Origin of the sequence: Amycolatopsis sp. WAC 04197, assembly GCF_003947475.1 — a bacterium.
In the GTDB taxonomy this organism is placed as follows: domain Bacteria; phylum Actinomycetota; class Actinomycetes; order Mycobacteriales; family Pseudonocardiaceae; genus Amycolatopsis; species Amycolatopsis japonica.
Genome location: NZ_QHJK01000015.1, coordinates 57,672 through 173,014 on the forward strand (window position 1 = coordinate 57,672; position 115,343 = coordinate 173,014).

The following is a 115,343-nucleotide window of genomic DNA, read 5'->3' on the forward strand; positions in this document are numbered from 1 at the left end:
CGATGAGCTGGATCGCACCGACGATGATTTCTGCGGTCACGCCGAGCTTGACCTCCTTGGGCTGGCATCGGAAGTACGGCGGTCGGTGCACGATCTGCTCGAAGTAGGTACCGGCCTTCTTTCGCCGTTCCTCCAAAAGCCCGAGGGGATCACCGGCCGGCCCCCGGTAACAGGTGAGCGCCCTGGCCTGGATGTGCGCCAGCAGCTCGGCTGGCTCGTCGATGAGCGGAATGGGCCTGACGAGCAGCCACACGGACCCCAGGGCGGAGCGGTCACCGGCACCGATGATGTTCACGCCACGTTGAACACGAGCGAGAGGTGCGATCAGGATGTCGGCGCCGTCGATGCCGGGAAACATCTCCAACCGGTCGGCAGGCAGCTCCCACCACTGTCCTGTCCGGACAGCGGAACCGGCATCCTCCTCCCGTCGCGGCCGCGTCGCGAGGCAGATGCGCGAGGCGGGCACCCCGGCATCGGACAGCCCCAGCGCGACCTGCCTCGCACCGTCGTAGGACGTCGTTGCCAGCAACACCCTGGCGCGCTCTCGATCCGTCCCGGCGAGCCTCGCCAGTTCCTTTTCCAGCTTGGGCCACAACAGTTTCGCAAGCTGCTCCAGCGCGTCCGCTCGATCCCTGCCGTCCAGCCCAGATACCTTGATCACGTTGCCGGCCTTGTCGACGACCTTCTCGGCCACGACTGTCACCTTCGCTTCAACGGCGCCGTCGACCTCCATGTCATCGTCGGAGACCCACCACTTGGGCTGGATGTGGAGGTGACTGTGCGGGGCGTGGGGGAAGTACGACGTGGCGGACATGCCCAAGACGATCCGCCTGGTTCCGGCCTGCGCCAACGCGGTGATGTCGCCGAGGCTGATCGCGTAGAGGTGGGGGTCACCACCAAAGGCAGCTGTGGAGAGCTGCGACGGTTCGCTGCCACTGTCATCGTGGTACTCGGTGAACGCGAACACCAGGCGCCCCAAAGGCCCCGTGGGCATGACCCGCCACCTGCCGTAGGTGCCAAGCGCGTCGGCGATGTCCTGAGCCGACTCCACACCGATGTCGACCAGCTGGGCGTTACTGGCCATCAGGCTGTGCAAGGACCACCTGATGCGTTCGAGAATCGTCCTGCGCAGCACGCGGTTCGCGACAAGCGCCTGGTCCGTGTCCTCGACGAGGTCGAAGAACTCGGCCAGCCGTACTCGCGCGGCGGCGATGGCCTGCCCGGCCAGGCCACTCGTCACCACCTCTCGGAGCACGTCGCGCATCTCCTGGTACTTGGGGGGATCTCCCGGTTCGGGCTCCGCCTGTTCGGGAAAGACCGAAAGATACAACCGCATCTGCTCGTCGGTGAGCTCCTCGTCGAAAGGCTGCCCGAACAACTGGTTGGCCAGTTCGCTGTCCCACCGCTGGGGCATGATCCAGTCCCTACCGGGGCCGCGCCGCCGCTTGCTGTTCTTGTTCTTGCCCGAGGCCCCCAGCCGTTCGTACCGAAGGTGGCTGACGTAGGTCTCCGCGAGATAGCGCAACGTGAAGTAGGCGTCCCGAACGCTGGCGTCCACCTCATCGCTGAGCATGCCGAACGCCGCGCCGAAGTCCTGGTCCAGCCTGCGCAGTGGCGTATTGGTCCGCCCACCGCGGTCGAGCACAAGACCTCGACCCGCCTGTTCGATCATCGAACGCTGGAACGAGTCGACCTCGTCGATGACCACGACCTGGCACCGCCGCAGCACCAATTCCTCGACGGTGACGCGGTCGTTGCGCCCGAGGCCATCGTCCACCGGCGTCTGCAGCATGCCGAGCTGGAGGTTCACGTGAGAGGTCACGATCACGTCGGCCACACAGGCCTCCCGAGCCGCGCGGTAGCGGCCGCAGGTAGTCCGCCAAGGGCAAGAAAACGTCTTGTCCTTGCGCCGCGGAACCGGCTGCCGCAACGTCGCGCAGGGCTCGCGGCCGGGAACCCAGCCGTCCACGGATTTCTCGCTGGAAGCGACCGCTGCGAGCGCACAACCGTAGCCGAAGCGCTCCCAAATCCAGTCGGCCGAAGGCCCACCGTCAGACGCACGCGCCGAGGCCGTCTCCGCGACTTTGATCAACGACCTCGGGGAGACAAGGGGAACGACCGCGGCCTTCTGGTCACCAAGCGCCTTGATCGCTCTCTCGATCTGGTAGGTGGCTTTGACAACGTCAGCGTTGGTGGGCAGCACGAACGCCACGGAGACCTTCTTCTCCACGGCCCAGCAGGCGAAACTCTCGATCAGCACGACGGACTTGCCGAAGCCGGTGTAGGCGAGCAGCTCGTTCAGCTCACCAGCGGCCAGGTCGAGCTCTTTGATCTCGCCGCCAGACCGGTCGCGCACCTGCTGCTCGAAGCGTCGGACGGACGTGACTCGGTAGCCATCCGAGTCGACATCGTCGAGCAGCTTGTCCAGACGAGCGGCGATGAACTCGAGTTCGTCGAAAGGCACGACCAGCTCGTTCAGAGCCGGCGCGTCGACGATCCGGGTCAGCGGCCGGTTCGATTCCTCGTGATGATCCTCGATGTGATAGCGGAAGTCCACATAGGTCTGGTCGGTGCCATCGGCGTTCACGACGCGCGTCGTCGTCGTGTAAGTGCCTGCGGTCGCCGGCTGAAGCGGGTTCCGGTTCGCGACGTGTAGTTCGTCGAGCTCTGTCAGCGCCTGATCGACGAAGTCCGTGAGCGGCATACCTGGCTTGACGATGATGCGCGGGTTCTTCATGTCGTCGTAGTCGTCCGCCGGCGCGCAGCCGGGGATCTCACCACCCTGCAGCAGTCCGTCGAGCACCCGCTTGGCCATGTCGGCGTTGGCGAGCTGATTGGTCCGCTTGCGCAATAGCCTGGCGAACCTCATCGCGTCCACTTCGGACAACCGCAGTCCCCACCGGTCCCAGTCGGTGATGTGCCCGTCCAGCACATACAGCACGTGGTCCCGTGTGACGGTCACGCTGCCACTGCCGGCGTCCTCTGGGAAGTGCCTGGCGGCGAGCCCGATCGCTGCCGTGATGATGCAGGGCAGCACCTTGCCTTTGGTCGTCATCGCGCCTTCCTCACAGCGGACCGGATCTGTCCCAGGAACTTCGTCTCGGTGACGACGGCGAGCCCCGGCAACGCGTCCTCCAATGTCTCGAGCTGCCACTCACACGACTTGGGCAACAGGATGCGAGCACTCGGCGGTCTCGTCCGCAGACGTCCAATCAGGGCGCTCAATGACAGGCATTCCTTGACGTCGACCGCGAACTTCTCGCCCCCCGCAGCGACCAGCAGGTCGAAGCGGTCGAGGAACGGCCAGAGCGACACCTTCGCCCCGGCACGTTCGGCGGACGCCGCGATCCTCAGCTCGCTCGCACCCGGCACGACCACGAAACGCCAAACTCCCGCGTCCACACACTTCGCGCCCTCGGCGGCCTGACCGGCAGGTGGGGCTGGCCGGCGCGCGCCGTCTCGCCGCCGCAATGAAGGTCGATTACCAGGCACCAAGTCGAAGACTGCGTTGTGAGGCCGGTAGCGGCACCTGACCTTGCCAACCGAAGTCACCGCCATTGGCCACTTGCAGTCCAAGCATGGCCACCACCAGCCCCGCCCATCGGAGGCTCGGTAGATCTGCTCCTCCGGGATGTCCCGGTAGCCGCCCTTCGCCAGCCGAATCCCACCGGCACGGTCACGCAACTCGACCAGTTCCTGCTCCCCACCGGCCGGGTGCTCGATGAGGAACTTTCGCGAGCCGACGTATTCGTCCTGCTTGGTGGAGGTGATCATGGCGGTGAACACCCGTTGCCGGATCTGGTCCGAGTGCATCGTGGTCCACGTCGGCAGCCACGACCGCTCTCCAGCGACGTCCTTCAAGGGGATCACGTGTTCGCACACGAGATCGTAGGCGTTCTCGGTGAGCCGACCGTCCTCGTCCAGGAGGACCACATCGGCGAGTTCCGCCGGTTGCCCCCGCACTCCCGCGAGCAGGTGGCCAAGCGGTGCGCGCAAGTGTTCGACCAATTCCACGGGTGCCACGGGCCCCAGACCGGGCCCGTGCACCTCCATCACGACACCGGTCATCCTGGCGATCTCCAGCATGGCAGCATTGCGGTGTACGTCGCGAACCGACCACGCGTAGGCGGCACGCAACGCTGCGGCGACAACTCGCTGTCCTGGTACCTCGGTGTAGTGCTGTCCCAGTACGTCTTCGTTCACGCCTTGCTCTCCGGGCACCATTGGTTGAAGGGACACGTCTCGCAGACCTTTCCGGGCTTCGCGGTGAGCGAAGGTGACGCGTGCCAGGTTTCGACACGGGTCCGGACGACCGACCTCGCGGCCGCGACGATTTCGGGGTCTTCGATGTCCAACTCCGCGACCACCGGCCCGGACACGCTCAACCGTTCCAGCTCGACGCGAACGCGCTCACCCACTCGAACTCCGCCCTCTACAGACAGGACGACAGCGAGGGCCAGCTGCGGGAACTGGATCATCAGGTCGCTCTCATCCAACACGGAGACTGTCTTCGTCTCTCGGACCCTCCACACCTCTCCGGCCCGGTAAAGCAAGTCCGTCTTCGCCACCACCACGACGTTCGCCTTCGGATCGAACACCACGACCGGCCGTTCCGGGTGTGCCTCGACGTACCCTGCCGGACCGCGCAACGCGCAGACGAGCGCGTGGTCCGCGATCATCTGCGTGCCGAGCCTCGCCTGCTCGCCGCTCACAGTCCATCGACCAGCCGACCATTCGTCCGGTGTGGGCGGGGCTTCATCCGCCTCGCAGGCACGCACCGGTACCCGGCGATGCAGATCTTCGAGCCACGCGTGCACCGCCTGTCCTCGCCGGGTGTGATCACTGTCTTCCGCTGTACGGTCACGCGGAAGGAACAACCGCTCCGCTACGAGACGAGCAGGGCAGTCGTCGAAGGACCGCCCGGACGACAACGACCATGAACGCCGGGGCAGCCCGCTGCCGTCAACTCCGAGCAGACCGGACCGAACCGGCACCGCCGGGCATTGCCCGATCAGGTCACAACCGCCGCAGTCCGCGCCGGGCAGATATTCAGTTCCGGAAGCCGCGGCGATCACAGCGGACTCCGCGTCCTTCCGATACCTCTCGTGGGCTTCCTGGGCCGTGCCCTCGAAGAGGACGTTGTGGCTACCGTCGGAGCATCCGATTTCCACGACCCGAACCCGGTGCGGTGTGGGGGCGGACCGCAATGTCAAAGGACGCTTGTCCCACATCCCGCTCAGCACTACGGCAGCGCTCGCGACCACTCCCGCCACCAGAGCGATCTCAGCCTCGTCCCGTGCCCGATCCCGCACGGACTTCGTGCGCAGCAGCCGCAACTCGCGGACGCCGTCCCCCTCGAAGCGGCGACCGGAAACGACCTCCTCCTGCAACACCTCCTCACCATCGCCGGTGTCGAACCGACGGCGACGACCCCAGTTCCGCGACACGGGGACAAGCTCGACCTGCAGTTTCTCGGCCCAGACGATTTCCGCGGACGCGGCGAAGTAGTGACGCACTGCCTTGGCAAGCCATCCGACCAGCATCGGTGGCGGTGGCCGATCGGCGTACCGCTGCCAGTGCTCCAGCGCCTCCTCCACCGTGAGGCCGTCGTGCTCGATGTGGTCCAGCACCTTCCCTAGAGCTGTGGTCGCTCCCACCTGCCGGGTCACCGGAACTCCGGACTCCAGCCGCAACGCGGGCCTCAACCCCACTGCGCGACGCTGGGGACACGTCTGTTCACTCTGCCGCACGTCGAAAGGGCGCACTCGCCACAACCGAGCATCACCGACCAGTCCGGCCGGCGCGTTCCACACAACCATTCAACACATTCCCTTGAGCCGAAACGGTACAACATGATTCCCCGAGCACACCGGCTGAGCTATCGTTCCGTTCTGTGGAAGACGGGCAGAAATTTCATGGCCTCTTCATCGGGGTCGACAACTACGAGTCACCAGCTTTCGAACAGCTGAGGTACGCGAAAAAGGACGCGATCGCGCTGCACGCGCTTTTCCTGGACACCTTCAGCGAGAACGCCACCTTAATGCTCGACTCTGCGGTTACCAAGGACAAATTGACGACAAAACTCGGACACATACAGGCAGCGAGCACGACCCGTGACATCGTTGTGATCACCTACTCGGGACACGGCACCTCGGATGGCTTTCTGGCCACGAGGGACGCGAGACCCGATCGACTTGCGGAGACAGCGCTCCGCCTCGAGGACCTGTTCGACTTGGTGCGCCGGATCAGCGCTCAGGTAGTCATCCTCGTACTGGACTGCTGCTTCTCCGGGCGGGCCGGGGCCAAGGTGCTACGCGGGCCCGAACACGAGGACGCCGCGCGCGGAACAGGCTCGCCGCTCGAGTCGGTCGCCGGAGACGGGATCCTCGTCATCGCCGCTGCCGACGCCGACCAGGAGGCACGGGAGAACAGCGAGTTCCGGCACGGCCTGCTCACCCACTACCTGCTCGAAGGCCTCAGAGGCCACCCCGCCGTACGCGACGGCGACCGCGTCTCCTTGCTGAAACTTGCGGACCACGTCGCGGGTAAACTCCGCCTGCACCCACCCAAGCCCGGCAAGACGCAGCAGACCCCGGTGGTCACCGGCAGATTGACGCACGTCTCACTGCCGATCCTCAACCCCGGCACGAACTTCGCGGCGATCAGTGGTGAAGCCGCTCCGCTACGCGCCACGCGAGCGTTCTCATCGCTGACAGCCCTAGGCGTGCCGGAACAGGTGATCACGGCGTGGCAAAAACGCCATCCGCGCCTGAACGACCTCCAGCTCCGCGCGATCAACGAGGGCGGGGTGCTGCGCGGCGAGAACGTCTTGGTCAGTGCCCCGACCTCGGCCGGTAAGACCTTGATCGGTGAGCTCGCCGCCCTGCGTTGCGTCGCGGACGGCGGCCGCGCAGTCTTCCTGCTCTCCACCCGAGCACTGGTGAACGAGCAGTACGACCGCTTCCGCGAGACCTATGCCGCTGCCGGCGTCCAGGTCATCCGGGTCACCGGTGAGCTGCGCGATCAGACCAGGAGATTCGTGCGGGGGGACTTCGACATCGCGATCCTGACCTACGAGAAGTACATCGGCCTGACGTCTGGTTTGCCCGCACTGCTCTCGAAGGCGAACGTGCTCGTCATCGACGAGATCCAAACTCTGACGCTACCTGACCGCGGCCCCGGTCTGGAGCTGCTGCTGACGTGGATCAGGATTCGGCGTCTGACCGGCTCCGTCCCGCAGATCATCGGCCTGTCCGCAGTTCTCGGTGAGCCCGACGAACTCGCACAGTGGCTCGGCGCTGAACTGGTACCCACCACGCACCGCGAGATTCCGCTGCTGGAGGGTGTGATCACCGAGGACGGTGTGTACCGACATCTCGGCGAGAACGGGCAGGCACAAAGCCATCAGCTTGTCCCCGCAGGTGAAGAAGAGACTCTGCCGTCGCGAGTAGTTCGCGAGCTGGTCGACGCGGGGGAACAGGTGATCGTGTTCATGGCCACGCGCCCCGAGGCGATCGATTTCGCGAGGAAGCTCGCGGGCGAACTCGGCCGCCCGCCCGCGTCCGCCGTAGCCGCGGCGCTCAGCGGGCGGGGGCACGGACGCCTCACCGAGGAACTCCTGCGATGTCTTAAAGGTGGGGTCGCCTTCCACATCTCCGATCTCGGGGAAGACGCTCGGATGGCGGTCGAGCGCACCTTTCGCGTCCCCGAAAGCGAGGTCCGCGTCATCGTCGCGACCACTACCCTGTCCCAGGGCCTGAACCTCGCCGCGGATGCCGTCGTGATCGACCGCCTCCTCCACCCCGGCGAGCCGGAGCGCCCGTACTCCGTGTCGGCGTACCGGAACATGGCAGGCCGCGCGGGCCGCACCGGACTCACCCCCAGAGGTCGTTCTTTCGTGATCGCGCGCGGATCGGTCGACGCGGACCGCAAGTGGAACGACTATGTCACCGCGGCCCCGGAACCGGTCAGGTCCACGCTACCCGCGCACGACCTGCGTTCGTTGATCCTCTACACCTTCGCAGGCCCCGCGACGGAGCTGAGGGCCATGTCGGCGGCACACGTCGGCCACTTCCTGAGGTGGACCTTCGCCGCGCACCTGAAACGAGTCGGGCTGTCAACCCGTTCGTTCTCGCAGGGCCAGATCTCCAACTCGCTGACCGACCTGAGTACCGAAGGCCTGATCAAGCAGGCGGACGACGGGTATGTGCTTACCCCGCTGGGCAAGGTCGCGCTCCGCAGTGGGCTCGGAGTCGACTCGGTCATCGTCATCGCAGAGGCGCTTCGCTCCGTCGCGCCCACCGAACTGACGAGGATGACCCTGGTCGCCGCAGCACAGCTCACCGAAGAACTCTCGGACGTCCGGTTCTCCCTACCCAGAGGCCACTGGCGCAAGGAGTGGCAGGAACTACAACGGAAACTCAGGCACCAGAACATCGCCGAACCAATGCTGGACAGGCTCCTCGGCGACTACGAGCCACTGAGCCCCGGAGTGGCGCGCGCCCGGCGCAGCCTCGCTTGCGTGCGCTGGAGCCGGGGTGTGTCACTACCGATGATCGAACGGGAACTCGTCGAGCACCAGTACCTCGAAGTGACCAGCGCGGGGCCGGTAGAGCAAGCGGCACGGCGGACAAGCGACATCATCGAGGCGGTTATCGACATCGCCATGATCGTGCACCGGGGCGCCGACCTCGGAAACCTCCCAGAGATCCTGCCCGCCCAACTCGAACTGGGCGTCGCTGCCGGGCTCGTGCCTGTCCTGCGGCAGCTGGCTACGCGACTCGACCGTGAGGCTTGTTTGGACCTCGCACGCGACGGCTTCGACACCGCCGGGGCGATCCTCGGCGCAGACGCGAGCGACCTGCTCGCCTATGTCGGGGACCCCGCGCTGGTCAACGCTCTGATCAACGCCGCGGAGAAAGCGGAGGCGCGCGACGAGGCGGACGAACCGTTCCACTTCCCGCCGCCGGTCGACTGAACCACAGGAGCGGTCGCCAAAGCACATGTGGCACGCATACCTGGATTATGCAAGAGAAGACTGGTCGTCGCGAAACCACTCGGCGAGCCTGGCTAAGGCCCCTCGAAAGGGCACCGACCAGAGCGGGAAGTGTCTCAGGAGCGTCGGCGCCATCACAGGCTTAAGGCGATCCGTACTAGCTGTTCGACAGAGTAGTTCTCCGACTTGAGATACCCGCTCGAGGGAGCACACAAGCCCCGTGGGTCTCCACGTCGCCACGGTGATGGGCAGCAGGTAGGGATCGGCCTGCGGCGCAGGCCGCGCGTGACGGCGACAGCGAACGACACTGCAACAAGTTCCTCTATTCGCCGACGAACGAGACACTACGGCGCAGTCTCCTGGTTTCCAACCCACAAGGAAACAGGAAACCTGTTCCGCTGCCGCCGGGGATCCCGGAGGATCGCCATGTCGACGACGACCCGGTTCAAGCCCTCGCGAGGCACAGGACATTTTGAGATGAAAGGCTAAATGATGCACACACACTTCATTATCACGGTGCTGAGCTCGTTGTTCGCCTGAATTCAGGCGGCGCGATCTGCGGAGGCCATACGTCCGCAGATCGCGCTTCTACCCCTCGCTGGTCATGGGAGCTGGCACGATGACCAACTAGGGACGCGAGTTCAGACGTCGCCACGAAGTTGCTTGGTGTTCTTCGGCGCGAATGGCCACGACGACCTTCTCTTTCAGGGCTACCTGAGCAGGTGGAAGCGGCAACGCGAGGGTGACCCCGCAGTACTTGCCTACGGGATCCTTGCACTTCCGGATCGGGCCGCGGGGACTCGTGGTCTGGGACGCTACCGGTACCTCGCCGGACAACGTGCGCCCGCTGGACTTTCTCGGCTGAAGTTGCACGAGGCAGGAGAGACAGATCGACATCGACAAGCTCATAAACGACCTTAAATCGCTGCGCAAGGGCAGGGGCCTGGACGCTCCGGATCTGGTGACAAGGACGGGGCCCGAGTTGCGCGCGGTGTTCGGTCTGCCGGCTACAGCCGACTCTGCCCAGGTCCGGACGCGTCTGACGAAGGGTCTCGCGAAACTGGCCGCACGACTGCCCGACGACCTCTCGTTCGCAGTGTCTACGGCGCTCGCGCTATCCGAGGACGCACGCTCTCGGTTCTACCGCGAGCGGGTCGATCTGGTCGCCAGTCGCCTCCATCGCGACGGGCGCACGGCGACCAGGCATATCGACAACGGCCTGCGTATCCTGGCGGAGCTGGCGATCGCGGATACCACCGGTGCCACACCGGACGCGCGGTTTCCTCTGGCACCTTGGCAGACCACGGAGTTACGCACGTGGGTCGTGCTCGATCGCGAGGCGCCCGAAATCTACGAGATACGCCGCGTCACCACGCCGGAGAAGGAGCTGCGTGAGCTTCAACTCGAAGTCTCCGTACCGGTTCCCGACGGTTGGAAAGCCGGCTCGACGGTCAACGATCCGGAGATCGTCGTCCTCAGCGGGGGAACGCTGCGCACACGGCTGGACTACTCGTCAACGAGAGTCGTCTTCGACCTGGAGCTGGCCGACCCCCTGACCAGGCTTCGGGAGCACGAGTTGTTCATCCGCTACCGGTTCTCGGGCGCCAGGGAGATGGGGACTTTCTATACCTGTACGCCCCGTTTCCCGTGTAGGTCGTTCGCTCTGCACATCAGGTTCGACGAGAAACAGCCGCCGCTCTCGATCTGGAAGGTCGACGGGCTACACATGAGCGAGGTGGAGGACGATGCCGCGCCACGGGAGCTGATCGGTGCCGACCATGCGGGCGAGGTGAACACCCAGTTTCAGGAGCTGACCCCCAATATGTCGTACGGCGTTGTCTGGCAACAGCAACGCTAGGCCTCAACTGCGAATCAAGCCGCCGGGTGCCGTGTGCAGCGAGCCAGCGAACTGCGCCGAACTGAACACGTTTGCGGAATGAGAACGCGGCCCTTCACTGGCGCTCGGTGGTCCCTGGTCAGCGACCTCGCAGGAGCAGCAGCCGACCGCCGCAGCCCCAGAGGCGTGATCAGGCTCCTGCGGTAGTACCGGCCGGGGTGATCACCGCGAGCGCGACCGCCAGGACCAGGTCCGCCTTGTGCGTGATCGACACCTGAACCTCCACGACCCCCAGCGCGGCGGCGCGCGCGGCCGCCGCGTCGGTGAGCACCACCAGTGCCGCGCCGGAGTCGGCTCGTTCGACGGCGATCTGGCGCGGCGCGACGCCGTCGGCGAAACCGGTGCCGAGAGCCTTCGCGACGGCTTCCTTCGCGGCGAAGCGGCCCGCCAGGAATTCGCGGCATCGATCGGGGCCGAACCCGGCCGCGGTGGCGAGTTCGGACTCGGCGTAGACGTAGGCACGGAACCACGGCCGTGCCAGCAGCCGGTCCAGTTCGCCGACGTACAGCAGGTCGGCCCCGATCCGCATCGGGCTACCCCGCCGGGAAGGTGAAGACCGCGGCGTGACTGCGACCGCTCACCGGGTCGGTGTCGCAGAGCACGACCTTCCGGTACGTCTCCTGCCACGCCGGCCAGTTTCCCGCCAGGGCGAGCCACACGCTGGTGCAGTACGAGCCGGGCGCAACCCGGTGGACGTCCTCCGCCTCGACGGTTTCCGTCACCCACGGGCCGAGGACCACGAGCGTGCCGGGCTCCCGATGGGGTTCGAGCAGCTCCCCCACCGACCCGCCGGACGACACCGACGCCAGCCGTGGTCCTGGACCGGTGCCCAGGACCAGGGCGGCACCCGAGTCGACCAGCCCGCCGTCATCGACCAGCGGATGCGGGGTCGGGAGCGTCGTCTGCTCCAGTATCGCGACGACCGCCTCCTCGCACCGTCCCGACCGCTGATACGCCGCCACGATGCGCAGGGCCGTGAAAGGCGCGGCCAAACCCTGCTGTGCCACGGAGAACGTGGTCGCCGTGACGTCGAGCCGGTGGGCGAGATACGGCGCCACGGCGGTGAACGGCAGGACGTCGGGCAGGGCGTGGGTCACGATGACCAGCTGCGGGCGACTCGTGCGCACGCCCTCGGCTTCCAGCAACCGGTCGGCCAGCGCCTTGTGCGAGACGTGCGCGCCGCGTTGCCAGCGTTCTTCGTCCACTTTGGACCCGAACGGTTCGACGAGATCCGCGAGGAACCTCGAGACCGCCGCGTCCTCCTGGTAGCCGGGCCCGGGCGGTGAGATCACCGCGCTCGTGCCGCGCAGGGTCGGTTCACCGCTCATGACACTCCTTCCCCGATGGCCTGCCTGGATTCGACGTAGTCGGCGAACGAACGGACGGTGCGGAGGCGATCGATGTCGAGATCGTCCGGATCCACCGTGATGTCGACGGCCATCTCCACCAGCATCAGCAGTTCCAGGACCTTCGACGAGTCCAGCCGCAGGTCGTCGAACAGCCGCGTGTCCTCGGTCAGCCCGGTGATCTCCCGTTCCAGGACGTCCGCGAGCGCGTCCCCGATCGCCGCCACCACCTCGTCGCGGGCCGTCACGTCCCGCTCCCCCGCGTCCGATGGGTGATCACCATGGCGCCGAACGTCGCACCGAGACCGACCGTCACGAGCACGTAGCGGGCACCGTCGACGAGCCTGCCGCTCTCCCGCAGGGTCGTGTAGTTCAGGAACACGTCCGACGAGAAGCAATGGCTGAGCTTGGGGATGTTCTCCAGGAAGAACTTCTCCGACGGCGCATCCAGCGCCTTCACCGTCTGCCGCCAGGCGAGGGCGTTGACGTTGTGCGGGATCACCAGCTCGATGTCGTCGAACCCGCATCCCGCCTCGGCCACCGCCGCCAGGATCACCTCGGCCAGCCGCGGCCCGTAGAGCTCGCCGAATTCGGTGTTCTGCTCCGGGGTCAGCGCCAGCCATTCCGCGTACTGCCCCAGTGTCTTCGTGACGAAGGAATGCACGACGTCGCCGTCGCCGTCCACAGTCAGCAGGCACGCCGAGGCCGCGTCCGCCATGATCGCGGTGTTGGGGATCAGCTGCACGATCGGCGAGAACGCCCGCTCGCCGGTCACCATCAGGGCGTAACCGCCGGTCTCGCCCTCGGCGCGCAGCAGTTCGGCCGCGACGTCGATGGCACCCAGGCTGCTCACACACGCCTGGTGGGACAACGCGAACGCCTCGACGTCCACCAGTCCCAGCCGCCGCACGAGCTCCTGGGCGATGTCGACGTCGGCCGGCGCGAGCGCCTGGGTCGTATGCGCGAACACCAGCCTGTCGATCCTCCGGCCGGCGGGCAGCGCCGCCAGCGCCCGCTTCGCGGCGGGCAACAGCAGGTCGAACAGGTCCATCCCGGGATCGAACCGGAGGGTGTCGAGGCCGTAGAACTTCCGGAACACGCCGAGTTCCGCCCGGCGCAGCCCGAGGTGCTCACCGAGCTCCTCGATGCGGACGCTGCGCTCGGGCACGAACGATTCGACGCGTTCCAGGGTGGTCGCGCCCATCAGCCCTCCAGGTATTCGGCCTGCAACAGCCAGAGCCGGTTGGCGCCGCGGCGTTCCGGCGGCTGTACCTCGTAGGGCCAGCGGCCCTCGCCCGCGCCGGGCTGGCCGGGCTCCTTGATCTCGTCGACCTTCCAGCCGTGGGCCAGCAGGAACTCCTCCGGCTCGTCGGTACCGAAGATCCACGGTGTCCCGTCGTCGGCCAGCCGGTCGAGGAACGGCTTCGAGAACGGGCTGCGCAGCAGGGCACGGCCGAGGATGTCCAGCGCGAGCCTGCTTCCCGGCGCCGACACCGAGCCAAGTGTCTCCAGCAGACCGCCCGCCTGCTCCTCGGTCAGGAAGAAGGTCAGCGCCTCGGCCACCCACAACGTCGGGCGGGCCGGGTCGAAGCCCGCCTTCTCCAGTTCGGGCAGCCATTCACGGGTCAGGTCGGCGGGTACGACCCGGCGATCGACACGCGGCTCGGCGCCCAGTTCGGTCAGCCGCCGCTGCTTCTCCACCAGCAGTGGCTCGTGGTCGACCTCGAAGACGACGGTGTCCTCGGGCCAGTCCAGCCGGAACGCCCTGGTGTCCATCCCCGCGGCGATCAGCACCACCTGGCGGATGGAGGGATCCGACCGCAGCTCGCCGATCGCGTCGTCGAGGAACCTGGTCCGGATGCTGATGAACGGCAGCAGCCCGCCACCGGCGTAGCGTTCGATCAGCCGGAACCCGTCCGGCGCGGCGAGGGCGCTCGCCAGCGGGTCGACGTACAGCGCGTCCTCGCGTTCGGACTCGAGCGAACGAGCCGCCGCCATCCACTGCGCGGTGTAGGAAACGGCGTGCATCAGCTGACTCCCGCTCCGGCAAAGAACGCCTTCTCGATGGCCGACAGGGTTTTGAAGTCCGCGATGTCGATGTTGTCGAAGTCGACCTCGACGCCGCTCGCGTCCTCGATCACGTAGACCAGCTCGACGAACGACAGCGAGTCGACCAAGCGGCTCTCGATCAGGTCCTCTTCGAACGCCAGCTCGGTGCGTTCGGGGTGCCTGCCGAGAATCCAGTCACTGACCTTTTCGATACCAGGGGTGGGCATGTCTTCTCCTTCGAGGTTGTTTCCTTCTCAGTCCGCGGCGGACACCGCGACCGCGATGGCGTACGCGTCGTCGTGGGTGATGCTGATTTCGATCTCGCCGAGCCCGGCTTCCCGGGCCAGCCGCGCGGCGCGTCCGGTGAGCCGGACCACCGGCCAGCCGCCGTCGCTCTTGAGCACTTCGGTCGAGAGCCAGGGCACGGGCTGTCCGCCGACGTGGAAGAGTTTGAACACCGCTTCCTTGGCGGCGAGGCGTCCCGCGATACCGGCCAGGTCCGGACCGTCCGGAGTGGACGAACTCAGCAGTTCGGCGGAAGAGAGCATGCGCCGCAGCGCGGGTTCCGCGTCCTGGGCGACGAGCTCGCGCACCCGGCTGAGCGGGACGACGTCGATGCCGATCCGTCTCGCGGGCATGGTCACCCGGCCCGGTCCGCCGCCGCTCGGACGGCCGCCAGCGCCGCCGGGAGATCGCCGTGGTGGACCTCGGTGAGCACGGCGAGCCAGCGCTCCAGGCCGAACGCCACACAACTGGTGTAGGCGAACTCCTTGCCGTCTCCGAAGCGGATGTCGCACCGTTCGCCGAAGAAGTTCCGATGGGTGTTGACCGAGGCGATCGCGAGGGTGCCGTGCTGGAATTCGTATTTGACCGGGCTCAGCTTCTGCAGGAGGGCGCGGGCGCCGTCGTTCTGGAAGAACGGATCGATCGCGGCCTCCTTCTCCAGGCCGAGGCCGAGTTCGCCGGAGAACGCCAGGATCCTTTCGGTGAAGCGGGAAACGACTTCCTGCGTGTGCTCGAACGAGCCGAGGGCGACGATCTCACGCATCTGGAAGCTCGCCAGTCGCCGCAACCCGCTGTAGTGGTCTTCGCTGCGGAAACAGCGGTTGACGAGCGTCACGATCTCCGTCTCGGACACCTTCGTGCCCTCGTAGAAAAGGTAAGCCCCGTAACAGGTCGCGTGCGGCAGACCGTAACGGCCGTCCTGCAGATCGCCACCGGCGAACCTTCCGTCGACCGGCTTTCCCTCGCGGCCGTCCAGGTCCAGCGGACCGGCCACGAACGCCAGATGCGGGAAATTCGCGTAGACGTCGAACTTCTCCAGGTCGGTGACCGGGTACAGCGGCGGCGGGCTGATCTCCCGCGCCCCGGCGGTGCCTGCCCAGCCGAGGAAGGTCCGGTCGAGTTCCTGGACGAGGGCAGTCTCGTCGGGACCGAGGATCGCCAGCGCTTCGGCGCCGTCCACTCCGGTGGTTCGGGTCATCGGAGGATCCCCGTTCGCTCCAGGTACTTCAAGGTCTTGCGGAACACCTGTTGCTCGGTGGCCGGCCGGGTGGGCGCGTCGAGCAGCGCGCGCCGGAGTTCCAGCGGGTTCTCGATGCCGGCGTCGCGGTAGACCTGCGGGTTGTACAGCGACTCGAAACTGTAGGTGAGATAGCGGCGGAGATAGGCCGAGACCTCGACGATTTCCTCTTCGGTCGCCGTCTTCTTGAGGTCGCCGTAGAGATGCTCGACCAGCTCCCGGCCGAACGCGATATGCCGTGATTCGTCCTGATGGTGGATACGGTTGATCGCGCGGATCGTCTCGTGCAGGCGTTCGTCCCGCGCCATCAGCGAGTTGTAGTGGTCCACAAGTTCCTCGAAGATCAGGATCCTCGCGAACACCAGCAGACTCTCCACTTTGGACGAAGAGGCGGGCGGGATGGTGACGCCGGCACCCGGGGCACGGTAGATCTTCCCGCCGTAGCGCAGGCAGAATTCGGCGAAGAACCACATGTGTTCGTTCTCTTCGCCGATGAAGTGGTGGAAGAACTCCGACGGCGTCTCGAAACCCGCCGTGTGGATACGCGCGACGACCTCGATGAGCAGCTCACGGATCCCGTGCACGTTGAGACTGTAGAAGTTGATGCTTTCGTACCGCGACAGGGCGAAGAGCTGGTCTTCGCTCAGTGTCGTGGCGAACTCGGTGCCGTGGGTGGTGGTGAGCTCGGGGCTCATCCACCACATCCGTTCGGGCAGGCTGTCCGGCCACTCGAACATCTGATAGGGGTTGTAGTAGTCGTCGATCGACTTCGACGAGAGGCGATCGAGCAGGCCGCGAAACCGTTCGTCCGCATCGATGATGTCGCTGATGTCACTGGCCACGAAGGTCTCCTCCGTTCTTCCGGACTAGATTCGACGCTACGGCAAGGAATCCGCGCGATTCAACGTCCGCAAGCGGTCTGGCCGACACCGGCCAGCACCCTGGTTTCCCGGCACGGTGGCGATCTAGGGTGACCGCATGGCGAGGACGCAGGGCGTCAGGTGCGAAGGGACCGGGAACGTATGACCACGCTCGTCGGAGTGGACGCGCTGCGCGTGGCCGAACTCGATCTGCTCGCGCGGCGCGGCTGGTTCCTGAAGTTCCTGTTCTCCCAAGAGGAAATCGCCGAACTCGCGACGGCGGGCAGCGTCTGTCTCGCTTGCCGGTTCGCCGCGAAGGAGGCGGTGCTGAAAATGCTCAGGACCTGCCTGTCCGGTTCGGTCCCGCCCGCCCAGATCGTGATCCGGCGGTCCGGAGCGAGCGCGACGTCGGTGGAGTTGCGCGGTGCGGCGTCCGAACGTGCTCGCGCGCTGGGTATCGAGCGGGTCGACGTCTCCATTTCCTGTGAGCGGGGGCTCGTGATCGCGGTCGCGCTGGGGACGGCCTGACACTCAGGTCGCGAGCAGGTCCGCCACCCGGAACCGTTCCACCGAACCGCAGTCGGCGAGGATGTCGTGCGCCTTCCGCAGAAGTCCCCGCCCGGCACCGGGATCCCGTTTCGCGGTGACCTCGCCGAGGACGGCGAGCGCGTGCCCCTCGCCGATCCGGTTGCCGGTGCGGCGATGCAGGGTCAGCGCGCGCTCGGCGCATTCGGCCGCCTGTTTCCGGTCGCCGCGGTCGCGCCTGGTGGTGGCCAGCACCGTCTGCGCCCGCGCCGCGAGGAGCAGGAAGTCCCGCCGGGTGGCCAGTTCCGCGGCCGCGTCCGCATGCGTGACGGCGTCGTCGAGCCGCCCGCCGCGACGACACACCTCGGCCAGCGCCAGCAGGCCGACGATCTCCGCTCGTGTGTAATGGATCTTGTGGGCGAGTTCGACCGCCTGTCCGGCCAAGACCTCGGGAGCCACGGGCAACTCGGTCCGGCCGGCGAGTTCGGCCAGCGCGGCGAGCGCGTTCGCCTCCGCCCGGCGATCGCCGGTTTCCCGGGCCAGTTCCAGCATCGCCTCGGCGTGCTCGGCCGCTTCGGCGAATTCCCCGGTCTCGGCGCACAACGCCGCCAGTGAGCAGAGTGCGGTCGTCTCGCCGTAACGAGCGCCGTTCTCCCGGTGCAGGGAAACACTTTTCGACAGCGACTCGCGCGCCTCGGTCAGTCTGCCGAGGTCGAGATAGACCTCGCCGAGGGTGGTGTACACATGCGCGGCGCCGTCGCGATTGCCGGCGCGTTCGATGAGCGAAAGGGCCTGGGCCAGCCGCTGGATGGCTTCCTGTGGCTTGCCCAGCTCCCGCAGGAGTGTCCCGATGTTGTGCAGGTTGGCCGAAAGTCCCGCTTCCCAGCCCATCCGGCTGTTCAGTTCGATCGCGCGGTCGAGTTCCGCGACAGCCTCGTCGAGCGCGCCGAGCTCCCAGTGGACTCCGGCGAGATTGCCGCGCGCGGCGGCTTCCGCCTCCGGCCACCGTTCGGCGGTCGCCAGCTCCAGTGCCTTGGTGTAGTGCGTGATGGCGGCCGTGTAGTCGCCCAGCCCGCGATACACCTGCGCGAGACTTTGCCGGGCGGCGATCCGGCCGCGCGGCTCACCGTCCACGACCGCCGCGGCGAGCCCGGCCTTCGCGACGGCGACCCAGTCCACGGAATGCCTTCTGAGCCAGAAGAAACCGCGCAGTGCGTCCGCCAGTAACCAGACGACCCGGTGCGGGCCCTGCGCGGCGGCGTCGTGGATGATGGCCATGAGGTCGGCACGTTCCGCTTCGAGCCATTCCAATGCCTCGGTGTCGTCATCGAAGACGACGTCGGTCTCGCCGAATTCTGCTCCTTCACGAAGCCGGAGGATCTGCGGCGTGATCCGCGTGACCGCGACGGTCACCGTCGCGAGATACCAGCCGAACAGCCGGAGCCGGGCCGCGTCGCGGTCGGCCGCGTCGTCCTCGGCCCGCGCGCGTTCGGTCGCGTACAGCCGGAGGAGATCGTGGCACTGGTACCGGCCGTCGGTGCCCCGGGCGACGAGATGCGCACGCTCCAGTTCGGCGAGAGCCTGGGACACGCTCTCGGGATCCTGCCCGGCGAGCGCGGCTATCGACCGCGCGGTGAAGTCCGGCACCTGGACCACGCCGAGCAACCGGAACAAGCCCTGAGCGGCCGGACCAAGCCGCCGGTACGAGAGCGCGAACGCGGCGCGGACCGCGGCCGACGGGTCGCCGTCGATCCCGAGCCGGTCCAGCCGGTCGGCCCGCACCAGCCCGTCGACCACGGCACCGATCGGCCGGTCCCGGCCGATGCCGATGTCCGCGGCCGCGATCCGCAACGCGAGCGGCAGCCCGGCACACAAGCGGACCAGTTTCGCCGCCGCCCGGCGTTCCTCCTTGACCCGCTGCGCGCCGACGAGCCTGGCGAGCAGCTTGAGCCCCTCCTCTTCGGTCAGCAGGTCGAGCCGGACGGCACCGGCGTCGTGCAGGACGACGAGTCCGGGCAGTTCCTGCCTGCCGGTCACCACGACGAGGCTGCCGGGACGGCCGGGCAGCAGCGGCCGCACCTGATCGGCCGTACCGGCGTTGTCGAGCACCACGAGCATCCGTTTGCCCGCGAGCTCGGAGCGGTAGAGCGCGGCCAGTTCGTCGGGGTCCACCGGTATCCGGTCGGGCGGGACACCCAGCGAGCGCACGAGCCGCACCAGTGCTTCGGCCGCGGTCACCGTGGCCGACCGCGCGCAGCCGTGCAGATTCAGGTAGAGCTGGCCGTCGGGGAACCGGTCGAGCGCGCCGTGTGCCCATTGCAGTGCCAGCGCGGTCTTGCCCACCCCCGCGGTGCCGCTGACGACCACCACCGGTGCGCCGCCGGCGACCAGGGCGTCGATCCGGCGCAGCTGCGCGGTGCGGCCGGTGAACGTCGGCACCGCGGCGGGCAGCTGCCTCGGCCCGGCGGAAACCGGCTGTTCGGCGGCGGGCAGGTCCAGTGCCGGATCGGTGCGCAGGATGGCTTGGGCGAGGTCGGTCAGCTCCGCACCCGGTTCGAGCCCGAGCTCGCCGGTGAGCAGGGCGCGTGCCCGGCGATAGACCCCGAGCGCCTCGGCTTGGCGCCCCGACCGGTAGAGCGCGAGCATGAGCTGGGCCTGGAAGTGTTCCCGCAACGGATGTTCCCAGACGAGCTCGGTGAGTTCGGCGACGACGTCCGCGTGCCTGCCGAGCGCCAGATCCGCGTCGATGCGCTGCCCCAGCAGGACCAGCCGTCGTTCCTGCAGCCGATCCGCCTCGACCTGGAGCGCGGCACTGCTGTCGGCCAGCCCGCCGAAGGGAGGGCCCTGCCAGACCGCGAGTGCCTGCCGCGCCAGGCTTCCGGCGACGACCGCGTTCCGCCGCTCGTGTGCCGTACGCGCTTGGTCGGCGAGATCCTCGAACCGCCGGACGTCCAGTTCACCGGGATTCACCACCAGCAGATAACCGGGTCTGCGGTGCACCACGCGATCCGGGTCCATCAGCGCGCGGCGGAGCTGGAGGACGTAGAGCTGGAGGTTCTTCGCCGCGGTGCGTGGCGGGCGGCCCGCCCACAGGCCCTCGACCAGCGCGCTCACCGGGACCACCTCGCCCGCGCGATGGAGCAGCAGTGCCAGCAGACGGCGGACTTTCGGCGCGCCCAGCTCGAGTTCGGTATTCCCGTCGCGGACACCGAGCGGCCCGAGAATCGTGAACTCCATATGCCCCCACTCACCTCGCCGGAATAATCGCGAAGCACTCGCGACCTTTGCGATTAGTGGTCCATACCAAATTTATACCGGCTCTCCGCATGCTTCGGAACAAGAATTCAGCTGGCGGGAAAGCAAAGTGCGATCGTGTAGGACGAACACGCCTGGGGGCAAGGTCAGTGTCTGCGTCATCCGCTCCGAACCCGACCGACGGAACGAGCCTGTCGACTGTACTCGATCTGGTTTCCACCGCAAGACGGGAAGTGCTGACCACCGCGACGGGCGGTTCGCCGTGGTTCGGCGGGACCGTCACCGCGGCCGCGCGCCGCGGCGCCTTCCCGCCGCACGTCCGGGTGCGGCTGCTGTGCACGACACCGGCGGAACACGCGCGCGGCGAGATCACCGAGGCGGTGCGGCACGGGCTCCGGGTCAAGGTCACCGATCGGGCGATCGAAGAATCCCTTTTGATAGACCGCAGACTGGCGCTGGTCCCTTCGGGTGGCGACGACGCCAAAAGCTTGCTCATGGTGACCACGCCGACGTTGATCAGCGCTCTCGCCGAGGCCTTCGACCCTCGCTGGGAGGAGGCGACGCCGTGGGAGATGACGTCCGCTCGGCCGGACGAGTTCGAACAGGCGATCCTGCGCTGCCTGGTCGACGGACTGACCGATGAAGCGGTCGCGAACCGGCTGGGTGTATCCGCGAGGACCGTTCGGCGGTACGTCAACGTCCTCATGGCCCGCGTCGGCGCGAGGAGCCGGTTCGAACTCGGGTTCCGGGCGGCGGAATGCGGGTGGCTGCCCGACGGCACGGCCGACTGAAGTGCTTGTCCGGTAGCGGCCGCATTCTCCGTCCATTGTGGATTGATCATTACCCGCGTCGCCGATCGAGATCGCTTTCTCCGGTCGCCGAGTCCGGTTTCGGCCAAATTCTGGTGGCGTCCGCCGGGACCGACCTAGATTCCGTTCCGGATCGTCTCGAATTCACGTCCTGATTGGACCAGCCACGTGACCACTCCGCCTCCCTGCCACGACATAGTGCTCACCGGTGCCGTCATGACCCATCCGCGGCGGCCGGGACTCACCGGCCGTCTGCTGGCCGCCGCGCCCGCCGGGGCGCTGCGACCGGTCGCCGATCCGGAGCCCGGCGGACCGCCGACCGCCCTGCGTACCGCGATCCGGGCCTGGTCCGCGATCGCCGAAGGCACGACCCACCACCTGGTCCTCCAGGACGACGCCGTTCCCGTCGACGGCTTCTTCGACCACGCCCGGGCCGCCGTCGCGGCCGCCCCCGATGCCGCGATCGCCTTCTACACCAACTGGAACTCCCGCAACGGCGCCGCCGTGCGGATCGCCGCGCTGGCCGGGGCGAGATGGGTCACCGCGACCCACGAGTACACCCCGACCGTCGCGCTGGCGCTGCCCGCCCGGATCGCGGCCGGTTTCGCGGATTTCGCCGAAGCGCACGGCTCGACCTGGCCCGACGACGTCGTCATGTCCCGGTACCTGCGCGCGGCCGGGGTCCCGGTGCTCCTGGTCGCGCCGAATCTCGTCGAGCACGCGGACGAACCCAGCGTCCTCCGCAACGACTCGCACGGCTCACGGCGGTCGGCGTGCTTCGCCGCCCCGCCCGGCGACGACTGGTCACTCGGCGCGGGTCCGCTCGATCCCGACGTCATCCCGTTCTTCAAACACGGGATCGCCCAGTGCGTCGTGCGTGAGGACGGAAGACGGACGACCATCGACGCCGAGCGGTACTTCGGCCGGGCGGGCTGGGATTTCGACGCCTGCCAGAAGCAACGGCTCGAAGTCACCGGGTCGGTGTTCGGCGCTCTCGCCGATCTGGAACGGCATCTCGACGAAGAAGCCATCGAAGGACTCTGGACCACGGCCTACCTCCTCGGCGCCCTCGGGACCCGCGGCCGGCTCGACCGGGTCGGCTCGCTCGCGCTGGGCACGATCGGCGCGGGCGGGGTGTGCACCACCGTCGGCGCTTCCACGCTCCGGACGCTGCGGCCGGCCATGTCGGAGTTGGCCCGTCTCGGCCACGAAGCCGGTGCACGGGCACGACTTTCGCCCGCGCCCCGGCGGGAACGCGTCCTCGTCACCACCACCCACCGCCCGCTCGGCCGGGAGATCGCGCGTCATCTGGCCGATCGCGGGTACGAGGTCCTGGCCGGGAACGACGGGCCGGACGTCGACGCCGTGGTCCACGTCGCCGAACCCGGTTCCACGCTCCCGTCCGTGACGGCGCGGCACGTGGTCCAGGTCTGCCCTCCCGGAGTGCCCGTCCCCGCCGCCGCGCCGGGCACCAGCGTCCTGCGGACCGGTTCGCCGTACGGGCCCGGTATCGAGGGCTATTCCGTCCTGGAGACGTTCACCCGGCAAGCCCTGCTGGCACAACCGATCCAGGCCGACGTCCCGGCACTGGCGACCCACCGGCCCGCCTACATCCGGGACATCGCGCTCGCCGTGCACCACCTCCTGCACCAGCCGGCGCCGCGGCGGACCATCGCGACTCCATCCCCGCTGACCAGCCGGGAACTGGCCGACGCGGTCGCCCGCACCGTCCGGCGGGTTCCGGTCAGCTGGCCGTCGTCGCCGCACGGCCCTTCCGCCCCTCGTCTCGTCGCCGACGAACCGGCGACGGAACTCGATCAAGGCATCCGCGCACTCGCCCAATGGCTCGCCTACGAAAAGGACGAAGCATGAAAGTCGATCGTCTCTCCCAGCCGGGTGACGGCCTGGTCAACGAGGATCTGGTGCTCTCAGGCCGGTATCACGCACTGGTCATCGACGGCGCGACGGCGGAACCGGGCGCGGAGACCGGCTGCGTGCACGACGTCCGCTGGCTGGTGGCGAGACTCGGCACCGCGCTGGACCGGCTCCTCGTCGAACGTCCCGCCGATGACCTGCGTGCCGTCCTCCGCGCGGCCATCGAGTCGGTCCGCGGCGCCCACTCCGGAACCTGCGATCTCGGCAATCCCTGCGGCCCGACGGCGACCGTGGCGATCCTGCGCGAACGGGACGGCTTCGCCGACTACCTGGTGCTGAGCGATTCGGCGGTGGTGCTCGAGCGGCTCGACGGCACCGTCGAGGCCGTCATCGACGACCGGATCGACCGGTTGCTGCACCTGTCCTGGCAGGAGGTCCGGCCCCTGCGCAACGCGCCCGGCGGGTTCTGGGTCGCGGGCAGTGATCCGGCCGCCGCCGCCCAGGCCCGCACCGGCACCGTGGAACTCTCGTACCTGCGCCGCGCCGCGCTCCTCACCGACGGCGCGTACCGGCTCGTCGAACGCTACGGGTGGACCTGGCACCAGCTGCTCGACGTCGCCGAGCTCGACGGTCCGGCCGCCGTCGTCCACGAGACCCGCCGTGCCGAACTCCGTTCCGCGCCGGGCCACTCCGCCGGGAAACACCACGACGACGCGACAGTCGCCTTCTGCCGGTTCGAGACCACCGCCGCTCCCCTGACCCGCCCGACCCACGAGGTGACGAAATGACCCGGTTCCAGGTCCGTTTCACCGGCAAGACGGCTCGCTCCGGTCCGCTGGCGTTCGGCCACGCGAACATCGTCCGCGCCATCACCCTCGACGACGATCCGACGCGGCTCAACCTCGCGATGGTGTTCGACGTGCCCGGCGCGCCGGTGGACCAGGTCGCCGCCTGGCTCCGGGTGCTGCTCGAACGCCACGAGTCGCTGCGGACGAAGTACTCGTTCGGCGACCGGACGCTCCAGCACGTGCTCGCGGAAGGCGAGGTGGAGGTCGAGGTCGTCGAGAGCGACGGCGACGTCCTCCGGACGGCCGAGAGCACCGCGCGCGCCCTGCGGTCCCGGGTCTTCGATCTGACCGCGGAGCTGCCGCTGCGTCTCGCCGTGGTGACCGAGAACGACGTCCCGCGCCGGCTCGTCTGGGTGGTGAGCCACGCCGCGATGGACGTCGCCACCTGCGAACTCCTCCTCGGCGAATGGACCGAGCTGGCCGCCGGGCACGAGCTGCCCGTGGACGACTCGCCACAGCCGCTCGACGTCGTCGAACTCGAGAAGACGCCCGCGGTGCAGCGGCTGGGACAAGCGGCGACGCGGTACTGGGAAAGCAAGCTGCGCACCGTTCCGCAGGCGATGTTCCCCGTGCCCGCCACCGGAACCGGCTTCCTCCGGCCCGGGCTGCGGGTCCGTTCACGGGCCGCGATGGGCCATATCGCGGCGATCGCCGAGCGGACCAGCGCGAGCCCCTCCGCCATCGCCCTCGCCGCGCTCAACGCGCTGATCGCGCACTGGACCGCGCAATCCTCCTGCGTGACGACGTCCTTGTCCGGCAACCGGGTGCTCAAGCAGTTGCGCCGCTTCTTCGGTTCGATGGCGCAGGACGCGCTGCTCCCGGTCACCATCCCGGAGACGTTCGACGAACTGGTCCACGCTGTCCGCGCCGCTTCGGTACCCGCGTACCGGCACAGCTGGTTCGAAGCCGACGCCATCTGGGAAGTGATCACCCGCGTCACCCACGAACGGGGCTTCTCCTTCGCCAGGGATCTCGTGTTCAACGACATGAGCGCGCTGGGCGACGCCGCGGTCGGCGAGCCGCCTCGCGCCGCGTACGGCAGGCTGCCGTCGGTGTGGCTGCCGGGTGGACCGGACGTCGAAGACGACCCCGAAATCGGTGGCACGCTGGAACTGCTGCCGCAGGAGGACATCCCGACCCGCTTCTTCGGCTGTCTGTACCGCCTCGACACGGAACTGGATCTGACGCTGTGGGTCGACCCCGGCTGTCTCGACACCTCCGAGGTGACCGAGTTCGGCCGCGGTCTCCTGGCGTTGCTGCGTGCGGCGGCCGAGGCGGATCTCCCGGTGAAGGAACTGCATTCGCTCACCACGCTCGCCCCCATCGAACGGGGGGAAGGCTGGTACCTCTCCGACTCGTGCTGGGTCGAGCTGGACGCCGTCCGGGAACTGGTCTCCGACGTCCTAGGTGACCGGCCGCATCTGGTGACCGCGGAGCCCGACGACGTCCTGGGGCACCGGCTGGTGTGCCATCTGACCGGCCCGGCGACGGCCGCGGACCTGCACGCCCGCGTACTGGCCGCGCTGCCGGGACGGCCGACCGCGCTGGCACCGCACCACTACGTGATCTGCGCCGAGCCTCCCGCCGATCCGCTGGATCCGGTCGCCTGGACGGCCACGGCCATCGACTCCTCGAGCGGGCGGGAGCTGCCGGTATGAGTCACGACACCGAAACCCTGACCGGTGAAGGAAAACCGGCCGCCGGACGGCTCTGGTCCGGCAACTTCAAGCTCTACCTCACCGCGCGCAGCGGGTCGATGCTGGGCGACGCGATGCTGCCCGTCGCACTCTCGATCGCCGTGCTGGCGGCGGGTCACGGGATCGACGGCGTCGGCTACGCCCTCGGCGCGTGGATGGGCGCGCTCGCGTTGTTCATGCTGTTCGGCGGCGTACTCGCGGACCGGTTCACGCCGCGCCGGATGATGATCATCGCGGACCTCGTCCGACTGGTCGTCCAGGGCGGGATGGCGGTAGCCTTCGCCGTCGGAACGCCGTCGCTGCCGGCGATCGTCGTCCTGCAGTTCCTCAGCGGTGCCGCCACCGCGCTGTTCCAGCCCGGTGTGGCGAGCATGGTCCCGCAGGTCGCGGAGGACGTCCAGGGCGCGAACGGCATCCTGCGGATCTCCGAGGCGATCTCGGGCGTGCTCGGCCCGGCGCTCGCCGGTGTGCTGGTCGCCGTCGCCGGAGCCGGGACCGTGTTCGGGATCTATGCCGCGACGTACGGGATCAGCGCCCTCTGCCTGTTCGCCCTGCGGCTCACGCCGGTGAAGTCCACTGAGGACAGTGAACCGTCGTTCTGGCGTCAGCTGGTCGAAGGCTGGCGGGAGTTCGCCGCCCGCGGCTGGCTCTGGGGCGTGATCGCGATCCACCTGGTGTACGGCTGTTTCGTGGCGGGTGTGTCGCTGCCGGTCGGCGCGGACCTGGTCGTCTCGGACTACGGTTCGACCGCGCTGGGTATCGGAATGGCCGCCTTCGGCGCGGGCGGGGTCGCGGGCGGCGCGGTCGCCATGCGCGTCCGCCCGAGCCGTCCGCTGCTGTCCGGGGCGATCGGCTGGGCGTTGTTCGCGCTGTACCCGATCACGCCCGCGGTGGGACTTCCGGTCGCCCTGCTCGTCGCCGGCTGGACGCTGGCCGGTTTCGGCCTCGCCTACTGGGGTGTCCTGTGGTCCACCACGGTCCAGACCCAGATCCCCGCGGAACTCCTGAACCGGGTCTACGCCTACGACGTCTCGGGGTCGCTGCTCGCGTTGGTGCTGGGCAGGTCGCTCGCCGGGCCGATGGCGAGCCTTTTCGGCGCACGGCCACTGATGATCCTCGCGACCGTGCTCGGGCTCGCCTGTACCGTGCTGCTGCTCGCGGTCCGCTCGATCAGGGACCTGCGAAGTGCTCAGTGACCGGGTCGGCCTGTCCGAACGGACGTTGCGCAGGCATGTTTTCGGCGATGACGCAGGAACTCGCCGCGGAGAGCCGGTTCCAGGCGGGCGTCGCCGCCGCGCGGGCGGGTCTGGTCGCCACCACCACTCGTACCCATTCCCACCAGGAAGGATCTTCCATGCGACCGAAGAATCTGGCCTTGCGGCTCGGGTTGTGCCTCGCCGCGGTTCTGGCACTGCTTCCCGCCTCCCCCGCTTCCGGGACACCGGAGATCGAGGCCGCCCCGCCACCTGATCGGCCGATCCTGGAGGCGTTCTGGGGGGGTACACCGCCCGCCGACCAGGTTCCCTGGGAAATGCTGAACACCATCAGCTACTGGTTCGCCTCGCCGGCGGGCGGCCGGTGCAGCACCCCGGACGCCAAGCAGCGCAAGGACATCGAAAGCCTCGCGGCGGTGAAACGTGATCACCCCGGCCTGACCGTGCTGATCTCCATCGGCGGCTGGGCCGCGCCGGGATTCGGCGCCGGCGCCGCGACCGCCGAATCCCGGCGCGCCTTCGTGAAGTCCTGTGTGGACAAATGGCTGAGCGCGTTCCCGGCCGGGCTGGTCGACGGATTCGACGTCGACTGGGAGTTCCCGGTCTCGGGAGGGCTGCCCAGTATCGGCAACTCGCCGGCCGACCGCGCGAACTTCACCTTGCTGCTCAAGGAATTCCGAACACAACTGCAGCGCTATGCCCGCGACAACGGCAGGCCTGGCCGCGCCATGAAGCTGTCCGCGGACATCCCCGCGGGCCGTGTCCAGGACGACGGAACCGGAACCGGGGGCGCGCCCTACGACGCGTCCAACAGTTTCGACCTGCGTGAAGTCGGCAGGCTCGTCGACATCTTCAACCTGATGACCTACGACTTCTGCACGGGCTACTCGAAGTTCTCCTGCTTCAACGACCCGCTGGTCAAACGGCCCGGTGATCCGAACGACGAGTACAACAACAACGTCGGCGCGCTGAAGTACATGACCGACCACGGTGTCCCGCGCGAGAAGATCGTCCTCGGCGTTCCCTTCTACGGCCGGGCGTTCACCGTCACTTCGACCGCCAACGACGGCCTCTACCAGCCGTACACGGCCATGCAGTTCCTCGACTACAAGGTCCTCATGGGCCCGGAGTGGGCCGGTGACCCCGGATTCCGCAAGGGCTGGGACCCGATCGTGCGCTCGCCGTACCTCTGGAACCCGGAGAAGAAGATCTGGGTGAGCTACGAGAACCCACGGTCCATTCAGGACCGCTCGCTGTTCGCGAAACGCCACCGCCTGGCGGGCATGATGATGTGGGAGCTGGGCGCCGACGATCCGCAGCACAGCCTGCTCGCCGCGATGACCGGGCCCTGGCTCCGTCCCTGATGGCACGGCCGGCGGTCGCCCGACGTGGGAACCGCCGGCCTCCGCGGCCGGGGCAGGGGGCTCTCGCAGTACCTGTATCGCCAGGATCTCCCCGACGTCCAGCACGCCTGTCAGCCTGTTCGAGTCGGCTTCACAGGACAGAACGGACGAAGACCCATGGCGGGCAACCGGTTCACCACTCACGCAGGACTTTTCGACCTGAGTGGGAAATACGCACTTGTCACTGGCGGAACCAGGGGCATCGGGATGATGATCGCGCGCGGCCTCCTGCAGGCGGGCGCCCGTGTCATCGTCAGCTCACGCAAGGCGGACGCGTGCGCGGAGGCGCAGCGTCTGCTCTCCGAATTCGGCGACGTTCGAGCGATCCCGGCCGACCTGTCCAGGTACGACGAGTGTCAGCGCCTCGCTGATCTCGTCAAGGCCGACTGGGAACGTCTGGACATCCTCGTCAACAACGCCGGGGCGATGTGGCGCGAGCCGCTGGAGACGTTCCCCGCCGAGGCCTGGGACGCGGTGATCGACCTCAACCTCAAGTCGCCGTTCTGGCTGGTGCAGGCGCTGCTGCCCGCGCTGCGCAGGGCGGGCACCGCCGATGATCCCGCGCGGATCATCAATATCGGCAGTATCGCCGCCATCCACGTCGCCGAGGCGCCGAACTACTCGTACGCAGGCAGCAAAGCGGCACTCCATCAACTCACCAGGGTGCTCGCCAGGGAACTGGGCCCACAGCACGTCACGGTGAACGCGATAGCCCCGGGAGTGTTCCCGTCGCAGATGATGGCGGCGACGATCGACGCCATCGGCGACACGATCGCGGCGAAGACACCTCTGCGCCGCATCGGCCGTGACGACGACATGGCAGGCACCGCCGTGTTCCTCGCCGGCCGGGCGGGGTCCTACTTGACGGGCGCCGTCGTCCCGGTCGACGGCGGTATCGCGACGACCGCGTCGGGTACTTAGGGGGTACCAGCAGTACCTCCCTCCGCCTGCGGACACCGGCTTACAGTGAAATGGTGGCCACGATCGACCTGCGCACCGAGATCAAGGAATTCCTGAGTTCGCGGCGCGCGCGGATCACGCCGGAGCGGGCCGGACTGTCCGCTTACGGCGGCAACCGCCGGGTCAAAGGTCTGCGTCGCGAAGAGGTAGCCCTCCTGGCCGGGGTATCGGTCGACTACTACGTGCGGATGGAGCGCGGCAGCCTCGCCGGCGCCTCCGACGGGGTGCTCGGCGCGTTGGCCTCCGCCTTGCACCTCGACGAGGCCGAGCGCGATCACCTGTTCCACCTGGCGCGGCGCTCCAAGGCGCCCACTCGCCGACGCCGGCCAGCCGTGACGGTGCGTCCCGCGCTTCAGCAGGTTCTCGACGCCATCACCGACGCGCCAGCGTGGATCTGCAACGGCCGTTATGACGTGCTGGCCATGAATCACCTTGCCCGCGCGCTGTATTCACCCGTGCTGGCCGACCCGCGACGACCGGCGAACACCGCGCGGTTCGTGTATCTGGATCCCGAGGCGGCGAAAACGTTCTTTGTCGACTATGACCGGATCGTCCGCGACGTGGCCGCGAAGCTACGCATGGAAGCCGGCCGCGATCCGCACGACGAGGAGCTGATCGCCCTGGTCGGTGAGCTGTCGACGCGCAGTCAGCGGTTTCGGCGGCGGTGGGCGTCTCAGGACGTTCAGCTCCACCGATCCGGACGCAAACGTCTGCACCATCCCGTAGTGGGCAGGCTCGACCTGGACGTCGAGTCGATGGCGCTGCCCGCCGAACCCGGCCTGCTCCTGACCGTCTACACCGCACCCGCCGGGACGGCGACCGCGGACGGTCTGGCCCTCTTGGCGTCGTGGGCGGCCGGCCAGGAGAAGCCGGCGACCGAGATCACCGCCCGGGCTCATCGAGGGTCCGCTTGATGACCTCCAAACCGCGCGACATCGCCTCGGCCATCGGCGCGGCCAAGGCGTCGGGGAGGACGTCGCGCGCCCACACGAGCCGGCACCGCCGTTCGCCGTCGGCGAAGACCTGCATGGAGGCGTTGTCGTGGTCCGGTCGAACGGTGCCGCCGATCACCGCGTAGACGATCCGGCGCGTGTCGTGGTCGACGGTGACGCATCGCTCCCGGACCACCGTGCCGTCGGCGAAGGTGACGACCCGGCAACCGTCCTCGATCCGGGTGTCCACCACGAACCCCGGTGCCATCCGCGAAGGACCCGTGCTGAAGTCGCCGATCACCTCCCACACCGCTTCGGCGCTGGACTCGACCATGATTTCGTTGCTGAGGGAAGCCATGTCCCCAACCTGCCCCGAACCAGTCCCCCAGGTCTTGAAGATCCTTGCGGAACTGTCGGACCCTCCACATAGCCTCCGTGGGTGCTCTCCTTCCTCGGGCTCGCGGCCCGCCCGGAGTTCGCCGTCGCGGACGTGGACTGCCGGGACGACCATCGCGGCTGGTCGGCCGAGCGACCACGCGAGGACGTGCGGCTCGTGCTCGTGCGCCGCGGCGGGTTCCGCCGCCGGGTCCGTGGCGTCCACGTGGACCTCGACCGCACCGTCGGCTACCTCGGAATGCCCGGTGAGGAGGAGTACTTCGCCCATCCCGCCGGCGGCGACAGGTGCACCTCGATCAGCCTGACCCCCGCGTTCTGGCGCGCGCTGGCCGGCGACGCACCACGGCTGGAACGCACGTCGCTGTACGTCGACGGCCGGCTCGACCTCGCCCACCGGCGGCTCCTGGCCGCCTCCCGCGCCGCCGACACGGACTACGCGGCGACCGAAGGACTGGTCAGCCTGGTGACCGAGGCCGTCCGGCAGGTCGTGACCACGACTGCCCCGGGGAGCGATCCGGCGGGCACCGGTGACCGGACCCTGGTAGCCCGAGCCCGAAGTCTGATCGGCGAGGGGCATCCCGCCGCGGAGGGCCTGGTCCCGCTCGCCACCCTGCTGGGTGTCTCGCCGTACCGGCTCAGCCGGGCCTTCACCCGCGAACTGGGAGTTTCGCTGACCCGCTACCGCAACCGTGTCCGCGTGGCCCAAGCGCTGGACCGGTTGGAGGCGGGTGAGCCCAGCCTGGCCGCCCTCGCCGCCGATCTCCGGTTCTCCGACCAGGCGCACTTGTGCCGAACCGTGCGCGAACATCTGGGGTACACCCCCACCGCGCTACGCAGGCTGCTCACCACCGTCGAACGACAGCGCCGATAGGCCGTACGGATGCATCGAGCGGCAGTTTCCGCGCTTTCTGTCCCGTTGGCGAGTGAGGTCACATAGTTTGCAACCGGCGCACTTGTCCGTCCACAAGTAACCGGGGAGAGCAGCCGGACACCCCGGCGAATCTCGCCCGGCATCGCAGCCGCAAGGCTTCCCACCCCGACCGTGGGTGGCCGGGTGCTCCTCTTGACCGACATCACTCTTCTTGCCCAGTAAGGGATTCAGCATGCGCAAGTGGATGACCAGATTACTCGTGGCCGGCGTGCTCGCCACGACCGCCACGGCCACCGTCACGGCGGTCGGCACGGCAGGCGCGGCCGACGGTGTCTCGACCGCGGCCGCCGAGTCGACGTTCCCCCTCGCCGACCCGGACACCGTCCAGGCGAAGGACGGCTCGTACGTCACCTACGGCACCACGGTCGGCGCCGGTGTCGGCGAACGGTGCGGCGTGACCGGGAAACTGTTCGTGCCGGTGCTCGTGCACGGCTCCGGCAACACCGTCGGTGTGGGCACGTGCGCGTCGGCCGACGCACTGCCCAACGGGCCGGGCAGCTGGGCGGAGGGCAACGTCTGGGCACCCGGCGTCGTCCGCTTCGGCGACACCTACTTCATGTACTACACCGCGTCCAAGCGGGGCTCCGGCCAGAAATGCCTCGGCCGCGCCGTCTCGGGCAGTGCGCGAGGACCGTTCACCAACCCCGTCGAGTGGGCCTGCCCGGGCAACGGCCGCTGGGCCATCGACGCGAACCCGTTCGTCTCGGGCGGCTCCATGTACGTCGCCTACCGGGACGACGCGATCACCTCGTACCCGGAGACCGGTATCTCGGTCGTGCGCACCCAGTCCAACGGCATGGCGGACTGGGACACCCGCCGGGACGCGTTGAAGAGCACCGACATCGGCTGGGAGACCATCCGGATGAGCGGCGGCACGCACGTGATCGAGAACCCGTCGATGTTCAAATCCGCCGACGGCTATTGGTACCTGGCCTACTCCGGCAACAACTGGGACAGCGCACGCTACGCGACCGGCATCGCCCGGTGCGGCACCGGCCCGATCCCGTCGACGCGCTGCACACCGCGGCAGAACGGGGCCGAGCGGCCCTACTTCGGGTACACCGGCACCGGCGGCCTCAACCCCTACCGCGGCCTGCCCGGCAACCACCCCGGCCCGGGCGGGATGGACTTCTTCCAGGCGGCCAACGGCCAGTACCACGCCGTTTACCACTGGTGGAACGGCACTCGCCGGTTCCCGATCGTCGCGACGGTCCTCCGCAACGACGGCGGCTTCTACCTCAGTTAAAGGCCCGACTGTCCACAAGGGACACTCGTCCGCTCCCCGCGGACCCCTGCCCGGCCCGGCCGACATCGGTGTTCGCCACCTTTGTCGGCCGGGCCGCGGAAGTCAGGTGAAGATGACGTCCGAGCAGGAGTAGAAGGCCTCGCCGGAATCGGGCCAGTGGCGTTGCCAGATCGAGTAGATCAAATGCCTGCCGGTCCGCCCGCCGGGCAGGTTCGCCTTCAACTGGTAGGCGTTGCCGGCGATCGGCGGGTTGTTCTGCTTGTAGAACGGGGTGTCTTCCAGATCGGACCACTTGAGCGGTTTCGTCGGGTCGTAACCCGGCTTGGTGACATACAGCTCGAAGGTGCCCGGGTGCGCGGCGGTCAGCTGGTACCGCAAGGTGTACGGACCACTGGCCGGCATCGTGGTCGCCGGCCAGTCCGCACGGGCCAGATCGAGCCCCTTGTACTTGTCCCGGCCGGCACTGCACAGCTTGCCGTCCGGGATGATCTCGCGGCTACGGCCGCTGGCGTCACCGATGTTGACCTCGTCCCAGTCGTAGATCGGCCAGCTGTCGCCCACCGCGATGGCGGCCTTGCACGCGGCGGACCGCGGATTCTCCGGACCTTCCTGGAAACAGCGCATGATCCGGCTGATCGGAGTGCCCATCGAGCCATGCGCGAGCGCGGGAACGGCGGTGAACACCGAAACCGCGCCGAACACCGCGGTCAATACCGCGACTTTCACCACAGAGCGGGAAAACTTCATCGCAAGAGTCCTCTCATGAGAGGTCTAGACCATGCCACGGTAGGCGCCCGGCACATCGCCGAGTAGGCCCGAAAGTCGGGTTCGGGCTCCGGTCACGTCGATTTCCCGGAAGGCGAGGGCCCAGTTCACGGGCGGGCTCGGCAAATCGGTTGATCGCCGGGCAGAGACCATGACACGCTGCCACCGCCGACCGCAGGAGCCGCTCTTGACCGTGAAACCCACCCCGGTGATCGACATCGCGTTGGCGAGGCGTCTGATCGACACGCAGTTCCCGCAATGGGCCGGGTTGCCATTGCTTCCGTACGCCCCGGCGGGCTCGGATCATGTGATCTACCGGCTGGGAGAGAACCTGTCCGTGCGGCTACCTCGCCACGACGGCGCGATCGAACAGGCGCCGAAGGAAGCCGAGTGGTTGCCCCGGCTGGCCCCGCACCTGCCGCTAACCGTGCCCACACTGGTGGGAGTGGGAACAGCGGACTTCGGCTATCCGTGGCCGTGGGCGGTGTCGCGATGGCTGGACGGCGAGGTGGCGACCGTGGACGCCCTGTCCGGCTCGCACGAGGCCGCAGTGGCGTTGGGCGGGTTCCTGACCGCGCTCCACCGGATCGACGCCGGAACGACCGAGGATCTCACCGGTCGTCCGCTCGTCACGCGGGACAAGGCGACGCGGCTCGCCATCGCGAAAGTCGGCGATGCCTTCGACACCGCGGCGATGACCGACCTGTGGGACGCCGCCCTCGCCGCCCCCGGCTGGGGCGGTCCGCCGGTCTGGTTCCACGGCGATTTCCACACCGGCAACCTGTTGACGACCAACGGCCGCCTCAGCGCCGTCCTCGACTTCGGGGAACTCGGCGTCGGCGATCCGGCTCGCGATCTGATCATCGCCTTCACCCTCATGTCAGCCGAAACTCGAGCCACCTTCCGCGCCGCGCTCGATGTGGACGACGCGACCTGGACCCGCGGTCGTGGTTGGGCCTTGGCCACCGGTTTGAACGCCTATGTCTCCTACGCCGCCGTGAACCCCCGTGTCGCCGCGCAGACCACCCGCCAGATCACCCAAGCCCTCCTCGGTTGAAAGACGGCGGCGGCTCGGGCAGCACGGCGGTCATCGCGCCGTCCACGGTGACGGTCTCGCCGGAGACGAACCTGGCCCGATCGCCGAGCAGGAAGGCGATCACGCTCGCGACGTCGTCCGGTCCGGCGAGCTCGCCGGACGGCTGAAGCCCGAACAAGGCTTCGCGGGTACCCGGGTCCCGCCAGCGATGCGCGTTCCGCGGCACCATGACGAACCCCGGCCGGACGGTGTTGCACCGCAACCCGCGCGGTCCGAGTTCCACGGCGGCCGCGCGGCCCAGCGCATCCAACGCGGCCTTGGCCATCGCGTACGGGGCCTGTCCGCCCCAGGCCAGACCGGCGTGGATCGAACTGACGAGCACGGCGGCGCACGGCCTTCCCCCGGCACGGGCGACCAACTGCTGCAACGGTTCCAGCGCCGATACCGCGCCGATGTCCAACACTTTGCGCAGCGCGTCCGCCGTCTGTTCGGTGAAGGGGGCGAGTCGGGCCGATCGGGCAAGCGGTCTGCCGATCTGCCGTTCCCGGATCCGCCCGGTCCGGTATGGTTCCGACAATTCGCCCTCGAGCGAAGACATCTGACTGGGGAGTCAAATGAAGAAGATCGGAGCGGCCGCGATCGTGGCCGGAACCGTGCTGGGCACCGCGATCACCGGAGCGGGCGTGGCCGACGCCGCCGGCGGCGCGGGACCGAAAGACTGCTACACGACCACGAGCTGCTCACTGGCGTCGGGATTCTTCCCCGGCGGCACCATCCACGTCGACATCGACGCGATCGGGGCGCCCGGCTCGCCCGACCACTGGTTCAAGTGGACGATCGGCAACTGCTCGGGCGGCGGCTACATCCACGCGCCGGCCAAGACGGAATCCTGCGTTCTGCCCGCGAGTTTCTACACGCTGACGACCGGTCCGCTGCAGTACCCGGTGAACTGGCGGATCGGCATCCGCTGGGACCACTGACCTGCCGGGTAGGTCCGGCCACTTGCGCGATGCCTCGACCAGCAACGCATGCTGGTCGAGGCATCGGCGGCCGCGCTCGGTGAGCGCGATCCGGTCACCGCAGTAGTGATCGGATCGCCCGGGCGCCCGACCGAGCTATCCGTCATTCGTAGGGCGCCAGACGCCGAACCACTGCTCGGCGTCGTACTCTTCGAACCGCTCCACCTCGATGAATCCCAGCTTCGCCGCGAGCCGCATCGAGGGATCGTTCGCAGTCTGCGTGCAGAGCACCACCGGTTCACTGGGAAGCGCGCCGGCGAACCACTCGAGCGCTGCCGCGCACGCCTCCGCGGCATACCCGCGTCCCCATGCCCGCGGCAGGAACAGGTAGCCGAGTTCGGTCTCCCCGGCGTCCGGGCGAACGTGCCCCGGACGCTCGGCATCGCGCTGATCGAGCGTGATCATGCCGATCATCGATCCGTCCAGTTCGACGACGAACAGTCCGAAGCGCCGGCCCGGCACCTCAGGACTTGTGCGTTCGAGCTCTTCACGGGGCCGAGGGCCACCGACGTAAGTACCCACCTCCGGCGAGGCGAACAGCTCGATGAACGCCGCTCGGTCGCGCGCCTCGGACTCACGGAGCAGGAGCCGCTCGGTCTTGATCGGGGCCGGTGGCCAGACGACGGATCCGCGCTCGGTCATAGCGGGCAAGCTAGCGCACGCCCATGCGGTCAGACGCTCCACCGCCAGGCGCGGGCCACGAGATTTCGGGTCGCCAAGCCGATTCCGGTCTTCGGCACGAGCATGGCCGCGGTCATCTTGGCAGTACGCCGCGCGGGCCCGACCCGGGCGCGGTGCTCGGCCTCGTACTGGCCGAAACCGGCGGACGACGCCGACGTCAGAGCGGCGGCGAGGGTGTACGCGCCGGCGATCGCGAGGCTGGAGCCTTCACCGAGCAGGGAAACACAGGAGGCCGCGTCACCCACCAAGGCGATCCGGCCGTGTGACCATGACGGGAGGTCGACGACACTGACCGCGTCGAAGAAGACGTCGTCGGCCTCCCGCAGGCGTTCGAGCAGCTCGGGGACCCGCCATCCCGCATCGCCGTACGCCGCGGTGACGATCCGCTTGTGCCGGGCCGTGTCCCGATGGTCCACATTCTCGGCCTGGGCACGGAAGATGAACGCGACGCCGCCGTTGTCCCGCGACGGGTGAACAGCGACCAGCCTGCCCGGGGTGTTGTGGAGGAGGACTTCCCCGGGGTGGTCGACCGGGCCGCCGAACGACGTGGTGGCGACAAAGATCCCTGTGGGGCGCACGAAAGAACGCTCGGCCCCGAAGATGAGCCGCCGGACCGCGGAGTGCAGGCCGTCCGCGCCGATCACGAAGCCGAAGCGCCGGGGTGAGGCCCGGTCGAAGGTGACGTCGACGCCGTGCTCGTCTTGGCGCAACCCGACGATCGTGTCGTCGAACAGGAACTCGGCGTCGCCACGGACCGCCTCGTGCAGCACGGTGACGAGATCGGATCGAGGGACTTCGAGCTCCTCCCCCTTGCCCGCGGACAGGCCGACAGTGGCGATCCGACGGCCGTCTCCGCCGAGCAGACACACCCTTTTCGCACTCGTCGCGACGTCGCGTAGACGGCCTACGACGCCCATGGCCTGGACAACCGGCAGCGCGGGCCCACGAACGTCGACCGGGTTACCGCTGGACCGCATGCCCGGGGCCCGCTCGACGACAGTGACCTTGAAACCGTTACGTGCCAACCAATAGGCGAGCGTCGAGCCGGCGACTCCGGCGCCGCAGATCAACACGGTCTCCATACCGGACGACGGTATCAGCAGTGAGTGCAAATCGGCAATGACTGCATGTTTGCACTCACTGCCGCCCCGCGTATGCTCCCCGCATGTCCCTCCGTGATCGAAAGCGAGCCCGTACACGCCAAGCGCTGATCGACGCGGCGACGGAACTCTTCGAGCGCAAGGGCTACGACGAGACGACGATCGCCGACATCACGGCGGCCGCGGAGATCGGCGCGCGCACGTTCTTCAGCTACTTCGCCAGCAAGGAAGAGCTGCTGTTCCCGGACGCCGACGAGCGCGTACAGGCCGCCATCGACGCCATCGCCACTCGCGGACCGGCCGAAGGCCCGGCCGAGGTCCTGCTGCGAGCCCTGAGCCAGGTCACCGCGACCAGTGACGAACTGGTCAGCCCCCTGGCGGCGTTGCGGCTCCGGATGATCCAGACCGTGCCCGCCGTCCGCGGCCGTGCGCTTCAGGAACAGCTGGCCGCGCAACGAGAAATCGCGAAACATCTGGCGGCCGCGTTCCCGGACCGGATCGACCCGGTGGGTGCGGCGGCGCTGACGGGGGCGTTCGTCGGCGCGGTCACCGGCGCCCTTCAGGCCCTGCTCGACGACACCGACGGAACGGACCCCGCCACACTGCAGGCCGCGATGAGGACCGCGACCGAAGTCGCGCTCGCGCCCTGGCGACGATCGCCATGACCGGACACAGTCGCCCCAGTGTCGTGCGCCTGGCACGGGTGAAGGGCGCTTTACCCGCATCGCATGCGGTGAAAGACCCCTTCACCCGCCCCGAGTCCGCTCAGGCGACGGTCCTCGCCTCGACGTCCACGTTCGTCTTCTCGTGCAGGTCGACACCCCGCGTTTCCGGGAGGGTGAAGACGACCAAGGCGCTGATGACCATCAGCACCATGCCGTAGACGACGAACAGCGACGGGTGGCCGTTCTTGGCGAGGAGCGTCTGCAGGTACGGCGCGGTACCACCGAAGGCCGCGACCGCGATCGAGTACGGCACGCCGACGCCGATGGTGCGGATCCGGGTCGGGAAGATCTCCGCGTAGACCGCCGGGCCGATGGACGAGAACCCGGCCATGAAGACCAAGGCGATCGACATCGCCAAGAACAACTGCCAGGCCTGGTCGCCGACCATCGCGTTCAGCGGGAAGCTCAGCACCAGCAGACCCACGATCGCGATGAACAGCACCGGTTTCCTGCCGATGCGGTCGGACAGCCTTCCCCACAACGGCAAGGCGATCAGGAAGATCACGTTCGCGAACACGCCCGCCCACAGCGCGCCGGTCGGGTCGACGCCGCGCACGGTGATCGCGTACGACGGCGCGGCGACGGCCCACATGTAGTAAATGACCGTGGCGCCGACGGTCAGGCCGACGACCTGCACGAGCAGTTTCGGGTTCTGCTTGATCGTCTGCCAGATCCGGCCCTTCTCGGCCTTCTTCCCGGCGGCTTCGTCCTTGGCCGACTCGGCGAGGAAGACGCCGGTCTCCCGCATGCGCAGCCGCATGTAAAGCGAGTAGAGCCCGAAGACGCCACCGATCACGAACGGGATCCGCCAGCCGAAGGAGAGCATCTGATCGTGGCTCAGCACCCCGGAGAGGACCGCGCCCAGCAGCGTACCGGCGAGCACGCCGCATGTTCCGGAGAAATAGATCAGGCTCGACCACAGCCCGCGACGGCCGGCCGGCGCGACCTCGGCGATGTAGGTCTGCGCCGAAGGCAGTTCACCGCCGTGCGCGAGGCCTTGGCCCAGCCGTGCCACCACGAGGATCACCGACGCCCACACGCCGATTTGGCCGTACGTGGGGGAAAAGCCGATGACGAGGCTGCCACCGGCGGCGATCGCGACCGTCAGCGTCATCGACAACTGACGGCCCTTGCGGTCGGCGATCCAGCCGAAGACCAAGCCGCCGAGGGGCCGGGCGGCGAAACCGACCGCGAAGACCGCCAAGGTGCTCAGCAGCGCCGAAACCTCGTCGTGTGCGTTGAAGAACTGCGCGGCGAAGAACGAGGCGAAGGTCGCGTAGATGTTCCAGTCGAACCATTCCATCGCGTTGCCCGCGCCGAGGCCGAACAGGGTGCGGCGGCGGTCCGGGATGGTGGCGGTGCCCGCGGTCGCGCTCATCGGGTGGCTCCTTCGGCGAAGCGGTCGAGACGGCGGACGGCGAGTTCGGCGTAGACGGTGGCGGCCCTGGCCAGCACGGACGGGTCGAAGTCGGCGTACGGGCTGTGGTTGTTGGGCGCGGTGTCAGGTTCGAGGCCGGGCATCAGCGCACCGAGACCGAGGAACGTGCCCGGCACTTCGGCAAGCACCCGGGAGAAGTCCTCGGATCCGGCCACCGGATTGGGCAGTTCGGTGTAGTACTGCTCCCCGATCGTTTCGCGGACGACCTCGGCGCCGAACGCGGTCTCGTCGACGTCGGTGACGGTGACCGGGTACTCGCTTTCGAACACGACGTCGGCGGTGACGCCGTGCGCCCGCGCGACGCCGTCGATCGTCTCGCGGATCGCCGTGTCGAGCAGCGCGCCGGCGGCGTCCGAGAAACAGCGGACGGTGGCCTCGAAATCGGCGGTGGCGGGGATGACGTTGCGTTTGGTGCCGCCGCGGATGACGCCGACCGTGATCACCGCCGGGTCGAAGATGTCCAGCCGCCGGGTGACCATCGTCTGCAGCGCGGTGATCATGGCCGCGGTGGCGGAGATCGGATCCTTGGCGCGGTGCGGCATCGACCCGTGGCCGCCTTCGCCGTGCACGGTGACGAGCAGCCGGTACGACGCGGACATCAGCGTCCCGGGACGGCTGGCGAACTGCCCGCTGGGCAGCATCGACGAGAAGACGTGCAACCCGTAGGCCGCGTCGGCGCGCCTGCCCGCGGCGTCGAGCACGCCTTCCCGGAGCATCACGCCGGCGCCGTCCCAGCCCTCCTCTCCGGGCTGGAACATCAGGACGACGTCGCCGTTGAGGCGGTCGCGGTGGGTGTGCAGCAGCCGGGCCGCGCCGACCAGCGACGTGGTGTGCAGATCGTGGCCGCAGGCGTGCATCGCGCCGTTGGTGGCGGCGAAGTCCAGGCCGGTCGCTTCGGCCACCGGGAGTGCGTCCATGTCCGCACGCAGCAGGACCGTCCGCGGCCGGGCCGAATCCCTGGCCGTACCCTCGCCGCGCAGCACCGCGGTCACCGAGGTCGTGTCGGTCCCGGTGGAGACCTCCAGGCCGAGCCCGTCGAGTTCACGCAGGACCCGCTCCTGCGTGCGGGGCAGGTCGAGACCGATCTCGGGCTCGCGGTGCAGGTCGCGCCGCAACCGGACCAGCTCGTCCTGCAGGCTTCGAGCGTCGTCGTGAAGGTCCACCGGTCGATCTCCTCTGCGTCGGACGTCGGCGTCTTGGTCGTCGAGTGTGCGAATCCACGTCCGATATCGGGCTAGAATTGTCGGAATCGCTCAACCATCAACCCCTGGAAGCGCAAATGGTGATCGGTTCGCTGGATGAGGAGGACTTTTCGCTCATTCACGCTCTGCAACTGCGGCCCCGCGCCTCCTGGGCGCAGCTGGGCGAGGCCCTCGGCTCGTCACCGGCGACGCTGACGCGGCGGTGGGAGCGGCTGCGCGACGGCGGCGGAGCCTGGGTGACGGCCTATCCGCGTGTGCCGGGACGGTCCCGGATCCAGGCCGCGTACGTCGAGATCCGCTGCGCGAGCGGCCAGGTGCGGGCACTGATCCGCGAGCTGTCCACCTGGCCGTCGGTGGTCAGCATCGAGGAGGCTTCGCGCGAGTACAGCCTGGTGCTGACGGTGTTCGGCCTCGGCATGCACGACCTGTCGACGCTGCTGCTGGACGCGATCCCCGGGCTTCCCGGTGTGCTCAACATCCGTTCGCACCTGGTGTCGCGCTTGCACGTCGAAGGCAGCTCGTGGCGGGTGGGCGCGCTGGACCGGGGGCGCGTACAGGCGTTGTCCCAGCTGCCGCTGTCCGGTGGCGCGGGTGGACGGCAGACGGCGATGCGGCCGTGGCAGGAGCCGTACGCCTCACTGACCGCCGCGCTGGGCGAGGACGGCCGCCGCACCGCCGCCGACCTGGCCCGGCTCACCGGCCGTCCGGTGTCGACCGTCCGGCGGCAGCTCGGCCACCTGATCGCCGCGGACGCGCTGACGTTCCGGTGCGAGATCGCGCAGGGGCTCACCCCGTCGCCGATCGTCGTCAACTGGTGGTGCCAGGTGCCCGTCGCGCATGTGCCGACCTGTGTCGACCGGCTGCGGGCGAACCCGGCCATCCGCCAGATCGCGAGCCTGCCCGGCCCGGCGAATCTGCTGGTGACCACGTGGATGCGCTCGATCGAGGAATCGATGCGGATGCAGGAACATCTGGAGCAGGACTTGGCCCCGCTGTCGATCGTCGACTCGGCGCTGATCCTGCGGACGGCGAAACGGATGGGATGGCTGCTGGACGATCTGGGGCGCAGCACGGGTTTCGTCGTCACCATGCCCGCGCGCCGGGAGTGACGTTATTGCGGCGAATGTGGCGTGTCGCGAAAGCGACTTTCGCGACGTCTGATGTCCCGAAAGTGGCTTTCGCGACGTCAATGGCCAAGGCGATTTTCGGTCGACGTCGACCACCGAGCAACTGTCCACAAGGGACATTCCGCACCGGCCGACCGCCCGATTCATGCCCGTATGCGCGATTCCACATGGGGGTCGTGAGTGATAAAGAGGGTTAGAACGATCATTACCACTCACGACCCCGCGCAAAGCGCCCAAACCGGGCGCCCCGACGAGAACAAGCGTCCCTTGTGGACAGTTGCCGAACGTCCCGAAAGTGGCTTTCGCGACGTCAATGACCAAGACGGTTTTCGATCGACGTCGACCGCCGCACAACTGTCCACAAGGGACATTCCGCACCGGCCGACTGCCCGATTAATGCCCGTATGCGCGATTCCACATGGGGGTCGTGAGTGATAAAGAGGGTTAGAACGATCATTACCACTCACGACCCCGCGCAAAGCGCCCAAACCGGGCACCCTGACGAGGGCTAGCGTCCCTTGTGGACAGTTGCCGAACGTCCCGAAAGTGGCTTTCGCGACGTCAATGACCAAGGCGATTTTCGGTCGACGTCGACCACCGCGCAACTGTCCACGAGGGACATTCCGCACCGGCCGACTGCCCGATTAATGCCTGCATGCACGATTCCACGGGGGGTCGTGAGTGATAAAGAGGGTTAGAACGATCATTACCACTCACGACCCCGCGCAAAGCGCCCAAACCGGGCACCCTGGCGAGAACTTGCGTCCCTTGTGGACAGTTGCCGACTGTCCCGAAAGTGGCTTTCGCGACACGAGGCGCGACCGCCGCAAGGGTCAGGTCATCGCGACCAGAGTCCGCCGCTTACCCGTGAACGGCTCCCGCCCGTGCGCCATCAGCATGTTGTTGATCACCATGATGTCACCCGGCTGCCACGGGAACGCGTAGCTGACCTCGTCATAGGCCGCCTTGATCGCGTCCAGGTCCGCCTGCGGGATCGGCGAGCCGTCGGCGAAGAAAGCGTTGCGGGGCAGGTCTTCCACGGGGTACAGCTCCAGCAGCGCCTCGCTGACCTCCTCCCCCAGGCTCGAAACGTGGAACAGGTTGGCCTGGTTGAACCACACCATCCCGCCGGTGTGCGGCTCCTCGACGAACGACGGGCGCACATGCCGCGTGCGCAAGCCTTCTTCGGTCCATTCGAACGTCTGGCCGTTGGCGGTGCAGTAGTCCTCCACCGCCTGCCGATCTTCGGTCTGGAACGCCTCCTGCCAGCTAAGCCCGAGGCCTTCGCGGAACGCCCGCGTGTAGGTGACGCCGCCCGCGAAGCGCTCGCGCAGGTCTTCCGGCAGCAGCCGGTACATCGCGCGGCTGTCGGCGATCGGGGTCGCGCCACCGGTTTCGGCCGCGATGTCGCACAGGAAGAACAGGCGGTCCGGCCAGTGCGCCGAGTACGAGCTCTCGTTGTGCATCGGGATCGACTCGGCGGGCGGGTACTCCGTCGAGGTGTAGATGTTGCCGGAGACCGCCGAGCGCGGCGTCGACCGTTCCGTGTAGGTCAGCAGCGAGCCGCCGATCTCCTCGGTGACCTGGTTGAACACCGTCAGGTCGGCGGGCATCCCGCGCAGCAGGATCGCGCCGTGCTCGCGCAGCCGCTCCTGCAGCGTTTCGCGGTGCGCGCGCACCCAGTCCAGGCCCGTGGCCGCGTACACGGTGAGCTTCGTGTGGTCGTTGCCCTCGATGTGCCCGAGGTTCGCCGTGAGTTCGGCGGTCATGACTCCTCCAGTTCGAATCGGATCAGCTTGGCGGCCTCGGCGTGCAGCGCGGCGAGGTCTTCGGTGTCGGCGAACCCCGCGGCGAGCACGTTCACCGCGTAGATCTCCTGGTCGTCGGTGAGCAGCTGGCCGGGGCGCACGATCGTGACCACCTCCAGGACCTCGGGCAGATCGGCGACCTCGTCGGTGCCCTCGACGCGGACCAGCCGCCCGGTGCCCTCGGCGTAGAAGATGAGGTAGCCCACCGGCACCGGCAGTCCCACGCCGCGCTTGGGCGGCGGCGTGCCCAGGGCCAGTGACACGGCTTCGGCGATGACGTCGATGCCGGTCGCGAGCTTCAGCAGCACCGGCTGGGCGCCGCCTGCCGGGCGGCCCGCGTTCACCTCGACGATCGTCGGGCCGAGTTCGGCGTCGTCGATCAGCTCCAGATGAGCGCAGGTGTTGTCCAGGCCCAGCGCGAGCGCGGCGGCCGTCGCCGCCGCGAACAGCCGTTCGGTGTCCTTTTCGGACAGTTCGAGCGGCGGGCAGACCATGCCCAGCTCGAACTTGCGTTCGTCGATCAGCGGTTTCTCCACCACGGCCACCGGTTCCGCGACGCCGTCGCGCACCAGGACGTCGACCGCGTACTCCGGCCCTCGCAGCAGGCCTTCCACGAGGAACACCTTCAGCGGGTCGATCGATCCGACGAGCCGGTGGTACCTGGCGTCCTCCGACAGCGGCAACCGCTCGGCCAGCAGCCGGTACGCGGCCGCAAGCTCGTCCACTGTGGACACCGTGCGGACGAGATTGCTCGCCGCGCCGTTCACCGGTTTGACGATCGCCGGGAGCCCGACCGCCTCGGCCACCGACGCCGCCTCGGACTCTGCCGAGATCAGCGCGCAGCGCGGACCGGGCAGCCCGGCCTCGGCCAGCGTCTGCCGGACCGCGAACTTGTTGTGCGCCAAGGTGAACACCGACGCCGGGCAGCGAGCGACGCCCAGCAGTTCGGCCGCGCGGGCGACGCTCGCGACGATCCCTTCGGCGGCGGTCACCACTCCGGCGGGAAGCGGGGTCCGTGCCCGGATCGCCGCGGCCACGGATTCCGCGTCACGGACGTCGCCGACGACGATGAAGCCGTCCACCACTTCCGCCAGCTGCGCGAGCTCGGCCGGTTCCAGGGGCTCGGTGACCACCTCGGCCCGCAGGCCGGTCGCCCGCACGGCGGCCACGACGTCGGTGATCCACTGTCCGGCGGTTTCCCGGACCACGAACGCGGTGTTCACACATCCTCCAGTTCCAGCTGGACGAGCTTGCTCGCCTCCGCGTGCAGGGCGGCGAGATCGTCGTGATCGGCGAACCCGGCCACGACGAGGTTGACCGCGTAGGTCTCCTGTTCGTCGGTGAGCACCTGTCCCGGCGAGACGGTGGTGACGACGTCGATCACCTCGGGCAGGTCGGCGATCTCGTCCAGCCCGCCGATCCTCGTCAACCGGCCCGAACCGGCGGCGTAGAGGATCAGCATCCCCAGCGGGATCGGCAGTTTCGCGGGTTCCCGCGCCGGCGGCGGAGCGCCGACCGCGAGCGCGGCCAGTTCGGCGAACACGTCGATGCCGGTGCGCAGCTTCGCCAGCAGCGGCATGATCGAACCGGCGGGCCTGCCCGCGTTGACCTCGACGATCGTCGGGCCGCGGTCGACGTCGTCGATCAGCTCGACGTGGGCGCAGGTGTTGTCGAGGCCCAGCGCGCGGACGGCGGCGACGGCCGCCGCGGTGACCAGTTCGGCCCGGTCGTCGGCGAGCCCGGCCGGCGGGCACGACAGCGCCAGCTCGAACTTCCGCTCGTCGATCAGCGGTTTGTCGAGGATTTCGACCGGTTCGGCCACTCCGTCACGGACGAGCACGTCCACCGCGTACTCCGGGCCGCTCAGGAACCCTTCCACGAGGAACGTCTTCGCGGGATCGAGTGTCCCTAGTGGACGGTGATAGCGTGGATCCGCGGACTCGGGCAAACGCGCGGCCAGCAGCTCGTACGCGGCGGCCAGCTCGTCCACAGTGGACACGGTGCGGACGAGGTTGCTGCCCGCGCCGTTGACCGGTTTGACGATCGCCGGGAACCCGACCGCCGCGGCGACCGACTCCGCCTCGGCGGCCGAGGAGATCAGGGCGTACGCGGGTCCGGGCAGCCCGGCCGCGGCGAGGGCCTCCCGGACGGCGAACTTGTTCGCGCACAAGGCGAACACCGACGCCGGGCACCGCGCCACCCCGAGCAGTTCCGCGGCGTGCGCGGTGCTCGCGATGGCGCCGTCCGAGCCGGTGAAGATCCCGGCCAGCGCGCCGCCGTCGATCTCCCGGACCTTCGCCGCGACGGCTTCCGGGTCGTGGACGTCGTCGAGCGCGACGACGTCGTCCACCACGCCTTCCAGTGCGGCACGCTCGGCCGCGTCCATCGGCGGGGCGAGCAGCACCACGCGGTGCCCGGCCGCCCGCATCGACGGCGCGACCTCGCCGACCCAGTGCCCGCGGGCCTCCCTGACCAGCACTGCCGTACTCATGCGGCCTCCTTCCCGGCGAGCTTGCGCTCCCGTTCCTGTGCCCCCACGAGATCGTCGGGCAGCGAATCGGGTACCTCGGTGTCGAACCGGCGCAGCCGCCGCAGCGAGAACCCGCCCAGGTTGATCAGCAGCAGGATCAGCGCGAAGACGACGTAGGCGAGCCCGATCCCTCGCGTCTCGCCGGTGCCGAGCACGGCGCCGACCGACCCGGTCAGCGCACCACCCGGCGCCAGCAGCGGCGAGAACCAGCCGACCGCCAGCGGTGCCAGCACGGCGAACCCGATCGGCAGCGTCGACCAGGTGATCGTCTGGTTGATCGCGAACACCCGGCCGTGGAACCGCTGCGGCACCTTGACCTGCACGAGCGTCGCGTAGATGCCCTGCGACACGGCCATCGCGGCGGCCAGGAGGAACACCCCGGCCGCGACGACGATCAGCGACGGGCGGAGGCCCATCACCAGGCTGCCGAGCGCGATCCCGACGTTGCCGGCGAGCACGCCGACCATCCGTCGCTGCCGCGGACCGCCCCACAGCGCCATCCCGATACCGCCGGCCACCGCGCCAAGAGCCTCGGCGAGCGCCACCTGCGCGACGTCGGTGACCGAACCGAACGACAGCACGAGCGGCGAGACGAGCACCAGCGCCGGGGCGAGGAAGACGTTCGCCAGCGCGAAGTACAGCAGCATCGTGCGGAAACCGCGGTGGTTCCACGAGTACCGGAGCCCGCCCGCGATCGCCGTCAGCAGCGGCTCGCGCGGGCGCCAGCCCATCATGTCCGGGAACCGCACCAGCAGCAGGCCCACGATCGCGAACACGTAGCTCGCCATGTCCAGGATCAGGATGCCGGACAGTTCGATCGCCGCCAGCAGCCCGGCGGCGAGCACCGGCATCAGCAGCTGGGCGAACCCGTTGGACAGCTGCGCGAGGCCCATCGCGTGACCGAGGTACTGCTTCGGCACCAGCTGCGCCACCGACGACTGATAGGCGATGCGCTGGAACGAGGAGGCCACCGACCCGAGCGGGATCAGCACGTAGAACAACCACAGCTGAACATGCCCGGTGACCAGCAGCAACGCCAGTATCAGCTGGATCCCGCCCGCGAGACCGCTGGCCGCGATCATGATCCGCCGACGGTCACCACGGTCGACCAGCGCGCCCGCCACCGGCAGGACGAGCACGCCGAACAGCAGCGCGAGCGCCCACAGCAGACCGAGGTCGGCGACCGAGCCCGTGCGGGTGTAGAGCCAGATCGGCACCGCGAACGACGTCAGCGCCGAGCCGGTCGAGGACACCAGCTGCCCGATCGTGATCGTGACGAACCGGCCCATACTCGGCCGCACCGCGGGTTTGTCGTCCACGACCGCCCGATGGGTCTCGTGCACCGCCCAGGCCGCGTCCTCGCCGCGGACCCGGACATCGAGCTCGCCGGGATCGTCCAGCGCCGGATGCACCCGCGTGACGATCTCCGCGAGTTCCTCCGCGCGGTAACGCAGGAAGAAGTGCCCGGCCTGGTCGAGCACCACGAGCGCGGTGGTGTCGGTGAGGAACTCCCATTCCCGGTACCGCTCGGCGTAGTAGTCGGTGACCGGATCTTCGGAGCCGACGACCGACACGATCGGCGCGCGCAGTTTGGCCACGCGGGCGTCGAGCAGGCCGCTGAAGTACTCCTCGGCGGCGCGGCTGTCGGCGCGCATGTTCGTGATGATCCGGTCGGCCTGCGCCGGATCGAGGTCGTCGGTGTCGACGCCCATACCCTTGAGCCAGTTCGAGTAGTACCGGTTGCTGCGCAGCTTCTCCAGCCGGGTGCGCAGCGTGCCCACCGCGCCCTTCATCCGGGCGAACGGGAAGATCGCGCCGATGTAGACGACCTCCAGCTCGCGGCCGCGCTCTTCGAGCAACCGGGCGACGGCGACGGCGAGCGCGTTGCCGACACCGCAGTGACCGTAGATGGCCAGCGGGCCGTCGATGCGGTCCAGGATCTCGCCCGCCAGCCGCTCGACCAGGTCGTCGAAGGGCAGAGCCTCTTCGGACAGCCCGACGTCGTGGCCGGGGATGGCGACCGAGTAGAGCGAATAACCCTCCGGGAGCGCGTCGGCCAAGGGCTGGTAGACGATCGCGCTGCCGCCGCCGTAGGGGAAGCAGACGTAGGTCAGCGTCCGCTGCTTGGCCGGTTTGGTCAGCTCGTACAGCAGGTGCCGCGGCCGGTCGGCGTCGTCACCGTCCATGAAGGACGCCAGTTCGCGGATTGTGCGGTGCTGGAACAGGTCCATGACACCGACCTGGCCCGCGCCCGCCTTGCCGATCCGCGCCACCACCTGGGTGGCCAGCATCGAATGGCCGCCGAGGTCGAAGAAATCGTCGTCGACACCGAGCTCGTCCACCTTGAGCACGTCCCGCCAGATTTCGGCCAGCAGGGCCTCGATCGGGGTCGACGGCGCGACCAGTTCTTTCGTCGCGTCCCGGGACGCGACCGGCGCGGGCAGTGCCTTGCGGTCGAGTTTGCCGTTCGGCGTGAGCGGCAGCTCGTCGAGGGCGACGAACGACGGCGGGACCATGTAGTCCGGCAGGCTCTGCTTGAGCGCCGTCCGCAGCGTGCCGGGCTCGGCGTCGCCGACGACGTACCCGACCAGCCGCTTGTCCCCCGGCGTGTCCTCGCGGACGATCACCGCGGCGTCGCGAACACCCGGCTGGGCGCGCAGGGTCGTCTCGATCTCCCCCAGCTCGATGCGGAGGCCGCGCAGTTTGACCTGGTGGTCGATCCGGCCGAGGAACGCGATCGTCCCGTCCGGGCGCCAATGCGCGAGGTCGCCCGTGCGGTACATCCGTCCACTGTGGAACGGATCGGGCACGAACCGCTCGGCCGTCAGTTCCGGGCGGTTGTGGTAGCCCAGTGCCAGGCCGACGCCGGCGATGTGCAGCTCGCCGGGCACGCCGACCGGGCAGGGCCGCCCGGCACGGTCGAGCACGTAGATCCGGATGTTCTGGATCGGCGCCCCGATCGGCACCGACGCGACGTCGGCGAGCGCGGCGGGGGTGCAGTGCCAGGAGGTGACGTCGATAGCGGCTTCGGTCGGGCCGTAGAGGTTGTGCAGCTCGCAGCCCGGCAGCCGCCGGGTGAACTCGCGCGCGGCGTCGAGCGGCAGTTCCTCGCCGCTGCACACCACCCGCCGCAACGCCGTGCAGCTCTCGACGCCTTGTTCGGCAAGGAAAAGCGTGAGCATCGACGGCACGAAGTGCGCGGTGGTGACGCTTTCCGATGCGAGCAGCTCACGCAGGTACGCGGCGTCCTTGTGGCCGCCCGGTTCGGCGAGCACGAGCCGCGCGCCGGTGATCAGCGGCCAGAAGAACTCCCAGACCGACACGTCGAAACCGGCCGGTGTCTTCTGCAGTACCGAATCGGTGCCGTCGAGGCGGTACGCGCGCTGCATCCAGTCGAGCCGGTTGACGATGCCGCGGTGACCGTTGGGCACGCCCTTCGGCTGCCCGGTCGAGCCCGAGGTGTAGATGACGTACGCCGGGTCTTCCGGTCCGGCGAGGGCTTCGGGCGGGGTGCCCGGCTCCCCGGCAAGGTCGTCAGGAGCGTCCAGGACGACGACGGTCGCATCCCCCGGCGGCAGCGTTTCGCGCAACGCAGCCTGCGTCAGCACGACGGGCGCGGCCGCGTCCCGCAGCATGAACGCCAGCCGGTCGGCCGGATACTCCGGGTCGAGCGGGACGTACGCGCCACCGGCTTTCAGCACCCCGAGAAGCGCGACGACCAGCTCGAACGACCGTTCCGCGAACACACCGGTGAGCACGCCCGGCCCGACCCCGAGCCCGCGCAGCCGGTGCGCGAGCCGGTTGGCCCGCTCGTCCAGCTCGCGGTAGGTCAGCGACGCGCCTCGGAAGGTCACGGCGGGTGCGTCCGGCGTCCGGGCGGTCTGCTCCTCGACGAGCGCGTGCAGCGTGGTCTGCGGGAACTCGGTGGTGGTGTCGTTCCAGCGCTCCAGGACGAGTTCACGCTGCGCGTCGTCGAGGATGTCCACTTCGGACAGCCGCCGGCCCGGGTCGGCGACGATCGAACGTAGCAGCGTGACCAGCCGCCCGGCCATCCCCTCGACCGTGTCGGCGGTGAACAGCGCGGTGTTGTACACGAGCTTGCCGATCAGCCCGCGTTCGAGCTCGATCGCGTGGAATTCGAAGTCGAACCGGGTCGCGGGCAGATCCATCGGCAGCCAGCGGAAGTCCACTTCGGACTCGCCCGCCTCGCCCATCCGGCCCATTTCGTAGTTCTGAAGCACGAACATCGCCTGGAACACCGGCGAGCGGCTGACGTCGCGAGGTACGCCGAGCGCGTTGACCAGCCGCTCGAACGGGACGTCAGCGTGCTCGAACGCGTCCAGCACGTGCCGGCGGGTGCGTTCGAGCAGTTCGGCGAACGTCGGATCGTCCGCCAGCTGGGCACGCAGCGGCAGCATGTTGATGAACATGCCCGCCACGCCCTCCAGTTCGGGCAGGCCACGCCCGGCCGAAGACGAGCCGATCGCGAAGTCCTCCTGGCCGGAGTACCGCGAAAGCAGCACTTGGTAGGCGGCCAGCAGGGTCATGAAGAGGGTGACCCCGTGCTCGCGGCTGAGGTCGCCGAGGGCGCGGGTGAGATCGCGCTCGACGAAGAACTCGTGGATCGCGCCGTCGAAGCTCTGCTTGGCGGGCCGGGGCCGGTCGGTGGGCAGCTCCAGTGGCTCGACCCCGGCGAGCTGCGCCTTCCAGTGCTCCAGCTGCCGGTCGAGTTCGCCGCCGGTGAGCGTGCGGCGCTGCCAGTGCGCGAAGTCGCCGTACCCGATGCTCAGCGCGGGCAGCTCGGCCGTGCCGCCGGTGCTCAGGGCGTGGTACTGCGCGGCGAGGTCACGCAGCAACAGGTCGACCGACCAGCCGTCGCCCACGATGTGATGCGTGCACAAGACCAGCAGGTGGTCCTCGTCGGACACCCGGGCCAGTGTCGCCCGCAGCAGCGGCCCCGTGGCCAGGTCGAACGTCTCGGCCGCGGCGGCGTCGACGGCCGCACGGGCCGCTTCTTCACTGCCAGAATCCACAATGGACAAATCAACGGTGACCGAGGTTTCGATGTGGACGGTCGGCTGCCCGTCGTCCCCTTCCGGGAACCGCATCCGCAGCGCCTCGTGCCGCGCGGGCAGCGTGTCCAAAGCGGACTGGAGCGCGGTGACGTCGAGCCTGCCGGTCAGCCGGATCGGCACCGGGATGTGGTACGACCCGGTGCCCGGCGCGAACTGCTCCATGAACCAGACGCGTTCCTGCTGATACGACAGCGGGACGACGGCATCGGCGGGGCGCGGCGTGATGGTCGCGGCCGGTTCCGCTCGCCGCCGCAGCCGCCGTTCGAGCAGGGCGCGGCGCGCGGCCGCACTGGTTTCGTCGATCGCGGTCATGAGTTCCCGCCTTCGGCCAGCTGACGCTGGACCTCTTCGTCACTGAGCTGGTCGAGGTCTTCCTCGAGGCGCCGCTCGATCTCGGCGGCGAGCGCGGCGACGGTGGTGAGGGTGAACAGCCCCCGCACCGGGATGTCGACCTCGATCTGCTTGCGGAGCCGGGCCATCGCGCGGATCGCCAGCAGCGAATTGCCGCCACGGGCGAAGAAATCGTCGTGCGCGCCGAGATCGTCGATGCCGAGCAGCTCCCCGAGCACCTCGGCGACGAGCTCTTCGGCCGCGGTCCGGGGCGCGACGTACGCCGCTGCCTCATCGGGTTCGGGATCCGGCAGCGCGGCCCGGTCGAGTTTGCCGCTGGCCGCCATCGGCAGCGCGTCGAGTGCCACGAACCGGGTCGGCACCAGGTACTCCGGCAGCGTCTTCCGTAGTGCTTCGGCCGCGCCGTCGGTGCTGCCGACTACGTAGCCGACGAGCGTGTCGCCGCGGACCGCCACGGCCGCGTCCCGCACCTCCGGCAGTTCGCGCAGCGCCGCTTCGACCTCGCCGGGCTCGATCCGGTAGCCGCGCAGCTTCACCTGCTCGTCGGCGCGGCCGAGGTAGTCGAGCGAGCCGTCGCGACGCCAGCGGACGAGGTCACCGGTCGCGTACATCCGGCTGGACAGTCCCTCGATGAACTTCTCCGCGGTCAGGTCCGGCAGACCGAGGTAGCCGCGGGCGAGCTGCGACCCGGCGACGTACAGCTCACCCGGGACGCCCGGCGGCACCGGCTGCCCCCGCTCGTCGAGCACGTACGCGCGGGTGCCGGGCACCGGACGACCGATCGAAACGGGTCCGGACGGCAGCGCGTCCCCGGGTTCGATCCGGTGCACGACGCAGCCGACCGTGGCCTCGGTCGGGCCGTACTCGTTGACGACGAGCGTGCCCGGGTGGCGCTCCCGCCACGGCTGGACGGTCTCGGCGGTCAGCGCTTCGCCACCGAGCACCAGCTCACCTGTCGGGAACAGCTCCTCGGCGAGGATGGCGAGATGGGTCGGGGTCGCTTTGACGAACGTCGGGCGGCCGCCGTCGACGACCGCGCCCCCGGCGGTGAGGGTGCCGAGCAGCGTCGTCACCGTGAGGTCGAACGACGGCGACGTGTGCAGCAACGCCCGTCCGGCCAGACCGGGGTACGCCTCTCGCGCCCATGCCAGATACGTGTCGACGGCCCGGTGCTCGACCTCGACGCCCTTGGGCCGCCCGGTCGAGCCCGACGTGTAGATCACGTAGGCGACGTCGCCCGGTCCAGCCGCCGGTTCCGGGTCTTCGGTGGCAGCGGCGGACCATTCGGCCGGATCGTCCAGGGCCAGGGTCTTGGTGTCCAAAGTGGACTCGCCGGTGACCAGCACGAACGGGACACCCGCGTCGGCGAGGATCAGCGCCTGCCGGGGAGCCGGGTTGGCCGGGTCGAGCGGGACGTAGGCCGCGCCGCTCTTCAGCACGCCGAGCACGCCGGTCAGCAGATCCGGCGAGTTCGGCACGCAGACGCCGACGACGGTGCCGGGACCGGCGCCCAGCTCACGCAGCCGGTGTGCGACGCGGTTGGCCCGCGTGTTCAGCTCGGCGTACGTCAGGCGGACCCCGCCGAAGTCGACGGCGGGCGCGTCCGGGGTCCGTCGCGCCTGTTCCTCGAACCGGGCGTGCACCGTCTTGGTGTCCGGAGTGGACAGTTCCGTCGGGTTCCACCCGGTCAGGACCAGCTCGCGCTCGGCGTCCGACAGCAGCGGCAGATCCGCGACCGACCCGGCCGGATCGGCCAGCGCCGCGGTGAGCAACCGCACGTACCGCTCGGCGATGGCTTCGGCGGTCTCGCGGTCGAACAGGTCGGTGCGGTAGACGAGCCTGCCGTCCACCGAGGTCAGGTCGATCGCGATGTCGTCCTTCGCGGTGGCCGACCGGATCGGCTCCAGCCCCGAGTCGGGCAGGAAGTTGAAACCGAGCTGGTACAGCGCCTGCACGCCGGGATCGCGTTCGGCCCCGACCGCCTCGGCGACCGCCTGGAACGGCACCTGGCTGTGGTCGATCGCCTCCAGCAGCGTGGTCCGGACCCGGCCGACCAGCTCGGTGAACGCGGGCGCGCCCGAGCAGTCGATCCGCACGGCCATCTGGTTGACGAACATGCCGATCAGGTCGGCCAGCTCCGGCAGGTCGCGACCGGCGACCGGGATGCCGACGACGATGTCGTCCACTCGGGACAGTCGCGAAAGGAGTGCCGCGTAACCGGCCAGCAGCACCATGAACGGCGACGCCGACAGCTCCCGGCTCAGCTCGCCGACCCGGTCGATCAAACCCTCGGGGAGGGTGAAGTGCACCTGATCACCGGCGAACGTCAGCTCCGACGGCCGCGGCCGGTCGGTGGGCAGACCGTGCACCGGCGGCAATCCGGCGAGCTGCTTGCGCCAGTAGTCCAGCTGTTCGCTCGACGTTTCGAGCTGCCCGCGCTGCCAGGCCGAGAAGTCCGGATACTGGATGGCCAGCTCGGGGAGCTTCGGCTCACGACCCTCGAACACGGCGTCACACGCCTCGCCCAGCTCCGTGCCCAGGACCAGCACCGAACCGGCGTCGAACACGGTGTGGTGCACGACGAACGTGAGCACCCACTCGTCGTCGGCCGTCCGGCACACCTGGGCCCGCCACGGCGGCGGCGAGTCGAGCGGGATGGCCCCGCGCGAAACCTCGCCGACGAGTTCGGCGAGCCGGGCTTCACGGGCGTCGGCGGGCAGGTCCCGCAGGTCGTGCACCTCGGGCTCGATCGGCACCTCGGCGTGCACCACCTGCATGAGCGCGCCGCCCTCCATGCGGAACGACGTGCGCAGCGCCTCGTGCCGTCCGACGATGACGCCGAGCGCGGCCCGCCACTGCTCCGCGGTCAGCGGCCGGTCGAGCCGGGCCTGGCAGTGCAGGTTGTACACCGGGGACGCCGGGTCGAGCTGGCCGGACAGCCAGATCCGCTCCTGCCCGAACGAGGCCGGGAACGTCCATTCCTTCGTGTCGCTCATGATTTCCTGTTCTCAGTGTCTGGTGGCGTGGGCAAGAGGTCCGTGAAGGCCTCCTTGAAGGACTCTGGGTCCCTCAAGGAGGCCTTCACGGACTTGGCACCGCATCCGCCAACGGGCTCTAGCGCTCGAGCTTGGGGATGGTGGTCCGGGCGGACTCGGCGGGAGCCTCGGCCTTGCCGGCGCGCAGTTCCTCGATGCGCTCTGCCAAGGTGGCCACTGTGGACGCTTCGAACAGCGTCTTCATCGCCAGCCGCGTGCCGGTGGCCTTGCGCACCTGGGCGATGAGCTGGATCGCGACCAGCGAGTTGCCGCCGAGGGCGAAGAAGTCGTCGTGCACGCCGATCTTCTCCACGCCGAGCAGCTCGGTCCACTGCCGGGCGATCTCCGCCTCCAGCTCGGTGCGCGGGGCGACGTAGTCGTCCTCCGACACCACCACCGCCGTCTCGCCGGGTTCCTCCAGCTCCTCGGCACTGACCTGACGTTCGATCAGCTCCCGCACCGGCAGCGTGGTGATCACCACGTGCCCGCCGAGGCCGGGGGCCAGCGCCCGGACGAACGCCTCGGCGCCGTCCACCGGCCGGATCCCGGTCGACGTCCCCGCGGTGTCCACAGTGGACGCAGAAGTCAGGCCACCGCCGACGGCTTCCTGATCGACCTGGCGCAGCACGAAATCCTCGATCGTGACGAGCACTCGGCCGGTCTCGTCGCACAGCGAGAGGTCGGCCGCCACCACCTGGTCGCCGCCCGTGTCGCGGTAGCGCAGGTGACTCCGGAAACTCGCCGGAAGCGCGTCGTGCACGACGATCCGGCCGTAACTCATCGGTAGATAGGTACCGCTCCCCCGGCCGCGGCCGAACGCGGTCGCGACGTCCAGCAGTGCCGGGTGCAGCCCCCACGCGCCGACATCACCCGACGCCGCCTCGGGCGCCGTGATCGTGGCCAGCTCCTCCTGGGCGCCGATGCGGTGTTCGCGCAACGCCGCCCAGCGCGGGCCGAAGGTGACCATGCTGGTGCGGCCGGTGCCGAAGCCGTGCCCGTCGTCGATCGGCTCGGTCCGGCCGGTCACCGCCGCGATGTCCACAGTGGACGTCGGCTCGGCCGGGACCCATCCGGCGGATCCGCGCACGTGGGTCCGGCTCGCGCCGGCGACGTGGCTGGTCACGGTGAAGTCGTCACCGTCGAACTCCACGCGGTACTCCGCGGTGGAGACGTCCGGGACGCCGAACGGCTCCAGGAAGGCGACGTCCCGCAGCTCGACGACGTAGCCGTCACCGGGCTTCGGCAGCGCCGCGGCCACCGCCGCGCGGACGGTCTCCAGATGTCCCGTGCCCGGGACCACCGGCACCCCGGCGATCCGGTGCTCGTCGAGCAGCCAGTGCGTGGCCGCCGAGACGAGCCCGTGCGCGCCGTCCTCGGTACGCGTGGTGAGCACAGGGTGCTCGACCGGGCCGAGTGCCCGCGACCGGGTGGTGCGGATCGTCGTCGGCGCGGCCACCTCCGCGGCCATGCCGACCTCGTCCCAGCCACCCCAGGCGTGCGACACCAGCCGCGCCTGCCAGCCGTGGCCTCCCCGCGCGTAGGCGTCGAGGAAGTTGTTGGCGGCGCAGTAGTCGACCTGCCCGATGCCGCCCACCGCCGCGGTGATCGACGAGCACAGCGCGACGAAGTCCATCGGCAGGTCGGCGAACGCCTCGGCCAGCGCCAGTGTTCCGGCGATCTTCGGGGCCAGCACGGCCTCGGCCGCCGCCCGCTCCTTCACCTCGGCGACGCCGCCGCCAGGCAACCCGGCGGCGTGCACGATCCCGTCGAGACCGCCGAACTCGCGCTCGGCCAGCTCACGCACCTCGCGCAGCCGCGCCGCGTCGGTGACATCGGCGGCGACGACGTGCACCACCGCGCCCGCGGCCTCCATCCGCCGCACGGCGAGCATCGCGCGCCCGGCGCGATCGGTGCCGCCGTGCGCGGCGAGGTGCGCGTCCCACTCCGCCCTCGGCGGCAGCCCGGCGCGGGTGAGCAGCACGAGCTTCGCCCGCACCCGGCGGGCGAGATCCTCGGCGAGCGTGATGCCGATACCGCCGATCCCGCCCGTGATCAGGTACCGGCCGCCGTCGCGCAGCACCGGTTCGGCGGCCTCGGGCAGGGCGAGTTGCGTGTAGTCCAGCACCCAGCGACGGCCGGCCCGCAGCGCGACCTCGGCCGCCGCGTCGGCCGGGCGGAACAGCTCGGCGATGGCGTCCTGCACACGATCGGTGTCGATCCGGCGCACCACCGTGCCCGGCACCTCCAGCGGCACCACCCGCGCGATACCGGCGAGGGTCGCGTGCTCGGGGCGGGTCAGATCGGTACCGGTGACGTCGGCGGTGCCGGTGCTCAGCACGTCGATCCGCACCGGCTCACCCCACGCCTGAACAAGATTGAGCACGCTGAAGAAACCGCGGTCCTGGGCGGCCATACCGCGCTCGTCCCCGGCCAGCGTCCAGGCGTGGACGACCCGCTCGGGCCGGGCGGGCAGCGCGGCCACGAGCGCGTCGTAGTCCTCGCGCACCCCGGGCCGGACGGTGAATCCGGTCTCCGTCGCGGCGAAGCCGTCGCCAGGACGCACCTCGGTGACCGTCACCCCCGCGTCGCGCAACAGACCGGGCAGGGCGTCGTCGGCGGCGAAGACGAGCGCGCTCGCGAAGGGCTCGCGTCTCAGCTCCGGTTCCGCCTGCCGCCACGCCGGGACCGCGAACCACTCGGACAACGGCAGCGGACCGGTCGACCGCACGGGCTGGGTCGCCGTCGCCGGGTCCGGGTCGACCCAGTACCGCTTGCGCGCGTACGGATAGCCGGGCAGCGGGACCCGGTTCCCCGGAGCACCGAACGTCCGTGGTTCCAGGGAAACCCCGTTCGTCCACAAGAGACCGGCCGCGCCGTACAGCGTTTCGACGTCACCGATGCGCTCGGTACGGCCCGGCAGGCTCGGCTGCGGCGCGGGCATGCCCTTCGGCACCTGACCGCGGGACAGTCCGGACAGCTGATGCCCCGGTCCGCATTCGACGAGCGCCCAGCGCCCACCGCGCGCGAACAGGTTCTTGACGCAGTCGCCGAACCGGACGGCCTGACGCAGGTGCGAGGCCCAGTAGGCGGGGTCGGTGGCCTGGGCGTCGGTGATCCAGTCGCCGGTGACGTTCGACAGGAACGGCCGCGCGGGCGCGGTGCGGGTGACGGCGGTGACGGCCGCGGTGAACTCGGCGAGGATCGGGTCCATCATCGGCGAGTGGAACGCGTGCGAGGTCACCAGTTCGCGGCACTGCACGCCGCTGGCCTTGAGCGTCGCCGCGAACTCCGCGACCGCGTCCGACGGCCCGGCCACGACACACGTGCCGGGTCCGTTCACGCCGGCGATCGCGAGGGTGTCCGGAAGCCTTGAGGCGACGCTTTCCTCGTCGAGCTGGACGGCCAGCATCGCCCCGGCGGGCATCGACTGCATCAGGCGGCCGCGCGTGGCGACCAGGTTCAGCGCGTCCGGCAGGGTGAAGACCCCGGCGACGGTGGCGGCGACGTACTCGCCGACCGAATGGCCGATCATCGCCGCGGGCCGCACTCCCCAGCTCTGCCACAGTTTCGCCAGCGCGTACTCGACGACGAACAGCGCGGGCTGGGTCACGCGGGTTTCCCGCAGTGCCTGCTCGCCACCGGGCCGGAAGATCAGGTCGCGCAGCTCCGGCAGCTCGGTTTCGAGCAGCCGCAGGCATTCGTCGACGGCCGCGGCGAACACCGGCTCGGCGTCGTACAGCTCGGCGCCCATCCCGGCGTACTGGGAACCCTGCCCGGGGAAGAGGAACGCGACGTTCGTTTCCCCCGCCTGTGCGGACACGAGGCGCCGGGAGTCGCGCAGCCCGTCGACCGCGTCCTCCGGGTCACGGGCGACGACGACCGCGCGGTGCGGGTACTCGGTGCGCCCGGCGGCCAGGGTGTACGCCACATCGGCGAGGTCGAGGTCGACGTCCCCGGCCAGCCGGTCGGCGAGCTGGTCGACCGCGGCCGAGAGCGCTTCCGTGGTGTTGGCCGAAATCCGCAGCAGATGCGCGGGATGTGGCGTCCGGGACCGCTGCGGGCGGGGCGCCTCCTCCAGCACGACGTGCGCGTTGGTCCCGCCGACGCCGAACGAGCTGACGCCCGCCCGCCGCGGCACCCGGTCCGCCTCCCACTTCGTCACCTCGCGGGCCGGATAGAACGGGCTCGCCGGGAAGTCGATACCGGGGTTGGGTTCGTGGTAGTTGATGGTCGGCGGGATCAGCCCGTGCTCCATGACGAGCACGGCCTTGATCAGCGAGACCACGCCCGCCGCCTGCGAAAGGTGGCCGATGTTGGACTTCACCGAGCCGATCGCGCACCAGCCGGTGTCCTCGATCCCGTTCCCGTACACAGTGGACAGTGCGGTGACCTCGATCGGGTCGCCCAGCGCGGTGCCGGTGCCGTGCGCCTCGACGTAGCCGATGGTGCGCGGATCCACACCGGCCATGCCGACCGCCTGCGCGACCGCTTCGGTCTGCCCGGACACGCTGGGCGCGGAGAAACCGACCTTGGTGGCGCCGTCGTTGTTGATCGCGTTGCCCAGCACGACACCCCGGATGTGGTCGCCGTCCTCGATCGCCTGCGACAGCCGCTTCACCAGCACGACCCCGACGCCGCTGCTCCAGACCGTGCCGTTGGCGTCCGCGTCGAACGCGCGCACGTGGCCGTCCGGCGAGGTGAAACCGTCGACACCCATGTAGCCGATGCCGTGCGGCATCTCCACGTTGACCCCGCCTGCCAGCGCCATGTCGCACTCGCCGTTGCGCAGCGCCTCGCAGGCGAGGTGCACCGCGACCAGGGACGTCGAGCAGGCGGTGAACACCGCGAGGCTCGGGCCGCGCAGGTTGAGCTTGTACGACACCGAAGTCGTCAGATAGCTCGGCTGGTTGCCGGTCGAGATGCCGATCCCGCCGTGCTGCGAGGCGAGGAGCCGCTCGTTGCGCAGCAGGTTCTCCGTCAGGTAGCCGGTGCCCCCGGACCCGCCGTAGACGCCGATCGCGCCGTCGAAGCGGGCCGGGTCGTAGCCCGCGTCGGTCAGCGCGGCGTGGCACGACTGGAGGAACAGCCGATGCTGCGGGTCGGTGATCTCGGCTTCACGGCTGGTCATGCCGAACAGTTCCGCGTCGAACTCGTCGAAGCCGTCGACCACGGCGGTGGCGTTCACCCAGCTCGGATCGTCCACTGTGTCCGGTGCGGCGCCGCGGGCGATCATCTCCTCGCGGGTGGCGGGCACGATCGACTCGACGCCGTCGACGAGGTTGCGCCAGAACTGCCGCGCGTCACGCGCGCCGGGCACGCGCACGTCGAGTCCGACGATCGCGATGGGTTCGGCTCCGGGATCGCCGGTGCCGGTTTCGGGGAGGTGGGTCACGGTGGTGCTCCTATCAGGGGCCGGCCGGGCCGGCGGTGCGACGGGGTCTTCTGGTCTGGGTGCGGCCGCGGCGGGCGGCGACGCGTTCGGCGGCGCGAGCCAGCTCCGGGCTGGCGGCGCCATCGGAGTGCAGGTGCGCGGCGAGGGCGCGGACGGTGGGGTGGGTGAACAGGTCGACCATCGGGATCCGGCGCGCGAGCCGGGCGGTGACCTGGGCGTGCACCTTGGCGAGGGCGAGCGAATGCCCGCCCACGTCGAAGAAGTTGTCGGTGTGCCCCACTTCCGCGACGCCGAGGACATCGCACCAGGCACGCGCGATCACGGCCTCGGTCGCCGCGAGCGCCACCGGGTCCGCCGCGACCGGCACCGGCCGTGTCCTGGCGCGGGTCGCCGCGGCCGGAGCGGCGGTGCGGACACCCGCCCTCGGCAGTTCCGGCGCACTCGTCCCGACCGGCGCGTCCGGCGCCGCGGCCAGCGCGCCGAGCAGGGCGACGTAGTCCTCGGCGAGCCCCGCCATCCTGGTGTGGTCGAACAGGTCCGGGTTGTACAGCAGTTCGACGCCGTCGTCGTGGACGTACACCGTAAGGTCGAACGGCGAACCCGGCTTGTCGACCGGCAGCCACGCCGAAGCCACGCTGGGCAGGTCGAGCCTCGGCTCGGCGAAGTTCAGGACGTTGAACATCACCTGCACGAGCGGGGCGTGTGCGGGATCGCGAGGCACGCCGAGCACCTCCACGAGCCGCTCGACGGGCGCGGCCGGATGCGCGGTGGCGGCGAGGAGTTCCGCGCCGCCGTCGCGGACGTGCGTGGTGAAGTCCGCGGCGTCGTCGGCCCGCAGCCGCACCGGCACGATGTCCACGAAGAACCCCGCGACGTCCTGGCTTTCGGCGAGTTGCCGGTCCGCGACGACCGTGGCGACCAGATGGTCGCTCGCCCCGGTGAGCCGCCGCAGCAGCTGGCCGAACGCGGCGAGCAGCACCCCGGCGCGGGTCGTGCCGGTGCGGGCGGCCAGCGTCCGGACCGAGTCGGCGACACCGTCCGAAAAGGACTGACGCAGGCTCGCGCCCCGGTAGGTCTGCACGGCCGGGCGCGGCCGGTCCCGCGGAAGGTCCACTGTGGTCGGTGCACCGGCCAGATGTTCGGTCCACCAGGCGACATCCACGGCCTCTCGACGTTCGTCGCGTCCGGCCCGCCACACCGCGTAGTCCGCATAGGACGCCACCGGCGGCGGCAGCGGCTCGCCCCGGTAGGCCGCCGACAGGTCGGCGCACAGCAGATCCTGCGACCAGCCGTCGAACACCGCGTGATGCAGTGTGAAGCCGAGTACGTGCTCCGTCTCGCCGAGCCGGTAGAGCCGCACACGCCAGGGAGCCTCGCGGTCGAGGTGCACCGGTGTCGCGGCGTCGGCGGCAAGCCGGGCCCGCAGACCGTCCTCGGTCATCGGCGCCACCGGCAGCGGCACGTCCGACGGCGGCAGGCGATCCGCCACCGGCGCGCCGTCGACGGCGCGGATCCGCCAGCGGAGCACGTCGTGCCGCTCGGCGACCGCGCGCAAGGCCTGGCGCAGCGCGTCGACGTCCAGCACGCCGGTCAGCCGGAACGCCATCGCGATGTTGTACGGCGCGGCGTCCGGGGCGAGCTGGTCGAGGAACCACATCCGCCGCTGCTGCGGGGACAACGTGGGCTCGTGCCCGGTGGTCAGTCCCGGCCCGGTCAACGGCGCCGCGGCCGCGACCCGCCGGGTGAGCCCGTCAAGCGTGCCGCCTGCCAGGACGTCCTCCGTGGCGACGTCGGCGGCCAGCTCCGTCCGCAGCGCCGCGACCAGGCGCATCGCGGCGATCGAGTTCCCGCCCGAGGCCAGGAAATCCGTCCCCGCGCCGTCGCCGAGCACCCGCCGCCAGATGGCCGCGACCGCGCGTTCGGCCGGGGTGCCGAGCGGGCCGAGGTCCGCCCGTTCCTCCGCCAGCGCCGCTTCGGCCAGGTCGCGCAGCGCGGGCCGGTCGATCTTGCCGGTGAGCGGGTTGACCGGCAGGCGGTCGAGCACCCGGACCGCGGCCGGCCGCATCGCCGCGGTGAGCCGGTCCCGGCCGAGTTCGTCCACATCGGACGGTGCGGAAGCCGGGGCCAGGAAGGCCACCAGCCGGGTGCCCGCCGGCCCGGGGACGGCCGTCACGGCGGCGGCTTCGACGTCCGGGTGGGTCGTGAGCGCGGCCTCCACCTCGCCCAGTTCGATCCGCTGGCCGCGGACCTTCACCTGGCGGTCGGCCCGCCCGGTGAATTCGAGCCGCCCGTCGGGCAGAACGCGGGCCAGGTCTCCGGTGCGGTAGAGCCGCTCCCCCGGCGTGATCGGGTCGTCGACGAACTTCTCGGCGGTCAGCTCCGGGCTGCCGAGGTAGCCGAGCGCGAGGCCCGGGCCGCCGATGAGCAGTTCGCCGATCTCGCCGGGCGCGACCGGCCGCAGCTCGGCGTCCACGACATACGCCCGGTGGTTCGGCGTCGGGCGGCCGAGCGGCAACGGGTCGGCGGGGATGCCGGTGACCTCGTCGGTGACGACCACGACCGTGGTCTCGGTCGGCCCGTAGGCGTTGAAGAACCGCCGTCCCGGCAGCCAGCGCGCGGCGAGCTCCGCGGGCACCGGCTCGCCACCACAGGCGATGACCCGCCAGCCGGGGACGGCCGAGGGGTCCACCATGGACAGCAGGGTCGGCGTGACGAAGCCCCATTCGACGTCGTGCTCGACGAGGAACCGCCGCAGCCGTTCGGGGTCCGCCCGGTCGGCGACCCCGGTGAGCTGCACCGATCCGCCGTTCGTCAGCGGGACGAACACGTCCATGGTGAAGGCGTCGAAGGCGAGCGAAGAGATGCCGAGTGCGCGGGCACCGGGCCGGATCCCGAGGGCGGCGGCGAACCCGGTCACGAACGCGACCACGTTGCGGTGACTGGTCAGCACGCCCTTGGGGCGGCCGGTGGAACCGGAGGTGTAGAGGAGGTGGACGAGGTCGTCCGGCCCGGCGGGGCACTCCACGGGTTCCTCCGCGGGCGGGGGCACGTCGAGCGCCTCGATGCCCGCCGTGGCACCGAATTCGGCCCGCGCGCGGTCGCCGACGACGAGGGAGACCTCGGCGTCGGCGGCGATTTCGGCCAGCCGCGCTTTCGGGCCGCCTGGCTCAAGCGGTACGTAGGCGGCCCCGGACAGCAGCACCCCCACGACGGTCGAGATCAGCTCCGGCCGCCGGTCGGCGCAGACGCCGACGCGGGTGCCGGGCCCGGCGCCCCGGGACCGCAGCAGCCGCGCGACGCCGGTCGCCGACGCGATCAGTTCGCGGTAGGTCAGCCGGGCGTCTCCTTGCCGGACGGCGACGGCGTCGGGGGTGCGCGCGGCCTGGGCGAGGATCAGCCCGGTGAGCGTGGTGTCCGGATAGGACAGTGGCGGGCCGTGGCCACCCACGACGGGCAAGGTGTCGGTCACCGAGGGGTCTCCTGGTCGGTTGTGTGCTGACGCGGTGGGTCGATCCAGTGCCGTTCCCGCTGGAACGGATAACCCGGCAAGGGGACGCGGCCGGGATCGCCGTCCGCCGCCCACTCGACGTCGCCGCCCCCGGCCCACTGAACGGCCAGGTCCCGCTCCGCACCGGCGGGGCCCTCGACGTCGGTTCCGTTCGCCAGCACCGCGTCGAGCGCGGCGACCGCCGACTCGACCGAATCCGCCACCACGGCGGCCCGGCACGCGAACGCCCGGCGGACCGAAAGCGTGTACGCCGTGTCCCCAAGGTCCGGCGCGTCCGTGGCGAGCCGGTCGCGCAGCCGGGAAACCGCCTCGCGCAACGCCTTCGCGTCACGCGCGGACACCGGCAGGACGAACGGACCGCTCGCCTCCGCCCGTGGTTGTGCGGCGGGGGCCTCCTCCACGATCACGTGCACGTTCGTGCCGCCCATGCCGAACGAGCTGACCCCGGCCACCCGCCGCTCGCGGACGGGCCAGTCGGTGGCCTTCGCGGGGACGTACCAGGGGCCGCCCGCCAGGTCGACCTCCGGATGCGGGGCCGTGAAGTGCAGGTTCGGCGGGATGACACCGTGCTGTACGGACAACACGGCCTTGATCAGCCCGGCGATGCCGGACGCCGCGTCGAGGTGCCCGATGTTCGTCTTCACCGAGCCCAGCGCACACGTTTCCGGCGGCGTGTCCCGGTAGACGCGGTTGAGCGCGGCCACCTCGATCGCGTCGCCCAGCGGTGTGCCACTGCCGTGGGCTTCGAGCAGCGCGACCTCCTCCGGGGCGACGTCCGCGAGCGCCAGCGCCTCGGCCACCGCGGCCGCCTGCCCGGCCGGCCCCGGTACGGCGTAACCCGCACGGTCCGGGCCGTCGTTCGTGATCGCCCAGCCGGGCAGCACGGCGTAGATGTGGTCGCGGTCGGCGACCGCGTCCGCCAACCGCCGGAGCACGACGGCCCCGGCACCCGAGCCGAATCCGGCACCCGCCGCGGCGACGTCGAACGCGCGGCACCGGCCGTCCGGCGAGACGAGCCCGCCACTGCGATAGCGCGGCCACGTCACGCTCGCGCCGCCGGCCAGCGCGACGTCGCACCGGTAGTCCAGGAGGCTCTGCGCGGCCAGCGCCACCGCCGCGAGCGAACTGGAGCACGCGCTCTGCACGGCCACCGCCGGCCCGGTCAGCCCGAGCCGGTAGGCGACCTGGCCGGGCAGGTGGTCGGTGAGCTGGCGGCCGGGCAGCCGCCCCTCCCAGTCGTCCGGGTCGACGTCGCCGGTCACCGCCGGGTTGCCGAACAGGTGGAACAGGAAGTAGCGGTTCACCGAGGTGCTCGTGAACACCCCGACCGGCCCGGTCTCGGCGGCGGGGTCGCGGCCCGCGTCCTCCAGCGCCTGCCAGGCCGTTTCGAGGAACAGCCGGTGCTGCGGGTCGGTCCGCGCGGCTTCGTCGGCGGTGAATCCGAAGAAACCGGCGTCGAAGTCTTCGACACCCTCGATCCGGCCGCCCGCCCGCACGTACGCCGGGTCGGCACGCAGGCCCGGTCCGATGCCCAGCGCCGCCAGCTCGTCGTCGGTGTAGTCGTGGATCGAGTCGACGCCCGCGCAGAGGTTCCACCAGAACGCGGCGGCGTCCGGCGCGCCCGGGAACCGGCAGGCCAGCCCGACGACGGCGATGAGATCCCCGGTCTGCTCCTCCGCGCTGACCGGCGGCGGAGTGTCCGAAGTGGACTCCGTGAACCAGGCGGCCTGTCCGGCGATCGTCGTCCGCTCGAACAGGACGAGGAGCGGGACGTCCACGCCGAATTCGTCGGCCAGCCCCGCCTGCACACGGCCGAGCCGCAGCGAGTCGCCACCGGCGTCGAAGAACGCCTCGGCGCGCCCGACCCGGTCGCGGCCCAGGACGGCGCACCAGATCCGGTGCACGCGTTCCTCGTCCGGGGTCAGCCGCTCGTCCGGGACGGTCGCGGCCGCCCGCGGGTCCGGCAGGGCCAGTTCGTCGAGTTTCCCGGTGACGGTCAGCGGAAAAGCGTCCAGCACGGCGACGGCGGCGGGGACCGAGTAGCCGGGCAGGACGTCCGCCAGCGCGGCCCGCAAGGTCCGGCCGTCCGGACGCGGGCCGTCCGCGGTCACGTAGGCGAGCAGGTCGCCGTCGCGCACGATCGCGCGGGCCTCGGCCACGCCGGACTGTTCGGCGAGACGGGCCTCGATCTCGGTCAGCTCCACCCGGAAACCGCGGATCTTGACCTGCCGGTCGAGCCTGCCGAGGCAGACGAGGTTCCCGTCCGGAAGCAGCGTGGCGAGGTCGCCGGTCCGGTAGCGGCGGACGCCGTCGGCCGTCACCCCGAACGCCGGGCTCGGCTGGTCGAGGTAGCCGTCGACGAGGTGCCGCCCGCTCACTTCGAGTTCGCCGCTGTCCAGCACGGTCAGCGTGAACCCGGGCAGCGCGCGCCCGATCGGCAGCGGCCCGTCCGCATCCGGGCGCAGGTCGGCGGCGGTCGTCCGGTAGTGCGCCGCGAAAGTCACCTCGGTGGCGCCGTAGCCGTTGACGAACACGCAGTCCGGCGCGAACCGGCCGCGGCGGACGTCGGCGTGGGTCGCCTGCTCGCCGCCGAGCAGCACGGTCCGCACGAACGGGAGGCCGGTCTCGCCGAGGACGTCGAGCAGGTGCCGGTAGACCGTGGGCGTCGAGTGGTAGACGGTCACCTCATGCCTGGCCAGCTCGCGCGCGGCGTGGGCGAGACCGTGCGCGCGCAGGTCGACCGGCACGAGCGCGGCGCCGGTGAGCAGGGCGGGGTACAGATCCGGAATCGCCGCGTCGAAGCCGAACGACGCGAGCAGGCTGAGCCGGTCGGCCGCGGTGATACCGAGCGCGGCGATCTGGTTGTCGACGACGTGCAGGAGATTGCGGTGGGTCTGCGCGACGGCCTTCGGCCTGCCGGTGGACCCGGAGGTGAACAGCACGTACGCCGGAGCGTCCGGATCGATTTCGGGAACCGGGAGCGGGGCGGTCTCCGTGCCCGAGTGTACGAGCCGCGCGGATCCGGTGCGGCACAAGGACTCCGCGAGCTCGATGTACTCGGGATCCGCGAGTACGGCAGACACCCGCGCGGCCGTGAGCTGGTACTCGAGACGTTCCCGGGGGAAGGTCGGGTCCAGCGGGACATAGGTGCAGCCCGCGGCGAGGGTGCCGAGGATCGCCGCGATCGCGGCGCTGCCGTGCCCGGTGACGAGCCCGACCCGCTCCCCCGGCCGGACACCGGCGTCGCGCAATCGCAGCGCGCGGCCGCCCGCGAGCCCGGCCAGCCGGGCGTAGGTGAGCCCGGCGCCCTGCTCGAAAACCGCGATCCGATCGGGCGATTTCCGGGCGTGCACATCGAATCGGCTGACGCAGCCGGCTTCTCTCATCGGGCGTCGAGCAGTCGCTCCGAGGCTTTTCGGGCGCACGACAACAACGGCGTGGACTTCATCTTGCTCCCCAGTGACCATGCAGGTGAAGAATTACGCAAGGTTAAGACGATCCGCCGCGACGAGGAATACGATTTCCGCCGATTTGGGCCGAATGGCGCACTGATCTTGGACCACAAGACGCAGCTAGCCGCGTCTTCCAGCTCAATCGGCGATCTTGACGATCTTCGCAGTCCATCCTTCGGCCACCATCGACACTCGGTCGACTACTTTCGGTAATGTGTCGGATATTAACCGACACCGTGTCGCGGAATGCATTCACCAAAACAAAGTGGACAATTTTCCACAATCGATTCAGAAATGGCATTCATGATCGCGCGGGGCAGACTTACGCCTGCCGCGACGTTTGCACTCACCCCGAGAGCGCTCGCTCACCCTTCCCCGGGAAGCCAGGTCAAGGTGTCCGTTTTGCGCATTTTTGCGCAAGCAAGGCAGACATGGGGCGTTGCGAAAGCCACTTTCGCAACGTTGAAGGTTGCGAAAGTGGCTTTCGCAACACCCGCTGCGGAGAGCAGCGAGTCGTTTGCGGACACTCGACCGCCTGCCGACGCGGCGACGGAACCGCCCGCGCCTCCCGCGAGTCCCAGTTGAGAACTGGACGCACAACGACTACAAGGGACTGAATGAAGACGCTACTCAAGAAGGCGACGATCACCGCCGCGGCGAGCACCCTGCTGCTCGGCCTCACCGTGGTGGGCACCGCCTCCGCTGAGGCCGCGGCCATCACCTGTGACTCGAAGTCCAGCGGTAAGGACGGGCCCTTCTACCACGGGGAATCCGCCTCCTACGCCTACGACAACCGCTTCAGCAAGAGTCATCCCGTCCCCGCGCTGGAGACCAACATCCCGCAGGGCACGGCGACCTGGTCGAACTGGGACGGGTCGAACGACCTGATCCTGGTCACCTCGTACGAGTCGGGTCACCGCAGCGCGATCATCATCGGCATCGACGCCAAGACCGGCAAGCAGGTCGGCCAGGCACTGCTCGCGTACTCGCACGTCGGCGGGATCGCCGTGTTCGAGAAGCAGGGCTGGGCGTTCGTGTCGGGCAAGGGCGACACGATCCGCAAGTACTCGCTGGCGAAGCTCAAGAACGCGATCAAGAAGTCGCTGCCCATCGAGCAGGAGGGGAAGGCGCAGATCGTCTACGCCTCCTCGTTCCTCACCAGCCACGGCCCGACCAACACCTTGTGGGCCGGCAAGTTCGAGGACGCCAAGCGCGGTTTGATGCACTCCTACACCGTCGGCGCCGACGGCAAACTGGGCTACCGGCCGGGGTCGTGGGAGGTGCCGACGAAGACGCAGGGTCTCATCGTCACCAAGGACCTGTTCATCTACAGCACTTCGCACGGCAGGAACAACCGCAGCAACATCTACGTCGTCCGGCGCGGCGCCGGCGACAAGGACCTGGACACGGCCAAGAAGCACTGCTTCCGGGCGCCGAGCATGTCCGAGGGGCTGACCGTCTACGGCAGCAACGTCTACCTGGCGTTCGAGTCCGGCGCGCACTACTACAGCAAGGCCGCGGACAAGCCGAGGAACATCATCTCGAACCTGCACAAGGCGCCACTGTCCTCTTTGGAGGCACTCGCGCCCCGGTGACGGATCACGGCGAACGGGCGAGGACGGTCGCGTCACCGTCCTCGCCCGTTTGTCACGCCACGCTGCTCGCCTGCTGCTCGGCGATCCAGTCCCGGTACACCGTCACGTCGGTCCAGATGCCCAGGCCGCTGGCGCATTTCGGGTCCGCGTCACCGTCGCGGCTGGTGGCACCGACCAGTTCCCACTCGCCCGGCCTGCCCTTGATCTGCGGTCCGCCCGAGTCGCCGTAGCAGCCCATCGCGTCCGGCGTGTCGGAACCGGTGCAGATCTCCTTGCCCGTGGCCAGATTTCGGCAATCCTCCCCCGGCCTGATCTTGGTGTCCAGCTCCTGGAGGATCTCCGGCGCCCCGCAGGTCTGGTCGGCGCAGTGCTCACCCCAGCCGAGGATCCGGGTCGCCGTCCCCGCTCCGCCCGCCGCCGCGGCGATCTTGATCGGCTTCTCGGTCACCGGTTTGTCCAACCGCACCAACGCGATGTCCCCGCCAGGCGGGTTCTGCCCGACGAAGTCCGGATGCACGATGATCCGGCTGACGCCGGTCTCGGTGCCCCCGCTGTTGTGCTGCCGCGCCCCGATCCTGGTCCTGATCTCCCCCGGCTGTGCTCCCTTCACACAGTGCGCCGCGGTGACCACCCAGTTCTCGCTGATCAGCGAACCGCCGCAGAAATGGTTGCCGCCCTGCTGCAGCGACACCATGAACGAGTAGTCCTCGGTGGCGTCGTGCCCGCCGATGACGAAAGGCGTCGGCCCGCCGGCCGCCGAAGCGACCCCCGGGATCAGCATCGCTCCCGCCGCGGCCAGCCCGACCGCCAGTACCCCTGTTTTGCGAAGCATTATCGTGATCTCCCCGTAGACGACGAATTACTTACCGTCGTCACGCTATGGGGCGAAGATCATGACTGGATCGGCTCATCGGCCGGGTCTACATCGGCCGAATGGCCGACCCAGCGTGACCGTGTCACACGATTGGCGTTCGTGCGCGGTGCCGGACCGACTTGCCACGACCATCGGAGTCGGTACGGTGCTGGTGACAAAAGGGGTTCCGCCTGCCGATGCGTTGTGAGGTGTGGGGTGTCCGTGCGGAGTGAACGGGTTCCAGCGGGTGTCGACGTCCGATTGCCCAGTGCGGCCCGGGTCTACGACTGGTTGCTCGGCGGCAGCCACAACTTCGACGCCGACCGCGCCGTCGGGGAGAAGGTCGTGGCCGTCCTGCCGTCCGGACGCCGGGTCGCCGCGTCCAACCGGGCGTTCCTCCGCCGTGCCGTGCGGTACATGGTCGGCCAGGGCATCACCCAGTTCCTCGATCTGGGCTCGGGGATTCCGACCGTCGGCAACGTGCACGAGATCGCGCAGGACATGGACCCCGGCTGCAAGGTGGTCTACGTCGACTACGACAAGGTCGCCGTCGCCCACAGCCGCCTCATCCTCGACGGGAACCCGAACGCCGCCGTCGTCGAGGCGGACCTCTGCCGGCCAGAGGACGTACTGAACTCCGCCGTGACGCAAGGGATGCTGGACTTCGACCGCCCGATCGGGCTGCTCATGGTGGCCGTCTTCCATTTCATCCCGGACAGTCTGCGCCCCGCCGAGATCGTCGCCCGCTACCGCGAAACGCTGCCGAGTGGCAGCCTGGTCGCGCTGTCGCATCTGACCGCCGACCACGCGCCCGAGGCGATGGCGGCGGTCACCGAGGCGATGAAGAACAGTCGAGACCCCATGTATTTCCGCCCCTACGCCGAGGTCACCGCCCTCTTCGACGGGCTGGACCTGGTCGAGCCCGGTGTCGTGAGCGCGCCGCTGTGGCATGCGGAACCGGGCCTGCGCGACGTCGAGCCGGACGACGTCTACGCCGGCGTCGGACGCAAAGCCTGAGCGTCCGACCCCGCCGCTCCTCCGGGCTCAGCCGACGGCGACCTCCGCGAGTGGCACCGAGGTGTCGGCGAGCCGGTCGGGGTTCACCGGCCGTCCGCCGCGGATCAGGGCCTTGATCGGGTCGCCGACGTCCCAGACGTTGACGTTCATCCCCGCCAGCACCCGGCCTTCCTTGAGCCAGAACGCGATGAACTCCCGGGCTTCGACGTCGCCACGGAAGACGACACGGTCGTGACCGGCGTTGTGGCCGAGGTACTCCATCCCGAGGTCGTACTGGTCGGTGAAGAAATACGGGAGTTCGTCGTAGGTTTCGTCCTTGCCGAGCATCCCAGCGGCCACGACGGCGGGCTGCTTGAGCGCGTTCGCCCAGTGCTCCACCCGGACCGGACGGCCGAGGAACGGATGATCGGCGTTGGCGACGTCCCCCGCGGCGAAGATGTCCGGGTCGACGGTGCGCAGGTGCGCGTCGACGCGGACGCCGTTGTCCACCGTCAGTCCGGCGGCTTCGGCCAGCGCGGTGTTCGGAATCGCGCCGATCCCGACGAGGACGGCGTCGGCGTCGACGCGGGTGCCGTCGGCGAGACTGACGTGTTTCGCGCCCGTCCCGGCCACTTTGGCCCCGAGCCGCAGTTCGACGCCGTGCGCGGTGTGCAGGTCCGCGAACACCTTGGCCGCGTCGGGCCCCAGCACGGGCAGCAGCGGTAACTCGAGTGCTTCCAGCACCGTCACGTCGAGACCGGCCTGCCTGGCCGCCGCCGCGACCTCGAGACCGATCCACCCAGCGCCGACCACGGCGAGCCGGGACCCCGTCGCCAGCACCTGCCGCAGCCGCTCGGAGTCGCCGAGGCGGCGCAGCGTGAGCGCGCCCTCCATACCCGGCAGAACGCGAGGTTCGGCACCTGTCGCCAGGAGCAGTTTGGTGTAGCCGACCCGGGTGCCGTCGGCGAGCTCGACCTCATGGGCCGCCCGGTGGATCGCGGTCACGCGGGCGCCGAGCCGCAGGTCGACTTCGTGACCGGAGTACCAGCCCTCGTCATGTACGAAGGCGCTGTCGGCTTTTCCGGTGAGCATGTCCTTCGAGAGCGGCGGCCGCTCGTACGGACGTTGCCCTTCATCGCCGAGCAGCACGATCCGCCCGTCGAATCCCTTGTCACGTAAGGCTTCCGCGGCCTTCGCACCGGCGAGGCCGGCACCGATGATCACAAACGTCGGCGATTCCACTTGTCAGCTCCTCAGGGGTCGGGTTCGGGGGCGGCTGCCGCCGTCGCCAGGGCCGCGAGCAGCACTTCTTTTCGCCAATGAAGTTTGGTCTTATTATCGTCGGCGGTCAAGTCCGCGCGGGCACTGTGTGGATTTCTGGTCATCCAACGCCCCAAAATCCACACAGTCGATGTCGGGACGAGTGCGGAACGACCTGTCGAGTTACCGTCGACCCGTTCGTCATCCTCTTCGACAGATCGACACCGGCGAGTGGAGGACACGTGCTGTACATGCTGCTGATCTACAACTGCGATCGCCCGGAGCCGCAGGACCCGCGCTTCCCCGAGGCGCTGGCCCGGGTGAACGCGTTCGCCGACGAGTGCCGCCGCCGCGGCGCCTTCGTGTCCGGGCATCCGCTGCAAGGCGAGCACACCGCGACCACGGTCAGGGTCCGCGAGGGCAAGACGCTCGTCACCGACGGCCCGTTCCCCGAAACCCACGAACACCTCGGCGGCACCTACGTGCTCGACTGTCCCGGTCTCGACGTGGCACTGGAGCTGGCGGCGCTGTGCCCGATGGCCGAAGACGGCACGATCGAGGTGCGCCCGATCGCCGGGGTGCCTGCTCTCGACCACCGGGCGGCGACCGGCGTATGACGTCGGCGCCGGTCTTGTCGGAGACGTATCGCGAGCATCGATCCCGGATGCTCGCCGCGCTGGTCCGGGTGCTCGGCGACTTCGAACTCGCCGAGGACGCCCTGCAGGACGCGTGCGCGCTCGCCCTGCGCAAATGGGGTGATGCGGCTCCGGACGATCCGGTGGCCTGGCTGCTGACCGCGGCGCGCAACAGCGCGATCGACCGGCTGCGCCGAGCGCGCCGCGGTCAGGAAAAACTCGCCGAGCTGGGGTTTCCGCCGGAGGTGACGCAAATGGGCATCGGAGAGGAGAGCCTGCTCGGCGCCGGGGACGAGCGGCTCAGTCTCATCTTCACCTGCTGCCATCCCGCGCTGGCCGAAGAAGCGCGGGTCGCGTTGACCTTGCAGAGCGTGGCCGGAATGACCGCGGGACAGATCGCGCGCACGTTCCTGGTCGGGGAAGCGACGTTGGCGCAGCGACTCGTGCGGGCGAAACGCAAGATCCGCGACGCCGGGATCAGCCTCGACGTTCCCGCCGACCACCTTCTACCGGAGCGGCTCTCCGGAGTCCTCGCGGTGGTCTACGTGATCTTCACCCAGGGCTACACTGCCGACGGCGACCAGCCGGAGTTCCGGGAGCTCCAACGGGAGGCGATCCGGCTCGCCGAACTCATCGCCGCGCTCATGCCCGACGAGCCGGAGGCGCTCGGCCTGGCCGCGTTGCTCCTGCTGCAGGATTCCCGGGCCGCGGCACGCTATGGGCCGGACGGGGACGTCGTCCTGCTCGCCGACCAGGACCGCTCGCGATGGGACCGGTCCGAGATCGCCGAGGCCGTCGGGCTGCTCGACCGGGCGCTGCGCCACGGAAACCCCGGCCCGTATCAGCTGCAGGCCGCCATCGCCGTGCTGCACGCCCAAGCTCCGACAGCCGACGAGACGGACTGGGCGGGGATCGCCGGACTCTACGAACGCTTGCTGGAGTTGAGCCCCTCCCCCGTCGTCGCGCTGAACCACGCGGTCGCGGTCGCCATGGCCACCACCCCGGCGGACGGCCTCGCGCTCATCGACGGCATCGAGGGTCTCGACCGGTACCACCTCCTGCACGCCGCCCGTGCCGAGCTCCTGCGGCGCCTCGGCAGGAACGCCGACGCCGCGGCCGCGTACCGGCGCGCGCACGCACTCGCCGTCAAACCCGCCGACCGGCGCTATCTCACCAAGCGGCTGGCCGAACTCGACACCGTGGAGTCCCGATGAGACTGTCCATTCTCGACCATGGCCATCGTCGGCGCGCGAAGTTGTTCCTGGGACTCACTTCCCGGCGATCCGGGGTGCCCAGTCCCGACATCGTGAAGATGCTTTTGTACCGTCCCGGTTTCTTCGCCCGTCCTCTGCTGGAGCTCACGGCGGACGCGATGCGCGGGCCGTCCCACTGGACCGCCGGCGAACGCGAGTACCTCGCCATGTCCACCGCGCGACTGCACGAATGCCCGTTCTGCGCCGTCACCCACGCCGAGCTCACCCGTATCGCGGGCACCGGCGAGATCGACCCGGACGACGCGGGGTCGGCGCGTCCCGAACTCGCGGCCGTCCGCACGTTTCTGGAGGCCGTCAGCCGCGATCCCGGCTCGATCGACGCCACCCTCGTGACCGGACTGCCGCGGCACGCCGTCGCCGAAGCGCTCCGCGTGAACCTGGTCTGGAACATCGTCAACCGGCTCGCCAACGCCTTCGGCTTCGTCCTGCGCGACGGCCAGCTGGAGACCGGCACCAGGTCGCTGCACCGGTTCGGCTACCGGTTCCCCGGCTTCCTTCTCAGCGATGGACGGAAAACCGACCACGGAGACGTGGCGCGGAATCTGCGTCACGCCGTGCTGGAAAGCCCCGCCGCGACGGACAAGAGCATCCGAACGGCCGCCTTGACCGGTGAACGACTGCCCGGACCGCTGCACTCCTATGCCGCGAACGTCCGCGACGCGTCCCACCGGATCACCGACGCCGACGTGCAGCAACTCAAAGCCGCCGGATACAGCGAGGACGAGATCTTCGAGGTGACGGTGGCGGCCGCTGTCGGAGCCGCCCTGCGCGGCTTCGACGCCGGGAACCGCGCGGCCGGGATCTGAGTCACCGTGCCGAAGGCTCCCTTCGCCGCGTCCGATGCGGCGAAGGGAGCCTTCGGCCCGAGTGGTGTCACAAGACGGCGGGTGCCCTAGTCGGGACGGCCGACCTGCGTGTTCGACAGGTCGAGACCGATGGCGAAGTCCGCCGTGTAGCCGGTCCCGGACTGCTGTGGACGCAACAGCATCTGGGATCCGCCGTTGCGGTAGATCGAGTCCCGGCTGTTGGTCGTGTCGGCCGGGCCTTTCCGCCGGTACGGATCGGTCCGCAGATAGGCCGCGCCGAACTCGGGCGTGAAGTAAAGCTGCGAGGTGAACTCGTACGGACGGCCGTTGGTTCCGATGGTGCGTATTTTGACGTGGATATGCAGTGTGCGTCCGGTGTACCAGCCGGGAAGAATGGTGGTGAACCGGGCCGTGCCCGCCTGGTCGGTGTTCTGATAACCGCGCAGGAAACGGCGGCCGCGACTGCCCTGGGACGGAATGTCGGAGTAGAGCCCGAAAGCGTCGCACTGCCAGAGGTCGATCATCGCCCCCGACAGCGCGGTGCACTGCTGCTGGCGAACCTGCTGAACGGTGAAATTGATTACCAGCGGGGTACCGGGAACCAGTTGTCCAGTGGACGGCTCACTGCGGATATCGGAGCGGTTGAGCCGTTCGTCTACGAAGTACGGACCCTCCATTTGCTCCGGCTTGACCACACAATCCAACGTGCAGACCTCGGGGCTGCCCTCGGTGGAGGTGGTGCTCGCCGTGGCGGAGCCCGCGGCGGCGAGTGTCGCACCGGCGGCACCGAGCAGAATCAACGCCTGCCGCCTGCCGAGCACCCGGCCTACTGGTTCGTCATCGTCATGCATAGGGTTCCTTTTCGCCAAATGATGGGAGCAGGGAACTGAGCGCAACAGAAGGATTCGCTCGCAGGGTGCCGCGCGGAACCGATTGTCCGTGACGGCCCGTCCACTGTCGAGAAAGTTCACTCGCGCGCATCATACTTCGAAGCGAGCACCATCATTTTATGACCCAAATTCTCGATCCCCTATTACGGCATTTCGCCGCCGCAAGGGTCGCGGCCGCCGAGGCAGGCATCCGCATCGGCTCCAAACCGTTACCTGAACTCGCGGCAGGCGGGGAAACGCCGGGAGCGGGTTCCGCGACTAGTACAGCGAGTGACCAGAACGCTACGCACCACCGAGCCGCACCACCGCCCGACGGGGGAGAACATGCGCCGGACATTCGTCGTCACCGACGTCGTTCATCCTGCCGGGTACGAGGACCGGCTCCGGACGGTGCTCAGCGACCTCCACGACGGCGTCGGGCCGACACTCGCCGTGGCCGTGCTCGGGCTGCGCGCGGCCCGCGACCTGCTCGTCCGTGACCGAGCCGGGGCCGAGCGCCTCCTCTCCCGGCTGGAGGAGGAGCTCTACGGCGCCATCACCGAACTGCGCCGCATCGTGACCGACGCCCGCCCGCCCGCGCTCGACGACGCGGGCCTCGTCACGGCCGTGCGCCGGTATGCCGGAATGCTCGCCGACCGGGTCCCCGCCGAGCACGGCCCGCTCGCGGTGACGGTCGAGGTCCGCGGTGAGCTGCCGCCGCTTTCGGCCGCGGTGGAGGTCGCCGCGTACCGGATCATCCGCGAGGCACTCGTAAACATCGCCCGCCACTCCGGTGCCCGGCAGTGCACGGTGCGCCTCTGGCCGCTGGACGGCGACCTGCGCGTGGAGATCGTCGACGACGGGGTCGGCACGGGCGGGGAGGCGTTGCCCGTGGCAGGCGGGACCGGGCTGCGTTCGATGCGGGAACGCGCCATCGGCCTCGGCGGTGGCTGCGTCGTCGAGCCGGTGTCCTCGGGCGGCACCCGGATCTCCGCCTGGCTGCCGCTCGCCACCAAGGAGTGAACGCGATGTTCCCGCCGCTGCGCGTCCTCGTGGTGGACGATCATCCCGCCTTCCGGACGACCATCTGCGCGATGCTCGACGGTACCCAGGGCATCGACGTCGTCGGGCAGGCCGCCGACGGTCTCACCGCGGTCGCGGAAGCGGGCAGGCTGGAACCCGACGTCATCCTCATGGACCTGAACCTGCCGGATCTCGACGGCGTCGAGGCGACCCGCCGGATCGTGAAGGCCTGCCCGCACACCGGTGTGCTCATGCTGACCATGTTCGAGAACGAAGCCGCGGTGTTCGCCGCCATGCGGGCGGGTGCGCGCGGCTACCTGCTCAAAGGGGCACGCAACGAGCAGGTCGTCCGCGCGGTGCGGGTGATCGGCGACGGCGAGGCGATCTTCAGCCCGGCGATCGCGACCCAGGTGCTTTCCCTGCTGGGCACCGAATCCCCGCGCGACGAGTCCTTCCCGAAGCTGACCGCGCGCGAACGGGAGATCATGCGGCTCATCGCGCAGGGCATGGGCAACGCCTCCATCGCCGACCAGCTGGTGCTCAGCCCGAAAACCGTGCGGAACCACGTGTCCCATATCTTCCGCAAGCTCCAGGTCACCGACCGGGCCCAGGCGATCGCCAAGATCAGGAAGGCGGGCGTCGCTCGATCGGAGTAGCAAAGCGGGACATATCGGGACTCCGGATCCCTGTTCGCGACACCCCGTCCGCACGATCCTTGGGAATGACGAAACGCCGTTCGCGGGAGGGGTTCATCGATGCTCGTCGACCAGATCCCGGTGCTGCTCCATGCCACCGACACCATCACGCACGCGGGTGTCACCGCCGCGCTGCGCGCACGCCCTGAGATCCGCTTCGCCGACGACACCGACGAGCCGGCCGTCGTACTGGTCATCGTCGAGCGGCTGAACGAGGAGGCGCAGCAGTTGCTCCGCAGCCTCCACTGCGCCGCCTGCGCCGGGGTCGTCCTGGTCGCCGGGGAGGTGGACGACTCGGAACTGCTGGACGTCGTGGGCAACGGTGTCTCCGCGATCATCCGGCGGGCCGACGCCACCCCCGACACCCTGGTGCGGCTGGTCAAGGCCGCGGCCGCCGGGGAAGGCGCGCTGCCGCCGGATCTGCTCGGCCGCCTGCTGTCCAGAGTGTCCCGGTTGCAGCGGGACGTGCTGCAACCGAACGGGTGGGATCTGGCCGGGATGTCCCAACGCGAGACCAAGGTGCTGCGGATGGTCGCCGACGGCTTCGAGACGAAGGAGATCGCCGACCAGCTGAGCTATTCCGAGCGGACGGTGAAATCGATCCTGCACGACATCACCAACCGTTTCCAGCTCCGTAACCGCGCGCACGCCGTCGCGTTCGCCTTGCGCGAGGGATTGATCTGATCCGGACTATTCGATGCGGCCCGAGAAGGACACCGACGGGGTGCACCGGCTGCCGCCTCCCGGCGTCTGGCAGCTGACCGCGAGCACGATCTTCTCCCCGGGCGCGAACCGCCATGCCTGCAACCAGTGGTGGTCGAGGTCGCGGAAGTTCGCGAGGCCGACTTCCAGCAGAACGGTCTTGGTGCCGCCGGAATCCCGCAACAGCCGCAGGGTTCCGTTGTCACCACGCGGGTTCTGCAGGATGAGATCGGTGACGACCAGCGTCTTCGCGGCATCCGGCACGGCGTAGGGGAATTCGGCGAAGCGGTTGACGTTCGAGTCGACCGCCGCGTCCGCCGCCACGCGGAAGTCGGTCGGTGTGCCGTTGGCGTTGCCCGCCGGGTTCGGGACACCGTTGGACGCCCGGGGGCCGGGCGGCGCGCCGTCCGGCGGCGGGGTCAGCCCGACGGCCTTCATCGCGTCTTCGGAGTTCTGTTTGGCCTGAACGGCGTCCTTCTTCGCCTCCCCCGCGGCGCCACCGGCGTCCTGCGCGGCCTTGATCACCTCCTGGTTCTGCTCCTGCGCGGCTTCGCGGGCGGCCGACTTCACCGCGGGCCTCAGCACGGTGAACCACAGCGTCACCAAGGCCAGCAGCAACACCAGGAGCGCGGCCAGTGCCGGCAGCAACCACTTCGGCAGCAACTGCCGCTGCACCATGGTTCCTTCGGTTTTGAGCGGTTCGGCGTTGTCCGCGACGACGAACACCTGGAAGCGGTGCCGTACGGGTTGCCCGCGCAGGAACCGTTTCCGCGGCCTGGCCCGCAGGCGGACGAACGCGGCCGTGCCCGGCGCGAGGTCGGCCCGGTTCCGTTCGAGCTGGAAGTCGAGCTCGTCCTCGGGGTCGAGCGCGCTCAGTTCGACGGCGACGGGATGGTTGCCGCGGTTGTCGACGGCGACTTCGAAATCAGCCTTGGAACCGGCCTCCACCTTCGCCGGAACGACTTCGGCGGTCACCTCGGTGAACGCGCCGAGCTGGATGCTGCCTTCCTCGACCACCGACCCAGCCGGGTCCTCACTCGAGAAAACCCTGACACCGAAAGGGATCACGCCCGCCCGGACGTCGGACGACCGCGGCGGCGCGAACCGTACGACGACCGTGCCCGCCTCGCCCGGCATGAGGTTCACCGTCGCCGGTTCCGCCGTGGCCCAGGCACCCGGATCGCCGACCACCTCGATCGCGAACTGATCGACGACCCGGCCGGCATTGCGGATGGTCACCGAGCAGCTGATCTCCTGGCCCGGTTCCGCGACCAGACCCGCCTCGGACAGCGTCGCCGTTGCTCCCATACCCGGAAGTCTGCGCGTCCGGCGCCACGAGGGGCACCAGCGGACGGGTGTGCGGCCGTGCGCTGGTCTTTGCCCATAGGGGCAGTGGCCCGGTGTGCTCGGAAGTCCGTGAAGGCCTCCTTGAGGGACTCTGGGTCCCTCAAGGATGCCTTCACGGACCGGACCCCCAGGGCGCGGCGTGAGCGAAGGCGTGACTCGCGTGATCAGAGACGGAACTCGCGTGACTGGAGGCCGCACTCGGGGTGTTCCGCCGCCGATCACGCGAGTTCCGCCTTCGATCACGCGAGTGCGGCCGATCGGTCCAGGTGGTCGTGAGTGCTCAGCCTCGGGTGATGAACGGGGGTTGCAGGGTGCGGAGCACGACCAGGATCGGATTCGACGCCGCCGTCCCGAATTTCGGGCCGCCGACCGAGGTCACGTTCACCGTGCGCGGGCCGATCAGGTCGTGGTGGAAGATCAGGAAGTACGCCTCGAATCGTCCATCGGCGCCGACGGTGACCTGCCCCGGCGCGGAGATGCCCGCCGACCAGGCCAGCCGGACCACTGCGCCCGGCGGGAAGTCCGTTCCCCGCACCCGCGGGACGAAGCCGAGCGTGCCGATCTTCGGATCCAGCTCGACCACCGGCTGCCGGACCACCACACGCGCGGTCGCCGTGTTGTCCCTGGCGTTGTTGTCCGGCCCGGTCGTGCTCACCGTGCCGGACACCTGGCCCTCGAACGCGGCCTTCGCGGCCAACGAGATCCGGACCGTCACGGTCTGCCCCGGCCCGAGCGTCCCGAGCGCGCAACTTCCACCACCGGGCGCACAGCCGGGTGCGGCCGAAGTCGCGGGAAGTTGCGGTGGCAGCTGGGTCACCAACCGGACGGCCGGCATCGGGGCCTGGGAACCGTTGTGCACCAGGTAGGTCAGCACCACGTCGTCGCCGCCGGCGAACAACGGGACCGCCGAGACCGACATCCCGACCGACAAGGATCCAGGGGTCACCGGTGGCGCCGGTTTTTCGCCGACCGTCACGACCGCTGCGGCGGAGTTGTTCCGTGCGTCGGCGTCGGGTCCGGCCGTGGTGGCCGTTCCGGTCGCCGACTGCGCTCCGGCGACCAGACCGGTCGCGCTGAACCGCACCCGTACCTCCTCGCCCGGCACCAGCGTGCCGAACGCGCACACCAGTTCCGGTGAGCAGATGCCTTTGGTGGGGACGGCCGCCGCCGGTCGCAGTCCGGCCGTCAGCCGGACGAACAAACCCACCACGGGCGACGCGGTGGCGCCGCGGTTGGTCACGACGAACTCGAACGTGGTGAGCCCCTCGAACGGGATCGCGGCGGGTACGGCGCTCGTGCTCACCGCGAGGTCGGGAATCCGTTGGAACGTGGGCTGCGAGGCACCACCGGGGCCGTCGATCAGGATCCGGCCGTCGCCGCCGGTGAACGGGACGACCGCGATCCGCGGCGGGGACTCGCCCGGCGAGTTCGTGTACGCGACGAGCCCGCCGTCCGGCGACCAGGCCGGATCGTCGACGTATCCCGTGCGCTGCACCAGGATCCGGGCCGCGCCGCCGTCGGCGGGAGCCACGCAGACCAGCGCGTTGCCGCTCTGGAACGCGAGGGTGGCCCCGTCCGGCGAGACGTCCGCCGCGCTTTCCGCACCGGACCCGCAACCCGGACCGAACTGCGACGAAAGGTCACGCTGGTCTCCCGGCACGACGACGTCGGGCGAAGGCTGGGTCAACGTGACCTGCCACAGCTGCTTCCGTCGCTCCTCTCCCGGCGGGGCGACGGCCATGACCGCGGTCTCGACGGCGGTGCCGTTCTTTCCGCGCGCCGTGCACGTCACCGTGGTGGCCCCGACCGGGAACAGGCTGCCGGACAACGGCGTGCAGTTCGGCTCGAGCGGGCTCCCGTCCACGTCCATCGCGGTCGCGGGATACTCGATCACCGTGGGGCCGGTCCCGGTCACCGTCCGGTCGTGCAGCGTGATCAGCGGCAGCGCCGGATCCTTGACGCGCACGGTGACGTTTTCGGTGTATCCCGGCCGCACGGTGGACTCCCCGTTCAACCGGAACTCCACGCGGCAACGCAGGAAGGAACCCACCGCGGCCGTCTGCGACACCGTCGCCGTTTCGGTGAACCGCGCGTTCGTGCCGCCGGGAACACTCTGCGGCCCCGCGGGATCGAACGTCAGCGTGAGGCCGGGATCGCAGAAGCTCACCGGCTGGACGCTGACCGGGAGATCACCGATACCCGCGATGATCGCCTCCGAGATCCGGCCGGCGTCGGTGTCGGGTGTGAGGACACCGTTGGTGGCGCCGGTGATCGCGGTCGCCTGTCTCCGCGCGTCGAGGCCGCGGTCGGGATCGGTGCTCGACCCGCCGGTGACCGCGGGAACGGCCACCACGCTGATCTTCGCCGCGTTCAGTGCGGCGATCACCTCCGCCCTCGGCGGGGTCTCGTGGCTCGCCGCGTCGCCGACCAGGACGACGACCCGGCTGCTGCCGGGGCGGAAGGTGATGGCTCCGGTCGCGACCTTCTGCAAGGCCAGAAGCCAGTCCTCGGCGGTGTCGCCACCGCCGCCCGCCTTGATCCGGGCGAACGCGTCGGACAGCAGTTTCCGTTCGGCCTCGGTACCCGCCGGGGTCAGCGGCTGCTGAACGTAGAACGACCGCGGGATGGGTTGATCCTTGTCGTCGTTCACGTCGCCGAACGCCGCGACGGCGAACTGGGCTTCCTTCTCCCGTTCCCGCACGCTGTCGATGACCGTGCCGAGGTTCGTCTTGACCCCTTCGATCACCCCGCCCATGGAGCCGGTCTGATCCATCAGCAGGACGACGTCCGGCAAGGACCGGATCCGGTCGGTCTGCACCGTCTTGCCGATCCGTGTCGATCCGCCGCGCCCGACCGGCACGTCCACCGTCGCGGGGTCCACTCTGGACGGTCCCGGGGGCCCGATCCGGGTGGCGGCACGGGTGAGCGTGATCTTCGTCCCGTCCGCCGACCAAACCGGCTGCGAGTCGTCACCGCGCAGATGGGCCGGGATCGGGATTTCGCCGAGAACACGGCCGTCGGCGACGCGCACGATCCGCACGAAGCTGTCGGAGCCTTCGCCGATCGACACGGTCCGGGTGAACGCGATCTTCGTCGCGTCCGGCGACCATGCCGGATGGCGCTCCCGTTTGCCGCGCTCGGCCGCGGTCAGCGCTCGCGGCGCGCCACCGTCGGCGTTCGCCACGACGATCTGACTGTTCCGGCTCTCGCCGGTGCCGAATTCCGTGTAGGCCAGCGAAGTCCCGTCCGGGGAGAAGGCGGGATCGGCTTCGTCCACGTCCGGCCGGTTCGTGAGGTCGCGGCGGTCGCCGCCGCGCGCGTCCGCGCTCCAGATGTCGGTGGTGGCCCCGCCGCGGAGCTGGGTGAACACCGGCTGCCCGTCTGCGCGGAAGGTCGGTTCGGTCTCGCCGATGCCGGACAGCGCGGAGATCACCGAGACCTGACCACCCGCGACCTGTTTGACGTCACCGAGCGGATCCGGTTGCCGGGTGGTGAAGGCCAGCCGCACGCCGTCCGGCGACCACGCGGGCTCGGACGAGTCACCGGGCTCCGGTACCGCGCGGGTGACGGCGCCGCCGGTGTCGGCCATGACCACGACGTCCCCGGCCGGGTCGAATCTGGTGGTGGTGAACGCGATCCGGGAACCGGTGGGCGCCCAAGCGGGCTGGGTGTCCGCGGCGGGGTCGTTGGTCAGGCGCGTCGGCGCGCCGCCGCCCGACGGCACGGTGTAGAGGTCACCGGCCGGATCCTCGCCGGTACCGCTGAACACGAGACGGCCGCCGTCGGGCGACCAGCTCGGCGAATCGTCCGAGGCCGGTCCCGACGTCACCTGACGCAGCCCGCGGCCGTCGACGCCGATCACGAAGATGTCCTTGCTGCCCGTGCGTTCCGAGACGAACGCCACCGACGAACCGTCGGGCGACAACGCCGGATGCGTGTCGACGGTCGCGTCGTCGGTCAGGCGCACCGGGACCTTGGTGCCGTCGCGCAGGTACCAGATCTCGCCGTCGCGTTCGGCGCCGTCACGGACGGCCCGTTTGCTCACCCACACCTGGCCGCCTTTGCTTGCGGACGCGTCGGAATCGACGCCCCCGGCGCCCGGGGGCAGTGCCGCGCCGGACGCCTGGACCAAGGCCGTGGTCGCGGCGCTGACGTAGCCGACGCGGTAGGGCGCGGCGGGAGGCGCGGGCTCCTGCGCCGCGGTCGGCGCGAGCACCCCGGTGATCGCCGCCCCGCCCAGCACCGCGACGAACGCGATCGCCGCCACCGCTCGGTTCGGGCGCATGGTCATCCAGTCCTTCCTCAGCCGGCCTCGAACAGCTCGATCTCGGAGATCGCGACGTCCATGCCGTCCAGCGAGCGATGCAGCCCGACCACGTGCAGTTCGACGCTCGTCGCGCCCGCGCTGTTCTCGATCGGGATCTCCTGGGCGTCCGGCGTGTCGGCCAGCACCATGTCGTAGGTCTTGCCGGTGGAGAACACGAGATGCAAGGTCTTCGGCCGGTGCGCGGCCTGGAAGTTCGCGCCGTTGCCGGAATGCACGATCGCCTTCCGCAGATCCACCGGATGGTCGAAGGTGAACACCAGCACGGGTTCGCCCTGGGCGGTCGCCGCCCAGAAAGTGTTCTTGGCGTTGTCGCTGACCAGGTTTCCCGGATGGCCCGGCGACTGCGCGTTCGCGGTCACCTTGCTCGGGCGCACCGGGTTCAGCTTCGTCTCGAAGATCCCCGTCACCTGGCTCCACAGGCCGGCCGCGGCGGTGTTGATCGCGCCCCGGAACGGCTGGTACAGCGCGTAGATCAGCGCCGAGAGCACCAGCATCACCGCGATCACCCGCCGGACGGCCTTGCCCACCTGGCGTCGCGCGGCACCGGCCCGGCCGACGCGGCGGCGGACGCCGTCCTTGCCCGGCCGCTCCCCCGCCTTGTGCTCCCGGGGTCCGCGGCGGAACAGCCGACGCCACCACGACGTCTTCACGACTTCCGACTCGGCCAGGGACGCGCCGCACCGGCCGCAGAAATTGCGGGTGGGCACGTTGCCCTTGCCGCATCTGCCGCAGATCAGGTCGCCCGGGCGGAGCACCTGCTCCTCGGCCGTCCGCTGCGGCGGCTGCCGGACCGGCGCGAGCGGTTCGGCGGGCTGCACGACCTGGGCCTGGGCGACCGGCTGACGCACCGCGACGGGTTCCTCGTCATCCCACTTCAGGTACCGTCCGCATTCGCCGCAGAACTCGACGTCGGCCGGACCCTGATGCCCGCATTCCCGGTAGATGACCATCCGCTACCCCTCCACCACTTCCACCGTGACGCGCACGTGGGCGGGCACCGCGTCCACGACCGTCGCCGTCAGCCGCCGTTCGTCGATCGGGCTCCGATCAGGCATCCGCACGCGCACGTGGACCCACGGCGCTCCCGGATCCGGGAGCGGTGCCCCGGGCTCCGGTGACGCCACGACACCGCCGCTGTCGGTCACCTCGACCGCGCCACCGGTCAGCAGCCGCACGTGTTCGGCGAGCCCGCGCTGCGTACCGCGCCACCGATGCAGTTCGACCGACCGGGTCACGAGTTCGCGCAAGCGGACCGGGCTCCAGCCTTCGTCGACGCGCAACGCCACCCAATGCGCCAGCCAGCCGACGAAATCCTCCGGCGCCAGGTTCGGGTCGAGGTAACCCGAAAAGTTGTCCAACGTGGCGAAGACCGGTGCGAGCACCTCGTCGAGCGCACCGGTGAAGCCCTGGACGAACCGGTCCTCGGCGTAGACCGAGGGCAGCTGCTCACCGATCGGATGCGGGCTCGGCAGCCCGGGCACGGCCGCTCTCATCGGTCACTCTCCCGGACCCGGACCTGATGCCCGAACGAGAACGCGAGCGCGTGGGGCGGCAGATCGAGCCGGTCGACCTGCTCGCCGCGTTCCCGCGTCACCGGATTGGCCGCGAACAAGCGTACGTCCTCCACCATCTCGACCCCGGGAAGCCGTTGCAGCACCGCGAAAACCTCACCCGACTGCACCGGCCGCCCGAACGGCCAGCCGTCGCCGTCCGGCCCGCCGGTGAGTGGGTTGAAGTAGTCGTAGAGCGCCTGCGTCGCCCGCGGGCCGAGGGTGCCGGGGCTGGTCCGGCGGCGCGACCGCAGCCGGGCGACGACCGTGACACCGTGGTAGAACGGCGCTTCCACGGACACGAGGGCGCCGACACAGCGGCGTTCGTCCAGATACCGCTCGATCCGGGTCCGCATCCCGGGGTCGAGCATCAACGTCGCGAACTTGAGCTCGCCGGTGTCCGGAACGGCGGGCACGACGAGGACGCGGATCGCGCCGGTCTCGCGGCCGTCGGGGCCGTGCGCGGGTACGCAGCGCACCCTCGCCGCCTCGGGCGCCGCTTCCCGCGCGAGCTGTTCGTAGTCCTCGGCGGTGACGGCGCGGTCGCGGGTGCGCAGCAGCAACGGGCCGCGGACCGCCGCGTCCCGCACCGATTCGCCGTCCACCCCACCGGTCGCCTGACGCCGGTTGACCACACTGCTGACGAACGGGATCGGGTCCCGTTGCACCTCGAGCACTTCACGGGCGACGTTCCCGCGCCGCCCGCCACCGGCCCGGTAGACGGGCACCCGGATCGCGGCGGCCTTGGCCGGAACGGCGCCGTAGTACCGGATGCCGCCCTCGGGCTGGCGCACGGCGGGGCCGAACGCGATCTCACCGGCGACCCGGTCGAGCTGGACGTGCCGGTCTTCCGGGCCCGATTCGGCGAACGAGGACACCTCGGTCCACTCCTGCCAGCCGTCGGGACCGGACACCTCCACGATCAGCTCGTCCCCGCCCGCCACCACCGGCCGCCTGCCGAGCGGGAACCGCTGTCCGGGCAGGCCGTCCGAGGTGCCGACGATCTCGCCGTGCACGACCTCGGCGTGCACCGCGCCGACCGTGCCGCCGATGGTCGACGCCTCGACCGAGCGCAGCCGCGGCGATCGCTGGAAGAACGGCTGATTCTGCTTCGGTTCCGTCAACCGGCAACGGATCCAGCCCGCGTGCCGCCCGGCGAGCACCGACGCCGAATGCCCCGGCGGCACGTGCAGCACGACGTCCCCCGGCCGGTTGAACGCGCCGGTGCTGTCCCGGTCGATCTCACCGGCGGCCCAGCCGTGCCCGTCCCAGGCCTCCCACACCCACGGCGGGTCGTGCGGATCGACACCCTGCCCTTCGACCTCGCAGTCCATCCGCAGCAGTACCGCGCAGCCGGGCACGGCGTCCGACAGTCCGAAGTAGACGATGTCGCCGGGCGCGGGGTTTTCGGCGAAACACGCGGGTTCGCCGCCGACCAGCAGGTCGTCGGTGCGGTCGACCGGCGGCACACCGGGGTCGGCGTCGCCGGTGGCCAGGCCCGCGAGCGAACAAGGCACGATCGTCAGCGTGCGCTCCACGGTGAACACGACGGGGTCCTCGACCTCGTCGCGCACACTCGCGACCTGCTTTCCCGCGGAGACGATCACCGGGACGTCCCGTGCCGCCGAGAGCCAGAACGTCACGTCGGTGCGCGCGGCGGTCGGCGCGAACAACCGCACGCCGATGAGGTCGAGGAACCGCAGGTAGTGCAGATCCGGCACGCGGTTGAGCCGGTAGAGCACCTGGTCGACCATCTGCGCGAACGTCTCGATCAGCGTCACGCCGGGATCGGAGACGTTGTGGTCCGTCCATTCAGGACAGTTGCGCTGGACGAGATACTTGGCTTCGTCGACCAGATCCTGGAACCGGCGGTCGTCGAGATTGGGCACGGGCAGCGACATCACACACCGTCCTGAATGGACTCGTGCGGCGGGATGACGTAGAACGGGAACACCAGGTTGCGCGGGTCGTTGGTGCCGCGCAGCTGGTACTTGATGTCGATGAGCAGTGTGCCGCGCTCGGCCTCGGAGAATCCGACCACCACGTCGGTGAGCGTGATCCGCGGCTCCCACCGCTCCAGCGCGGTGCGCACCTCGTAGGCGATCTGTCCCGCGGTGGCCGAGTCGGCGGGCGCGAACACGAGGTCGTGCACCGCGCAGCCGAACTCCGGGCGCATCGGCCGTTCACCGGGAGCGGTGGCCAGGATCAGCCGGATACTCTCGACCACTTCGCGCTCGCCGCCGACCAAGGCGATCGAGCCCGTCGCGTCGGTGCGCACCGGGAACGCCAGTCCCCTGCCCAGGAAATCCATGTCAGCCTCCGATCAGGACGGTCGGGCAGCCCAGGACGATCGGCGCGCCGCAGGCGGCCAGGTCGCCCATGCGGGCCGCGGGCAGGCCGCCGATCAGCACCGTCGGACAGCCCGGTGGCGCGATCGGCGTCGGCGGGTGCACGGCGGGCGGCGGGAACGAGCAGGTGTGCAGCGTGCCGACGGTGGCGGCGGGCATCCCGCCGATGAGCACGGTCGGCACACCGGGTCCGGCGATGACGCCCGGATGCCCGGTCGGGTCGCCGACCCTCGCGGCTGGTGGCATGCCTGCTCCCCTCAGTTGATCTTGACCACGCCGCCGCGTACGGTCACGACACCGCTCGCGGTCAGCTCCGTCTGGCCCTGTCCCTTGACCGAAACCGTCGCGCCCTCGACGTTCACGCCCGCCGTGCCCGACAGCTTCAGGCTGCTACTCGCCTCGACGGTCGCCTCGGTCGCCGACTTCACGGACACCTTCTGGCCCTTGAGCTCCAGCGGACCGCTGCCCGCGTCGATGCTCACCCCGTTCCGCGCCTTCACCGTGACGCCCTTGCCGCTGGTCACCTCGATCATCTGGTTCTTCTGGTCGAGTTTGACCACGAGCTTCCCGTCGCCGGACGCGACGACGATGCCGTCCTGTTCGGCGAATTCGAGCTTGTGTCCCTTGCGGGAGACGAAACCCCGCACGGCGATCTCGCCGCTGTTGCCGTCGATCGGCGACGCGGTGAACTTCGGCACCGCGTCTACGCCGTTATACAACCCGCCCAGGACATACGGCGCCTCGAAGTCGCCTTGCTCGAAGCCGACGAGCACTTCGTCACCGACCTCGGACATGACCATCGCGCCCCGCCCGTTGCCCGCGCCGGGTTGCACCGTGCGCGCCCAGTTGCTGGTGAAGTTCTGATCCAGCCAGGGAAAGGTCAATTTGACCCGGCCGAGCCCGGCGGGATCCTTGGCGTCGCTGACCACCGCGGGTACCACTCCGGGCCACGCCGAGGTCTTGGAGCCACCGGCGACCAGCCCGTAAAGGGAGCGTTCCTGCCTGCCGGAGACGGCGAACTCGGTGGTGTAGCCGACTTCCGCGTTGAACAGGTGCCGGGTGCTGGTGAGCGTGTACTTGCCGGCGAACGGTTTGCCGACGCCGGTCAGTGTCACCGCCGCGCCCGCCCGGAGCTTCGGATTGCCCTTGGCGACCCCGTCGAGTTCGGTGCACGCGCCGCCGAGCCGTTCGGACAGCGCGACCGCCGCCGCTTTGGCCTCGGCCTGGGTCCGGCGCGGCGTATCCGCCGAGACGTACTTGGGGCTGGAGAACTTGTTCGCGAGCGCGACCGGGTCGACACCCTCGACCTCGGTGCTCGCGTTCTTCGGTTTTTCGGCGGCCACCACCGGCTTCTTCGTCGTGACGTCCCAGCCTCTGGCCTCGACCTCGGGCACCTGCTCGGCCGCGGTGACACTGGCGCGCAGGCTGACCAGCGTCCGGTGTGCTTCGAGCACCAGCGGGTCGGTGTTGGCCTTCGCGGTGGTGGCGGGCGCGGCCGAAGGCTTCTCCGCGAGCCGGAAGTTCAGCGCGCCCTCGCGCACGGCGATCTGGGCGCCGACCGACTCCGCCAGCCGGGAGAGGAAATCCCAGTCGCTGACGTTGTCCTGGCTGAACTGCGTATGCGGACGGCCGCCGACACCGGGGACCTGATCGATCTTGCCGACCTTCAGCCCGGCGCGCTGGGTCACCTTGGTGACGACGTCCGCGAGCGTCATCCCCGGGTAGACCGCGACCCGGCGGCCGCGGAACAGGCGGTGCGCGTGGTCGTACCCGCGCACCTCGGTGAAGGTGCCGATCCGGTCGAGGTCGATCGCGACCGCGGTGACCTCGCCGGAGAGCAATTCCTGCGGGGCTTCGGGATCGGAGGTCTGCACCTTCAGCTTGATCTGCGCGCCGACGGTGAACTTCCCCTTGTCCAGCACCACGTGCCCGGAATCGCGGAACCGCAGGACGAACATGTCCGGCAGGTTCCGGCTGTCGTCGACGTAGGCGTAGGAGAGCAGCGTCTTCACGTCGTCGGGTAGCGGGCCCCCGGCGACCTCGACGATGAGATTGTTCGCGAAGCTCTCGTTAGCCATCGAGTTCCTCCAGCGCCGGCACGAGCAACCGGGTGCCGGGCTGCAGCCGCATCGGGTCGTCGATGTCGTTGGCGTCGGCGATCTCGCGCCACTTCCCCGCGTCGCCGTAGGCGCGGAACGCCACCGCCTGCAGGGAATCACCGGCGACGAACACGTGGGTGTCCCGTGCCGCCAGCGCACCCGAGGTCGGGTTCTGCCCGCTCAGCTCGCCCGCGATCTCCTCCAGGTTCACCGTGCAGACCGCGCGCACCGGAGTACCCGACGGGGTGAACAGCGTGTACTTCGCGGTCACACTGGCGACGTACGCTGGGAAGCCCGTCATGCCGCCCCATTTGAAGATCACCCACGGCGGCGATCCTTTGCCGTGCTGGCGGCTTTCCTCGGTGGCCACACAGCAGGTGAAGAGCTGCTCGACCTTCTTGACGACGGCGTCGTCCATCTTGTCGGTGGCGTCGAGGAACATCTCCAGCGCGAGCTTGCACGGGTCCGAGCCCTTGAACTCGGGCGGTCCGCTCTTCTTCGCGTTGCGCTGCGGGTCACGGCCCCATTTGGCGTTCTTGGTGAGCGAGAGTTCCTTAGGGTTGAACTGGAACTTGATCTCGAACAGTTTGGCGCCGGGCTGCCCGGTGCCCCCGGATTGCGGAGGTTTGCGGACCTCCAGCAGCGCGCGCTGGAGGTTGTTCGGCGCCGGTTCGCCGGAGCCGTACGCCGCGGGCGGCTGGGATCCGGCGGAGGTGAACGTGACAGGTGAGGACATGGCTAGCCCTTCTTCGCCGGGCTGAGGAAGCCGTGGTGGGCCAGTTCGAGCGTCTCGGTGGCGACCTTGGGCGAGTCGGGCGAAAGCTGCGGCCCGCTCCAGCGCACGGGAACGACCCCTTCGAGCGACCAGCTGGCGATCACAGTGCCGTCGAGCGTGCGCGCTTCGATGGTCGCGGTCTTGCGCTCGATACCGCCCGCCATACCGGCGAACCACTTCGTGATCTGCGAGCTGGCCTCGGTGACCGGGCGAGAGAGCTTGATGTTGGAGTACTTGATCCGGGTCGGGAGCTGCCAGACCATCCCGTTGTTGCCGCCCTCTTCCCGCTGCTCCATGACGAACTCGCAACCCAGCCCGTCGCAACTGCTGAAGGCGCCGAGGTTGCCGAGGTTCTTGTCGTCGAGCTTGACGACGTAGCAAACGGCGACGGCTTCTTCCGCGTCCGGCATCGGCTTCTCCTTCAGTGCGGGCGATCGGTGAGCGCGCCGCGGCGCTCACGGTCGAGGCGGAGTTCGGTCTTCAGCCGCCGCAGCAGCGGGTCGAAAAGCTTCTTGACGAGTTCCTCGGTCTCGGGCTGCGCGGCCGGTGCCGCCTGCGCCGCCTGCGCCGCCTGCGCCGTCGCGGGCGCCGGCGCCGCGGGTGGCGGTGCGACAGGCTCCGGCGGTGGTGGCGTTTCCGGGTCGCGCTGGACGACCGCGGTCTCAGGCTGTCGCGGCACGACGGCGGGTGGCAGGTTGAGCACGAGACCCTTGCCGTCGATGACGGGCTCGCTGGACACAATGCGTTGGACGGATGGCGTTTCGGTGGTTCTCGCCACCGGAGGCATCGCCGTCGGCTGATGGAAGGTTTCGGCGTCTTGGCGTTGAACAACCGCCTTGGCCGTGATCGTCTCTGGCATGGGCGGAGTCCTCGGTGATACGGAAGGCAGCGGAGTGGCACCGCCCCCGCTCAGCAAGGCGGTCAGGGTCGGGCGCTGGCTCACCGCCGCCGGTGCGGGCGAGACCGCGGTCGTGCCATCGACGACTCGTGCCACCGGTAGCGGTGACGTCGAGATCACCGATACCGGTGGCGCGCTCACCGAGCCGCCGGGCGACTCTGGGGTTTCTGTTGTCCCGGAACGGATTCGCGGTGGTTCGGGCGGGCGGAAGGTGGTTTCGGGTGAAGAGCGCGACGAGGTGACCGTCGGCAGGCTCGGCGGCGGTTCGAGCGCCCGGGAGACCAAGGTCGGCGCCTCTGCATTCTCCTGTGGCGGTTCGTCGCGGAGGCGCTGCACCGGCCGCTGAACAAACGTAGGCTCCACCGGCGATTCGTCGCGCAGACGCTGAGCCGCTGGCGATTCATCACGCAAGCGCTGCACCGGCCGGGGAGCCGACGCAGGCTCGCCCGGTGACTCATAGCGCTGCACCGGTCTCTGGATCGACGCCGGGTCCCCCGATGACTCAAAGCGCCGCACCGGCCCCTGAACCGACAGCGGCCCTACTGGCGACTCGTCCCGCAAGGGCTGTACCGGCCGCTGAACCGACACAGGCTCGCCTGGCGATTCATGGCGCTGCACCGGTTCCCGAACCGCTAGCGGTTCCGCCGGTGTTTCATCGCGCAGGCGCTGTATCGGTCCCAACGGCGACTCATCACGCAGACGCTGCACCGGTCCCCGAACCGGGGGCGGTTCCGCTGGCGACTCACCCCGCAAACGCTGCACCGGCTTCCGAACCGAAGCCCCGGCCTGCGACACCTCCCGGTGTTCCGGCGACGGAAGGTCCAGAGCCGATTCGACGACCGAACGCTGGACGGCCGGTGCGGAAGTCGGCGTCTCCACAGGCATGGCCGGAAGAGTCCGCTCCTCCCGCGCCACGTCACCCGGTGCCGAGACCGTGGGCAGCACCGGAGTCTCGACATCACCCGCCAGCGGCGCGTCCGCCTCGGCGACGTTGTCTTCTACTACTGGTGCGTCGACACTCGGCGGCTCCGCCTGGACCGAGTCCGGCAAGATCGGCGCACCGAGCCCCAACCGCCGTGGCGCCGCCTCGACCTGTTCCGTCCGCTGGACGACCGGCAGCGCGGGCCGCGGTGTCACCACCGCCGAAGTGGGTGGCTCGGCGGGGAGCGGGTCCGGAACCTGGACCGGCACGGTCTCGGTATCGACCGGGTCGTGGCCAGGCTCGGAAGTCTCGACTACCCGTGGTTCGACTTCGGGCTCCGGAGTGGGGATCGGAGCGCTCGGGGTTTCCGACCGGATCGCTTGGACCGTCCTCATCGGCGGGCGAGCCGACGAGCCCGCGGTGGTCAACGGCATCGACGGCCGGTCGGCGTCACGCGACGCCGCCGCGACGGCCGGCAGCACGAGCGTGGCCGTCGGCTCCAGCGCGATGGCCGGCTCGAAAGCCGGCCCCGGCTCTTCCGGCAACGGCTCCTCATACGACTGCACGGCAGGGACGGATTCCTGTTCAGGGACAGGACTTTCGGGACCGTCCGGTTCGGCGCTCCGCTGCACCGACATTCCCCAAAGACGGGACAGCACACCACGTTTGCGGGCGGACCGCTGCACCACAGGCATGTCCGGCGGGGCCATCGGCGCCCGCGCGAGACCGTCGATGACACCCGAAGGTTCCGCAGGACCGACCCGATGCCCCAACGGCTCCAGGTATGCCGGGCTCCGCCAGGACGTCAGCGAGGCACTGAATCTCTGCACCGGATTGATCAGTGGATGCTCGGCGACGACGCGCTGGATCGGCGGCAGGCTGCGCCATTCGGCCCGGGTCACCGGCAGCGGGGCCGGTGCCGCCGCTTCCGGGGGCGGGCCCGGCTCCTTCCTGCGCCACGTCCACATCGAAGCGTCACCGTCCCTCGCTCATCCGAGTGTTGATCCGGGCGATCTCGGCGACGTAGGTCAACCGGTCGTGGTGTTCGAGGTCGAGGATGTCGTCGAGCGACCAGTGCAGGTGGTAGGCGACGTACGCGACTTCCTCGTGCAGCCGTCCGGCCGCGTACGTCACGATTCCCCCAGGCGGCCGCCGGCGACGTCGACGACGAACTCGTGGCCGCACTCCGGGCAGGCGACACCCGCCCGCGTATGGCCTTCGCTGTTGATCCGCCGGTACATGTCCTGCAGGAAGGCCAGATCCGAAGCGAACAGGTTCTCGATGACTCCGGCGTGCACGTCGGTGACGTCGCCGATCCGGGTGATCACCCTGGCCAGCAGCACCACCGTGAGGAAGGCCGAGTTCTCGCGCACCCGGTCGTCCCGCAGCGGGACGAGTTCGTCCCGCGCGGTCGCCAGCCGCATCACGCCGGAGTGGTGCACGTTCCCCGCGTCGTCGACGTAACCGCGCGGGAGTTCGAACGCGAACTCGGTCCGCAGCTTCGGCCGCGCCTGCGCTTCCGGCACGACGGGGGCTTCTTCGGCCGGCGCCGACGCCATCACCCTGCGCATGGGCTCACTCGACTTCCATCTGCTCGTAGGTGACCACGAGCTTCTCGGTGAGCACACTGGTGTCGCCCGCCTTCAGCGCGCCGATCTCCAGGCTCTTCGGCCACGCGTTGGTGAGCTTGTAGCGTTTGATCGGGGCGCCTTCGTAGTCGTAGACGATGATCGCGCCGCCCTTGCGAGCGGAACCCATCTTGCCGAAGTGCGCGTCCTTGACCCATTTCTCGAAGCTGCTGTCCTCGGTCAGACCGCGGCTCAGCGTCACCTCGCCCGCCTTCGGCCGGCCGGGGAGCTTCTTGATGACGTACTTGCCGTCCACGGTGTTCTGCTTGAGCTCGATGACGTCCTGCTCCATCTTCAGACCGGAGACCTCGGAGATCTGTTTGATCTGAACGCCGTCGATCTCGAGCCCGAAGGAGCAGCCGACAGCCTTGTCAAGATCGGGAAGTGCCATTTCGGAGCCCTTTCACTATTCGTTGACCAGGCTGGTGCCGCCGGACATCTGGGCCAGCCGGAAGATCACGAACTCCGCCGGTTTGACCGGCGCGATGCCCACTTCGCAGATCACCTGGCCGAGATCGATCCCCTCGGCCGGGTTGGTCTCCCGGTCGCATTTCACGAAGAACGCTTCGTCGGGAGTGAGGCCGAACAGCGCGCCCTTGCGCCATTCCATCACCAGGAAAGCGCTGATCGTGCGCCGGATGCGAGCCCACAGCGCGTCGTCGTTCGGCTCGAACACGACCCACTGGGTGCCGTTGAGGATCGATTCCTCGAGGTAGTTGAACAACCGCCGCACGTTGAGGTAACGCCACGCCGGATCGCTCGACAGCGTGCGCGCTCCCCAGATCCGGATCCCCTTGCCCGCGAAGGAGCGCACGCAGTTCACGCCGATCGGGTTGAGCAGTTCCTGCTCCGCCTTGGTCAGATGCGTTTCGAGCGCCAGCACGCCGCGGACGACCTCGTTCGCCGGTGCCTTGTGGACACCGCGGGTCGCGTCGGTGCGTGCCCACACGCCGGCCATGTATCCGCTCGGCGGCACGTAGGTGTTGGTCCCGCTGGCGGCGTCGAGCACCTGCACCCACGGGTAGTACAACGCCGCGTACTTCGAGTCGTACCCGGCCTGGTCCATCCGCCAGGAGCGGACCTCCTGCGGGTTGAGCCCGGGCGGCGGGTCGACGATCGCCATCCGGTCGCCCATCAGCTCGCAGTGCGCGATCATCGCCAGCTGCACGGCCTTGACGCCGTCGAGGTCGATCAGATCGCGCTGGTGGGCGGCCATCAGGTCCGGCACCGCGACCATGGTGATCTCGTCGATCGCCTCCAGGCCGCCGAAACCGGTGCGGTCGGCGACGTCGCCGACGTAGTCGTCGGCCGCGATGCGCCGCGGGACGGGCGGGGGCTGCGGCGGCTCGGTGAGCACCGCGGTGCCCCGGTCCGGCTTCGCCACCGCGCCGCCGGTCGCGAGCTCCTCGATCGTGATGAAGCTGGACTTCTCGCGCACCATCGTGACGACGTTTTCCTTGGTGCGCTTGGTGGTCACGTTGTGGGTCTCGACGACCTTGCCGTCCTTCTTGACGAGCACGGTGAACCGGTCGTCACCGGGGTTCTCTCCGGTGGGTTCGGTGACCTCGACGGTGAGCTCCCCGGTCTGTCCGCCACTCTCGAGCTCTTTCGCGACGAAACGGTAGCCGCCGAGCACGGCCTGGCGCGTCGCCGCCTTCGGTGCCGCACCGTTCTCCTGCCCTCGCGGACCGCCGATGCGGACGATGTAGCAGTTGGCACCGCCGTTGAGGAAATAGCCGTAGACCGACTGAGCCAGATAGCAGCCTTCGACGAAATCGCCGAAGGTCTGGGTGAACTGGGTCCAGTTGGACACCAGGGTGGGCGTGTTGAAGGGGCCGTCCGCCGCGAAACCGACGAAGGCGGCGACGGCGGTGCCCACACCCTCGATCGGCCGGGCGCCGGCCTCGATCTCCTCGACGTACACACCCGGCGTGAGATAGGTGGGCATGCGTGCCTCCCCTTTTCGGTGCACTCGCTGACATCGGCGATGCTCCTGGGTGGACGTTCGCGGCGGAACGACCGAGCGGATAGGTCGGCGGGAACCAATCTCTGCCCGAAAAGGCAACTGCCCGTTCGGGCAGCGGTGCCCGCCCCTCCGGCTGTTGGCAACCTGCCCGGCGAAGCCGAGAGTGGAGGCATGCCGGCGGGCCGGGACAAGGTGACACAGGCCCCGGCCACGCCACCCGCGCGGCCGGTCAAGCCCGCGCGCCGGGCCACCCCGCCCGCGCTGCTGCGGCTGCAGGCCGCCGCGGGCAACGCGGCGGTGACCCGCCTCGTCGGTTTGCAGCGCAGCAGCTGCCCCGCTCCCCCGGTCGCGCCCACCGGGGTGACGCCCGCGTCTGACCCGAAGCTCGGGTCGCTCAAGAAAGACGTCAGCGGGCAGGCGAAGGCGGCCAAAGCGCATCCGTCCGCCTCCGCGGAGGTCAAGAAGGCGCAGGATGCCGCGGTCGCACCCGCCGACGACAAGGAAGCCCAAGCCAAGGCGGCGCAGGCGGACAAGATGGCCGCCGCCAAACCGGCCGGGTTCGACAAGGCCGCCTTCGTCGCCGCGGTGAACGCCGCCGTCGCCAAGCAGGCGCCGCGAAATCTCGACGAGGCGGACAAGTTCGCCTCGTCCGGCAAGGCGGACCAGATCAAGTCCGAAGTGATGGGCAAGGTCACCAGCGGCAAGGACGCTTCCGCCAAGGACGTCACCGAGCGCACCAAAGAAGCGCCGGACACCGGCAAGGCAACGGAAAAACCGGTGAAACCGCTGCCGGAGACCCCGCCGCCGCCCGCGTTGTCCCCGCCGGACCCACGCAAGGCCACCCCGGACAAGGCCCCGCCCGCCCAAACCGACCTTCGCGCCGACCAATGCGAAACCCACGGCAAGATGGCCGAGGCCGGCGTCACCGACCAGCAGCTGGCGCAGTCCAACGAACCCGAGTTCACCGGCGCGCTCGCGGCGAAACAAGAAGGCGAACAGCACACCGCGTCGGCACCCGCGGCGGTCCGCGAGTCGGAGGCGGGCCGGTTGGCCGCCGTCACGGGCGCGGCACAGGCGTCCGGCCAGGCCGCGATGGCGGGTATGACCGGCGCGCGGTCGTCGTCCGGACAGCGCGGGCAGGCGGCGAAGTCGGCCACGAAGGCCAAGGACGAACAGGACCGGGCGCGGATCACCGCGGAGATCAAGGCGATCTTCGAGGAGACCAAGACGAAGGTCGAGGGCGTCCTCGGCGCGCTCGACGAGCAAGTGGCCAAACGGTTCGAGACCGGCGAAGCGGCGGCGAAGGCCGCGTTCACCGCCGACCACCAGGCGCGGATGAAGAAGTACAAGGACGAACGCTACGACGGCGTCGCCGGCGCGGCCCGCTGGAGCTACGACCTGTTCGCCGGCCTGCCCGCCGAGGCGAACAACCTCTTCCTCGAAGCCAAGAAGGTCTACGAGTCGAAGATGCAGGCCGTTATCGGCGAGATCGCCGATTTCGTCGGCCGGCAGCTGACCGAAGCGAAACGGCTGATCGCGGAGGGCCGCGAACGCGTGCGGCAGAAGGTCGACTCGCAGTCCCCCGCTCTGCGCAAGATCGCGGGCGAGGCGGCCAAGGAGTTCGGGAGCCAGTTCGACGAACTCGAGAACTCCGTCGACGAGAAGCAGCAGGCGCTGGTCGAGGATCTGGCACAGAAGTACAGCGAAGCCCGCAACGCCGTCGACGAGGAGATCAAGGCGCTGCAGGCGGAGAACAAAGGCCTGTGGGACAAGGCGAAGGAGGCGATCGGCGGCGCGATCGACACGATCCTCAAACTGAAGGACATGCTGCTGAGCGTGCTGGCGCGGGCGGCGAACGCGGTCGGCCTGATCATCGCCAAACCGATCGAGTTCCTCGGCAACCTGGTCAACGCGGTCAAGACCGGCGTCATGAACTTCGGCGCGAACATCGTGCAGCACCTCAAGGACGGCCTGAAGGCCTGGCTGCTCGGAAACCTGGCCAGCGCGGGCATCGAGATCCCGGAAACACTGGACGCCAAGGGCATCCTGAAGATGATCATGTCGCTGCTCGGCCTCACCTGGGCGAGTGTCCGCGCGCGAATCCTCCGCTTCATCCCGGAACCCGTGCTCGCCAAACTGGAGCAGACGTTCGAGGTGGTCAAGATCCTGATCACCGAAGGCGTGCCGGGACTCTGGCGCTGGGTGATCGAGAAACTGGGCGACCTCAAGGAGCTGGTGCTCGGCCAGATCAAGGAATTCGTGATCGAGAAGATCGTCAAGGCGGGCATCACCTGGATCATCTCGATGCTCAACCCGGCGGCCGCGTTCATCAAGGCCTGCAAGGCGATCTACGACATCGTCATGTTCTTCGTCGACAAGGCCGCCCAGATCAAGGAGTTCGTCTCGTCGGTGCTGGACTCGGTCGAGTCGATCGCGCGGGGCGGCGCGGGCGCGGTGGCCGGGCTGATCGAGCGCACGCTGGCGAAGGCGCTGCCGATGGTGCTCGGGTTCCTGGCGAGCCTGCTCGGGCTGGGCGGGATCTCGGAGAAGATCAAGTCGATCTTGGAGAAGGTCCAGGCCCCGGTCGGCAAGGTGATCGACACGGTGGTCGGGACGATCGTCAAGGCCGGGAAGAAGATCTGGTCGAAGCTGAAGGGCAAGAAGGACGGGGACAAGGACACCGCGAGCAGCCGCAAGGTCAAGGAGGACGCACGCCGTCGGTTGTTGGCCGCCGGACCCACTTTGCACAGCATCCAGGACCTGCGTCAGGCGGCGGCCAGGATACTCGGCGAGCTCCGGCCCGCCGGGCTCAAGGATCTCAGGGTGATTCCGGGCCAGACCGCGGACGAGTTCAGTGTCGAGGCCACTGCCAGCCCCGGCACTGCTGTGATCAAAGGCAAGAAGGGATCACGCGACGCCCAGGCCACGGTCACCGTCAACGCCAGTGTCACCTTCAACAAACCTCCGAAGTACAAGGAACGGTTCGGCTCCACCGCGGCCAAGGACAGCAGCGGCAACGTGCTGATGCAGGACGGGAAGCCGGTCATGGTGGAGAACACTCTGCCTGCCACCTTCGGCGAATCGCGCGGATACCGGCAGCTGGGCGGCACGGTGGGTGGGATCATCTTGCCACCGGCACCAGGATCGACCGAAGCGAAGCTGCGGACCTGGAACACCGGAAACCCGGTGAAGATGTCGAACTCGAGTCATGCGGAACGGCAACTGTCCGACTGGATCCGCAATGATGCCGACAAGTCCGCCGTGGTCACCGACGTCAACATCGTCCTCACCGGCAAATACTCGCCGTGCCCCGGCTGTGCGAGCACTCTGAAAAGTCTTCGCGCTTTGCTGCTGGACCGCCTCAGAGAGCACAACGCCAAGGCTCCGGAAGGCAGCAAGCTCACCCTCAAAGCGTCGATCGACTATTCGAATACCCGGAATCTCTACCCGGACTGGCCGGACGCCGCCGCTTGCGCAGCGGCACTGAGCGGTTGGAGTGTGAATGGCGCGCCGCCGAAGGAGGACGCGGACGGCAACTTGACCATCACGTCGGCAGGCCCTTGAGTGCTTGATCAACCGGACAGCCCCGCAGGGGAACCTAGGATTCTTCCTCGGTTTCTTCCTCGCGCTGCACGTAAGTCTGCGCCATCTTCTCCTCTTCGCCTTCCTCGGCTTCAGGAGCTTCTTCGCGCTGAACAGCGGCAGAATCCTCGGCGGAGTGCCCACCGTCCTCACAACGCTGAACGGCGGAGGTAGGCGCAGGAGCCGACATCAGCCGGTCCGCGTTCGCGACGGCCTCGCGCTCGAACCGATCCGAGGGATCCGACACCTTCACCCCGCCACCGGCGTCGGTCCCGTCCACCGGCCCGCTGCGTTGCTGGACGACATGGGTCAGTTCGTGCGCGAGCATGTGCTTGCCCGAATCCGAACCGGGGTCGTACTTGTCCCGCTGGAACACGATGTTCGAACCCACCGTGTAGGCCTGCGCGTTGACGGATTTCGCCGAATCGTGGGCGGCGCCGTCGGTGTGCACGCGGACGTCGCTGAAGTCGTGCCCGAAGCGGCCCTCCATGTCCGCACGCGTCGCGGCGTCCAAAGGCGCGCCGCCGCCTGAGCCGACGACGTCGTGCACCGGCGAACGTTCTTCTTCGACCAGGGTGCTCACGCCCGCGTTTCCCACGGCGCGCTGCAGGTCGAGCAGGCCGGCGGGGCCGAGGACATCGGTGCGCCCGGCCGCGGCGGCGCGGCCCAGCAGACCGCCTTCGTCCCGCTCTATCCGGTCGCCCTTCGGCCGCAGGCTCGGTTCAAGGTCGTTGTCGTGACTGTGCCCGCGCATGGTCCGCTCCCTCGGTCGCTACGCCGCCCGTTCAGCTTGCGCCGTCGCCGCGCCGCGCGCCAGGTTGCGGTGCGCGGCCGGAAGGGCGGCATCGGCTGCCCGAACGGGCAGGTCAGCCGTCGGTCACCATCGCCAGATACGGCCCGAACTCGCGGTCCAGGCAGAGTCTGCCCAGCTTGCGATACTCCCGCGCGACCGCGCCGACCAGATCCGTCATCGCCACCGGGCGGCCCGCTTCCGCGGCCAGATAGGCGCCGGTCACCGCGGCCGAGCGGATGTGCCCGCCCGCCAGCTCGAAGGCCTCGGCGAGGAACCCGAGGTCCAGATCGTCGGCGCGGGGCATCCGGGCGCCGAGGCAGCGGTCCCACAGCTGGCGCCGCAACTCGACGTCCGGCAACGGGAAGTCCACGATCACGTCCAGCCGCCGGGTGAACGCCTCGTCGAGGTTCGCTCGCAGGTTGGTGGCCAGTACGGCGATACCGTCGAAGGTTTCCATCCGCTGCAGCAGGTACGCGCTCTCGATGTTCGCGTACCTGTCGTGTGCGTCGCGTACCTCGGACCGTTTGCCGAAGATCGCGTCCGCCTCGTCGAACAGCAGCACTCCGTTGACTCCGGCGGCCTCGGTGAAGATCCGCTCCAGGTTCTTCTCCGTCTCGCCGACGTACTTGTCGACCACTGTCGCCAGATTCACGGTGTAGAGGTCCAGCCCCAGCGAAGCGGCGATGACCTCGGCGGACATCGTCTTGCCCGTCCCCGAATCGCCGGCGAAAAGCCCCGTCACGCCCCGGCCGCGGCCACCGCCCGGCCGCATCCGCCACTCGTCGAGCACCTGGTCCCGGTAGCGTGCCCGCGCGGCCAGTTCGTCCAAAAGGGACAGTACGCCCGCGGGCAGCACGAGGTCGCTCCAGCCGACCACGGGTTCGATCCGCCGGGCGAGCCGCTGCAGGCCGGCCGCGTTCTGGCTCCGCGCGCCCGCGCGCAGATGGGACGTCCGCACCGGCCCGCCGTCGGCCAGCGCCGTCACCGACGCCGCCTTCGCCGCACGGGCGATCTGCCCCGGCCCCAGCACGAAATGCGCGGTCGCCTCCCCCGGATCGACATCCGGAGCGAGCCCGCCGTCGAGATGGCTGCGCCAAAGATCCACCCGGCTCGCCGCGGACAACGGGAACGCGTCGAGCTGCAACGGCGGGATAGCGCTCCACCGGGGATCCCAGGCCCCGGTGCCGTGCACGACGAACGGGACCGCCGGATGAGCGAGTTTCTCCAGACGCGGCGATTCGTCGACCGGGCCCAGCACCAGCCCCGCACCGCGCAGCAACGCCTCCCGCACGAGCGACCCGGTGAGCTCGCCGTGCCGGGATTCCGCCTGCCATCGTGCCGCGTCGACCACCAGCGCGGGATGGCCTGCCCCGGTCAGCGCCGCGACACCGAGTTCTTCGGCACCGCCGCCGGGATGCTCCCTGAGATAGACCAACCCGACCTGGCCTCTGATCGCCCGGATGAGCCGATCGGCACCGGCCACGTCGGTGACCCTCGTGCCGAGATGTGCGCACCCGGCGAGTTCCGGGGCGAGCCGATCGTCGCCGAGCAGGTGGTTCACCACCCGGTCGGGCACCCGGAGCGTGCGTGACAGGAAGGGACGTTCCTCGTCTTCCATGGTGAGCAGGCCGCACGTGATCAGCGGCGCATCGGCGTCGAGCCGTGCCCGGCCGGCGGCCGACGCTTCGGGGACGCCGCACAGGCGCAAGGCCAACCCCGCCGTCGCCCGCCGTCTGGTCACGTCGTCGTTGAGGTAGCCGTAGAACTGCTCGAACCGGCTGTCGAGGTCGGGAGCGAGCGCGACGAGCAGCAGTTCGACGTCGACGCCGGTGAGTCCCGCGCGCTCCGCCAGCGGATACAGGCGGCCGCCCGGCACGGAATCCGTGAACGGCGGGAACGGCTCCCGGTGGCCCTCCAGCAGGGCGTCGATCGTCTCGTTCGACAGGTACAGCCCGCGGAAGGGGTCGTCGGGGTTCGGGTCGGCGGCCCGGCGGCTCTCGACCGCGTCGCGGATCCGCTGTTCGAGCCGCGCCAGCCGCTCGAACAGGTACTCCAGGCTCATCGGGACTTCCGGTGGGTGCGCGCCATCGCGACCCGGCGCTGCCCTTCGACCGCCCCGCTCTCCGCCACGTGGTGCCCGACCAGCTCACCGTCGTGGGCGTCGAGCTTCAGGCCTTCCTTCGGCGGCTGTTCGGCCGGGACCACCCGTCCACTGTGGACCGGCGCGGAGATGACGACGTCCAGCGACGGTTTCAGTTCGCCGCCCAAAGCGGTCCAGACGTCGGCGAACGCGCGGTCCTCGGGTGGCGGCAACGCGACCGTCATCGGCACCGGCAGGCCCAGCTCGGCCAGCGACCCGGTGAGCGCAGACTCGGGGACGGCGTCGTGGGCGAGCAGGCCGAGCAACAGGTCGGACAGCACGCGGTGCTCGTCCTCCGGCCGCTGCGTCCACGCGGTGACCAGATAGGACAGCTTGATGTGCCGGGGCGGCAGGTGCCGCGCCGAGACCTTGCCGAGCTGGTCGTACTCGTTGAGCAGGCCTCGTGAACGGCGTCGAAGGTCCTCACGTACGTCGTAGAGGTAGACGTTCACCGTCGGGGCGTTGCGCCGCGCCGCCCATTCCTTGTTGGGCGCGTCGAACGCGACCTCGATCTCGCTGCCGCGCCGGGTCTCGCCCCGTACCAGCCGCCGCAGCGCCTCGTCGACCTCATGGATCACTGCGGACCTCCTCGGACGGCGGTCTTCCCACGATGATCGCGATGGCGTCGACCGGCCAGTCTCGCGACGGCAGACCTTCGGGTACGCCGTGCTGCCCGTACGGGCAACCGAGCCACCTTCGGTTACGCTGCCGGTCGTGCCCGAACAGACATGGTCACCCACCCCGGGGACACCCGTAGTCGAGTACCGATCCAGTCGCTGGTTGTTCATCGGCGGACTGGCCATGCTGGTCTTCTTCGGTCTGGCCGCCATCTTCCCGGACGTCGGGACGCCGTCACCGAGATCGAAAATGCCCGAGGGCCCCGCGTCCTTCATCTTCGGCGCGCTCGCGCTGAGCGGCCTGATGCTGATGATCGGCTCCGTCCCCCACATGATTCGCTTCGCGGCCGATGAACGTGGTCTGTGGTGGAGAGCCGGCCGCAAATCCGACCTGATCGGATGGGACGAGGTGCGCGCGGTGCGCGGCCAGGAATCGCGCCCGCCGGTTCAGGGCGATCCGAACTCGAAGGCCGTCCTGTCCGCCTTGGTGTTCACTCCCAAGGACCGTCACTTCGAGAACCGCCACTCGAAGCTGTTCACGCGCCCGCCCACACCCGGTCCCGAAGTGGAGCTGAGACTGCCGAGCAGCGCCATCGTCCGGCAGTTGACCCAGGAGATCGCGAAGGTCCGGCCGGACCTGGTCCCCTAGCGCCACGAGTCCATCCGAACACTGGAGGTTCCATGCCCAAGGGCTACTGGGTCAGCGTCTACCCCACCATCGCGGACCCCGAGGCGCTTGACGTCTACAACAAGCTGGCCGGTCGGGCCGTCAAAGCCGCGGGCGGGCGGACGTTCGCCCGCGGCGGCAGCCGGGTCGTCGCCCACGAAGCCGGGATCGCCGAGCGCGTCGTCCTGATCGAGTTCGACACCTTCGAGCAGGCGGTCGCCGCATACGAGAGCGCGGCCTACAAGGAGGCGCTGGCCGCACTCCCCGACGGGTTCGAGCGCGACTTCCGCATCGTCGAAGGCCTCGACTGACGTTCCAGTCGGCCGCCGTCGGCGGTGCGGCGTCGAGCTGGAGGCCACGGGTGACATGCGGCGCGGGAACGCCACTCACGAGCCGGGTGTCTGCCCCGGGCGCAGAATGTCACCGCAGGACCGCAGATGCGCGACCGCGTTGACCGCGACGACCTTCTCCGTCTCGGTGGTGACGTACTTCCGCGCCTCGGCGAGCAGCGCGGGATCCCGCACGAGATCCTTGCGCACCCAGACCCCGACGTCACCGAACGCCGCCGGGCCCCGCGGGCTGCGGTAGAGCACCTCGTACTCCTGCTCGAACCGCGGATCCTGCGCGAAGCCGAGCGTGGTGTCCCAGGTGCCGATGAGCGAAATCAGCTCCGGCCGGGCCTCGTCGAAGACGTAGCGGCGCTCTCCGGCGAAATCGGCGGTGCGGAGGAAGTCGGCGATGACGCGGTCGGCGAGACCGGCGAGGTCGATCACCTGGAGCCTGCTGACCAGTGCCATCCCGCCGAGGTCGATCACACCGACCTTCGCGGAATCGGGCAGCCTCAACAGATCCGCCACCCCGTTGGTCACCCTGGCGTCGCGCTCGACGACGCTGCAGAACGGCGTTTTCGGTGTGTCACGGTAGTTCTTGCCCTGCGTGTAGAAGCCGTTGACCGACGACGCCGCCGCGATGACGAGCGTGATCGCCAGCACGACACGGCCCCGGACACGGGCTCGGCGCAGGGTTTCGACGATCACGATCGTGCCGCCGAGCGTGCCGAGCGCCCAGATCGGGGTGGCGAATCGGAGCTGCCCCATCCAGTCGGCCTGCAGGACACAGAAGGCGATCACCGACAAGGCGAACGGGACCAGCAGCGCGACCATCGCCGCGCGGAGCTTGGACGGCTTCTGCATCACCAGCGCGAGACAGACGACCGCCACCGCGACCAGCAACCAGCCCGCGTATTGGAGGACCGTTCCGGCTTTGGCGATGTCGCCGATTGCCGGGAGCGGCTGCGCCTTGGCGACCGCGGTGTTGGGCAGCAGGCGCCCGTACTCGATCCAGCGGAAGAGCAGATAGCCGCCGAAGAGAACGACGAACCCGGCCGCGGACAGCAGCACCGCGCGGAGGCCGGCGAGCACGCCGCCGCGACGGGTGAACAGCGCGACCACGATCGGGAACGCGGCCGCGTAAATGACGCCGTCCGGACGGCTCAGCCCGGCGAGGGCGGCGAGCGCTCCGGCGGGCACGGCGATCTTCGCGGTCAGGAGCGTGCCGGAATCGACGCCGCACAGGATGACCACGGCGAGCGCGGTGGCCGTGAGCGCGTAAACGGAATTCTCCAGACCGGAGAAACACCAGATGACGAAGGAGGGGTTGGCCGCGAGCGCCGCGCCGGCGATCAGCGTGACCAGGGCGGGCCGCGATGTCACCCGCTTCGCCGCGACGTACACCAGTACCAGGATGGCCGAGCAGCAGAGCAGGGCCAGCCCCTTGGGGAACAGGACGTAATCGGGGACGCCGAAGATCGTGCCGCTGTCGAACAGGCCGAGCAGTTTCCCGAGTGCCAGCAGCACCATCCAGACCGGGTTCGAGAAGCCCTCGACGGGTTCCACTCCCGGCTGCAGCACCGGTCCGAAACCGTCGGCGAGGTTCCGGGAATACGCAAAAGTGATGGCCGCGTCGTCGATCATCCAGTTTCCGTAGAAACTCGCGTGGACGGCGATCAGCACCGTACCGAGGACGACCGCGGCGCATGCTCCCGCGAACGACGGGAACCTCCGGCGTGAGGACGCCGCGCCGCCGGGTCTCGGCCTGATTCCGTCGTGGCCGGGCTCCGCCACCGTCGGCGGACCGGCCAGCTCGACACTGCTCACTCGATGAACCCCCAATTGCCCCAGTTCGAGAAAACCGGCGAACGCGCCACACGACACGGACGGCATCACGCCGATTACTCGAGAAACCCCATCGTTCTCATCAGATGATCCGGCAGGCAGAAGCCCCACCGAAGATCATCACCCCGAATGGGGACTCTACAGCACGGGAAGATGGTCTTTGTTTCCGGAAGGCGACACTCGTGAAAACATTTCCGTCGGACATCGACGGATAATGGGAAAATCACTGAATCGCGTCGCGGCGGAAGGCGGCGCGATAGTCCCGCGGCCGCCGTCCTGTGTGCTTCGCGAAAAGAGCGGCGAACGTCCCCGGGTCCCGGTAGCCGACGGCGGCACAGATCCCGGCGACCGTGCGGTCCGTGGTCTCCAGGAGGTGGCGGGCGCGCCGGACGCGTGAGGAGTGCAGGTATTCGAGCGGACTCTGCCCGGCTTCCGCCGCGAACCGCCGCAACATCGTCCGGGTGCTGACGTTGAACCGTCCGGCCAGCGCGGCGAGGTCGTAGCGCGCGGCCAGGTTCTGGTCGAGCCAGCGCATGACCGGGCGGGCGAACCCGTTGCCCGGCCGCGGAAGCAGCCGCGCGTCGACGTACGGCGTCTGCGAAGACCGCGCGTCGTCGACCAGCGCCACCCGCGCCGTCTTCCGTGCCACTTCGGCACCGTTATGTTCCCGGATCAGTCCGAGTGCGAAGTCGTACATGGCGCTGAAGGCCGCCGTCGTCGTGACTCCCCGGTCGGTGACGACGAGATGCTCTGGCTGGACCAGGGCTTCAGGACGACGTCGGGCCAGCTCGTCCGCGAAGAGCCATGAGGTGGTGACGCGGCGATGGTCGAGGAGCCCGGCCTCCGCGAGCAGGAACGCGCCGACGCAGATCGAGACGACGACGTTGCCGGCGGCCGCGTGGGAACGGATCGCCTCGACCTCTCCAGCGAGCCGCGCCAGCTTCGCGTCGATGTCCTGGCCGGGCATGTGCTCGAAGCCCGGCACGACGAGGACGTCGACCTCGCGCAGCGGAGAGACGGTCAACGTGACACCTCCCGACGCGACGACCCGGCGGCGGGGCGAGACGACGGAAACCTCGTACCCGGCGTGGTCCGGGCCGGCGACGTACGTGGCCATGGTGAGCAGATCGGGGACACCGAAGACTTCGGACGCGAAGCAGCCCGGGTATGCCAGGACACCGACTCGCAACACGTGGCGAGATTACCCCGATATCCGGCGATCCGGCCCATTCCCTTGATCGCCACCCTCGTCGAAGCTGCGGTCATGCGCGAACACTCCGATGATGCGATCGCCGACTTCTCCCACCGCCCGGTGGAGGTGGACGGCGTGACGAAGACCGTTCACGTCGCGGGTTCCGGCCCCGGCGTGGTGCTGATGCCGGAAATGCCCGGCATCAGCCCCGACGTCCTCCGGTTCGCGCGGTGGGTGCGAGACGCGGGGTTCACCGTCTACGTCCCCTCACTCTTCGGGGTCGACGGCGCCTACCCCACCGCCGAGGCAGGCGAAGAAGTGGTCCGCCGAGCCTGCGTCAGCGCCGAATTCCGGGCGTTCGCCGGAGGCGGCACCAGCCCCGTCACGCGGTGGCTGCGCGGGCTCGCGCGGATCGCCCACGCGGAATGCGGCGGTCCCGGGATCGGCGCCATCGGCCTGTGCTTCACCGGCAACTTCGCGCTCACCATGGCACTCGAACCCGCCGTGATCGCCCCCGTGGTCAACCACCCGTCGCTGCCGCTGGACGACCCGGGCGGCCTCGAACTCGGCGACGACGACGCGGCCGCGCTCCGGGACCGGATCTCGCGCGACGGCCTCAAGGTGCTCGCCTACCGCTTCGAGGGCGACCGCTGGTGCACCGGACAGCGCTTCGCCGCGTACCGGGCTCTTCTCGGTGACGCCTTCGACGGGCGCGTCCTGCCGGACACCGCCGCGAACACCGACCCGCCGCCGTTCTTCCGTGACGTGGTCGGCACCCCGCACAGCGTCGTCACCGCCCACCTCGTCGACGCCGAAGGCCACCCCACGGTGCGGGCCAGGGACGAGATCCTCGCGTTCCTCACCGAGCGCCTGTAGAAACGAACGGCCACGGCATCGAGAGGAGAACGACATGCGCCGAGCCGACGTCTCCGATCACAGCGCGATCGTCGACCGTGTCCAGCGGTGATGGGGCGACTCGCGCACCCCCGCCGAGGCCCGCGAACTCTCGCTGCTGCTGCCCAAGCTGTTCCTCCAGTTCTTCTCAAGAACGAGCCTTGTCCTGGAAGACGAAACCGGCATCAGGGCGTTTCTCGTCGGCTTTCACGCTCCCGACAACGACGTCGAGGCCTACATCCACTTCGTCGGCGTGGATCCGGAACTCCGCGGTCAGGGGACGGCGCGCCGCCTGTACACGACCTTCTTCCGGCACGCCGCCGAGGAGGGCCGCACGGAGGTCCGCGCGATCACCTCCCCGGCGAACACCGGATCCATCGCCTTCCATCGCGCCATGGGGTTCACGCTCGAAGACGGCGACCGGGTGATCGACGGTCTTCCCGTGCACGGCGACTACGACGGCCCCGGCCAGGACCGGGTGTGCTTCTACCGGAAGCTCGCCGGCTAGCCGTAGATGGAGGCCGCCCATTCCGGGTGGTCGATGAACGGGTTGCGGTTGTGCTGGAACTGGTCGTAGATGACCTGGTTCCGGCGCTGCTCGGTGGCGTCGGGCGGGTCCTGGGTGTTCCAGGTCAGCAGCACCGAAAGCCGGCCGATGTTGGGTTTGGAGCCGTTGTCGACGGCGTCATTGGGTTCGAGATCAGGGAAACCGTCGGTGCCGTCGTAGCGGACGGCCATGTACAGGATCATGCGCGCCACGTCGCCCTTGACCGCGTCCCGCGGCTCGAACGAGTCGTCGTCGGTCAGGCTGCCGGGCGCCTCCTCGACGGGAGAGCCGCCGGCGTCGAAGTCCTTGTTCCCACGGGTGCTGTTGACCGACGCGTCCTCCGCGCGCAGGTGGTGCAGGTCGGTCCCCGGCCCGACGGCCGTGCCGAAGTCGCCGTGCGACTTGGCCCAGACGTGTTCCCGGTTCCAGTCGTCGACTCCCCCGCCGTTGGCGGTCTTCGCCTGTGAGCGGCCGCTGTAGAGCAGCACGACGTTCGCCTTGTTGGCCGGATCCTCGTCGGTGGCCCTGATCCCGTCCCACACCTGGTCGTAGGTCAGTTTGGTGCCGGTACTGATGACCTTGTGCAACGCGGCCTTGAGCTCGGGGCCGGTCTTGCCCAGCGCGTCCTTGTAGTAGTCGTCACCGGACACCGGCCCCGCGAGAGACGGTGGCGCGAACGCGAGCCCCGCCACGGCGCCGAGCGCGAGAACGAAGGAGATACGGCGGGTCGGCTGCATGCACAGTTCCTCTCCCCAGAGGCGCCTGCCCGGCTCGTCGTCCGCTCGACCACGACCCAGGCAACGCACTAGTCAGCTAGTTGGAAAAATACTGTCATGTCTGTCAATAGCCGACGGGTGACATCCGCGGCCGGTCACGCGACAATCGTCGTCCTGATCGACGACTCACTGGAGGGCCTCGTGGCCGAGTTGAACGAGCAGATCCGCGACTGGGTCGTGGCACCGAACTTCTGGCATCTGGCCACGGTGAACCTGGACGGTTCGCCTCAGGTCTCCCCGATGTGGGTCGACATCGAAGGCGACTTCATCGTGTTCAACACCGCCATCGGCCGGGTGAAGGAGGAGAACCTGCGCCGCGATCCTCGCGTGTCGTTGTCGTGCCTGGACATGGCCGATCCCTACGACCGGGTGGTGATCCACGGCCGGGCCGTCGAGTTCGTCGAAGGCGACGAGGCGGATCGCTGTATGGACCGGCTGGCGAAGAAATACGTCGGCACCGACCGGTTCGAATGGCGGATTCCCGGAGAACGGCGGGTGAAGGTTCTCGTCGAGCCGACGCGTGTCCGCCATGTCGTCGGGGTCGAGCCTTTCCGGCGAGGACGTCTCGGCTGATTCAGTCCTTTGTGGACGCTTACGGTGGGGCACGTTGTGAAAGCCACTTTCGCAACGTTGAAGGTTGCGAAAGTGGCTTTCACAACGCCAGCGCGAGCGGTCGGCCCAGGCGTCCGGGCGCGTGTCGCGAAAGCCACTTTCGCGACGTTGGATGTCCCGAAAGTGGCTTTCGCGACACGCCTCACCGAGGCTTACGCGGCGGGATGCCGGTTCGAGACCAAGTCGACGCAACCGAATGACCCACCCATTACGTCCTCGGCCCATGAGATGGATCGCACTGTGCCTCCTCCTGGTCCTGGCGGGATGCGGCGCCGGCGCCGGCGCGAGTCAGGCGAAGCTGGAGTCCTTCGTGGGCCTCGGCTCGGCCCCTCGGCCGGCGGGGTTGAAGCCCGCGGAACTGGGGACGGCCGAGGGGCAGGAGTTCCAGCGCATCCTGGAACGCGCCAAGCTCGCGAAACCGGACGAGGTCCGTGCCGCCTTGTCGTTCGCACCGCCGGCCGATCGGCGCGCTTTCGCCTTCGTCGTGCCCGGTTGCGCCGAGGACGGCGCCGAACTGACCATCGAGCGCGACACGCTGACCGCGAAGCTCACCGGCGGGGAGAACGTCAATTGCGCTACGGCGAACTACTTCCTCACCGTCTTTTCCGTGGACCGTGACTCGATCCCGGCGGCACCCACGTTGCTGACGATGCCGCGCTAGGCCGCGACGTGGATCAGAAAGTCGCGCCGACCCGCTGACCAGGGTTACGGCTGAGCCATACCGATGTTACGGGCGTAACATGGCACCGTGACTGACGAACCCGACGGCCGGAACTGGCTGGTGATCAGCGTGTCCACCGCCGGCGGACCGGACTCGCTGCGGGTTCAGGTCTGGCGCAAACTCCGTTCCCTGGGCGCGCTCTACCTGCAGCAATCGGTATGCCTGCTGCCCGCGCGGGCGGAGGTGGTGCGAGAGATCCGCCGTCTGCTCGACCGGGTCCGCCATCAGGGCGGGACGGCCCGTGCGCTGCCGATGGCGTTCACCGACCCGGCCGAAGAGTGTGCGGTGATCGCCGAACTGAACGAGGCCCGCGACGCCGAGTACGCCGAGGTCCTCGAGCGGCTGCCCGAGTTTCACCGGGAACTGGCGGACGAGCAGGCCCGCGGCAACGCCACCTACGCGGAAGTCGAGGAATCCGAAGCCGATTTGCACCGGTTCCGCAGCTGGCTCGCCAAGATCGCCGCCCGCGACTACTTCGGCGCCTCACGCGGCCAGGAAGCCCGCGACGCCGTCGAGTTGGCCGCGGCCGAACTCGCCGCCTTCGAGGAAGCCGCCTTGCGCGCCGAAGCGCCCGAGATCCGGGCGGGGACGAAGCGATGACCGGCTCGTTCTGGTGGGATCTGCTGCTCGGCGTCGCCGGTGCGCTGCTCCTGGCCTGGCTCGCGCTCGTCGTGGCACTCGTGCTCGCCCGACCCCGGGGCGGACTGCTCCGGGAAGCGCTGCGGCTGCTGCCCGACGTCCTGCGGCTCATCCGCCGTCTGGCCGCGGACAAGACGCTGTCCCGCGGCGTCCGGATCAGGCTCGCGCTGCTGCTGGTCTACCTCGCCCTGCCGATCGACCTCGTCCCCGATTTCATCCCCGTTCTGGGTTATGCCGACGACGCCATCATCGTCACCCTCGTCCTGCGCGGCGTCGTCCGCCGCGCCGGGCTCGACGCCGTCCGCGCGCACTGGCCCGGTACCGAAGACGGTTTCGACGCACTCGCCCGCCTGACCGGATTTCCTGCCGCCACCCCCTGATCCGTTTAGCGAGTTGTGCGCATTTCCTGTCAGAGGCGTAACAACTTTCGGCCTTCCTGCGGCATACCGGAGAGCTGTCTTGTTCCGTCCGGTCCCCGCCGCAGGAGGATTCGCGTGTTGAATTCCCGTCGTTTCCTGTTCCCCCGAAGATCGCGACGCGCGCTGGCGGTGGGTGTCATCGGCCCGCTGGTCGGCGCGCTCGCGGTCGGGCTCGTCGCCGCGGCACCGGCCGAAGCCGCCGTGCCCACCGGTTTCACCGACACGGTGGCGATCGGCGGGCTCAGCTCGCCGACCGCCACCGCGTTCGCGCCGGACGGCCGGGTGTTCGTCGCCGAGAAGAGCGGCCTGGTCAAGGTCTTCGACTCGCTCGCCGACCCGACGGCGACGGTGTTCGCCGACCTCCGCACGCAGACGCAGGACTTCTGGGACCGCGGCCTGCTCGGGCTCGCCGTCGACCCCGCCTTCCCCGCCAGGCCGTACGTCTACGTCTCGTACACCCTCGACGCGGAGCCCGGCGGCACCGCGCCGCGCTGGGGTGACGCCTGCCCGACCCCGCCGGGCGCGACCGACAAGGGTTGCGTCGTGACCGGCCGTGTCTCCCAGCTGACGATGGGCTCGGCCGGCACGGCCGTGAGCGAGAAACCGCTGGTCACAGGCTGGTGCCAGCAGTTCCCCAGCCACTCGGTCGGCGCACTCGCCTTCGGCCCGGACGGCGCCCTGTACGCGGGTGGTGGCGACGGCGCCAGCTTCTCGTTCGCCGACTACGGCCAGGTGGGGAACCCCTGTGCCGATCCGCCCTCACCCGCCGGGACGAACCTCACGCCGCCCGCGGCCGAAGGCGGCGCGCTGCGTTCGCAGTCGCCGCGACGCGCCGCCGGCCAACCGGTCCTGCTCAACGGCACGCTGCTGCGCATCGACCCGGACACCGGTGAAGGCGTCCCCGGCAACCCCTTCGCGAACAGCTCCGACGCCAACGCGCGGCGCGTGATCGCCTATGGCGCGCGGAACCAGTTCCGCTTCGGCTTCCGGCCGGGCACCAGCGAACTCTGGGCGGGCGACGTCGGCTGGGACACCTGGGAAGAGATCAACCGCGTCGCCGACGTCGGCGACAGCGTGGCGGAGAACTTCGGCTGGCCCTGTTTCGAAGGGAACGCCAGGCAGGCCGGTTACGACGGCGCGAACCTCGACCGGTGCGAATCCCTCTACTCCTCCGGCGGGCACTCCGCCCCGTACTACGCCTACAACCACCGCTCCAAGGTGGTCGCGAGCGACCCGTGCCCCACGGGCGGCTCTTCGATCAGCGGCATCGCGTTCGAATCCGGCAGCAACTACCCGGCCGAGTATTCCGGCGCGCTGTTCTTCGCCGACTCCTCCCGTGGCTGCATCTGGGCCATGCAGACCGTCGACGGCCAGCCGAACGCGAGCCGTCTCGTGCCCTTCGTGACCGGAGTCAACGTCCCGGTGCAGGTGCTGACCGGCCCCGGCGGCGACCTGTTCTACGTCGCGCTCGGCAGCGGCGAACTCCGTCGCGTCAGCCATCCCGGGGGCACCAACCGGCCGCCCACCGCGGTGGCCACGGCGACCCCGTCGAGCGGACCGGCGCCACTGACGGTGCGCTTCGACGGCACCGCGTCCACCGACCCGGACGCCGGGGACACCCTGTCCTACGCCTGGGACCTCGACGCCGACGGCGCGTACGACGACTCGTCGGCCGCCGACCCCACCTGGACCTACACCGCGGCAGCCGCCGTCGACGCCGGGCTCCGGGTGACGGACTCCCACGGCGCGAGCGCGACCACGACGGTGCGGGTGACCGTCGGGAACCCGGAAGGCCTCGACCCGGTGCCGGTCATCGACAGCCCGGCGGGGACGCTGACCTGGTCGGTCGGCCAGACCGTGTCCTTCTCGGGCCGCGCGGTCGACGCCCAGGACGGGCAGCTCCCGGCATCGGCGCTGTCGTGGCGGCTCGCGATCCGGCACTGCGCGACCAACGGCACCTGCCATACGCACAACGTCCAGGACTTCCCCGGCGTCGCGTCCGGGTCGTTCGTCGCGCCGGACCACGACTACCCGTCGTACCTGCAACTGACCCTCACCGCGACCGACTCGACCGGCCGGACCGGCAGCAAGACCGTCGACCTCCAGCCGAAGACGGTGTCGCTGAACTTCACCTCCAGTCCCAGCCAGGCGACGCTCACCGTCGGCGGCACGCAGCAACGCACGCCGTTCTCCCGGACGGTGATCGCGGGATCCACCAACTCGATCAGCGCGGACAGCCCGCAGAAACTGCCCCCGCTGAACCTGAAGTACGCCTTCACCGGCTGGGCGCACGGCGGCGCGCGGGCGCAGAACATCATCGCGCCCGGTACGTCGACGACCTACCAGGCGAACTATCGGCTCTGCTGGCTGTTGAACCCCTGCTGACCGTCGCTACAGCGGGTCGTGAGTGGCGTTTCGGGTTCTAACCCGAAACGCCACTCACGACCACCGTGAGGCACCGAAACCGTCCATAATGGAGTACTCCAGCACGCCTTTCGCGAAGCCGTAAGAACCCCGAAAGGATCGGAACCCCCACCGGAGAGACCCCGTCGGATCGCCCGTCCAGATCCCGCACGGAAGGTTCCTCCGATGACCTACCCAGGCCTGCCCGACCAGCAGAACAACCGCCCCGCGACCGTCAAGCCCGGCGTGGCCGTCGGGATCCTCGTCGCGGTGATCGCACTGGTCGCCTTCTGCATCACCGGCTTCGCCGCCCCCGGTTTCCTGCTCCGCAAGGGTCCCGGGCTCTCGTTGCCCACCCCCACCTCCAGCCCGGCGACGACGACCTCCTCGCCAACGAGCACCACGGAAAGCCCGACCAGCACCAGGGTCAGCCGTCCGAGGATCACCCCCACCAGGAGCCCGGCCACGCCGCCGGCGCAGGGCGTTCAGGTGATCGTGGACTTCCTCACCAAGATCGCCGGAAGCGACAAGCCAGGGGCGATCGCGTTGGCCTGCGAGGCGCAGAAGAGGTTCATGGACGACAAGATCGATTCCCTGATCCCGCTGGGGTCACGTGTTCAGGTGACCTCTGTCAACGGGTCGTCCCGGTTCGTCCTCGCCGACGTCGCCGGAGTCGCCAAAGGACGGTCGGCGAAGGGCATCGTGATCTCGGATCTCAAGGCGGACGGCGGTTTCTGCGTCACGACGTTCAGCATCCGCACCACCGGCTGAGGTCAGTCCAGGCAGAACTCGTTGCCCTCGATGTCCTGCATCACGATGCACGACTCGTTCTCCTCGTCGGCGAGCAGGACACGCTGCTGCACCGCCCCGAGCGCCGTCAGGCGGTCGGATTCGGCCTGGAGCGCGGCGAGGCGCTCCTCCCCCACCAGGCCGGTGCCCGCCCGCACGCAGAGATGCACCCGGTTCTTGACGACCTTGCCTTCGGGGACACGCTGGAAGTACAGCCGCGGGCCCACGCCAGTGGGGTCACTGCAGACGAAGCCCGCGTCCTGTTTCTCGGGCGGCAACGTGCGGTTGTAGTCGTCCCAGGTGTCGAATCCCTCCGGCGGCGACGGCACGACGTAGCCCAGGATCTCGCACCAGAACCGGGCGAGGCGCTCGGGTTTCGCGCAATCGAACGTGACCTGTACCTGTTTGACCGACACCATCAGTCCACCCTAATCGCTGTCGAACGGATCAAGCCCGCGGCCCGCAGATCGGCCCAGACCTGTGCGGGGACCTTCACTTCGAAGGATTCCAAGTTGCTTCGCGCTTCTTCGGCGGACCGCATCCCGACCGCGATACCGGCGACGGCCGGATGTTGCAGCGGGAAGGCCATCGCCGCTTGGGGAAGCGTCACGCCGTGCGCCTCGCACACGTCGGCGATCCGGTTCGCCCGCTCCACGACCTCCGGCGTGGCGGCGTTGTAGTCGAAGTACGCGCCCTCGGCCGGCCGCGGCACGGCGAGCAGCCCGGAGTTGAAGATCGACGCCGCGATCACCGAGACACCGCGTTCCTCGCACGCCGGAAGGAAGGTGTCGAGCGCGCTGTGGTCG

Annotated in this window: 91 protein-coding genes (2 of these 91 cut by a window edge); 37 read left to right on the forward strand and 54 right to left on the reverse strand. The window is 69.4% G+C overall.

Features of this window, described 5'->3' with window-relative positions; translation table 11 throughout:
• The 3 genes in view from DMC64_RS39000 to DMC64_RS39010 are tightly spaced (each overlapping or abutting the next) and all read right to left on the reverse strand, a layout consistent with a single transcriptional unit that may run on beyond the window.
• Positions 1–3,055, reverse strand: the 5' portion of a protein-coding gene (locus tag DMC64_RS39000; RefSeq protein ID WP_199755243.1) for a hypothetical protein. 221 nt of this gene lie to the left of the window's left edge; 3,055 of the gene's 3,276 nt are visible here — the first part of the coding sequence; its start codon is at positions 3,053–3,055; its stop codon lies beyond the left edge, outside the window.
• Entirely contained in the window at positions 3,052–4,203 is a 1,152-nt protein-coding gene (locus tag DMC64_RS39005; RefSeq protein ID WP_125737608.1) for a hypothetical protein, read from the reverse strand. The genes DMC64_RS39000 and DMC64_RS39005 overlap by 4 nt, the downstream gene beginning before the upstream one ends.
• Positions 4,200–5,711, reverse strand: coding sequence for a PD-(D/E)XK nuclease family protein (locus tag DMC64_RS39010; protein ID WP_199755244.1), 1,512 nt, complete (start codon positions 5,709–5,711; stop codon positions 4,200–4,202). Before DMC64_RS39010 ends, DMC64_RS39005 begins: the two co-directional genes overlap by 4 nt.
• A gap of 182 nt (positions 5,712–5,893) precedes the next feature.
• On the opposite strand from DMC64_RS39010, the gene DMC64_RS39015 reads away from it, so the two are divergent.
• The gene (locus DMC64_RS39015; protein WP_125737610.1) at positions 5,894–8,977 is read left to right on the forward strand and encodes a DEAD/DEAH box helicase; all 3,084 of its coding nucleotides are present in this window, start codon (positions 5,894–5,896) and stop codon (positions 8,975–8,977) included.
• A 1,000-nt stretch (positions 8,978–9,977) separates the two neighbouring features.
• Positions 9,978–10,853 (forward strand): hypothetical protein, encoded by an 876-nt coding sequence (locus DMC64_RS39020; RefSeq protein WP_125737611.1) that lies wholly within the window; start codon positions 9,978–9,980, stop codon positions 10,851–10,853.
• A 169-nt stretch (positions 10,854–11,022) separates the two neighbouring features.
• On the opposite strand, the gene DMC64_RS39025 is transcribed toward DMC64_RS39020, so the two are convergent.
• Genes DMC64_RS39025 through DMC64_RS39065 form a run of 9 tightly spaced genes read right to left on the reverse strand, consistent with a single transcriptional unit; the run spans position 11,023 to position 16,651 of the window.
• Complete coding sequence (locus DMC64_RS39025; protein WP_125737612.1) at positions 11,023–11,421, reverse strand: holo-ACP synthase; 399 nt, start codon at positions 11,419–11,421, stop codon at positions 11,023–11,025.
• A 4-nt stretch (positions 11,422–11,425) separates the two neighbouring features.
• Positions 11,426–12,220, reverse strand: coding sequence for a hypothetical protein (locus DMC64_RS39030; RefSeq protein WP_125737613.1), 795 nt, complete (start codon positions 12,218–12,220; stop codon positions 11,426–11,428).
• Positions 12,217–12,486 (reverse strand): acyl carrier protein, encoded by a 270-nt coding sequence (locus DMC64_RS39035; RefSeq protein WP_125737614.1) that lies wholly within the window; start codon positions 12,484–12,486, stop codon positions 12,217–12,219. Before DMC64_RS39035 ends, DMC64_RS39030 begins: the two co-directional genes overlap by 4 nt.
• A complete protein-coding gene (locus DMC64_RS39040; protein WP_199755245.1) occupies positions 12,483–13,442 on the reverse strand; it encodes a ketoacyl-ACP synthase III family protein in 960 nt (319 codons plus the stop codon). The genes DMC64_RS39035 and DMC64_RS39040 overlap by 4 nt, the downstream gene beginning before the upstream one ends.
• Positions 13,442–14,266, reverse strand: a complete 825-nt coding sequence (locus DMC64_RS39045; RefSeq protein WP_037348319.1) for an SAM-dependent methyltransferase — start codon at positions 14,264–14,266, stop codon at positions 13,442–13,444. Before DMC64_RS39045 ends, DMC64_RS39040 begins: the two co-directional genes overlap by 1 nt.
• Complete coding sequence (locus DMC64_RS39050) at positions 14,266–14,514, reverse strand: acyl carrier protein (protein ID WP_125737615.1); 249 nt, start codon at positions 14,512–14,514, stop codon at positions 14,266–14,268. The genes DMC64_RS39045 and DMC64_RS39050 overlap by 1 nt, the downstream gene beginning before the upstream one ends.
• Positions 14,515–14,541: 27 nt before the next feature.
• Positions 14,542–14,925, reverse strand: coding sequence for a holo-ACP synthase (locus DMC64_RS39055; RefSeq protein ID WP_125737616.1), 384 nt, complete (start codon positions 14,923–14,925; stop codon positions 14,542–14,544).
• A 2-nt stretch (positions 14,926–14,927) separates the two neighbouring features.
• Positions 14,928–15,770, reverse strand: coding sequence for a hypothetical protein (locus tag DMC64_RS39060; protein ID WP_125737617.1), 843 nt, complete (start codon positions 15,768–15,770; stop codon positions 14,928–14,930).
• Complete coding sequence (locus DMC64_RS39065) at positions 15,767–16,651, reverse strand: diiron oxygenase (RefSeq protein ID WP_125737618.1); 885 nt, start codon at positions 16,649–16,651, stop codon at positions 15,767–15,769. Before DMC64_RS39065 ends, DMC64_RS39060 begins: the two co-directional genes overlap by 4 nt.
• 180 nt (positions 16,652–16,831) lie before the next feature.
• On the opposite strand from DMC64_RS39065, the gene DMC64_RS39070 reads away from it, so the two are divergent.
• On the forward strand, positions 16,832–17,197 hold the full coding sequence (locus DMC64_RS39070; RefSeq protein ID WP_125737619.1) for a holo-ACP synthase: 366 nt from the start codon (positions 16,832–16,834) through the stop codon (positions 17,195–17,197).
• 3 nt (positions 17,198–17,200) lie between these two features.
• Here DMC64_RS39070 and DMC64_RS39075 read toward each other — a convergent pair whose 3' ends face one another.
• A complete protein-coding gene (locus tag DMC64_RS39075; protein WP_125737620.1) occupies positions 17,201–20,431 on the reverse strand; it encodes a BTAD domain-containing putative transcriptional regulator in 3,231 nt (1,076 codons plus the stop codon).
• 251 nt (positions 20,432–20,682) lie between these two features.
• Here DMC64_RS39075 and DMC64_RS39080 point away from each other — a divergent pair, with 251 nt between their 5' ends.
• The 8 genes from DMC64_RS39080 to DMC64_RS39115 all read left to right on the forward strand — a co-directional run bounded on the left by DMC64_RS39080 (position 20,683) and on the right by DMC64_RS39115 (position 30,169).
• A complete protein-coding gene (locus DMC64_RS39080; protein WP_052121340.1) occupies positions 20,683–21,240 on the forward strand; it encodes a helix-turn-helix transcriptional regulator in 558 nt (185 codons plus the stop codon).
• Positions 21,241–21,426: 186 nt separating this feature from the next.
• On the forward strand, positions 21,427–23,130 hold the full coding sequence (locus DMC64_RS39085) for an NAD(P)-dependent oxidoreductase (protein ID WP_125737622.1): 1,704 nt from the start codon (positions 21,427–21,429) through the stop codon (positions 23,128–23,130).
• The gene (locus DMC64_RS39090) at positions 23,127–23,921 is read left to right on the forward strand and encodes a protein phosphatase 2C domain-containing protein (RefSeq protein WP_125737623.1); all 795 of its coding nucleotides are present in this window, start codon (positions 23,127–23,129) and stop codon (positions 23,919–23,921) included. Before DMC64_RS39085 ends, DMC64_RS39090 begins: the two co-directional genes overlap by 4 nt.
• Positions 23,918–25,639, forward strand: coding sequence for a condensation domain-containing protein (locus DMC64_RS39095; RefSeq protein WP_125737624.1), 1,722 nt, complete (start codon positions 23,918–23,920; stop codon positions 25,637–25,639). The genes DMC64_RS39090 and DMC64_RS39095 overlap by 4 nt, the downstream gene beginning before the upstream one ends.
• Positions 25,636–26,874 carry an MFS transporter gene (locus DMC64_RS39100; RefSeq protein WP_037348328.1) on the forward strand — a complete coding sequence of 413 codons (1,239 nt, stop codon included), beginning with the start codon at positions 25,636–25,638 and terminating at the stop codon, positions 26,872–26,874. The genes DMC64_RS39095 and DMC64_RS39100 overlap by 4 nt, the downstream gene beginning before the upstream one ends.
• A 47-nt stretch (positions 26,875–26,921) precedes the next feature.
• A complete protein-coding gene (locus DMC64_RS39105; RefSeq protein WP_158634320.1) occupies positions 26,922–28,256 on the forward strand; it encodes a glycoside hydrolase family 18 protein in 1,335 nt (444 codons plus the stop codon).
• Positions 28,257–28,412: 156 nt separating this feature from the next.
• Entirely contained in the window at positions 28,413–29,216 is an 804-nt protein-coding gene (locus DMC64_RS39110) for an SDR family oxidoreductase (protein WP_125737626.1), read from the forward strand.
• 53 nt (positions 29,217–29,269) lie between these two features.
• Positions 29,270–30,169 (forward strand): helix-turn-helix transcriptional regulator, encoded by a 900-nt coding sequence (locus DMC64_RS39115; protein ID WP_125737627.1) that lies wholly within the window; start codon positions 29,270–29,272, stop codon positions 30,167–30,169.
• On the opposite strand, the gene DMC64_RS39120 is transcribed toward DMC64_RS39115, so the two are convergent.
• Positions 30,138–30,545 carry an SRPBCC family protein gene (locus DMC64_RS39120; RefSeq protein ID WP_125737628.1) on the reverse strand — a complete coding sequence of 136 codons (408 nt, stop codon included), beginning with the start codon at positions 30,543–30,545 and terminating at the stop codon, positions 30,138–30,140. The genes DMC64_RS39115 and DMC64_RS39120 overlap by 32 nt on opposite strands.
• An 81-nt stretch (positions 30,546–30,626) precedes the next feature.
• Here DMC64_RS39120 and DMC64_RS39125 point away from each other — a divergent pair, with 81 nt between their 5' ends.
• Both DMC64_RS39125 and DMC64_RS39130 read left to right on the forward strand, forming a co-directional pair.
• Positions 30,627–31,454, forward strand: a complete 828-nt coding sequence (locus tag DMC64_RS39125) for a helix-turn-helix transcriptional regulator (RefSeq protein ID WP_125737629.1) — start codon at positions 30,627–30,629, stop codon at positions 31,452–31,454.
• Between the two features lie 244 nt (positions 31,455–31,698).
• Positions 31,699–32,760 (forward strand): family 43 glycosylhydrolase, encoded by a 1,062-nt coding sequence (locus tag DMC64_RS39130; protein WP_233629981.1) that lies wholly within the window; start codon positions 31,699–31,701, stop codon positions 32,758–32,760.
• 102 nt (positions 32,761–32,862) lie between these two features.
• Here DMC64_RS39130 and DMC64_RS39135 read toward each other — a convergent pair whose 3' ends face one another.
• Positions 32,863–33,507 (reverse strand): lytic polysaccharide monooxygenase, encoded by a 645-nt coding sequence (locus tag DMC64_RS39135; protein WP_037348338.1) that lies wholly within the window; start codon positions 33,505–33,507, stop codon positions 32,863–32,865.
• A gap of 211 nt (positions 33,508–33,718) precedes the next feature.
• Between DMC64_RS39135 and DMC64_RS39140 the strand changes: the two genes are divergently transcribed.
• Entirely contained in the window at positions 33,719–34,582 is an 864-nt protein-coding gene (locus tag DMC64_RS39140) for an aminoglycoside phosphotransferase family protein (protein WP_233629992.1), read from the forward strand.
• Here DMC64_RS39140 and DMC64_RS39145 read toward each other — a convergent pair.
• The gene (locus tag DMC64_RS39145) at positions 34,560–35,159 is read right to left on the reverse strand and encodes an SDR family NAD(P)-dependent oxidoreductase (protein ID WP_233629982.1); all 600 of its coding nucleotides are present in this window, start codon (positions 35,157–35,159) and stop codon (positions 34,560–34,562) included. The genes DMC64_RS39140 and DMC64_RS39145 overlap by 23 nt on opposite strands.
• 16 nt (positions 35,160–35,175) lie before the next feature.
• Here DMC64_RS39145 and DMC64_RS39150 point away from each other — a divergent pair, with 16 nt between their 5' ends.
• Positions 35,176–35,541 carry a hypothetical protein gene (locus DMC64_RS39150; protein WP_037348342.1) on the forward strand — a complete coding sequence of 122 codons (366 nt, stop codon included), beginning with the start codon at positions 35,176–35,178 and terminating at the stop codon, positions 35,539–35,541.
• Between the two features lie 135 nt (positions 35,542–35,676).
• Here DMC64_RS39150 and DMC64_RS39155 read toward each other — a convergent pair whose 3' ends face one another.
• Together DMC64_RS39155 and DMC64_RS39160 are read right to left on the reverse strand one after the other, a co-directional pair.
• A complete protein-coding gene (locus DMC64_RS39155; RefSeq protein WP_125737631.1) occupies positions 35,677–36,222 on the reverse strand; it encodes a GNAT family N-acetyltransferase in 546 nt (181 codons plus the stop codon).
• 29 nt (positions 36,223–36,251) lie between these two features.
• Positions 36,252–37,343: an FAD-dependent oxidoreductase gene (locus DMC64_RS39160; protein ID WP_125737632.1), complete on the reverse strand. Its 1,092-nt coding sequence runs from the start codon at positions 37,341–37,343 to the stop codon at positions 36,252–36,254.
• 83 nt (positions 37,344–37,426) lie between these two features.
• On the opposite strand from DMC64_RS39160, the gene DMC64_RS39165 reads away from it, so the two are divergent.
• A complete protein-coding gene (locus DMC64_RS39165) occupies positions 37,427–38,026 on the forward strand; it encodes a TetR/AcrR family transcriptional regulator (RefSeq protein ID WP_037348347.1) in 600 nt (199 codons plus the stop codon).
• A gap of 100 nt (positions 38,027–38,126) precedes the next feature.
• Here the strand turns inward: DMC64_RS39165 and DMC64_RS39170 are convergent, their stop codons facing one another.
• Together DMC64_RS39170 and DMC64_RS39175 are read right to left on the reverse strand one after the other, a co-directional pair.
• Positions 38,127–39,464 (reverse strand): MFS transporter, encoded by a 1,338-nt coding sequence (locus DMC64_RS39170; protein WP_125737633.1) that lies wholly within the window; start codon positions 39,462–39,464, stop codon positions 38,127–38,129.
• Positions 39,461–40,687 (reverse strand): M20 family metallopeptidase, encoded by a 1,227-nt coding sequence (locus DMC64_RS39175; RefSeq protein WP_125737634.1) that lies wholly within the window; start codon positions 40,685–40,687, stop codon positions 39,461–39,463. The genes DMC64_RS39170 and DMC64_RS39175 overlap by 4 nt, the downstream gene beginning before the upstream one ends.
• A gap of 116 nt (positions 40,688–40,803) precedes the next feature.
• On the opposite strand from DMC64_RS39175, the gene DMC64_RS39180 reads away from it, so the two are divergent.
• Positions 40,804–41,835 (forward strand): Lrp/AsnC family transcriptional regulator, encoded by a 1,032-nt coding sequence (locus DMC64_RS39180; RefSeq protein WP_233629983.1) that lies wholly within the window; start codon positions 40,804–40,806, stop codon positions 41,833–41,835.
• Positions 41,836–42,686: 851 nt separating this feature from the next.
• Here DMC64_RS39180 and DMC64_RS39185 read toward each other — a convergent pair.
• The 8 genes from DMC64_RS39185 to DMC64_RS39220 form a co-directional block, all read right to left on the reverse strand.
• Positions 42,687–43,622 (reverse strand): TauD/TfdA family dioxygenase, encoded by a 936-nt coding sequence (locus DMC64_RS39185; RefSeq protein WP_125737635.1) that lies wholly within the window; start codon positions 43,620–43,622, stop codon positions 42,687–42,689.
• Positions 43,619–44,884 (reverse strand): ATP-grasp domain-containing protein, encoded by a 1,266-nt coding sequence (locus DMC64_RS39190; protein WP_125737636.1) that lies wholly within the window; start codon positions 44,882–44,884, stop codon positions 43,619–43,621. The genes DMC64_RS39185 and DMC64_RS39190 overlap by 4 nt, the downstream gene beginning before the upstream one ends.
• Positions 44,881–46,152 carry an ATP-grasp domain-containing protein gene (locus DMC64_RS39195; RefSeq protein ID WP_125737637.1) on the reverse strand — a complete coding sequence of 424 codons (1,272 nt, stop codon included), beginning with the start codon at positions 46,150–46,152 and terminating at the stop codon, positions 44,881–44,883. The genes DMC64_RS39190 and DMC64_RS39195 overlap by 4 nt, the downstream gene beginning before the upstream one ends.
• Complete coding sequence (locus tag DMC64_RS39200; protein ID WP_125737638.1) at positions 46,149–51,578, reverse strand: non-ribosomal peptide synthetase/MFS transporter; 5,430 nt, start codon at positions 51,576–51,578, stop codon at positions 46,149–46,151. The genes DMC64_RS39195 and DMC64_RS39200 overlap by 4 nt, the downstream gene beginning before the upstream one ends.
• Positions 51,575–54,613, reverse strand: coding sequence for a non-ribosomal peptide synthetase (locus tag DMC64_RS39205; protein ID WP_125737639.1), 3,039 nt, complete (start codon positions 54,611–54,613; stop codon positions 51,575–51,577). Before DMC64_RS39205 ends, DMC64_RS39200 begins: the two co-directional genes overlap by 4 nt.
• Before the next feature lie 118 nt (positions 54,614–54,731).
• Positions 54,732–60,044: a type I polyketide synthase gene (locus DMC64_RS39210; protein WP_125737640.1), complete on the reverse strand. Its 5,313-nt coding sequence runs from the start codon at positions 60,042–60,044 to the stop codon at positions 54,732–54,734.
• A gap of 13 nt (positions 60,045–60,057) precedes the next feature.
• Positions 60,058–63,513, reverse strand: a complete 3,456-nt coding sequence (locus tag DMC64_RS39215) for a non-ribosomal peptide synthetase (protein WP_125737641.1) — start codon at positions 63,511–63,513, stop codon at positions 60,058–60,060.
• Entirely contained in the window at positions 63,510–66,938 is a 3,429-nt protein-coding gene (locus tag DMC64_RS39220) for an AMP-binding protein (protein WP_125737642.1), read from the reverse strand. The genes DMC64_RS39215 and DMC64_RS39220 overlap by 4 nt, the downstream gene beginning before the upstream one ends.
• Positions 66,939–67,621: 683 nt before the next feature.
• Between DMC64_RS39220 and DMC64_RS39230 the strand changes: the two genes are divergently transcribed.
• Complete coding sequence (locus tag DMC64_RS39230; RefSeq protein WP_125737644.1) at positions 67,622–68,599, forward strand: hypothetical protein; 978 nt, start codon at positions 67,622–67,624, stop codon at positions 68,597–68,599.
• A gap of 52 nt (positions 68,600–68,651) precedes the next feature.
• Here the strand turns inward: DMC64_RS39230 and DMC64_RS39235 are convergent, their stop codons facing one another.
• Positions 68,652–69,431, reverse strand: coding sequence for a trypsin-like serine protease (locus DMC64_RS39235; protein ID WP_125737645.1), 780 nt, complete (start codon positions 69,429–69,431; stop codon positions 68,652–68,654).
• 237 nt (positions 69,432–69,668) lie between these two features.
• On the opposite strand from DMC64_RS39235, the gene DMC64_RS39240 reads away from it, so the two are divergent.
• The gene (locus DMC64_RS39240; RefSeq protein WP_125737646.1) at positions 69,669–70,469 is read left to right on the forward strand and encodes an SAM-dependent methyltransferase; all 801 of its coding nucleotides are present in this window, start codon (positions 69,669–69,671) and stop codon (positions 70,467–70,469) included.
• 27 nt (positions 70,470–70,496) lie between these two features.
• On the opposite strand, the gene DMC64_RS39245 is transcribed toward DMC64_RS39240, so the two are convergent.
• Entirely contained in the window at positions 70,497–71,690 is a 1,194-nt protein-coding gene (locus DMC64_RS39245; protein ID WP_125737647.1) for an NAD(P)/FAD-dependent oxidoreductase, read from the reverse strand.
• 260 nt (positions 71,691–71,950) lie between these two features.
• On the opposite strand from DMC64_RS39245, the gene DMC64_RS39250 reads away from it, so the two are divergent.
• From DMC64_RS39250 to DMC64_RS39260, 3 genes are all read left to right on the forward strand, one after another.
• Complete coding sequence (locus DMC64_RS39250) at positions 71,951–72,325, forward strand: YciI family protein (protein WP_037348370.1); 375 nt, start codon at positions 71,951–71,953, stop codon at positions 72,323–72,325.
• Positions 72,322–73,557 (forward strand): RNA polymerase sigma factor, encoded by a 1,236-nt coding sequence (locus tag DMC64_RS39255; RefSeq protein ID WP_125737648.1) that lies wholly within the window; start codon positions 72,322–72,324, stop codon positions 73,555–73,557. The genes DMC64_RS39250 and DMC64_RS39255 overlap by 4 nt, the downstream gene beginning before the upstream one ends.
• Before the next feature lie 98 nt (positions 73,558–73,655).
• Complete coding sequence (locus DMC64_RS39260; RefSeq protein WP_233629993.1) at positions 73,656–74,423, forward strand: hypothetical protein; 768 nt, start codon at positions 73,656–73,658, stop codon at positions 74,421–74,423.
• Between the two features lie 86 nt (positions 74,424–74,509).
• On the opposite strand, the gene DMC64_RS39265 is transcribed toward DMC64_RS39260, so the two are convergent.
• Positions 74,510–75,274 (reverse strand): twin-arginine translocation pathway signal protein, encoded by a 765-nt coding sequence (locus DMC64_RS39265; RefSeq protein ID WP_037348375.1) that lies wholly within the window; start codon positions 75,272–75,274, stop codon positions 74,510–74,512.
• A 363-nt stretch (positions 75,275–75,637) separates the two neighbouring features.
• On the opposite strand from DMC64_RS39265, the gene DMC64_RS39270 reads away from it, so the two are divergent.
• From DMC64_RS39270 to DMC64_RS39280, 3 genes are all read left to right on the forward strand, one after another.
• The gene (locus tag DMC64_RS39270; RefSeq protein ID WP_125737650.1) at positions 75,638–76,315 is read left to right on the forward strand and encodes a sensor histidine kinase; all 678 of its coding nucleotides are present in this window, start codon (positions 75,638–75,640) and stop codon (positions 76,313–76,315) included.
• Positions 76,316–76,320: 5 nt separating this feature from the next.
• Positions 76,321–76,971, forward strand: a complete 651-nt coding sequence (locus DMC64_RS39275; RefSeq protein WP_037348378.1) for a response regulator transcription factor — start codon at positions 76,321–76,323, stop codon at positions 76,969–76,971.
• Between the two features lie 99 nt (positions 76,972–77,070).
• Positions 77,071–77,694 (forward strand): response regulator transcription factor, encoded by a 624-nt coding sequence (locus DMC64_RS39280; RefSeq protein ID WP_037348379.1) that lies wholly within the window; start codon positions 77,071–77,073, stop codon positions 77,692–77,694.
• 6 nt (positions 77,695–77,700) lie between these two features.
• Here DMC64_RS39280 and DMC64_RS39285 read toward each other — a convergent pair whose 3' ends face one another.
• The 11 genes from DMC64_RS39285 to DMC64_RS39340 form a co-directional block, all read right to left on the reverse strand.
• Positions 77,701–79,020 carry a hypothetical protein gene (locus DMC64_RS39285; RefSeq protein WP_125737651.1) on the reverse strand — a complete coding sequence of 440 codons (1,320 nt, stop codon included), beginning with the start codon at positions 79,018–79,020 and terminating at the stop codon, positions 77,701–77,703.
• Positions 79,021–79,339: 319 nt separating this feature from the next.
• Positions 79,340–83,350 carry a VWA domain-containing protein gene (locus DMC64_RS39295; protein WP_125737653.1) on the reverse strand — a complete coding sequence of 1,337 codons (4,011 nt, stop codon included), beginning with the start codon at positions 83,348–83,350 and terminating at the stop codon, positions 79,340–79,342.
• Between the two features lie 11 nt (positions 83,351–83,361).
• Positions 83,362–84,336 (reverse strand): zinc ribbon domain-containing protein, encoded by a 975-nt coding sequence (locus tag DMC64_RS39300; RefSeq protein WP_125737654.1) that lies wholly within the window; start codon positions 84,334–84,336, stop codon positions 83,362–83,364.
• A gap of 3 nt (positions 84,337–84,339) precedes the next feature.
• Entirely contained in the window at positions 84,340–84,879 is a 540-nt protein-coding gene (locus DMC64_RS39305) for a phage tail protein (protein ID WP_125737655.1), read from the reverse strand.
• A complete protein-coding gene (locus DMC64_RS39310; RefSeq protein ID WP_125737656.1) occupies positions 84,876–86,837 on the reverse strand; it encodes a putative baseplate assembly protein in 1,962 nt (653 codons plus the stop codon). The genes DMC64_RS39305 and DMC64_RS39310 overlap by 4 nt, the downstream gene beginning before the upstream one ends.
• Positions 86,837–87,247: a GPW/gp25 family protein gene (locus DMC64_RS39315; protein ID WP_125737657.1), complete on the reverse strand. Its 411-nt coding sequence runs from the start codon at positions 87,245–87,247 to the stop codon at positions 86,837–86,839. The genes DMC64_RS39310 and DMC64_RS39315 overlap by 1 nt, the downstream gene beginning before the upstream one ends.
• A gap of 1 nt (position 87,248) precedes the next feature.
• A complete protein-coding gene (locus tag DMC64_RS39320) occupies positions 87,249–87,530 on the reverse strand; it encodes a PAAR domain-containing protein (protein WP_037344462.1) in 282 nt (93 codons plus the stop codon).
• Positions 87,531–87,541: 11 nt separating this feature from the next.
• Positions 87,542–89,362: a VgrG-related protein gene (locus tag DMC64_RS39325; RefSeq protein WP_125737658.1), complete on the reverse strand. Its 1,821-nt coding sequence runs from the start codon at positions 89,360–89,362 to the stop codon at positions 87,542–87,544.
• A complete protein-coding gene (locus DMC64_RS39330; protein WP_125737659.1) occupies positions 89,355–90,119 on the reverse strand; it encodes a LysM peptidoglycan-binding domain-containing protein in 765 nt (254 codons plus the stop codon). The genes DMC64_RS39325 and DMC64_RS39330 overlap by 8 nt, the downstream gene beginning before the upstream one ends.
• A 2-nt stretch (positions 90,120–90,121) precedes the next feature.
• Positions 90,122–90,568 (reverse strand): phage tail protein, encoded by a 447-nt coding sequence (locus DMC64_RS39335; RefSeq protein ID WP_016333594.1) that lies wholly within the window; start codon positions 90,566–90,568, stop codon positions 90,122–90,124.
• Positions 90,569–90,579: 11 nt separating this feature from the next.
• Entirely contained in the window at positions 90,580–91,017 is a 438-nt protein-coding gene (locus DMC64_RS39340) for a hypothetical protein (protein ID WP_125737660.1), read from the reverse strand.
• Here DMC64_RS39340 and DMC64_RS39345 point away from each other — a divergent pair.
• A complete protein-coding gene (locus DMC64_RS39345; protein WP_125737661.1) occupies positions 91,016–91,402 on the forward strand; it encodes a hypothetical protein in 387 nt (128 codons plus the stop codon). The two genes, DMC64_RS39340 and DMC64_RS39345, sit on opposite strands and share 2 nt — an antisense overlap.
• A gap of 1,551 nt (positions 91,403–92,953) precedes the next feature.
• Here the strand turns inward: DMC64_RS39345 and DMC64_RS39350 are convergent.
• From DMC64_RS39350 to DMC64_RS39365, 4 genes are read right to left on the reverse strand one after another with little or no spacing between them, the layout of a single operon-like run.
• Positions 92,954–93,112, reverse strand: a complete 159-nt coding sequence (locus DMC64_RS39350) for a DUF6760 family protein (protein WP_016333592.1) — start codon at positions 93,110–93,112, stop codon at positions 92,954–92,956.
• Complete coding sequence (locus tag DMC64_RS39355) at positions 93,109–93,549, reverse strand: hypothetical protein (protein ID WP_073842281.1); 441 nt, start codon at positions 93,547–93,549, stop codon at positions 93,109–93,111. The genes DMC64_RS39350 and DMC64_RS39355 overlap by 4 nt, the downstream gene beginning before the upstream one ends.
• 4 nt (positions 93,550–93,553) lie before the next feature.
• On the reverse strand, positions 93,554–93,997 hold the full coding sequence (locus tag DMC64_RS39360; protein ID WP_125737662.1) for a phage tail protein: 444 nt from the start codon (positions 93,995–93,997) through the stop codon (positions 93,554–93,556).
• Positions 93,998–94,012: 15 nt separating this feature from the next.
• Positions 94,013–95,554, reverse strand: a complete 1,542-nt coding sequence (locus DMC64_RS39365) for a phage tail sheath family protein (RefSeq protein ID WP_125737663.1) — start codon at positions 95,552–95,554, stop codon at positions 94,013–94,015.
• Positions 95,555–95,743: 189 nt separating this feature from the next.
• Between DMC64_RS39365 and DMC64_RS39370 the strand changes: the two genes are divergently transcribed.
• Positions 95,744–99,136 (forward strand): hypothetical protein, encoded by a 3,393-nt coding sequence (locus tag DMC64_RS39370; protein ID WP_233629984.1) that lies wholly within the window; start codon positions 95,744–95,746, stop codon positions 99,134–99,136.
• 34 nt (positions 99,137–99,170) lie between these two features.
• On the opposite strand, the gene DMC64_RS39375 is transcribed toward DMC64_RS39370, so the two are convergent.
• From DMC64_RS39375 to DMC64_RS39385, 3 genes are all read right to left on the reverse strand, one after another.
• Complete coding sequence (locus DMC64_RS39375; protein WP_125737664.1) at positions 99,171–99,908, reverse strand: DUF4157 domain-containing protein; 738 nt, start codon at positions 99,906–99,908, stop codon at positions 99,171–99,173.
• Between the two features lie 112 nt (positions 99,909–100,020).
• On the reverse strand, positions 100,021–102,009 hold the full coding sequence (locus tag DMC64_RS39380) for an ATP-binding protein (protein ID WP_125737665.1): 1,989 nt from the start codon (positions 102,007–102,009) through the stop codon (positions 100,021–100,023).
• Entirely contained in the window at positions 102,006–102,665 is a 660-nt protein-coding gene (locus tag DMC64_RS39385) for a DUF4255 domain-containing protein (protein ID WP_125737666.1), read from the reverse strand. The genes DMC64_RS39380 and DMC64_RS39385 overlap by 4 nt, the downstream gene beginning before the upstream one ends.
• 136 nt (positions 102,666–102,801) lie before the next feature.
• Here DMC64_RS39385 and DMC64_RS39390 point away from each other — a divergent pair, with 136 nt between their 5' ends.
• Entirely contained in the window at positions 102,802–103,353 is a 552-nt protein-coding gene (locus tag DMC64_RS39390; RefSeq protein ID WP_199755248.1) for a hypothetical protein, read from the forward strand.
• A gap of 32 nt (positions 103,354–103,385) precedes the next feature.
• Complete coding sequence (locus DMC64_RS39395) at positions 103,386–103,682, forward strand: DUF1330 domain-containing protein (RefSeq protein WP_125737667.1); 297 nt, start codon at positions 103,386–103,388, stop codon at positions 103,680–103,682.
• Positions 103,683–103,757: 75 nt separating this feature from the next.
• On the opposite strand, the gene DMC64_RS39400 is transcribed toward DMC64_RS39395, so the two are convergent.
• Together DMC64_RS39400 and DMC64_RS39405 are read right to left on the reverse strand one after the other, a co-directional pair.
• Positions 103,758–105,527, reverse strand: a complete 1,770-nt coding sequence (locus DMC64_RS39400; RefSeq protein WP_125737668.1) for a hypothetical protein — start codon at positions 105,525–105,527, stop codon at positions 103,758–103,760.
• 241 nt (positions 105,528–105,768) lie between these two features.
• The gene (locus DMC64_RS39405) at positions 105,769–106,737 is read right to left on the reverse strand and encodes a GlxA family transcriptional regulator (protein WP_125737669.1); all 969 of its coding nucleotides are present in this window, start codon (positions 106,735–106,737) and stop codon (positions 105,769–105,771) included.
• A 72-nt stretch (positions 106,738–106,809) separates the two neighbouring features.
• On the opposite strand from DMC64_RS39405, the gene DMC64_RS39410 reads away from it, so the two are divergent.
• Together DMC64_RS39410 and DMC64_RS39415 are read left to right on the forward strand one after the other, a co-directional pair.
• The gene (locus DMC64_RS39410) at positions 106,810–107,613 is read left to right on the forward strand and encodes a dienelactone hydrolase family protein (protein ID WP_125737670.1); all 804 of its coding nucleotides are present in this window, start codon (positions 106,810–106,812) and stop codon (positions 107,611–107,613) included.
• Positions 107,614–107,761: 148 nt separating this feature from the next.
• On the forward strand, positions 107,762–108,139 hold the full coding sequence (locus DMC64_RS39415) for an N-acetyltransferase family protein (protein ID WP_370325747.1): 378 nt from the start codon (positions 107,762–107,764) through the stop codon (positions 108,137–108,139).
• On the opposite strand, the gene DMC64_RS39420 is transcribed toward DMC64_RS39415, so the two are convergent.
• Positions 108,136–108,915 carry an endonuclease I family protein gene (locus tag DMC64_RS39420; RefSeq protein ID WP_125737671.1) on the reverse strand — a complete coding sequence of 260 codons (780 nt, stop codon included), beginning with the start codon at positions 108,913–108,915 and terminating at the stop codon, positions 108,136–108,138. The two genes, DMC64_RS39415 and DMC64_RS39420, sit on opposite strands and share 4 nt — an antisense overlap.
• A gap of 180 nt (positions 108,916–109,095) precedes the next feature.
• Between DMC64_RS39420 and DMC64_RS39425 the strand changes: the two genes are divergently transcribed.
• The 6 genes from DMC64_RS39425 to DMC64_RS39450 all read left to right on the forward strand — a co-directional run bounded on the left by DMC64_RS39425 (position 109,096) and on the right by DMC64_RS39450 (position 114,519).
• Positions 109,096–109,527: a PPOX class F420-dependent oxidoreductase gene (locus DMC64_RS39425; protein WP_125737759.1), complete on the forward strand. Its 432-nt coding sequence runs from the start codon at positions 109,096–109,098 to the stop codon at positions 109,525–109,527.
• Positions 109,528–109,789: 262 nt separating this feature from the next.
• Positions 109,790–110,227, forward strand: a complete 438-nt coding sequence (locus DMC64_RS39430) for a hypothetical protein (RefSeq protein ID WP_233629985.1) — start codon at positions 109,790–109,792, stop codon at positions 110,225–110,227.
• Positions 110,228–110,314: 87 nt separating this feature from the next.
• Entirely contained in the window at positions 110,315–110,887 is a 573-nt protein-coding gene (locus DMC64_RS39435) for a Chromate resistance protein ChrB (RefSeq protein ID WP_125737672.1), read from the forward strand.
• Entirely contained in the window at positions 110,884–111,306 is a 423-nt protein-coding gene (locus tag DMC64_RS39440; protein WP_125737673.1) for a YkvA family protein, read from the forward strand. Before DMC64_RS39435 ends, DMC64_RS39440 begins: the two co-directional genes overlap by 4 nt.
• Before the next feature lie 114 nt (positions 111,307–111,420).
• Positions 111,421–113,730 carry a PQQ-dependent sugar dehydrogenase gene (locus DMC64_RS39445; protein ID WP_199755249.1) on the forward strand — a complete coding sequence of 770 codons (2,310 nt, stop codon included), beginning with the start codon at positions 111,421–111,423 and terminating at the stop codon, positions 113,728–113,730.
• A gap of 204 nt (positions 113,731–113,934) precedes the next feature.
• Complete coding sequence (locus DMC64_RS39450; RefSeq protein ID WP_125737674.1) at positions 113,935–114,519, forward strand: hypothetical protein; 585 nt, start codon at positions 113,935–113,937, stop codon at positions 114,517–114,519.
• Positions 114,520–114,521: 2 nt separating this feature from the next.
• Here DMC64_RS39450 and DMC64_RS39455 read toward each other — a convergent pair whose 3' ends face one another.
• Positions 114,522–114,956 carry a VOC family protein gene (locus tag DMC64_RS39455; protein ID WP_125737675.1) on the reverse strand — a complete coding sequence of 145 codons (435 nt, stop codon included), beginning with the start codon at positions 114,954–114,956 and terminating at the stop codon, positions 114,522–114,524.
• Positions 114,956–115,343, reverse strand: the 3' end of a protein-coding gene (locus tag DMC64_RS39460; RefSeq protein WP_125737676.1) for an aldo/keto reductase. 599 nt of this gene lie beyond the right edge of the window; 388 of the gene's 987 nt are visible here — the last part of the coding sequence; the start codon falls outside the window, past its right edge — the gene reads right to left on this strand; it ends in the stop codon at positions 114,956–114,958. Before DMC64_RS39460 ends, DMC64_RS39455 begins: the two co-directional genes overlap by 1 nt.

Coding starts and splice junctions, on each gene's coding strand:
- DMC64_RS39105 (WP_158634320.1), top strand. CDS start 26,922: ATGACGCAGGAACTCGCCGCGGAGAGCCGGTTCCAGGCGGGCGTCGCC.
- DMC64_RS39285 (WP_125737651.1), bottom strand. CDS start 79,020: ATGGGAGCAACGGCGACGCTGTCCGAGGCGGGTCTGGTCGCGGAACCG.
- DMC64_RS39230 (WP_125737644.1), top strand. CDS start 67,622: ATGAAGACGCTACTCAAGAAGGCGACGATCACCGCCGCGGCGAGCACC.
- DMC64_RS39075 (WP_125737620.1), bottom strand. CDS start 20,431: ATGGAGTTCACGATTCTCGGGCCGCTCGGTGTCCGCGACGGGAATACC.
- DMC64_RS39160 (WP_125737632.1), bottom strand. CDS start 37,343: ATGGAGACCGTGTTGATCTGCGGCGCCGGAGTCGCCGGCTCGACGCTC.
- DMC64_RS39135 (WP_037348338.1), bottom strand. CDS start 33,507: ATGAAGTTTTCCCGCTCTGTGGTGAAAGTCGCGGTATTGACCGCGGTG.
- DMC64_RS39305 (WP_125737655.1), bottom strand. CDS start 84,879: ATGAGAGCGGCCGTGCCCGGGCTGCCGAGCCCGCATCCGATCGGTGAG.
- DMC64_RS39185 (WP_125737635.1), bottom strand. CDS start 43,622: ATGACCGCCGAACTCACGGCGAACCTCGGGCACATCGAGGGCAACGAC.
- DMC64_RS39455 (WP_125737675.1), bottom strand. CDS start 114,956: ATGGTGTCGGTCAAACAGGTACAGGTCACGTTCGATTGCGCGAAACCC.
- DMC64_RS39200 (WP_125737638.1), bottom strand. CDS start 51,578: ATGACCGCGATCGACGAAACCAGTGCGGCCGCGCGCCGCGCCCTGCTC.
- DMC64_RS39150 (WP_037348342.1), top strand. CDS start 35,176: ATGAAGAAGATCGGAGCGGCCGCGATCGTGGCCGGAACCGTGCTGGGC.
- DMC64_RS39380 (WP_125737665.1), bottom strand. CDS start 102,009: ATGAGCCTGGAGTACCTGTTCGAGCGGCTGGCGCGGCTCGAACAGCGG.
- DMC64_RS39265 (WP_037348375.1), bottom strand. CDS start 75,274: ATGCATGACGATGACGAACCAGTAGGCCGGGTGCTCGGCAGGCGGCAG.
- DMC64_RS39325 (WP_125737658.1), bottom strand. CDS start 89,362: ATGGCTAACGAGAGCTTCGCGAACAATCTCATCGTCGAGGTCGCCGGG.
- DMC64_RS39205 (WP_125737639.1), bottom strand. CDS start 54,613: ATGAGCGACACGAAGGAATGGACGTTCCCGGCCTCGTTCGGGCAGGAG.
- DMC64_RS39270 (WP_125737650.1), top strand. CDS start 75,638: ATGCGCCGGACATTCGTCGTCACCGACGTCGTTCATCCTGCCGGGTAC.
- DMC64_RS39330 (WP_125737659.1), bottom strand. CDS start 90,119: ATGTCCTCACCTGTCACGTTCACCTCCGCCGGATCCCAGCCGCCCGCG.
- DMC64_RS39420 (WP_125737671.1), bottom strand. CDS start 108,915: ATGCAGCCGACCCGCCGTATCTCCTTCGTTCTCGCGCTCGGCGCCGTG.
- DMC64_RS39410 (WP_125737670.1), top strand. CDS start 106,810: ATGCGCGAACACTCCGATGATGCGATCGCCGACTTCTCCCACCGCCCG.
- DMC64_RS39030 (WP_125737613.1), bottom strand. CDS start 12,220: ATGAGCGGTGAACCGACCCTGCGCGGCACGAGCGCGGTGATCTCACCG.
- DMC64_RS39040 (WP_199755245.1), bottom strand. CDS start 13,442: ATGGGCGCGACCACCCTGGAACGCGTCGAATCGTTCGTGCCCGAGCGC.
- DMC64_RS39235 (WP_125737645.1), bottom strand. CDS start 69,431: ATGCTTCGCAAAACAGGGGTACTGGCGGTCGGGCTGGCCGCGGCGGGA.
- DMC64_RS39180 (WP_233629983.1), top strand. CDS start 40,804: ATGGTGATCGGTTCGCTGGATGAGGAGGACTTTTCGCTCATTCACGCT.
- DMC64_RS39145 (WP_233629982.1), bottom strand. CDS start 35,159: ATGTCTTCGCTCGAGGGCGAATTGTCGGAACCATACCGGACCGGGCGG.
- DMC64_RS39355 (WP_073842281.1), bottom strand. CDS start 93,549: ATGCGCAGGGTGATGGCGTCGGCGCCGGCCGAAGAAGCCCCCGTCGTG.
- DMC64_RS39300 (WP_125737654.1), bottom strand. CDS start 84,336: ATGGTCATCTACCGGGAATGCGGGCATCAGGGTCCGGCCGACGTCGAG.
- DMC64_RS39335 (WP_016333594.1), bottom strand. CDS start 90,568: ATGCCGGACGCGGAAGAAGCCGTCGCCGTTTGCTACGTCGTCAAGCTC.
- DMC64_RS39315 (WP_125737657.1), bottom strand. CDS start 87,247: ATGGATTTCCTGGGCAGGGGACTGGCGTTCCCGGTGCGCACCGACGCG.
- DMC64_RS39055 (WP_125737616.1), bottom strand. CDS start 14,925: ATGCCCGCGAGACGGATCGGCATCGACGTCGTCCCGCTCAGCCGGGTG.
- DMC64_RS39295 (WP_125737653.1), bottom strand. CDS start 83,350: ATGACCATGCGCCCGAACCGAGCGGTGGCGGCGATCGCGTTCGTCGCG.
- DMC64_RS39120 (WP_125737628.1), bottom strand. CDS start 30,545: ATGGCTTCCCTCAGCAACGAAATCATGGTCGAGTCCAGCGCCGAAGCG.
- DMC64_RS39430 (WP_233629985.1), top strand. CDS start 109,790: ATGAGATGGATCGCACTGTGCCTCCTCCTGGTCCTGGCGGGATGCGGC.
- DMC64_RS39110 (WP_125737626.1), top strand. CDS start 28,413: ATGGCGGGCAACCGGTTCACCACTCACGCAGGACTTTTCGACCTGAGT.
- DMC64_RS39365 (WP_125737663.1), bottom strand. CDS start 95,554: ATGCCCACCTATCTCACGCCGGGTGTGTACGTCGAGGAGATCGAGGCC.
- DMC64_RS39280 (WP_037348379.1), top strand. CDS start 77,071: ATGCTCGTCGACCAGATCCCGGTGCTGCTCCATGCCACCGACACCATC.
- DMC64_RS39255 (WP_125737648.1), top strand. CDS start 72,322: ATGACGTCGGCGCCGGTCTTGTCGGAGACGTATCGCGAGCATCGATCC.
- DMC64_RS39045 (WP_037348319.1), bottom strand. CDS start 14,266: ATGCACGCCGTTTCCTACACCGCGCAGTGGATGGCGGCGGCTCGTTCG.
- DMC64_RS39050 (WP_125737615.1), bottom strand. CDS start 14,514: ATGCCCACCCCTGGTATCGAAAAGGTCAGTGACTGGATTCTCGGCAGG.
- DMC64_RS39395 (WP_125737667.1), top strand. CDS start 103,386: ATGCCCAAGGGCTACTGGGTCAGCGTCTACCCCACCATCGCGGACCCC.
- DMC64_RS39320 (WP_037344462.1), bottom strand. CDS start 87,530: ATGCCACCAGCCGCGAGGGTCGGCGACCCGACCGGGCATCCGGGCGTC.
- DMC64_RS39130 (WP_233629981.1), top strand. CDS start 31,699: ATGACCAGATTACTCGTGGCCGGCGTGCTCGCCACGACCGCCACGGCC.
- DMC64_RS39275 (WP_037348378.1), top strand. CDS start 76,321: ATGTTCCCGCCGCTGCGCGTCCTCGTGGTGGACGATCATCCCGCCTTC.
- DMC64_RS39370 (WP_233629984.1), top strand. CDS start 95,744: ATGCCGGCGGGCCGGGACAAGGTGACACAGGCCCCGGCCACGCCACCC.
- DMC64_RS39100 (WP_037348328.1), top strand. CDS start 25,636: ATGAGTCACGACACCGAAACCCTGACCGGTGAAGGAAAACCGGCCGCC.
- DMC64_RS39260 (WP_233629993.1), top strand. CDS start 73,656: ATGCTTTTGTACCGTCCCGGTTTCTTCGCCCGTCCTCTGCTGGAGCTC.
- DMC64_RS39450 (WP_125737674.1), top strand. CDS start 113,935: ATGACCTACCCAGGCCTGCCCGACCAGCAGAACAACCGCCCCGCGACC.
- DMC64_RS39310 (WP_125737656.1), bottom strand. CDS start 86,837: ATGTCGCTGCCCGTGCCCAATCTCGACGACCGCCGGTTCCAGGATCTG.
- DMC64_RS39165 (WP_037348347.1), top strand. CDS start 37,427: ATGTCCCTCCGTGATCGAAAGCGAGCCCGTACACGCCAAGCGCTGATC.
- DMC64_RS39090 (WP_125737623.1), top strand. CDS start 23,127: ATGAAAGTCGATCGTCTCTCCCAGCCGGGTGACGGCCTGGTCAACGAG.
- DMC64_RS39060 (WP_125737617.1), bottom strand. CDS start 15,770: ATGACCCGAACCACCGGAGTGGACGGCGCCGAAGCGCTGGCGATCCTC.
- DMC64_RS39195 (WP_125737637.1), bottom strand. CDS start 46,152: ATGAGTACGGCAGTGCTGGTCAGGGAGGCCCGCGGGCACTGGGTCGGC.
- DMC64_RS39155 (WP_125737631.1), bottom strand. CDS start 36,222: ATGACCGAGCGCGGATCCGTCGTCTGGCCACCGGCCCCGATCAAGACC.
- DMC64_RS39095 (WP_125737624.1), top strand. CDS start 23,918: ATGACCCGGTTCCAGGTCCGTTTCACCGGCAAGACGGCTCGCTCCGGT.
- DMC64_RS39170 (WP_125737633.1), bottom strand. CDS start 39,464: ATGAGCGCGACCGCGGGCACCGCCACCATCCCGGACCGCCGCCGCACC.
- DMC64_RS39345 (WP_125737661.1), top strand. CDS start 91,016: ATGGGCGGAGTCCTCGGTGATACGGAAGGCAGCGGAGTGGCACCGCCC.
- DMC64_RS39340 (WP_125737660.1), bottom strand. CDS start 91,017: ATGCCAGAGACGATCACGGCCAAGGCGGTTGTTCAACGCCAAGACGCC.
- DMC64_RS39220 (WP_125737642.1), bottom strand. CDS start 66,938: ATGAGAGAAGCCGGCTGCGTCAGCCGATTCGATGTGCACGCCCGGAAA.
- DMC64_RS39440 (WP_125737673.1), top strand. CDS start 110,884: ATGACCGGCTCGTTCTGGTGGGATCTGCTGCTCGGCGTCGCCGGTGCG.
- DMC64_RS39360 (WP_125737662.1), bottom strand. CDS start 93,997: ATGGCACTTCCCGATCTTGACAAGGCTGTCGGCTGCTCCTTCGGGCTC.
- DMC64_RS39070 (WP_125737619.1), top strand. CDS start 16,832: ATGACCACGCTCGTCGGAGTGGACGCGCTGCGCGTGGCCGAACTCGAT.
- DMC64_RS39025 (WP_125737612.1), bottom strand. CDS start 11,421: ATGCGGATCGGGGCCGACCTGCTGTACGTCGGCGAACTGGACCGGCTG.
- DMC64_RS39375 (WP_125737664.1), bottom strand. CDS start 99,908: ATGCGCGGGCACAGTCACGACAACGACCTTGAACCGAGCCTGCGGCCG.